Origin of the sequence: Photobacterium sp. 53610 (assembly GCF_036409375.1) — a bacterium.
Taxonomy (GTDB): domain Bacteria; phylum Pseudomonadota; class Gammaproteobacteria; order Enterobacterales; family Vibrionaceae; genus Photobacterium.
The window spans coordinates 1-115,343 of sequence record NZ_JAXOFS010000010.1; the positions used below are offsets into that span (position 1 = coordinate 1).

At 51.7% G+C, this 115,343-nt stretch carries 97 protein-coding genes, 5 tRNA genes and 1 pseudogene (1 of these 103 running past the window's edge); 66 read left to right on the plus strand and 37 right to left on the minus strand.

Annotated features, from left to right (window positions below):
• Positions 1-372: 372 nt before the first annotated feature.
• Complete coding sequence (locus SPK40_RS18510; RefSeq protein ID WP_330961486.1) at positions 373-1,581, minus strand: NAD(P)-binding domain-containing protein; 1,209 nt, start codon at positions 1,579-1,581, stop codon at positions 373-375.
• 9 nt (positions 1,582-1,590) lie between these two features.
• A complete protein-coding gene (gene ilvY / locus SPK40_RS18515) occupies positions 1,591-2,463 on the minus strand; it encodes an HTH-type transcriptional activator IlvY (protein ID WP_248144605.1) in 873 nt (290 codons plus the stop codon).
• 130 nt (positions 2,464-2,593) lie between these two features.
• Between ilvY and ilvC the strand changes: the two genes are divergently transcribed.
• Positions 2,594-4,078 carry a ketol-acid reductoisomerase gene (ilvC, locus tag SPK40_RS18520; protein WP_330961487.1) on the plus strand — a complete coding sequence of 495 codons (1,485 nt, stop codon included), beginning with the start codon at positions 2,594-2,596 and terminating at the stop codon, positions 4,076-4,078.
• 92 nt (positions 4,079-4,170) lie between these two features.
• Here the strand turns inward: ilvC and ubiK are convergent, their stop codons facing one another.
• The 4 genes from ubiK to SPK40_RS18540 all read right to left on the minus strand — a co-directional run bounded on the left by ubiK (position 4,171) and on the right by SPK40_RS18540 (position 9,431).
• Entirely contained in the window at positions 4,171-4,428 is a 258-nt protein-coding gene (gene ubiK, locus SPK40_RS18525; RefSeq protein ID WP_248144610.1) for a ubiquinone biosynthesis accessory factor UbiK, read from the minus strand.
• Between the two features lie 158 nt (positions 4,429-4,586).
• Complete coding sequence (locus tag SPK40_RS18530) at positions 4,587-7,703, minus strand: multidrug efflux RND transporter permease subunit (protein ID WP_330961488.1); 3,117 nt, start codon at positions 7,701-7,703, stop codon at positions 4,587-4,589.
• A 12-nt stretch (positions 7,704-7,715) separates the two neighbouring features.
• On the minus strand, positions 7,716-8,831 hold the full coding sequence (locus SPK40_RS18535; RefSeq protein WP_330961489.1) for an efflux RND transporter periplasmic adaptor subunit: 1,116 nt from the start codon (positions 8,829-8,831) through the stop codon (positions 7,716-7,718).
• Positions 8,832-8,864: 33 nt separating this feature from the next.
• Complete coding sequence (locus SPK40_RS18540; protein WP_330961490.1) at positions 8,865-9,431, minus strand: TetR/AcrR family transcriptional regulator; 567 nt, start codon at positions 9,429-9,431, stop codon at positions 8,865-8,867.
• Between the two features lie 175 nt (positions 9,432-9,606).
• On the opposite strand from SPK40_RS18540, the gene rep reads away from it, so the two are divergent.
• Positions 9,607-11,625 carry a DNA helicase Rep gene (rep, locus tag SPK40_RS18545; protein ID WP_330961491.1) on the plus strand — a complete coding sequence of 673 codons (2,019 nt, stop codon included), beginning with the start codon at positions 9,607-9,609 and terminating at the stop codon, positions 11,623-11,625.
• 72 nt (positions 11,626-11,697) lie between these two features.
• On the opposite strand, the gene SPK40_RS18550 is transcribed toward rep, so the two are convergent.
• Positions 11,698-12,108, minus strand: a complete 411-nt coding sequence (locus tag SPK40_RS18550; RefSeq protein WP_248144599.1) for a c-type cytochrome — start codon at positions 12,106-12,108, stop codon at positions 11,698-11,700.
• Between the two features lie 293 nt (positions 12,109-12,401).
• On the opposite strand from SPK40_RS18550, the gene SPK40_RS18555 reads away from it, so the two are divergent.
• The 9 genes from SPK40_RS18555 to SPK40_RS18595 all read left to right on the plus strand — a co-directional run bounded on the left by SPK40_RS18555 (position 12,402) and on the right by SPK40_RS18595 (position 19,158).
• Positions 12,402-12,478 (plus strand) — tRNA-Arg (locus tag SPK40_RS18555).
• 41 nt (positions 12,479-12,519) lie between these two features.
• Positions 12,520-12,595 (plus strand) — tRNA-His (locus SPK40_RS18560).
• A 53-nt stretch (positions 12,596-12,648) separates the two neighbouring features.
• A tRNA-Pro gene (locus tag SPK40_RS18565) sits at positions 12,649-12,725 on the plus strand.
• A gap of 47 nt (positions 12,726-12,772) precedes the next feature.
• Positions 12,773-12,848: transfer RNA gene (locus SPK40_RS18570), tRNA-His, on the plus strand.
• Between the two features lie 5 nt (positions 12,849-12,853).
• Positions 12,854-12,930: transfer RNA gene (locus SPK40_RS18575), tRNA-Pro, on the plus strand.
• A gap of 822 nt (positions 12,931-13,752) precedes the next feature.
• Complete coding sequence (locus SPK40_RS18580; RefSeq protein WP_330961492.1) at positions 13,753-15,471, plus strand: ABC transporter ATP-binding protein; 1,719 nt, start codon at positions 13,753-13,755, stop codon at positions 15,469-15,471.
• A 145-nt stretch (positions 15,472-15,616) separates the two neighbouring features.
• Positions 15,617-17,170 carry an ABC transporter substrate-binding protein gene (locus SPK40_RS18585; protein WP_248144597.1) on the plus strand — a complete coding sequence of 518 codons (1,554 nt, stop codon included), beginning with the start codon at positions 15,617-15,619 and terminating at the stop codon, positions 17,168-17,170.
• A 66-nt stretch (positions 17,171-17,236) separates the two neighbouring features.
• Positions 17,237-18,214 carry an ABC transporter permease gene (locus tag SPK40_RS18590; protein ID WP_248144596.1) on the plus strand — a complete coding sequence of 326 codons (978 nt, stop codon included), beginning with the start codon at positions 17,237-17,239 and terminating at the stop codon, positions 18,212-18,214.
• Between the two features lie 2 nt (positions 18,215-18,216).
• On the plus strand, positions 18,217-19,158 hold the full coding sequence (locus SPK40_RS18595; protein ID WP_248144595.1) for an ABC transporter permease: 942 nt from the start codon (positions 18,217-18,219) through the stop codon (positions 19,156-19,158).
• Positions 19,159-19,807: 649 nt separating this feature from the next.
• On the opposite strand, the gene SPK40_RS18600 is transcribed toward SPK40_RS18595, so the two are convergent.
• Entirely contained in the window at positions 19,808-21,175 is a 1,368-nt protein-coding gene (locus tag SPK40_RS18600; RefSeq protein WP_371929362.1) for a YjiH family protein, read from the minus strand.
• A 359-nt stretch (positions 21,176-21,534) separates the two neighbouring features.
• Here SPK40_RS18600 and traF point away from each other — a divergent pair, with 359 nt between their 5' ends.
• The gene (gene traF, locus SPK40_RS18605; protein ID WP_330961493.1) at positions 21,535-22,779 is read left to right on the plus strand and encodes a conjugal transfer protein TraF; all 1,245 of its coding nucleotides are present in this window, start codon (positions 21,535-21,537) and stop codon (positions 22,777-22,779) included.
• A 357-nt stretch (positions 22,780-23,136) separates the two neighbouring features.
• Positions 23,137-23,664, plus strand: coding sequence for an AidA/PixA family protein (locus tag SPK40_RS18610; RefSeq protein WP_248144593.1), 528 nt, complete (start codon positions 23,137-23,139; stop codon positions 23,662-23,664).
• Positions 23,665-23,832: 168 nt separating this feature from the next.
• Here the strand turns inward: SPK40_RS18610 and mdtI are convergent, their stop codons facing one another.
• The 3 genes from mdtI to SPK40_RS18625 all read right to left on the minus strand — a co-directional run bounded on the left by mdtI (position 23,833) and on the right by SPK40_RS18625 (position 25,669).
• Complete coding sequence (gene mdtI, locus SPK40_RS18615) at positions 23,833-24,162, minus strand: multidrug/spermidine efflux SMR transporter subunit MdtI (RefSeq protein WP_248144592.1); 330 nt, start codon at positions 24,160-24,162, stop codon at positions 23,833-23,835.
• The gene (locus tag SPK40_RS18620) at positions 24,159-24,551 is read right to left on the minus strand and encodes an SMR family transporter (protein ID WP_248144591.1); all 393 of its coding nucleotides are present in this window, start codon (positions 24,549-24,551) and stop codon (positions 24,159-24,161) included. The genes mdtI and SPK40_RS18620 overlap by 4 nt, the downstream gene beginning before the upstream one ends.
• Positions 24,552-24,727: 176 nt before the next feature.
• Positions 24,728-25,669 (minus strand): LysR family transcriptional regulator, encoded by a 942-nt coding sequence (locus SPK40_RS18625; protein WP_248144590.1) that lies wholly within the window; start codon positions 25,667-25,669, stop codon positions 24,728-24,730.
• Between the two features lie 451 nt (positions 25,670-26,120).
• Here SPK40_RS18625 and SPK40_RS18630 point away from each other — a divergent pair, with 451 nt between their 5' ends.
• Positions 26,121-29,117 (plus strand): amino acid adenylation domain-containing protein, encoded by a 2,997-nt coding sequence (locus tag SPK40_RS18630; RefSeq protein WP_330961494.1) that lies wholly within the window; start codon positions 26,121-26,123, stop codon positions 29,115-29,117.
• Positions 29,118-29,283: 166 nt separating this feature from the next.
• On the opposite strand, the gene gorA is transcribed toward SPK40_RS18630, so the two are convergent.
• Together gorA and SPK40_RS18640 are read right to left on the minus strand one after the other, a co-directional pair.
• Positions 29,284-30,639 (minus strand): glutathione-disulfide reductase, encoded by a 1,356-nt coding sequence (gene gorA, locus SPK40_RS18635; protein ID WP_248144588.1) that lies wholly within the window; start codon positions 30,637-30,639, stop codon positions 29,284-29,286.
• 164 nt (positions 30,640-30,803) lie between these two features.
• The gene (locus SPK40_RS18640) at positions 30,804-31,643 is read right to left on the minus strand and encodes a 23S rRNA (adenine(2030)-N(6))-methyltransferase RlmJ (RefSeq protein ID WP_248144587.1); all 840 of its coding nucleotides are present in this window, start codon (positions 31,641-31,643) and stop codon (positions 30,804-30,806) included.
• Between the two features lie 192 nt (positions 31,644-31,835).
• On the opposite strand from SPK40_RS18640, the gene prlC reads away from it, so the two are divergent.
• Positions 31,836-33,878: an oligopeptidase A gene (gene prlC / locus SPK40_RS18645; protein WP_330961495.1), complete on the plus strand. Its 2,043-nt coding sequence runs from the start codon at positions 31,836-31,838 to the stop codon at positions 33,876-33,878.
• Between the two features lie 68 nt (positions 33,879-33,946).
• Here prlC and gppA read toward each other — a convergent pair whose 3' ends face one another.
• Together gppA and rhlB are read right to left on the minus strand one after the other, a co-directional pair.
• Entirely contained in the window at positions 33,947-35,443 is a 1,497-nt protein-coding gene (gene gppA, locus SPK40_RS18650) for a guanosine-5'-triphosphate,3'-diphosphate diphosphatase (RefSeq protein WP_330961496.1), read from the minus strand.
• A gap of 14 nt (positions 35,444-35,457) precedes the next feature.
• Positions 35,458-36,762 (minus strand): ATP-dependent RNA helicase RhlB, encoded by a 1,305-nt coding sequence (gene rhlB / locus SPK40_RS18655; protein ID WP_330961497.1) that lies wholly within the window; start codon positions 36,760-36,762, stop codon positions 35,458-35,460.
• Between the two features lie 113 nt (positions 36,763-36,875).
• On the opposite strand from rhlB, the gene trxA reads away from it, so the two are divergent.
• From trxA to fre, 6 genes and pseudogenes are all read left to right on the plus strand, one after another.
• Positions 36,876-37,202: a thioredoxin TrxA gene (trxA, locus tag SPK40_RS18660; protein ID WP_248144583.1), complete on the plus strand. Its 327-nt coding sequence runs from the start codon at positions 36,876-36,878 to the stop codon at positions 37,200-37,202.
• A 202-nt stretch (positions 37,203-37,404) separates the two neighbouring features.
• Positions 37,405-38,670 (plus strand): transcription termination factor Rho, encoded by a 1,266-nt coding sequence (gene rho / locus SPK40_RS18665; protein WP_036750450.1) that lies wholly within the window; start codon positions 37,405-37,407, stop codon positions 38,668-38,670.
• Positions 38,671-38,816: 146 nt separating this feature from the next.
• Positions 38,817-39,875: a hypothetical protein gene (locus SPK40_RS18670; protein ID WP_330961498.1), complete on the plus strand. Its 1,059-nt coding sequence runs from the start codon at positions 38,817-38,819 to the stop codon at positions 39,873-39,875.
• A gap of 140 nt (positions 39,876-40,015) precedes the next feature.
• A pseudogene (ubiD, locus tag SPK40_RS18675) lies at positions 40,016-41,467 on the plus strand (4-hydroxy-3-polyprenylbenzoate decarboxylase); the annotation flags it as partial.
• Positions 41,468-41,506: 39 nt separating this feature from the next.
• Positions 41,507-41,803 (plus strand): 2Fe-2S iron-sulfur cluster-binding protein, encoded by a 297-nt coding sequence (locus SPK40_RS18680; protein WP_330961499.1) that lies wholly within the window; start codon positions 41,507-41,509, stop codon positions 41,801-41,803.
• Positions 41,787-42,497 carry an NAD(P)H-flavin reductase gene (gene fre / locus SPK40_RS18685; protein WP_330961500.1) on the plus strand — a complete coding sequence of 237 codons (711 nt, stop codon included), beginning with the start codon at positions 41,787-41,789 and terminating at the stop codon, positions 42,495-42,497. Before SPK40_RS18680 ends, fre begins: the two co-directional genes overlap by 17 nt.
• Positions 42,498-42,611: 114 nt before the next feature.
• Here the strand turns inward: fre and SPK40_RS18690 are convergent, their stop codons facing one another.
• Entirely contained in the window at positions 42,612-43,484 is an 873-nt protein-coding gene (locus SPK40_RS18690; RefSeq protein ID WP_248144578.1) for a carboxylate/amino acid/amine transporter, read from the minus strand.
• A 124-nt stretch (positions 43,485-43,608) separates the two neighbouring features.
• Positions 43,609-44,031 (minus strand): universal stress protein, encoded by a 423-nt coding sequence (locus SPK40_RS18695; protein ID WP_248144577.1) that lies wholly within the window; start codon positions 44,029-44,031, stop codon positions 43,609-43,611.
• A gap of 242 nt (positions 44,032-44,273) precedes the next feature.
• On the opposite strand from SPK40_RS18695, the gene ftnA reads away from it, so the two are divergent.
• The 5 genes from ftnA to SPK40_RS18720 all read left to right on the plus strand — a co-directional run bounded on the left by ftnA (position 44,274) and on the right by SPK40_RS18720 (position 54,311).
• Entirely contained in the window at positions 44,274-44,801 is a 528-nt protein-coding gene (gene ftnA, locus SPK40_RS18700) for a non-heme ferritin (RefSeq protein WP_248144576.1), read from the plus strand.
• Positions 44,802-44,912: 111 nt separating this feature from the next.
• On the plus strand, positions 44,913-45,251 hold the full coding sequence (uspB, locus tag SPK40_RS18705) for a universal stress protein UspB (protein ID WP_248144575.1): 339 nt from the start codon (positions 44,913-44,915) through the stop codon (positions 45,249-45,251).
• 142 nt (positions 45,252-45,393) lie between these two features.
• Positions 45,394-46,581, plus strand: a complete 1,188-nt coding sequence (locus tag SPK40_RS18710; protein WP_330961501.1) for an NAD(P)/FAD-dependent oxidoreductase — start codon at positions 45,394-45,396, stop codon at positions 46,579-46,581.
• 313 nt (positions 46,582-46,894) lie between these two features.
• Positions 46,895-47,374 carry a hypothetical protein gene (locus SPK40_RS18715; RefSeq protein ID WP_330961502.1) on the plus strand — a complete coding sequence of 160 codons (480 nt, stop codon included), beginning with the start codon at positions 46,895-46,897 and terminating at the stop codon, positions 47,372-47,374.
• A 25-nt stretch (positions 47,375-47,399) separates the two neighbouring features.
• The gene (locus SPK40_RS18720) at positions 47,400-54,311 is read left to right on the plus strand and encodes an RHS repeat-associated core domain-containing protein (RefSeq protein ID WP_330961503.1); all 6,912 of its coding nucleotides are present in this window, start codon (positions 47,400-47,402) and stop codon (positions 54,309-54,311) included.
• A gap of 1,019 nt (positions 54,312-55,330) precedes the next feature.
• Here the strand turns inward: SPK40_RS18720 and SPK40_RS18725 are convergent.
• Both SPK40_RS18725 and SPK40_RS18730 read right to left on the minus strand, forming a co-directional pair.
• The gene (locus SPK40_RS18725) at positions 55,331-55,666 is read right to left on the minus strand and encodes a hypothetical protein (protein ID WP_330961504.1); all 336 of its coding nucleotides are present in this window, start codon (positions 55,664-55,666) and stop codon (positions 55,331-55,333) included.
• Between the two features lie 153 nt (positions 55,667-55,819).
• The gene (locus tag SPK40_RS18730) at positions 55,820-56,026 is read right to left on the minus strand and encodes a hypothetical protein (RefSeq protein ID WP_330961505.1); all 207 of its coding nucleotides are present in this window, start codon (positions 56,024-56,026) and stop codon (positions 55,820-55,822) included.
• A 347-nt stretch (positions 56,027-56,373) separates the two neighbouring features.
• Between SPK40_RS18730 and SPK40_RS18735 the strand changes: the two genes are divergently transcribed.
• From SPK40_RS18735 to SPK40_RS18775, 9 genes are all read left to right on the plus strand, one after another.
• Positions 56,374-56,721 carry a hypothetical protein gene (locus SPK40_RS18735; RefSeq protein ID WP_330961506.1) on the plus strand — a complete coding sequence of 116 codons (348 nt, stop codon included), beginning with the start codon at positions 56,374-56,376 and terminating at the stop codon, positions 56,719-56,721.
• A 2-nt stretch (positions 56,722-56,723) separates the two neighbouring features.
• Complete coding sequence (locus SPK40_RS18740; protein ID WP_330961507.1) at positions 56,724-57,035, plus strand: hypothetical protein; 312 nt, start codon at positions 56,724-56,726, stop codon at positions 57,033-57,035.
• Between the two features lie 9 nt (positions 57,036-57,044).
• A complete protein-coding gene (locus SPK40_RS18745) occupies positions 57,045-58,640 on the plus strand; it encodes a hypothetical protein (RefSeq protein ID WP_330961508.1) in 1,596 nt (531 codons plus the stop codon).
• Between the two features lie 83 nt (positions 58,641-58,723).
• Positions 58,724-59,857: a hypothetical protein gene (locus SPK40_RS18750; protein WP_330961509.1), complete on the plus strand. Its 1,134-nt coding sequence runs from the start codon at positions 58,724-58,726 to the stop codon at positions 59,855-59,857.
• A complete protein-coding gene (locus tag SPK40_RS18755; RefSeq protein WP_330961510.1) occupies positions 59,854-62,232 on the plus strand; it encodes a hypothetical protein in 2,379 nt (792 codons plus the stop codon). Before SPK40_RS18750 ends, SPK40_RS18755 begins: the two co-directional genes overlap by 4 nt.
• A gap of 127 nt (positions 62,233-62,359) precedes the next feature.
• Positions 62,360-64,069: a HEAT repeat domain-containing protein gene (locus SPK40_RS18760; protein WP_330961511.1), complete on the plus strand. Its 1,710-nt coding sequence runs from the start codon at positions 62,360-62,362 to the stop codon at positions 64,067-64,069.
• A 45-nt stretch (positions 64,070-64,114) separates the two neighbouring features.
• Positions 64,115-64,447, plus strand: a complete 333-nt coding sequence (locus tag SPK40_RS18765) for a hypothetical protein (RefSeq protein WP_330961512.1) — start codon at positions 64,115-64,117, stop codon at positions 64,445-64,447.
• Positions 64,448-64,459: 12 nt separating this feature from the next.
• Positions 64,460-64,789, plus strand: coding sequence for a hypothetical protein (locus SPK40_RS18770; RefSeq protein WP_330961513.1), 330 nt, complete (start codon positions 64,460-64,462; stop codon positions 64,787-64,789).
• A gap of 22 nt (positions 64,790-64,811) precedes the next feature.
• A complete protein-coding gene (locus SPK40_RS18775) occupies positions 64,812-65,141 on the plus strand; it encodes a hypothetical protein (RefSeq protein WP_330961514.1) in 330 nt (109 codons plus the stop codon).
• Positions 65,142-65,191: 50 nt separating this feature from the next.
• Here SPK40_RS18775 and SPK40_RS18780 read toward each other — a convergent pair whose 3' ends face one another.
• From SPK40_RS18780 to SPK40_RS18800, 5 genes are all read right to left on the minus strand, one after another.
• A complete protein-coding gene (locus SPK40_RS18780) occupies positions 65,192-65,512 on the minus strand; it encodes a hypothetical protein (RefSeq protein WP_330961515.1) in 321 nt (106 codons plus the stop codon).
• A 112-nt stretch (positions 65,513-65,624) separates the two neighbouring features.
• On the minus strand, positions 65,625-65,933 hold the full coding sequence (locus SPK40_RS18785; RefSeq protein WP_330961516.1) for a hypothetical protein: 309 nt from the start codon (positions 65,931-65,933) through the stop codon (positions 65,625-65,627).
• A 251-nt stretch (positions 65,934-66,184) separates the two neighbouring features.
• Complete coding sequence (locus SPK40_RS18790) at positions 66,185-66,784, minus strand: TetR/AcrR family transcriptional regulator (RefSeq protein WP_330961517.1); 600 nt, start codon at positions 66,782-66,784, stop codon at positions 66,185-66,187.
• 24 nt (positions 66,785-66,808) lie between these two features.
• The gene (locus SPK40_RS18795) at positions 66,809-68,251 is read right to left on the minus strand and encodes a coniferyl aldehyde dehydrogenase (RefSeq protein ID WP_330961518.1); all 1,443 of its coding nucleotides are present in this window, start codon (positions 68,249-68,251) and stop codon (positions 66,809-66,811) included.
• A 158-nt stretch (positions 68,252-68,409) separates the two neighbouring features.
• The gene (locus SPK40_RS18800; protein WP_330961519.1) at positions 68,410-69,003 is read right to left on the minus strand and encodes a tRNA-uridine aminocarboxypropyltransferase; all 594 of its coding nucleotides are present in this window, start codon (positions 69,001-69,003) and stop codon (positions 68,410-68,412) included.
• A 75-nt stretch (positions 69,004-69,078) separates the two neighbouring features.
• Between SPK40_RS18800 and SPK40_RS18805 the strand changes: the two genes are divergently transcribed.
• Positions 69,079-69,537 (plus strand): EVE domain-containing protein, encoded by a 459-nt coding sequence (locus SPK40_RS18805; protein WP_330961520.1) that lies wholly within the window; start codon positions 69,079-69,081, stop codon positions 69,535-69,537.
• 75 nt (positions 69,538-69,612) lie between these two features.
• On the opposite strand, the gene SPK40_RS18810 is transcribed toward SPK40_RS18805, so the two are convergent.
• Together SPK40_RS18810 and SPK40_RS18815 are read right to left on the minus strand one after the other, a co-directional pair.
• Positions 69,613-70,410, minus strand: a complete 798-nt coding sequence (locus SPK40_RS18810; protein ID WP_248144548.1) for a Cof-type HAD-IIB family hydrolase — start codon at positions 70,408-70,410, stop codon at positions 69,613-69,615.
• A 168-nt stretch (positions 70,411-70,578) separates the two neighbouring features.
• Positions 70,579-71,622 carry an alpha/beta fold hydrolase gene (locus SPK40_RS18815; protein ID WP_248144547.1) on the minus strand — a complete coding sequence of 348 codons (1,044 nt, stop codon included), beginning with the start codon at positions 71,620-71,622 and terminating at the stop codon, positions 70,579-70,581.
• 167 nt (positions 71,623-71,789) lie between these two features.
• On the opposite strand from SPK40_RS18815, the gene SPK40_RS18820 reads away from it, so the two are divergent.
• Complete coding sequence (locus SPK40_RS18820) at positions 71,790-73,010, plus strand: EAL and HDOD domain-containing protein (RefSeq protein WP_442957592.1); 1,221 nt, start codon at positions 71,790-71,792, stop codon at positions 73,008-73,010.
• A gap of 70 nt (positions 73,011-73,080) precedes the next feature.
• Here SPK40_RS18820 and SPK40_RS18825 read toward each other — a convergent pair whose 3' ends face one another.
• Positions 73,081-74,676 (minus strand): AbgT family transporter, encoded by a 1,596-nt coding sequence (locus tag SPK40_RS18825; protein ID WP_330961522.1) that lies wholly within the window; start codon positions 74,674-74,676, stop codon positions 73,081-73,083.
• Positions 74,677-75,102: 426 nt separating this feature from the next.
• Here SPK40_RS18825 and SPK40_RS18830 point away from each other — a divergent pair, with 426 nt between their 5' ends.
• Positions 75,103-76,107, plus strand: a complete 1,005-nt coding sequence (locus SPK40_RS18830) for an acyltransferase (RefSeq protein ID WP_248144545.1) — start codon at positions 75,103-75,105, stop codon at positions 76,105-76,107.
• Positions 76,108-76,120: 13 nt separating this feature from the next.
• On the opposite strand, the gene SPK40_RS18835 is transcribed toward SPK40_RS18830, so the two are convergent.
• Positions 76,121-76,450, minus strand: coding sequence for a DUF2500 domain-containing protein (locus SPK40_RS18835; RefSeq protein WP_330961523.1), 330 nt, complete (start codon positions 76,448-76,450; stop codon positions 76,121-76,123).
• 162 nt (positions 76,451-76,612) lie between these two features.
• On the opposite strand from SPK40_RS18835, the gene SPK40_RS18840 reads away from it, so the two are divergent.
• Positions 76,613-76,978, plus strand: a complete 366-nt coding sequence (locus SPK40_RS18840; RefSeq protein WP_330961524.1) for a DUF4145 domain-containing protein — start codon at positions 76,613-76,615, stop codon at positions 76,976-76,978.
• 399 nt (positions 76,979-77,377) lie between these two features.
• On the opposite strand, the gene SPK40_RS18845 is transcribed toward SPK40_RS18840, so the two are convergent.
• Positions 77,378-77,602: a hypothetical protein gene (locus SPK40_RS18845; RefSeq protein ID WP_330961525.1), complete on the minus strand. Its 225-nt coding sequence runs from the start codon at positions 77,600-77,602 to the stop codon at positions 77,378-77,380.
• A 348-nt stretch (positions 77,603-77,950) separates the two neighbouring features.
• On the opposite strand from SPK40_RS18845, the gene SPK40_RS18850 reads away from it, so the two are divergent.
• The gene (locus SPK40_RS18850; protein ID WP_330961526.1) at positions 77,951-78,577 is read left to right on the plus strand and encodes a lysoplasmalogenase; all 627 of its coding nucleotides are present in this window, start codon (positions 77,951-77,953) and stop codon (positions 78,575-78,577) included.
• 24 nt (positions 78,578-78,601) lie between these two features.
• Positions 78,602-78,919: a putative signal transducing protein gene (locus SPK40_RS18855; protein WP_248144541.1), complete on the plus strand. Its 318-nt coding sequence runs from the start codon at positions 78,602-78,604 to the stop codon at positions 78,917-78,919.
• 62 nt (positions 78,920-78,981) lie between these two features.
• Here the strand turns inward: SPK40_RS18855 and SPK40_RS18860 are convergent, their stop codons facing one another.
• Complete coding sequence (locus SPK40_RS18860) at positions 78,982-79,248, minus strand: DUF1145 domain-containing protein (RefSeq protein ID WP_036750385.1); 267 nt, start codon at positions 79,246-79,248, stop codon at positions 78,982-78,984.
• Positions 79,245-79,850 carry a 16S rRNA (guanine(966)-N(2))-methyltransferase RsmD gene (gene rsmD / locus SPK40_RS18865; protein ID WP_330961527.1) on the minus strand — a complete coding sequence of 202 codons (606 nt, stop codon included), beginning with the start codon at positions 79,848-79,850 and terminating at the stop codon, positions 79,245-79,247. The genes SPK40_RS18860 and rsmD overlap by 4 nt, the downstream gene beginning before the upstream one ends.
• Positions 79,851-80,026: 176 nt before the next feature.
• Between rsmD and ftsY the strand changes: the two genes are divergently transcribed.
• The 8 genes from ftsY to glpD all read left to right on the plus strand — a co-directional run bounded on the left by ftsY (position 80,027) and on the right by glpD (position 88,405).
• On the plus strand, positions 80,027-81,331 hold the full coding sequence (gene ftsY, locus SPK40_RS18870) for a signal recognition particle-docking protein FtsY (protein WP_330961528.1): 1,305 nt from the start codon (positions 80,027-80,029) through the stop codon (positions 81,329-81,331).
• Positions 81,332-81,333: 2 nt separating this feature from the next.
• Complete coding sequence (ftsE, locus tag SPK40_RS18875) at positions 81,334-82,002, plus strand: cell division ATP-binding protein FtsE (RefSeq protein WP_330961529.1); 669 nt, start codon at positions 81,334-81,336, stop codon at positions 82,000-82,002.
• Positions 81,992-82,918, plus strand: a complete 927-nt coding sequence (gene ftsX / locus SPK40_RS18880; RefSeq protein WP_248144536.1) for a permease-like cell division protein FtsX — start codon at positions 81,992-81,994, stop codon at positions 82,916-82,918. Before ftsE ends, ftsX begins: the two co-directional genes overlap by 11 nt.
• 147 nt (positions 82,919-83,065) lie before the next feature.
• Positions 83,066-83,926, plus strand: coding sequence for an RNA polymerase sigma factor RpoH (gene rpoH, locus SPK40_RS18885; protein WP_248144535.1), 861 nt, complete (start codon positions 83,066-83,068; stop codon positions 83,924-83,926).
• Positions 83,927-84,495: 569 nt separating this feature from the next.
• Positions 84,496-84,822 (plus strand): thiosulfate sulfurtransferase GlpE, encoded by a 327-nt coding sequence (gene glpE / locus SPK40_RS18890; protein WP_330961530.1) that lies wholly within the window; start codon positions 84,496-84,498, stop codon positions 84,820-84,822.
• Between the two features lie 49 nt (positions 84,823-84,871).
• Positions 84,872-85,723, plus strand: coding sequence for a rhomboid family intramembrane serine protease GlpG (gene glpG / locus SPK40_RS18895; protein ID WP_248144533.1), 852 nt, complete (start codon positions 84,872-84,874; stop codon positions 85,721-85,723).
• Positions 85,724-85,847: 124 nt separating this feature from the next.
• Complete coding sequence (locus tag SPK40_RS18900) at positions 85,848-86,612, plus strand: DeoR/GlpR family transcriptional regulator (RefSeq protein WP_248144532.1); 765 nt, start codon at positions 85,848-85,850, stop codon at positions 86,610-86,612.
• Between the two features lie 278 nt (positions 86,613-86,890).
• Complete coding sequence (gene glpD, locus SPK40_RS18905; protein WP_330961531.1) at positions 86,891-88,405, plus strand: glycerol-3-phosphate dehydrogenase; 1,515 nt, start codon at positions 86,891-86,893, stop codon at positions 88,403-88,405.
• 64 nt (positions 88,406-88,469) lie between these two features.
• On the opposite strand, the gene SPK40_RS18910 is transcribed toward glpD, so the two are convergent.
• Positions 88,470-88,877: a flagellar basal body-associated protein FliL gene (locus SPK40_RS18910; protein WP_248144530.1), complete on the minus strand. Its 408-nt coding sequence runs from the start codon at positions 88,875-88,877 to the stop codon at positions 88,470-88,472.
• Positions 88,878-89,204: 327 nt separating this feature from the next.
• Here SPK40_RS18910 and SPK40_RS18915 point away from each other — a divergent pair, with 327 nt between their 5' ends.
• Complete coding sequence (locus tag SPK40_RS18915; RefSeq protein WP_330961532.1) at positions 89,205-89,816, plus strand: chorismate--pyruvate lyase family protein; 612 nt, start codon at positions 89,205-89,207, stop codon at positions 89,814-89,816.
• A 12-nt stretch (positions 89,817-89,828) separates the two neighbouring features.
• Entirely contained in the window at positions 89,829-90,686 is an 858-nt protein-coding gene (gene ubiA, locus SPK40_RS18920; protein WP_330961533.1) for a 4-hydroxybenzoate octaprenyltransferase, read from the plus strand.
• 76 nt (positions 90,687-90,762) lie between these two features.
• On the opposite strand, the gene plsB is transcribed toward ubiA, so the two are convergent.
• Complete coding sequence (gene plsB / locus SPK40_RS18925; RefSeq protein ID WP_248144527.1) at positions 90,763-93,219, minus strand: glycerol-3-phosphate 1-O-acyltransferase PlsB; 2,457 nt, start codon at positions 93,217-93,219, stop codon at positions 90,763-90,765.
• Positions 93,220-93,468: 249 nt separating this feature from the next.
• Between plsB and lexA the strand changes: the two genes are divergently transcribed.
• The 6 genes from lexA (at position 93,469) to SPK40_RS18955 (ending at position 99,517) form a co-directional block, all read left to right on the plus strand.
• Positions 93,469-94,089 (plus strand): transcriptional repressor LexA, encoded by a 621-nt coding sequence (gene lexA / locus SPK40_RS18930; RefSeq protein WP_248144526.1) that lies wholly within the window; start codon positions 93,469-93,471, stop codon positions 94,087-94,089.
• An 86-nt stretch (positions 94,090-94,175) separates the two neighbouring features.
• Entirely contained in the window at positions 94,176-94,973 is a 798-nt protein-coding gene (locus SPK40_RS18935) for a class I SAM-dependent methyltransferase (RefSeq protein WP_330961534.1), read from the plus strand.
• A 310-nt stretch (positions 94,974-95,283) separates the two neighbouring features.
• Complete coding sequence (coxB, locus tag SPK40_RS18940; RefSeq protein WP_330961535.1) at positions 95,284-96,429, plus strand: cytochrome c oxidase subunit II; 1,146 nt, start codon at positions 95,284-95,286, stop codon at positions 96,427-96,429.
• Between the two features lie 20 nt (positions 96,430-96,449).
• Positions 96,450-98,051 carry a cytochrome c oxidase subunit I gene (gene ctaD / locus SPK40_RS18945; RefSeq protein WP_248144523.1) on the plus strand — a complete coding sequence of 534 codons (1,602 nt, stop codon included), beginning with the start codon at positions 96,450-96,452 and terminating at the stop codon, positions 98,049-98,051.
• A 9-nt stretch (positions 98,052-98,060) separates the two neighbouring features.
• Positions 98,061-98,606, plus strand: coding sequence for a cytochrome c oxidase assembly protein (locus tag SPK40_RS18950; RefSeq protein ID WP_248144522.1), 546 nt, complete (start codon positions 98,061-98,063; stop codon positions 98,604-98,606).
• An 8-nt stretch (positions 98,607-98,614) separates the two neighbouring features.
• Positions 98,615-99,517: a cytochrome c oxidase subunit 3 gene (locus tag SPK40_RS18955; RefSeq protein ID WP_330961536.1), complete on the plus strand. Its 903-nt coding sequence runs from the start codon at positions 98,615-98,617 to the stop codon at positions 99,515-99,517.
• Between the two features lie 5 nt (positions 99,518-99,522).
• Here SPK40_RS18955 and SPK40_RS18960 read toward each other — a convergent pair whose 3' ends face one another.
• Positions 99,523-99,729: a DUF2909 family protein gene (locus SPK40_RS18960; protein ID WP_248144520.1), complete on the minus strand. Its 207-nt coding sequence runs from the start codon at positions 99,727-99,729 to the stop codon at positions 99,523-99,525.
• A gap of 54 nt (positions 99,730-99,783) precedes the next feature.
• On the opposite strand from SPK40_RS18960, the gene SPK40_RS18965 reads away from it, so the two are divergent.
• From SPK40_RS18965 to SPK40_RS18990, 6 genes are all read left to right on the plus strand, one after another.
• Complete coding sequence (locus tag SPK40_RS18965; protein WP_330961537.1) at positions 99,784-100,485, plus strand: SURF1 family protein; 702 nt, start codon at positions 99,784-99,786, stop codon at positions 100,483-100,485.
• Positions 100,482-101,033, plus strand: coding sequence for a cytochrome oxidase (locus SPK40_RS18970; protein WP_330961538.1), 552 nt, complete (start codon positions 100,482-100,484; stop codon positions 101,031-101,033). The genes SPK40_RS18965 and SPK40_RS18970 overlap by 4 nt, the downstream gene beginning before the upstream one ends.
• A 45-nt stretch (positions 101,034-101,078) precedes the next feature.
• A complete protein-coding gene (locus tag SPK40_RS18975; protein ID WP_330961539.1) occupies positions 101,079-102,236 on the plus strand; it encodes a COX15/CtaA family protein in 1,158 nt (385 codons plus the stop codon).
• A 32-nt stretch (positions 102,237-102,268) separates the two neighbouring features.
• Positions 102,269-103,195, plus strand: coding sequence for a heme o synthase (gene cyoE / locus SPK40_RS18980; protein WP_330961540.1), 927 nt, complete (start codon positions 102,269-102,271; stop codon positions 103,193-103,195).
• A gap of 87 nt (positions 103,196-103,282) precedes the next feature.
• Entirely contained in the window at positions 103,283-104,632 is a 1,350-nt protein-coding gene (gene dinF / locus SPK40_RS18985; RefSeq protein WP_330961541.1) for an MATE family efflux transporter DinF, read from the plus strand.
• Between the two features lie 143 nt (positions 104,633-104,775).
• A complete protein-coding gene (locus tag SPK40_RS18990; RefSeq protein WP_371929387.1) occupies positions 104,776-105,132 on the plus strand; it encodes a 3D domain-containing protein in 357 nt (118 codons plus the stop codon).
• 151 nt (positions 105,133-105,283) lie between these two features.
• On the opposite strand, the gene nfuA is transcribed toward SPK40_RS18990, so the two are convergent.
• On the minus strand, positions 105,284-105,862 hold the full coding sequence (gene nfuA, locus SPK40_RS18995) for an NfuA family Fe-S biogenesis protein (protein ID WP_442957593.1): 579 nt from the start codon (positions 105,860-105,862) through the stop codon (positions 105,284-105,286).
• A 118-nt stretch (positions 105,863-105,980) separates the two neighbouring features.
• The gene (locus SPK40_RS19000; protein WP_330961543.1) at positions 105,981-106,664 is read right to left on the minus strand and encodes a ComF family protein; all 684 of its coding nucleotides are present in this window, start codon (positions 106,662-106,664) and stop codon (positions 105,981-105,983) included.
• A 47-nt stretch (positions 106,665-106,711) separates the two neighbouring features.
• Between SPK40_RS19000 and bioH the strand changes: the two genes are divergently transcribed.
• Both bioH and SPK40_RS19010 read left to right on the plus strand, forming a co-directional pair.
• Positions 106,712-107,524, plus strand: a complete 813-nt coding sequence (gene bioH / locus SPK40_RS19005) for a pimeloyl-ACP methyl ester esterase BioH (protein WP_330961544.1) — start codon at positions 106,712-106,714, stop codon at positions 107,522-107,524.
• Positions 107,525-107,673: 149 nt separating this feature from the next.
• On the plus strand, positions 107,674-108,138 hold the full coding sequence (locus SPK40_RS19010; protein WP_248144511.1) for an ATP-dependent Lon protease: 465 nt from the start codon (positions 107,674-107,676) through the stop codon (positions 108,136-108,138).
• Positions 108,139-108,199: 61 nt separating this feature from the next.
• On the opposite strand, the gene SPK40_RS19015 is transcribed toward SPK40_RS19010, so the two are convergent.
• The gene (locus SPK40_RS19015) at positions 108,200-110,518 is read right to left on the minus strand and encodes a Tex family protein (RefSeq protein WP_330961545.1); all 2,319 of its coding nucleotides are present in this window, start codon (positions 110,516-110,518) and stop codon (positions 108,200-108,202) included.
• Between the two features lie 1,180 nt (positions 110,519-111,698).
• Here SPK40_RS19015 and SPK40_RS19020 point away from each other — a divergent pair.
• Positions 111,699-115,343: part of an amino acid adenylation domain-containing protein coding region (locus tag SPK40_RS19020; protein ID WP_330961546.1), annotated on the plus strand (this coding region is incomplete at its 3' end). Its footprint extends 1,762 nt past the window's final position; the window shows 3,645 of its 5,407 annotated nt.

A 115,343-nucleotide genomic window follows, 5' to 3' on the forward strand; every position in this document is an offset into this window, starting at 1 on the left:
GTTCTGATAATTTCTCACTGACGAAAGCCGCAGACTAGGCGTCCCCGTCGAAAGACTGGGGCTTTTTTACGTTTGGGATTTATCAATTCCAACGTCTATCCCAAATTTCTTCTGATAATCGAAATCGCCTCAACCAGAGCACTTGTCTCACTGGAAACAGCTGCAAGCTAGGTATGCCGGATTATATGGCTAGAGGTTTAATGACTGTATCATGGCTGATAGGAGAACCGGAAAGCAGAGATGCTGCGATGTGTACGTCTGTCTGGCGCAGAAAAACAACGGGGGACTGGGAAGTCTCGCTTTGAGCGCCAATAGAAAGCTATGGCGCGGAGTGCTGTGAATGAAAGGAACGATGCCTGTATTGCAGATCACTTAACTGTAGTGATAGAAGAAGCGCAGCCATTGTTCGGCAATGAAGATTTCATCCTGAGCAGATAACGCCTGGATCCCGGCGGCGTAACTGTGGTTCTGGCTGGCAAGCTGCAGTCCGGCCAGCAGGTGGGCGGCTTCAAACAGATAGAGGGTTGGGTCACCCATCCCCGTCTTGAAAGGTGTGTTGGCAGACTCACCGCCAGCCAGTAAGTAGATGCTTGCCTCGTGCTGATTTTTGTATTCTTTGACGAGCGTATTCCCTCCGATATAACGAAGGGTGCCATTGTGCACAAGCTCAGGCAGATTCAGTTCATCATCTGCGGAAGTGACGGTTGCAACAAAGAGGTTTTCACGCCGGGACTGCAAGTGCGCCGTATGAAGTGCCTCATTACCTGTACAGCAGAAGATCAGATTGCAGTGGTTGAGCATGGTTTCCGTCGAGCAGACCTGAATGCCGTTGCGCGGCATTGCGGTCAGCCGACGGGGATCCTGATCGCTGACGTAGAGGTCATGAATCCCTTTGCCTTGCAGGGTTTTGCAGATCCCGCGGCCCAGATTACCGCTGCCGATGACCCCAATCGACAAAAATCCCTGGTTGTTGAGTTTCAGACCAAAGGCTTCGCGCAGAATCTGATCGGTATAGTGAACAATGCACTCTGACGCTTCATAATCTGCCGGTGTTTTGATACTCAGGTGAGCGACAGAAACCAAGGGTTTGAGCAGGTGCCTGTTCCGGTATTTGGCGACGCCATTTGCTGTCAGTTCCGTAATCCCCACGCACTCTTTGCTGAATGCTTCTAATATGGCTTCAGCACCCTGAGCAAAATAGCCGCCGTGGTCCAGGATCAGAAAAGCTTGCCCCTCTTTGGTATATCGGCGGATCAATTCAACACAGCAGGCCGGGTCGCGTAAAGCGATTTTGTCGAACCCGGGTTCGACCGTTTGACAGTTTTCAATGGTCTCAATGGTATTCAGGAGTGAGCTGTTGTTACAGAACGTGGCCTGTTTCGGGATAAATACGACGTGGTCAGCCAGCTGGCACAGGACATTGAGATAAGGCAGTGTTCCTTCGTAACAATGCATGACCGAAAAAACGACCAGATTATCGGGCAGTGTGTAATCCTTTGCGATCTGCTCCAGAAAGTGAAAGCCTTTTTCAGCATAAAAGGCGGAATAGTAGCTGTGTGTCAAAGTATGCGATGACGTCATATGGACCTGCTATTTGAATAGTGCCAGCAGCGCCTGATAAAGCGGTTCCTTTTGCCGGCTTTGTTTACAACACAATCCCAGTATTAAAGGGTCTACAGTTGCTGTGGGCAGCTTTTGTATCTGGTCGCGAATCGGACTGTTCTCTATGACAACATCTGGCGCAATCCCTATGCCACATCCCAATGCTACCATACTAACAATAGCCTCATGTCCAGCAACTTGGGCATAAATGTTAGGCTTAATTTTATGAGATTTCATCCACTTGTCAGCGTTTTCTCTGGCACTGCCATGCTCTGGAAGAATAAAGGGAAGTTTTTCCCATTGAATTTCCGGCGTGAGCAAGACCTGAAGCGCGGGCGGTGGGGCCAGAGGGCTGATCAGTGACATAGAGACATCGCCCAGGTAGATAAAGGCCAGTTTTCCGGGAAGATTGGCCGGCAGCGCTGAAATGGCGAAATCTGCCTCGTCCTGCATGACTTTATCAATCGCCTGCGCCGGATCACCGGTGACCAGCTGTATTTCGACTTGCGGGTAATGTTGCCGGAACTGGTTCAGGACTGCAGGCAAATGACTGTAACTGGCGGTGACTGAGCAGAAGAGCGTCAGTTTGCCTTTGAGCATCTGATCTTGCTCCGTCAGTTCCTGTTGCAGGTGCTGCCATTCGGCAACGATACGGCTGGCGACGGGAAGCAGTTTGTGTCCGGCTGTTGTGAGTTCAACGCTGCGGTTGTCACGGATAAACAGCGGCTGAGCCAGCTCCTGCTCGAGGCGTTGGATCTGGCGGCTCAGTGCCGACGGACTGATATGCATTTTCTGCGCAGTCTGACTAAAGTTCTTGCTGTTACACAAATGAAGGAAGAACTGCAGTGATTTGATATTCATGATGGTGTTGCACTTTTTGCAATGTGATGTTGTGAATATATCACTTTGGACAACATAGCGCCTGATCTACTATCAGGTTATTCGGCAATGACGTGCCGACCAAGGATCAGATTTCACGGAGTAACTTGTTATGGCTAACTATTTCAATACCTTAAATTTGCGTCAGCAATTGGATCAACTGGGCCGTTGCCGTTTTATGGATCGCAGCGAGTTTGCTCAGGAAGCAGATTACCTGAAAGGTAAAAAAGTCGTGATTGTGGGTTGTGGTGCACAGGGCCTGAACCAAGGGCTGAACATGCGTGACTCCGGTCTGAATGTGGCGTATGCGCTGCGTCAGGCTGCGATCGATGAGCAACGTGCCTCTTTCCGCAATGCCAAAGATAACGGTTTTGAAGTTGGTAGCTATGAACAGCTGATCCCGCAGGCGGATCTGGTGGTTAACCTGACGCCAGACAAGCAGCACACGGATGTTGTAACCACGGTAATGCCTCTGATGAAGCAAGGTGCTGCGCTGGGTTACTCGCATGGTTTCAACATTGTTGAAGAAGGCATGCAAATCCGTCCGGATATCACGGTTGTGATGGTTGCACCGAAGTGCCCAGGCACAGAAGTACGTGAAGAATACAAACGTGGTTTCGGGGTGCCGACCCTGATTGCGGTTCACCCGGAAAATGATCCGCAGGGCGAGGGTCTGGAAATCGCCAAAGCCTGGGCGGCTGCAACCGGTGGTCACCGTGCCGGTGTGCTGGAATCGTCTTTCGTTGCTGAAGTGAAATCTGACCTGATGGGTGAACAAACCATTCTGTGCGGGATGCTGCAGGCTGGTTCGATTGTTTGTTACGAAAAGATGGTTGCAGAAGGCATTGAGCCTGCATATGCCGGTAAACTGCTGCAATTTGGCTGGGAAACCATTACCGAAGCACTGAAATTCGGCGGCATTACCCACATGATGGATCGTCTGTCGAATCCTGCAAAAATCAAAGCCTTTGAATTGTCTGAAGAACTGAAAGATCTGATGCGTCCACAGTACAACAAGCATATGGATGACATCATCAGCGGTGAGTTCTCTGGCACCATGATGGCCGACTGGGCCAATGATGATGCAAACTTGTTGGGTTGGCGTGCTGAAACTGCTGAAACTGCTTTCGAAAACTATCCGCAGTCTGATTTGAAGATCAGTGAGCAGGAATATTTTGACAACGGTATCCTGATGGTCGCGATGGTGCGTGCCGGGGTTGAGCTGGCATTCGAAGCGATGACCGCTTCAGGCATTATTGATGAGTCAGCTTACTATGAATCACTGCACGAGCTGCCACTGATTGCCAATACCGTTGCCCGGAAGCGTCTGTATGAAATGAACGTGGTGATTTCCGATACTGCTGAATACGGGAACTATCTGTTCGCGAATGTCGCGACGCCACTGCTGCGTGAGCAGTTCATGCCGAAGGTGGGTACAGACGTGATCGGTAAAGGTCTGGGCGAAAGCAGCAACCAGGCGGATAACCAAACACTGATTGATGTGAATGAAGCACTGCGCAGCCATCCGGTTGAGCTGATTGGTCAGGAACTGCGTGGTTACATGACTGACATGAAGCGTATCGCTGTCGGTGACTAATCACCTGATTTTTCTTCCTTTCTAGTAACAAAAAGCCCGGCAATCACGCCGGGCTTTTTCATGTTCGGAGCGGTGTTCAGGCGAAACGCTGATTATTCCGCTTTGTCGGACAGCTGGGCTTCCAGCTGAGCTACTTTTTGTTCCAGCTCATTCAGTTTCTGGCGGGTACGCAGCAGGACCTGAGTCTGCACATCAAACTCTTCGCGGTTGACGACATCCAGTTTGCTCAGCTGTGCCTGAATCGTTTGACGCACTTTCTGCTCAACGTCCTGACCAAGCGCTTTGACCGGTTGAGGCATCGCATCCTGAATCTGCTTTGCAACCTGCTCAAGTTTCTTTGGATCAAACATACGCGGGTTTAACTCCATGAAGGTATTGTGATACTTGACGTTAGTGTACACCAATTTCACCCTGCCGCAGGCAGGAATCCTGGGATCAGCGACACGTGCCTTTCTCTCCATAAAAAAGGCCGCTTGCGCGGCCTGAAGAATCAAAGTGAAAATGGTGGTTAATTTTCACGGGCTCTGAGAGCTAGTCTCGCTTCATCAGCCCGTTTGAGCTTTTCCAGGTCTTTGTCCTCGACAAAGACAGGCAGCGGTTTATGTGTGCTGGCCAGATACGTGTAAATGACTGGCAGAACGAACAAAGTAAACAGGGTCCCGATCGCCAGACCGGCCACAATCACGATACCGATACTGAAACGCTGTGCTGCACCAGCGCCGGTGGCGTACAGCAGCGGAATCAGACCGGCAATCATCGCGGCAGTGGTCATCAGAATCGGGCGCAGACGTACTTTGGCTGCCTGCATCACCGCAGACATTTTGTCCATCTTGTGATTGAGCTGCTCTTCTTTAGCAACCTCACAGATCAGAATCCCGTGCTTGGTGATCAGACCGATGAGCGTGATCAGACCCACCTGCGAGTATATGTTCATTGATGCCAGCCCCCAGGCCAGGGCGACTAAGGCGCCACAGATTGCCAGCGGTACCGAGACCATGATGACCATTGGGTCGCGCAGGGATTCGAACTGAATCGCCAGGACCAGGAAGATAACTGCCAGGGCCAGACCAAAGGTCGCAAACAGCGCGTTCCCTTCAGTCACGAACTGACGGGCTTCGCCCATAAAGTCATACTGGTAACCTGCAGGCAGGCTGCTGGCGGCTTCTGTTTTGAACCAGTCAATGGCAGTTCCCATAGCGGTGCCCGGCATCGGTACCACACCAACGGTCGCGGAGTTCAGCTGGTTGAAGTGTGGCAGGGCACGTGGCTCTGCGATCACATCAATGTTGATCAGGCTGCCCAGAGGAACCGAATTACCGTCCGCAGCACGGACATAGTATGTGTTCAGCGACTCTGGATTCAGACGGTACTTCCTTTCTACCTGCGGGATGACTTCGTATGAGCGGCCATTGAGATCAATCCGGTTGACATAACCATCGGCCATCATGGTACTCAGGGTGATCCCGATATCCTGCATGGTGACACCATAGGCACCGGCTTTGTCTTTATCAATGCTGATCTTCATCGTGGCTGAATCAAAGTTCAGATCCAGGGTTGAATAGACGAACATCGGGTTCTTGCTGACGTCAGCCAGGACAGTCGTTGCCACCTGGAACAGACTTTCGAAGTTATTCGGTGTCGTGATAACGAACTGAATCGGCAGACCTGAACCGGCGCCCGGCAGCTCCGGCATCTGGAATGCCGTCACGGACATGCCCGGAACATCGTTCACCAGTTTGGTGACCCGGCCAACAACTTCGGCCTGACTGGCTTCACGCTGACTCCAGGGCACCATGGACGCAATACCGAATGCCTGATTCGACTGGGGCACACCGGAGAAGACCTGAGCAAAAGCAACTTCCGGCTGATCGCTCAGCATCTGGTTCACTTCACTCATGGTATTTTCGATGTAATCCAGGTTGGAAGTCGATGGCGCGGTACCCATCATCATCAGGACGCCTTTATCTTCCGCCGGTGCCAGTTCGCTCGGGATGAACTTGAACAACACGGGCAGGACGGCAAAGACGATCAGGGCAAATACAATCACAACCGGACGGAAGTTCATGACAGTGCCCAGCATTTTCTCATAGCCGGCCGTCATGCGATCCAGCACGCTGTGAACCGTGTCTTCAAAGCGGTTTGGCTTGTCGTGTGCTTTGAGGATCTTGGAACACATCACTGGCGACAGCGTCAGGGCGATGATCCCGGAGATGAATACGGAACCTGCTAGCGTTAGGGCGAATTCCTTAAACAGCGAACCGGTGATCCCGCCCATCAGCGCAATCGGCGCGTATACCGCACCCAGCGTCAGGGTCATGGCAATGACCGGCACCGCGATTTCCCGTGTCCCGATAATGGCAGCACGGAACGGCGACTCACCCAGCTTGATATGACGGTCGACGTTTTCCAGGACCACGATGGCGTCATCGACCACCAGACCGATGGCCAGAACCATGGCCAACAGGGTCATCAGGTTCCAGGAGAATCCGAAGCCCTGCATCAGCATCGCCACACCAATGAGTGACAGCGGGATGGTGATGATCGGGATCAGCACGGCCCGGAATGAACCCAGGAACAGGGTGATGACAACCAGTACGATCAGTGCTGCTTCACCGATGGTTTTGATAACTTCCTGAATAGACTCGTTAATGGCAACCGTGGAGTCGTACAGAACGTTCATTTTGATGTTACTTGGCATGTTGCGCTGAATTTCAGGCAACAGCTCCAGCACATCGGCAGCGATGTTAATCGGATTGGCACTCGGAGCTGCGTTGATCGCGGCAACCACGGCCTCCTGACCGTTTGCTGTCGCCCGGTAAATGTCGTGGCTTTTCTCTAGAGTGACTTTGGCAATGTCACCCAGTCGAATCACCTGACCTTTCTGGGTTGAAACAACCAGCTTTTGTAGTTCGTCTGTTGTCTTTACCTGAGTGTCAGCGGTGCCGTTATACAGCACAAACTCACCATTGGCCTGACCCGTGGCAGACTGGTAGTTGTTGGCGTTCAGGACGGTCATCACATCGGACGCGGTCAGGTTATACGCTGCCATTTTGGCCGGATCCAGCCAGACACGTAGTGCGTATTTCATCCCGCCGTACAGATCGACTTTGGAGACACCATTGACGGTAAACAGCTGCGGGTTGAAAACCCGCTCCAGGTAGTCTGTGATTTGGCTGGAGCTTAACTCATCACTGGTGAAACCAATGTACATCACCGCAGTGGTTGAACCGGTCGACATGGTCACCGTCGGGTCTTCGGATTCACGCGGCAGCTGAGAACGGACCGAGTTGGTTTTGGCCAGAATATCAGCCAGCGCCGCGTTCGGGTCTGTGTTCAGCTTCATGGTGACCGTAATGGTCGATGAACCCAGAACAGACGACGATGTCATGTAGTCGATGTTATCCGCCTGCGCGATGGCCTGCTCCAGCGGCTGGGTAATAAAGCCCTGGATCAGATCGGCACTGGCCCCGTAGTAGCTGGTGGTCACCGTGACGACGGTATTCGTCATCTCCGGATATTCCCGGACCTGCATTTTGAAGATGGCCTGGAAACCGAGCAGTGCAATCAGAATGCTGATTGAGACGGCAAGGACCGGCCTTTTTATGAATATGTCAGTAAAGCGCATTTAACCTCCGAATCACAGCATCGGTGTTTCAGCCGGGGTTTTCAGGGCATTGTTATCAACAATGCGTACTTTCACATCATTACTCAGGCGAACCTGACCTGTGGTTACCACCTGGTCGCCCGGTTTGACGCCTTCCAGAACATGGATGTTGTCGCGCTTGCGTTCACCGGTTTTGACCACAGACTGACGCACACGCAGGTCGCCTTTGTCGTCTTTGTAGATGATGTAGACGTTGTTGCCGTACAGGGTGTAGGTGATGGCGTGTTGCGGCAGAACAACCTGGTTTTCCTGCGTTGGCAGGATGATGTGGGCACGGGCAAACATACCGCTGCGCAGACGACCGTCATTGTTTGGAATGTCAGCCTGAACCTGAACCAGACCGCTCTGATAGTTCACCGCCGGTTCAATGGCACTGATTTTGCCCTGGAAGTTTGCTTCCGGGTAAGCATCAATTGCGATATCCACTTCCTGGCCGATATGGATATCCGCCAGATCGGTTTGCGGGATCGTAAAGCGCAGTTTCATCAGGGAAGTATCTTCCAGACGGACGATATCCGTACCGGGCTGGATGTACTGACCCAGGAACACATTCCGCAGACCGACTTCACCTGAGAATGGTGCGGCAATAATACGGCGATCGATCGTTGCTTTCAGGCTTTCAATATCTGCCATCAGCGAGAAATAACTGGCCTGAGCGTCGTCGAAAGCTTCCTTGGAAAGGGAGCCTTTTTTATAAAGGTCCTGATAACGGATGTATTTTGCTTTGGCAGCAGGCAGGCGCGCTTGTGAACTCTTGAGGTTGGCTTCTTCAACATCAGAGTCCAGTGCCAGCAGGCGCTGACCTTGCTTGACCGACATACCCGAGTCAAAGTTCAGAGTCTTGATGACACCTGAGACTTCAGTTGTGATCGTGACACCCTGATTCGGCTCAATAAAGCCAATAGCTTCAATGGCTGGTACCCAATTGGTGGCTTTGACGTCGACGACAGTCACCGGGAAATCCGGTTCGGGTAGATTGGCGAAATATTCTATTTTCCCTTTAATTATTACGTATTGGTATGTGAACAACGTGCCAAAGAGAGCGGCAACGATGACTAACATGACAATCCATGCTCCCCACTTTTTCATTATCTTTGCTCCGGAGTCTTCGTTAATGCGAAATCAGTGTTTAATGAGTGCATCCCAGCAAGCATTGATGGCGGCATCCCGTGCATCATCGCTTACCGTAAAGGTGCCGGTCAGGTGTTTGCGTGCCAGCGCAGCGCTGGGTTCCAAACTGAGAGCGGCGAGTATCTCGTTGTCTAAAGGCTTAAACAGCCCCTGAGCTTTCCCCTCTTCAAACATCCTGTCGATCGGGGCAAAGAGTGTTTTTTCTAACGCTTTCTTGTACTGCTTTCCGCGATGCGGCATGTTTTCAAACTGGCCCTGATTAATCAGCGGTGCTTCGTTGTCCGTGGCCATATTCCAGATGTTCAGCCACATGGTACGAAACCGAAGTTCCAGCGGCATGACATCCGAAATGTTCTGCGTGATTTTTTGGGCGACAATGGTCAGTATATGATCGTGAAGCTGGTACAGCAGGTCGTCTTTATCCGTGAAATACCGATAAATCGTACCTGTTGCTACCTTGGCTTCTTTCGCCACCATGTTCATCGACAGACCGTGAAAACCATGTTTTGCCAGCAATTCTTCGGTTGCCTGCAAGATACGTTCTTTTTTATCAGTCATTGCTACTCACAAGGTGAATGAACGTTCATTCATTATTATCGACGCTTAAATTCTGTGCAACTTACTTGTTACTCATTTTTTGTGACCAAAAACACGGGAGCTGTCTGAAATAGACACGAGACGAGATCAGGTTACAATGCGGCAGCTGAATCAAACATGACTCACAGGGTAAATCATGAAACTCAATCCCAGACAAAATGAGGCAGTGCGTTACGTGGCCGGGCCGTGTCTGGTACTGGCTGGCGCCGGTTCAGGCAAAACGCGGGTTATTACCAATAAAATTGCCTATCTGGTCCAGCAATGCGGGTACAAAGCCCGGAACATTGCGGCGCTGACCTTTACCAACAAAGCTGCCCGGGAGATGAAAGAACGGGTGGGCCAGACGCTGGGCCGTCAGGAAGCCAAGGGTCTGACGGTATCGACCTTCCACACTCTGGGGCTGAATATCATCCGTCGCGAATATAAGACGCTGGGTCTGAAGGCGAGTTTCTCCCTGTTTGATGATCAGGACCAGATGGCGCTGCTCAAGGAGCTGACGGAAGCTCAAATTGACGGCGATAAAGATTTGCTCAAACTCCTGTTGTCATCGATTTCCAACTGGAAGAACGACATGAAATCGCCGACACAGGCCAAAGCCGAAGCCCGCAGTGAGCGTGACCAGCTGTTTGCCCATTGCTATGAGTTGTATCAGCGGCAGATGAAAGCTTACAACGCGCTGGATTTCGATGATTTGATTCTGATGCCGGTCCTCTTGCTGCGGGATAACGAGGAAGTGCGTCTGCGCTGGCAGAACAAAATCCGTTACCTGCTGGTGGACGAATATCAGGACACCAATACCAGTCAGTATGTGTTTGTGAAGCTGCTGGTGGGTGAGCGGGCTAAATTTACCGTGGTGGGAGATGATGACCAGTCGATTTATTCCTGGCGTGGAGCCCAGCCGGAAAACCTGGCATTGCTGAACAAAGATTTTCCGACCCTGAGGGTGATCAAGCTGGAGCAGAATTATCGCTCAACCAGCCGGATCCTGCGAACCGCTAACATTCTGATTGCCAATAACCCGCACGTGTTCGAGAAAACCCTGTTCTCGGAAATTCCGGATGGCGACATGCTGAAGGTCATTACGGCAAAAAATGAAGAGCATGAAGCGGAGAAAGTGATCGGTGAACTGATTGCCCATCGCTTTCTGAATAACACCGATTACAAAGATTACGCCATTCTGTACCGGGGCAACCATCAGTCCAGACTGTTTGAGAAGGCGCTGATGCAGAACCGGATTCCTTACAAAATCTCCGGGGGAACCTCATTTTTCTCCCGTACCGAGATCAAGGACATCATGGCTTACCTGCGCCTACTGACCAATCCGGATGACGATAATGCTTTCCTGCGCATCGTGAACACGCCGCGGCGTGAGATTGGCCCGGCCACCCTGGAGAAGCTGGGCACTTATGCCAATATGCGGGGCAAGAGTCTGTTTGATGCCAGTTTTGAGCTGGGCCTGGAACAGCACCTGACCGGCCGCGGATTAGACAGTCTGCGCCAGTTTACCCGCTGGATTGTCGAGCTGGCCGATAACGCTGAACGCGGTGATGCGGTTGCGGCAGTCCGCCAGCTGATCCGGGACATCCATTATGAGGACTGGCTGTTTGAAACTTCTGCCGGTCCGAAAGCTGCTGAGATGCGGATGAAGAATGTGTCGGATCTGTACAGCTGGGTGACAGCGGATCTGGAAGGGGATAATTACGACAACGAAGTGCGTACCCTGAAAGAAGTGGTTCAGCGGATGACGCTGCGGGACATGATGGAACGCGGGGAAGATGACGATGAGGCAGATCAGGTTCAGCTGATGACACTGCATGCCTCAAAAGGTCTGGAGTTTCCGTATGTTTATCTGATTGGCACCGAGGAAGGTATTCTGCCGCACCAGACCAGCATTGATGAAGACAATGTTGAGGAAGAGCGACGGCTGGCCTATGTCGGGATCACTCGGGCACAGAAGGCGCTTACTTTTACGTTGTGTAAGGAACGCCGTCAGTACGGGGAGTTGATCAAGCCGGAACCGAGTCGATTCTTATACGAGTTGCCTCAGGATGATCTGGATTGGGAGACGGAGCGTAAACCGGTTTCTGCGGAAGAACGGATGCAACGTGGCCAGGCACATATCGCGAATCTACGGGCGATGTTCAATAAGAAATAAGCACACGTGGCCTCAGATCAAACAAAAAAGGTTAGCTTGCGCTAACCTTTTTTCATGTAGGGTAAGTACGTCTTACAGGCCTTTGGTCATGTGCTCGATGGCAGCAACGATTTCTTCATCGCTACAGTCCATACATGTCCCTTTCGCCGGCATGGCATTAAATCCGTTCAGGGCGTGGTTGGTCAGGGTATCCATGCCTTTCGCGATCCGTGGTCCCCAGTCCGCTGCGTTGCCGGATTTTGGTGCGCCCATGACGCCGCTGCTGTGACAGGCCACACAGAAGGTGCCGTAGACTTGATCGCCGGTACGCGGACCAGAAGCGGCGGCAGTTGCAGCCGGTGCATCACCTTCTTTGTAAACTGAGCCGACTGGCTTGATGCGATCTGCGATCGCTTCGTCAGACATATCTGCCGCGACGGCTGAGCCGCTGATGGCAAGGGTGGCGACAGCTGCGACCATAAGTTGTCGAAGAGAAAATTCCATTGAGCTCACCTTAACACTCCCAGATTATTTGCTCGGATAACACAGCCATCCTGTAGATTGTTGTAAATATGACGTTTTGCGACAGGCTGTGAACCATTTATTAGTGGTTTTTCTGTTAAAAAACTGAGTGATTATATCTGTTAATGGGGTGGTGATAAACAGAACGGCTGTGTTTGTATGATGCGAATCAACCCAAAGATGGTTACAAATGAAGCGAATACAAATTTTTTTGCAAAAAAGACTAGACGACACGCATGCTGATCCGTAATATTCACCACCGCCGATAGGGCAAGGCGCCCGTAGCTCAGCTGGATAGAGCGTTGGCCTCCGGAGCCAAAGGTCACAGGTTCAAATCCTGTCGGGCGCGCCACTCCGGAACGGCAAGACGGCACTGTTGGCGTTGAAATATTGGTGGCTATAGCTCAGTTGGTAGAGCCCCGGATTGTGATTCCGGTTGTCGCGAGTTCAAGTCTCGTTAGCCACCCCATACAATTTGGTATGGAGTTTTTGATTAAACTCGGTACGCAAAAAAATAAAAGTCGGTGAATAGCGCAGTTTGGTAGCGCATCTGGTTTGGGACCAGAGGGTCGGGGGTTCGAATCCCTCTTCACCGACCACTTTTCAGTTCAGAAGATTAGGTTCTTCTGCTCGCACCATCTTGATGGTGGCTATAGCTCAGTTGGTAGAGCCCCGGATTGTGATTCCGGTTGTCGCGAGTTCAAGTCTCGTTAGCCACCCCATATTTCGGTGAATAGCGCAGTTTGGTAGCGCATCTGGTTTGGGACCAGAGGGTCGGGGGTTCGAATCCCTCTTCACCGACCACTTTCGAAAGCCCGCTCAATGAGCGGGCTTTTTTGTATCTGTTGTTTTCCGATGGGCGGTATTTTCTGATGTACGGGACTCGCTGACTTTACTGGTCAGGTACGAAGTCTACTGTGTGAAAATGCCCGCTGCGCTTCCTCTCACGCTACCATGCCTTTTGAAAACCCGCTGATTGAACGTTTTTTTGTACCTGCTTTGAATACAAAACATCTGTGCCTTGCTGATTGAACCGGGGTAATCGCCATATGGAGGTGATGACTATCTTGTTTTGTTCTCTTTTTGCCTGTCCTTCTTTCTTCTGTCGTTTGTTCTTCGTCGCTTTGGGGTTCTCTTGGATCGGGATATGCCAGTCACAGTTTTTTATTCATGTTTTTCTGTGCTGTCAGGGCCTTAGATGTCGGTGTGAAATTTTGGGAGTGGCTATTTTTGTGGCGGCTTATACCAGTCTTTCTCGAAGCTCTGGTCTAACGTCTGGGTATGTTAATGACATGTTTAACAATGTGTGGTTTTTTATTCAGGGTGTCGTGGTGGTTGATGTCGCATAAATATGCGTATTTTTATGTGCGATATCGATTTTGTTCTATGTTTAGCTAGGTTTATCGTAGTGAATTTCTAGGTTGTATGTTTATTTTTAGCTATGCAACTAGTGATTATTTATGCTTGTTTTGTGCTGTAGTACAGTTTTGTAGCATGAAATGTTGATTTTTCGTGAAATGTTTGCCAGATTGATGGCACTTAACGTGGCCGGTTTTTTAATTGGCGCATTTGAATGGAAGCAATTGCAGGCGGGCAGGTACACTGCCAGGTTGTTGAGGTCTGAACATGGCATTATTGGAAGTTAAAAACCTTCGTATTGAATATCCGTCACGTCACGGTGTCCACGCTGCGGTCAAGTCGCTGTCATTTACGATTGATCGCGGTGAAATTGTTGGCGTGGTGGGTGAGTCCGGGGCGGGTAAGTCGACCGTGGGGAATGCCGTGATCGATCTGCTGAGCCCTCCGGGTAAAATTGCCAGCGGCGATGTCTACCTCGATGGCGAGAAGATTTCAGGTCTGAGCCCTGAAGCCATGCGTCGGGTCCGTGGTGCCAAAATCGGTTTCATTTTTCAGGACCCGATGACCTCTCTGAACCCGTTATTCACGGTAGAGCGCCAGCTGACGGAAACAATCATTACCAACCTCAAAGTCAGCAAAGAAGAGGCTGTGCGCCGCGCTATCAAGCTGATGGAGCAGGTGGGTATTCCGCAACCTGAAGTTCGTATCAAACAGTATCCGCACCAGTTTTCCGGCGGGATGCGTCAGCGGGTGGTGATTGCCATTGCGCTTGCTGGTGAACCGGACCTGATTATTGCCGATGAACCGACGACGGCACTGGATGTGTCGATTCAGGATCAGATTCTGAATCTGATCCGTGAGCTGTGCGTGAAGAAAAATGTGGGCTGTATGCTGGTCACGCACGATATGGGCGTGGTCTCGAATGTCACGGACCGTGTCGCTGTGATGTACCGGGGTGATCTGGTTGAAATTGGTCCGACAGCACAAGTGCTGGGTCATCCGAACCATCCGTACACCAAAAGCCTGATTTCTGCAGTACCGCGCTCGGATATCAAACTCGACCGCTTCCCGCTGGTGAATTATATCGAAGAAGCCGGTGAAACGACTCAGCTGGACGTGAAAAATCACTGGCTGGGACAGAGCGAAGACCAGCGTAAGTACACGGGAGCGCTGCTTCAGGTGGAAAACGTCAATCTGCGTTTTGTGACCAAAGATTCTTTCTTCGAAAGCCGCCGGGAGTATGTTCAGGCGTCCAATAATGTCAGCTTTGAAGTCTTTGAAGGGGAAACCTTTGGTCTGGTGGGTGAGTCAGGTTCCGGTAAATCGACCATTGCCCGGGTGATTGCCGGTTTGTATCCGCCGAATTCGGGCAAAGTCGTGTTTGAGGGCATTGACCTGACCGCGCTGAAAAATGAGAACGAACGTCGCCCATTGCGTCGTCAGATGCAGATGGTGTTCCAGAACCCGTATTCGTCCATGAACCCGCGGATGAAGATTTTCGATATTATTGCCGAGCCGATCCGTTTCCATAAACTGGCGGACAGCGAAGGCCAGGTGCGGCAGATTGTCGCGGACCTGCTGGATCATGTCGGTCTGGGCCGCGCATCGGGCGTGAAGTATCCCCATGAATTCTCAGGCGGTCAGCGTCAGCGGATTTCAATTGCCCGTGCACTGGCAACTCGTCCGCGCCTGCTGATTTGCGACGAACCAACCTCAGCGCTGGATGTTTCGGTGCAGGCTCAAATCCTGAACCTGCTGAAAGATCTGCAGGATGAACTGAACCTGACGATGTTGTTTATCAGTCACGACCTGCCGGTGATCCGCCAGATGTGTGACCGTATTGGTGTGATGCAGAAAGGGACTCTGCTGGAGGTAGCTCCGACAGAGCAGCTGTTTACATCGCCACAGCATGAGTACAGTCAGCAATTGATTTCGCTGATGCCTGAATTTAAGGGAATGAGTCAGGAAGGTCTGAAGCTGGCCTGACAGTTATTCAGTTTGCCCGCCGGCCGCTAATGTAGCGGCCGGCATGGCTCTGTTTCGGGAGCCGGGCTTTTGTTGCTTACCTAAATCAATAATAAGCAAACATAACCATCTGGGAGTTCACTCCCTGCATAAAGGAGCTATGCGAATGAAAACCTTCAAGAGCAAGTTAGCCGTTGCTTTAATGGCTGCTGGTCTGAGCTTCGGTGCTGCCGCCGCGAATCTGAATCTGGCTTATGATGCGGACCCAGTGTCTATGGACCCGCATGAGCAACTGTCCGGCGGTACGCTGCAACTTTCTCACATGACTTTTGATCCACTGATCCGTTTTACTCAGTCGATGGAATTCGAACCGCGCCTGGCAACATCCTGGGAGCGTGTAAACGACACCACCATGCGTTTCAAGCTGCGTGAAGGCGTGAAATTCCACTCCGGGAATGACTTTACCGCAGATGACGTTGTCTGGACTTTCAATCGTCTGAAAACTTCGGCCGACTTCAAAGGGATTTTTACCCCGATCGTGGAAATCAAGAAAGTCGATGCACACACAGTGGACGTGGTGACGGATGGGACTTATCCATTGATCGAAAACGTGATGACGTATGTTTTCCCAATGGACAGCAAGTTCTACACCGGTAAAACCGCAGATGGAAAAGACAAAGCTGAGCTGAAGAAAAACGGTTCGACCTTTGCCTCAACGCATATTTCAGGGACCGGTCCTTTCAAAGTGGTCAGCCGCGAACAGGGCGTGAAAGTTGAGTTTGAGCGTTATGCCGATTACTGGGACAAAGACAGTGAAGGCAACGTCGACCACATCACCCTGCGTCCAATCAAAGAAGATGCGACCCGGGTTGCAGCCCTGCTGTCTGGCGACGTAGACATGATTGCGCCGGTATCGCCAAACGATTATCAGCGTATCCAGAGCAACAACAAGCTGGATCTGGTGACCATGCCGGGTACCCGTGTGATTACGTTCCAGATGAACCAGAAAGTTGCAGAGCCGCTGCGTGATGCCCGTGTTCGTCAGGCCATTGTTTATGCCGTAAACAATGAAGGGATCGCGAAGAAAATCATGAAAGGTTCGGCAACGCCTGCGGCTCAGCAGAGCCCGGTGGGTTATGCGGGCTACAATGAGTCTCTGAAACCGCGTTATGACCTTAAAAAAGCCCAGCAGCTGATGAAAGAAGCCGGTTATGAAAATGGCTTCTCGATTACGATGATTGCGCCGAACAACCGTTATGTGAACGACGAGAAAGTCGCTCAGGCTGTGGCGGCGATGCTGGCGAAAATCAAGATCAAAGTCGACCTGCAAACCATGCCGAAGGCGCAATACTGGCCTGAGTTTGATAAGTGTGAAGCAGGAATGCTGATGATCGGCTGGCACCCGGATACAGAAGATTCAGCGAACTTTACTGAGTTCCTGACCATGACACGAAATGCTGAAACCGGTAAAGGTCAGTACAACTGCGGTCATTACTCAAACTCAGAAGTGGATAAACTGGTCGAAGCGGCAAACACCGAGACAGATCTGGAAAAACGCAGCGCAATGCTGAAGAAAGTTGAAGAGATTCTGTATAACGATGCTGCCTTTGTCCCTCTGTACTGGCAGGACCCATCCTGGGCAGCCAAGAAGAATGTGGACATCAAACCGATTGTGAATGGTATGGACACCCCGTTCCTGGGCGATCTGGTGATCAAGTAATCCCCTCCGTAACTCAGGCTCCGGCATCAGCCGGGGCCTCCTTATGGAAGTCGAAAGAGGCAAGGAATGTTTACGTTTTTGGTCAAGCGCCTGGTGCAGGCACTGGTAGTGATGTTTGTGATCAGTCTGGTGGCGTTTGCTATCCAGGACAATTTAGGCGACCCGCTGCGTGAGCTGGTGGGGCAGTCTGTGTCGGAAGCCGAGCGTGATGCGCTGCGGACTGAAATGGGCCTCAATGATCCCTTTATGGTGAAGTATGGACGCTTTATTTCAAAAGCCGTACACGGGGATTTAGGCAACTCTTATTTCTTTAAGCGTCCTGTGGTGGACGTCATCCTCGATAAACTGGTAGCAACCCTGGAGCTGGTGTTTGCTGCGTCATTAATTATTGTGGTGGTCTCAATCCCGCTTGGGGTCTATTCGGCCATACATCCGAACAGCGCCCTGACGAAAGTGATCATGGGCTTCAGTATCGTGGGGATATCGGTCCCGGTGTTCCTGACGGCCATTATGCTGATGTATGTTTTCTCGATTGAACTAGGCTGGCTGCCTTCATTCGGACGGGGTGAAACGGCGAACCTGCTGGGATGGAACTCCGGTTTCTTTACCCTGGATGGTTTGGCGCACCTGATCCTGCCGAGTATCTCGCTGGCCTCGATTATGCTGCCGCTCTTTATCCGTCTGGTCCGTTCTGAAATGCTGGAAGCGCTGAGTACCGAGTACGTGAAATTTGCCCGTGCCAAGGGTCTGGCGCAAAACAAGGTGTACTATCAGCACGCGCTGAAAAACACCATGCTGCCGGTCATCACTGTCGGCGGTGTCCAGATTGGTACCATGGTGGCTTACACCATTCTGACGGAAACGGTGTTCCAGTGGCCGGGCACAGGCTTCCTGTTCCTGGAAGCGGTCAACCGGGTTGATACGCCGTTGATTACTGCCTACGTCATCTTTGTGGGTCTGATTTTCGTGGTGACCAACACCCTGGTCGACCTGTTGTATGGTCTGATCAACCCAACTGTGAACCTGACTGGCAAAGGAGCGTAATCATGACGACTAAGACGACCGACGCGCCTTCACGCTGGCAGCGTTTTATGCACTCGGATTTCATTTATTTCTTTAAGAAAGACAAAGTGGCAATGGGCAGCTTTGCGGTGTTCATGCTCTTTGTGCTGGCGGCTGTATTTGCCCCATTGATTTCGCCGACGAATCCGTACGATCTGAACAGTATCGACATTATGGATGCCGAGCTGGCGCCGTCCTGGATGGACATGGGGGATGCCCGCTTCCTGCTTGGGACCGACGATCAGGGCCGCGATATTCTGTCGACCATTATGTATGGCTTGCGGATCTCACTGGCGATTGGCCTGTTTGCTGTCGCACTGCAGCTGTTTATCGGCATTATCGTCGGCCTGTGTGCCGGTTACTTTGGCGGCCGGATTGACAGTTTCCTGATGCGGATTGCGGATGTTCAGCTGTCGTTCTCAACCATGATGGTGGCCATCATTGTCTCGGCGATTTTCAAAGCCAGTTTCGGCAGTGATTTCTACAGCCAGTACGCGATTGTGATGCTGGTGGTGATCATCGGGATTGCGGAATGGCCGCAGTATGCGCGGACTGTTCGTGCATCGGTTCTGGCCGAGAAGAAGAAAGAGTACGTGGAAGCGTCTCGGGTGATGGGCCTGAAATCGCCGCGTATCATGTTCCGTCATATTCTGCCGAACTGTCTGTCACCTATTTTGGTGATTTCCACGGTTCAAGTGGCAAATGCCATCATGTCGGAAGCGGCGCTGTCCTTCCTGGGACTGGGCATGCCGGTGGATCAGCCATCGCTGGGTTCCTTAATCAGCATCGGCTTCAACTACATCTTCTCCGGCTCCTGGTGGATTACGGCCTTCCCTGGCATTGTGCTGGTGACGCTGGTTCTGGTGATTAACCTGCTGGGTGACTGGCTGCGGGATGTTTTCAACCCGAAAGTTTACAAAGGCTAAACTTTACCTCCGATTTTTCCTTCCTCCAGCCCCTGCTCAGCAGGGGCTTTTTTATACCGGTCGTTTCGTCGGACTGGCTTCTTCTGGCTGCTGAAACAGCTTTCAGTTTCTCTGGGTTTGGGTACGACGACAGCATTGGTGTCACCGTATCAAATTGAGCTTCCCTGGAAGCGGATGTATTTGTTGAATCGGCAAGGCGTACGTATCTGCGGACTCAGAGTATCAGGGCGTTGCCTGAGCAAGCCGGTACGGGCTTAAAAGCATCAGTGCGCTATATCCATCATCGTACAGGCGTTCGTCGGATGGATGGAACAGGATTCATGCATTGGAAGACAGGTCTAAGGACTGGGATATGAGAAGAAGTTTCCGAGCGAAGGGGCAACAGTTTGCCCGGCATCGGTGATTGAACTGGATACATGAGTTGTAGCCTGCAGTGCGGTGTGACAGAAGCTGTGAGGTTCGACTAAATGGCTGATGAAAAGGTAAGATGCTGGGCAGGGAAATAGGAGGGGCAACTGTTGATCCGTTGGGCGCTACCCAGCTTGTGGCGCCATGGGAACGCAACCCGTAAGCTGCAATGACGGGTGCAGGGCATAAAAAAAGCGGCTGAGGTCAGCCGCTTTTGATGTGTTCTGAAGTCCGGGTCTGATTAGAAAATCAGGTGTGCCATCAGTGCGATAACCGGCAGGGTAACCAGGGTCCGCAGGATGAAAATGGCGAACAGTTCCCAGGCTTTGACCGGGATCTTACTGCCCAGCAGCAGAGCACCGATTTCAGACATATAAATCAGCTGGGTGACCGACAGGGCGGCAATCACAAAGCGCGTCAGATCGCTCTGGATATCGGCTGCCAGAATTGCAGGCAGGAACATGTCCGCAAAGCCAACCACAATCGTTTTTGAGGCTTCAGCCGCTTCAGGAATTTGCAGCAGTTCCAGCAGCGGGATGAATGGTTTGCCCAGCCAGTTGAAGACAGGAGTGTACTCAGCAATCACCAGTGCCAGCGTACCAATCGCCATGACCACAGGCAGAACGCCGAAGACCATATCAACCGCTGCTTTCACACCATCATTGACCACTTTGCGCATGCTGGTGACTTTCTCGGCACGCTCAAACGCTTTTTCCAGGCCGTAGCTCATCACCGTGTGGCCGTCTGGCAGCGCATCCATGTTTTCCGGTGCAGCGGTTCCGCACACGTATTCATCACGCTTGCGGCTCAGTGGCGGTAAACGTGGCACAACAATCGCTGCAACTACACCGGCCAGACAGACCGTGGCATAGAATGGCAGGAACATGTGCTCCAGTTTCACCTGTGCAATGACCACCAGACTGAAGGTAATGGAGACGGCGGAGAAGGTAGTTCCGATCACGGCCGCTTCACGCTTGGTATAAAAGCCTTCTTCATACTGTTTGCTGGTCAGCAGTACACCCACACTGCCGTCCGCCAGCCAGGAAGCCATACAGTCGATGGCTGAACGGCCTGGCAGCTTAAAGAGCGGACGCATGATTTTGGTCAGCATCGCACCGAAAAATTCCAGCAGACCGAAGTTGGTCAGCAGCGGCAGGAAGAAACCTGCACACAGGAATACAGCAAAGAGAACCGGCAGCAGGTCGTTCAGGACCAGACCGCCTGTATTGCCATTGTAAATCTCAGCCGGACCGACTTCGAAGAACGTCAGGTTCGCAAAGACTGCACCCATTAATTGAACGATGAACCAAGGCAGGCTTGGTTTAAACAGGTTGGCAAGAAAAGGTTTGCGTTCAATAAAGCGAGGCTTGGTCAGGCGGACCAAGACTGAGCACAATGCTGTCATGGTAATGACGGTTGTGACAATCGCCGTCAGGCTGCCTTCAAACAGGCTCTGAATGGCTTTGGCCATCAGGGCAATCGGGATCGTAATTTCGCCATTGATACTGAGAGGCGCCATAAAGAGCAGGACACCAATGAGAGACGGCAGAATAAACATGAGCCAAGGCGCTTTATGAGTTTTTGCGCCAGTTATCACTTGTTCTGACATAATTGACCTTTAAGTAACTGATACAACGTGTTTTTATGATGGCTAAGTGAATGGGGCCAGCATGAACATGCAGTTATTGGTAATATTATTCAAACGCAGGTTACATTTTTTATTGCTGCAATGGAATACTTTGCTGAAAGGATCGTCTAATTATTCATTGTAAATTAGAGGTTATGATAAGTAACTCACGTTTAACAACGATAGATCTTGCATTACATTCTGCTGTTGTGTTGTTGCTCAATAAGTTTTTGGGACAACCTCACTGTCCGGGATTTTGTCATTGTTTAGCAGGCTTCTGCTTATATAATGACCTCTCTTTATTACTTTTTTGACATACTCACAGCAAGTAGTTACCAGACATGATGAAAATACAATTGCAGGGACTTTCACTGGCTGTTGCGGCAGCACTTTCAGTGAGCACTTTTTCGAGTCAGGCCGCTGTTAACGGAGCTGACGCACGAAGTGTTGGGATGGGAGGCACGGGGGTTGCTTCAGCGAGTTATCTGACCGCTGGCTTTTATAACCCGGCGCTGGTTGCCCATTACAAACAGAACGATGATTTTGGCGTGCTTCTGCCAGCTGTTGGGATCAGCGTGCATGATCCGGATGACTTGAATCAGAAAGTGGACGATTTCCAGAAAGTGAATGATCAGCTGGAAGCGGCCATTAATAGCAGCAACGGTTCACCGGTCTCAGACGCTCTGGTCGATGAGTGGAAAGCAGCACTGATGGCAATGGATGAAGGGAAGCTGAAAGCTGATATCAGTGTCGGTGCAGCCGTGGCGGTTCCGAACCGTTATCTGAGCATGAGCCTCTTTACACAGGCGCAGATTGTCAGTCTGGCAAAAGCGAATATCGACCCGGCTGATCTGGCTGGCGTGGACGGTTCGAACCCGCCGGATATGGATAACCTGCAGTCTGATGTACTGGGTGTTGCCGGTGGTATTGTGGATGTGGGTCTGGCAATGGGTAAGTCGTTTGATTTGCCGATGGTTTCCCTGCCGGAGCAGCGCGTATCTGTCGGGGTATCACCGAAAATTCAGCAACTGATTGCTGTGAGTTTCCAGAACACGGTCAGTCAGTTCGATGACAGTGACTTTGATTTCCAGGAAGAATATCGCGATGACACCGCTTTTAACCTGGATTTCGGTCTGGCTTATCAGCCAATCCCTGCTGTTACGGTGGGCTTCAGCGGCCGCAACCTGTTCAAACAGGAGCTGGAAACCAATACTCCGGTGTCCCCTGCAGGCAAAACTGAGAAGTTTACGGCCAAAACACTGGTGGTTGAGCCGAAGTACACCCTGGGTGTGGCTTACAGCAACAGCTGGTTTACCGCAGCCGCGGATGTCGATCTGAACGAGCAGAAATACTTCAAAGAGTTCGATCTGGCGACTCAGTATGCCCGCTTCGGGATGGAACTGAACGGTTGGGACTGGATACAGATGCGTGCCGGTTACAGCCTGAGTCTGACTGATTCTGCGAAAGACACCATGAGTGCCGGTCTGGGTCTTAGCCCGTTTGGGGTGATGGCGGTTGATCTGGCGCTGCAATATGGTCAGGACAACAACTACGGCGCAGCCCTGCAGTTTGCTTTCACCATGTAAGGTGGCTCTCTGTTCTGAAAAAACCCGTCACAAGTTTGACGGGTTTTTTTTGTAACCAAGAAATTAATTACATGAGAGTGGGTGGTGAATCGTAAAAAGGACAGAAAATAACAACCAAAAAATAAAGCCATGAAATACAACGACAATTTATTGTGTCTTTTTATGCATGAAATTCGATCTCACTGAAATCTTGACTAGTCTCATAGGCAATGGAGAGAGACTTCATTGAAGTAGTAACTTGAGCAACATTCAACGCTTTCTTTATTTACAGTTTCCGGTGTATTTGAAACCACGAGTGGCAGTATCGACGTGCTCTCAAAATGGAAATCATTTTCAGAAACAACAAGGAAACTTCCTATGTCGACAATTCACAAAGTAGAAATCGTTATTGACTGTGAAGCCGTTGAACACGGTGCGCAGGGGTATCAGGCCGTCCAAATGTTTGCTGATTCGGATATTGTGATAGATAACTCGCAAGGTTCTTATGAGTTAAGTATTTTGGTGAATAATGGCGACATTATGCGCTGGGCAGCTTTTCCGAAAGTGATTGAGTCTGAGGATGGCCACCATTATTCAGTGCTGATTGATGCGGAACATGAGTGGAATGACAGCACGCTGATTAAAGACTGGACCGCGTATCAGGGAAATACCCAAGTCTTTGTGTACGAAAGCGATGCGATTCCAATGAGTGATGAAGTACATCTTTCTTATCAACGCCAAACAGCTTACCAGCCATATGTTCAGGCTGAAGCGACGTTGCCAGGTCGTCCAAATCCAGGGGCAAAACAAAAAGCCGCGTATACATTCTGGGTTAAGGTCTTTAAAGATGATACATGTATCGCCGAAATTAACTGGGACCCTTATGTCACCGCGGTTCAGCCTTAATGTGTCTGGTCCGGAGGCTTTCTCTCAGGTGATATGTGGGTGCTCTGGAGATGCGTGAGCAGGGTTTGTAAGCAACATACCTGTTGGGAAGCAGCGAAAAAAGCCAGAGGAATAACCTCTGGCTTTTTGTTTTGCAGCGGAGAGATTACTCGTTGTTGCCCTGACCGGTCAGGCCGTTTTCATAACCACCACTGCAGCAATGACGACAAAGATGCCGGTCCATCCCAGCGGCGTCAGCCGTTGTTTGAATAGCACCGAACCGCCGATGGCTGTGCCCAGAATTCCGATGGCACCCCATGACGCATAAGCAACCGCCAGATCAATCTCTCTGACAGCCTGGGCCAGCAGGGTAAATGCAGTGAGGACCAGCACAATAGAAGTGGCTCCCCAAATCCGGTGTTTGAATCCGTCGGAGCGGGTGAGCGCCATATTGGCTGCAATATCCACGACAGCTGCCAGCACAACAAAGCCAAATGACAGAGTAAAAAACTGATTCATGACCAACTCCCTGAGGACGTGTGAGACTGAGGGCGTTCTTCGGCGATGGCCTTGTCTGAACTCTGTTGTTGCTCGCCCAGCGTGACCATCACAATCCCTACCACCGCCAGGCCCAGTCCAAGCAGTTCCTGCGGATTTAAATCGGCGTCAAACAGCAGTAGGGATGCCAGCGTGATCAGTGCGATTCCCAGCCCCTCCCACACGGCATACGCTACGCCAATCGCAATTTTCTTGGCAGCTAAAGAGAGAAAGTAATAGGACACAGTGATCAGCAAATACATGACTCCGTAGCCCCAGAGTGAGTGTTGCTGACCAATGAAAGTCATCGTGCTGGTGCCGGCGACCTCAGAGGTAATTGCCAGCAGCAGAAAGATTCGTGCAATAAACATGCTATACCTGCCAATGAATGAACATAAATGGATAGCAAAGGATTGCCGGGTCATAAGGCTGGTCGAGACAAAGAAAAGTCTGAGGTATGAATGACGGGCAATGCTTTGCAATACAAGGCAAGGTTAGCTGTTGGTCTGTCGGGTGGACAGGTATATGAGATATTCAATTATGAATATCACTTTGGTCGGCTGGGTCCGGCCTGAAAGCATTTCTTTATCACACGATGCAAATGCTGATGGAGCGGGTGATTGCGGTTGGACTGTAAGAATCCACCGGAAATCACAAAATCACTGAATTCGCGGTTAACCGTCGGCATCGGGTAGGCGGCCAGTTCAGGAAACAACCGGATGGTGCTCTGACTCGAGTACATAATGGCGTCGGTATCCAGCAGCATCTGTGCCGCGACCCGCAGGTTATAGGTTTTCAGCAGAACATTTGGCTGATAGCCCATACGCTGATATTCCGATTCGACGGTACACAGCGGGTTGTATGAGGCGGGCGCGGGCAGGGAAATGATGGGCAACTGAGCGACAGTTTCCCATTCGTTGACGTCTTTATGTTGCGATAATGTTGGGTGGTACTTCCGTGCCACAATCATCCGCTTTTCCGTAAAGAGTGGCCGCATATAGAGATCTTTCGGCAGCTCGGTCTCCTGATCCAAAATGCAGTAATCATGCTGACCTTCAAGCATTTCGTCCTGACTGTAGCTGTTCCAGTTGGAAAAGGTAAAAGTCGCCTTTGGAAATGCCTGATGGCAGACGCGCAACAATTGCTGACCTTGTTCGTCCAGCAGGTAGGGGTCAATCACCAGTGACAAATGGCCGTCGTATGCCCCTGCACTGAAGTCTTCAAACTCTTTCAGCACTTTATCGATGGGGGCCAGAATGTTGTCAAATTCTTCCGCCAGCCGTAATGCCATGGGAGAAGGCTCTACGCCGTGCGGTTTACGCACAAACAAAGGGTCGTTCAGCGTCGCTTTTAAGCGTGCAATGCCCCGGCTGGCACTGGGTTGCGACATGCCCAGATGCATCGCAGCAACTTTAATACTTCGATGGTCGACCACGGCTTTGAGTAAGCGCATGAGATTGAGATCCAGTGCATCGAGCTGATGGGCCATGGTTTTGCCTGCAAGTGATTGTCCGGGGAGAATGTCAGTGATTGTAATCTGCCGGGCGGATCAGGTCACGACCCGGCCCGGTTTGTTTTTCTGAGACGGGAGGCGCGGAGAAAGGTCTGAGAAACAATTCACCCCGGGAAGAATAATAAAGACGAACCATTTTATTCTGTGAAATAAAAAAGGAGATGCATAAACAAAATGAGATTGAGTGATTTTATGTTTTATATTTATTCAATTATTTTTATATCGATCTGAAAAATATTCGTCTGTTAAAGTCAATTTTTTATTTTTGTTCGGTCTGGATGTTTTCTGGTTTTCGGCTGTGAATCACGCTTTCAAATGAATAAGCGGCTATACATAGGTTTTGATATACAAATGGGGCGGCAGAGAAGAAGAGGGCTGGTTTTAATCTCTGTCTGTGCATTTTTGCGAAATCTTTCAGGTGCTTATTATGGCTAGGACTGTGTTGGATGGGTTTTATCAGCAATTATCTGAAAATAAATATAAAACAGCGGTGGTGTATCAAAATCAGCAGCTCACCTTTCAGCAGCTTCATGAATTCAGTGATCAGCTTTGTTACTTTTTAAAAGCAAAAGGCGTGCGAGCCGGTCAGATGCTTCCCATTATTGCGCAGCGAACGCCCAATTTAATCATTGGTATTCTGGCTGTCATGAAAGCGGGGGCAAGTTATATTCCGGTGGATGCCTCTTATCCGCAACGGCGAATTCAGGATATTCTTGAACAGGTGAATGCAACCGTTGTTCTGACCACGAATTTATTTTCAGAATTGACGTCAGACTTTGTGCCTTACTGTTTCATCAATATAGAAACAGCAAAAGAAATGATGAGTCAGGAACACGGGAAAAGTGACATCAGCCCGGATGATCTGGCTTATATCATTTTCACTTCAGGTACCACAGGCAGTCCGAAAGGTGTGATGATCCCACATTCGGCTTTACAGAATGTGGTTGCCTGGCATAACACGCATTTTGACATGACGGCAGCCGTCCGGATGCCATGGATTGCCGGGATCAGCTTCGATGTGTCTCAGTGGGAAATTTGGTCGGCACTGACTTCCGGGACGACCCTGTTTATTCCGGAGCCGGCGATTCGTCAGCAGCCTGATCAGTTGTTGCAGTTTTTCGCGGATCAGCAAATCACGCATGCTTTTGTGCCGACGGTCTATATCGAGGCGATCGTTTCGCAGCCTCAGCCAGAGCATCTGGTGCTGCGTTATCTGTTTACGGCCGGTGAAAAACTCAGTCCGGTGGATTTATCCGGGGTGAATTACACCCTGATTGATTATTACGGTCCGACAGAAGCGACAATTTTTGCAACCTGCCAGCAGGTGCCGTGCCGCAGTTTGCAACAGCCGGAGTCAATTGGCCGGCCGATCGCAGGCGCTGAAGTTTTCATTCTCGACACCGACCAACAGGAAGTCAAAGCCGGTCAGTCGGGAGAGCTTTGCATTGCCGGTCCCGGTTTGGCCGCGGGTTACCTGAATGCACCTGGACTGACCGCAGAGAAGTTTGTCCGGCTGCCCCGGGTGTCCGATCAGCGGCTGTACCGCAGCGGCGACCGGGCACGCATGTTGCCGGATGGACGGATTCAGTATCTAGGCCGGCTGGATGATCAGGTCAAAATCCGTGGCAACCGGATTGAACTGGGCGAGCTGGAAGGGGTGATTAAGGAGCTGGAAGAGGTCAAACAGGCGGTTGCCCTAGTTGCCCATGCTGGTAATCCCGCTCTGAAGAAAATCCTGGTGTTTCTGCTTGCCGACACTAAAGAGAGTCCCGCGCTGATTGCCTTGGTCCGGCAACAGATTGACAAGTCGCTGCCTGAATATTTTCAGCCTGCCGCGATTGTACCGGTCATGCATTTCCCGTTGACTTCCAATGGCAAAATCGACAAGCAACAACTGCTGAATCAATACCTCGCACAACTGGAACAAGCAGAGGCTAACACGTCTCATCTGTCTGAGGCGGAGGCTCAGATTGCTGCGATCTGGTGCGAACTGCTTGGGAACCGGACGTTTTTGTCCGGCGATGCTTTTCTGGATGTCGGGGGCGACTCTTTACAGGCCGTGCAGCTGGCGACGCTGATCAGCAACCGGCTGGGGGTTCAGACCTACGTCAGGGATATCTACGATTTTCCGACCTTACAGCAGCTGGCACATGCTATGGCCCGCAGAGCAGGCGCCACACCATCGGAAGTGGACAGCGAGCCCGTCCGTGAACTGCATCAGGACGTGAAATTGCCATCGGATGTGCAGATCAATCCGACGTTTGAGCTGAAGCAGATCACCGCACCTCAGAGCATCCTGCTGACCGGAGCGACGGGTTTTGTCGGCTCTCATCTGCTGGCGGAATTGCTGCGCACGACCGCCAGTCAGATTGTTTGTCTGGTGCGGGCGACGTCCGCTGAAACTGCGATGGCCCGGCTGCTCTCTGTCCTGACGCAGTACCGGATCGAACTGACAGAACCACAGCGACGGCGGATTCAGGCTGTTGCGGGTGATCTGGCTGAACCTGATTTCTCAATGGACTCAGAGCAATATCAAGCTTTCTGTCAGCAGGTGGATCTGGTGTATCACTCGGCCAGTGCCGTGAATTTCATCCAGCCGTATTCTTACATGAGGCATGACAATGTGCAGGGGCTGAAAGAAGTCATCCGGTTTGCATCGAGCGTAAGAACCAAGCCTCTGATTTTGCTGTCGACGGTTTCGGTTTACAGCTGGGGACACCTATTCACCGGCAAAACCGTGATGTATGAAGCGGATGACATCGACCAGAACCTGCCGGCTGTGGCGAAGGATATCGGTTATGTGCGCAGTAAATGGGTGATGGAAAAGGTCGCTGATCTGGCCGCGGCACAGGGACTGCCGCTAATGACCTTCCGGCTGGGTTATGCGACGACGCACAGCCAAACCGGGGTGACTGCAGATTATCAGTGGTGGGGACGCTTGGTGAAAACCTGTCTGAAGACCGGTTGTGTGCCGGATTTGAGAGATTTTCATGAGGGCCTGACCACGGTGGATTACATGGCCGCTGTCATTGCACATATCAGCCGGAACCCGGAAGCACTGTCGCTGAAGTTTAATCTGGTTCATGAAGCAACGAACAACCTGAAGCTTCCGGAATTCTTTCGTCGTTTGGGGAAAGCCTGCGGCACCGATTTTCAGGTCTTGCCTTACCGGAGCTGGCTGGCGTTGTGGGAATCGGAACCTGGGATGCCGCTCTATCCGCTGCTCAGCATGTTCAAAGATCGGGTGTATCAGGGACAGTCGACGGTTGAGCTGTATCAGAAAACCTATCAGTGGGACTGCCGCAACGTGAAGTGTTTCCTGCAAGGCAGCCACATTCAGGAACCGGTTTTTAACCAGGCGTTGCTCAGGCGTTATCTGGAACAGTCGATTCGGGCAGAGACAGCAGACTTGTCTTTGGCGTAATGTCAGCTTTGTTTGTTCGTTCAGACATGTTTGATGGCAATTGAGACATGGTCGAGGGACTGAGCCGATGAAGGTGTGAACGCAGGCCAGTAAAAAGAAAGCTATACACCAAGGACAGTGTATAGCTTTCTTTTTACTTTCAGGCTTTAGTTGCTGGAAGCGCCTATTAACGCATGGTTACAAACTCTTCCGAACCGGTTGGGTGGATGGCAACCACGCTGTCGAAGTCGGCTTTGGTTGCGCCCATCTTCATGGCGACGCCGAAGCCCTGGATCATTTCATCGACGGTGTAGCCGATGCCGTGCAGGCCGACCACAGTTTCTTCCGGACCGGCACAGACCAGTTTCATCTTACATGGCTGGCGGTTGCTGGTAACGGCGGTGTACATGGCGGTGAAGCCGGATTTGTACACTTTCACGTTGTCTTCGCCGTACTGAGCGATGGCTTCCGGCTCGGTCAGGCCGATGGTGCCGATTGGCGGGTGACTGAACACCACGGTTGGCACCAGCTTGTAATCCATCTTGGCGTCCGGCTTGTTGTTAAACAGTCGCTCAGACAGCTGACGGCCTGCTTTGACAGCCACCGGCGTCAGCTCGATACCGCCTTCCATGATGTCGCCCACGCAGTAGATGCCCGGCACGTTGGTCTGCTGATATTCGTCAACCTTGATGTAGCCTTTGTCAGTGGTTGCGACGCCGGTCGCTTCCAGATTGATCTTGTGGGTAACCGGGTTACGGCCGATGGCCCAGATCAGCAGGTCGGTGTTATGAGACTCGCCGTTTTCGAAGTGCAGGGTGATGCTGCCGTCGGCTTCTTTTACCACTTCTTTTGGCACTGAGTGGGTGTGCAGCGTCGGGCCTTCATTGTTCATCACTTCCACCAGCGTTTCGACAATCATCGGGTCGAAGCTGCGCAGCGGCGATTCTTTACGGACGAACAGGTGGGTGTCGGTGCCCAGCGCATGCAGTACACCGGCGATCTCAACGGCAATGTAGCCAGCACCGATCACGGCGGTACGTTTTGGCTGTGCGTTCAGCTCGAAGAAACCGTTGGAATCGATGCCGTGCTCGGCGCCCGGAATATTCGGAATGGTCGGCTCACCGCCCACGGCGATCAGGATGTGGTCGGCGGTATACTGCTGACCGTTCACTTCGACGGTTTTGGCATCAACGAACTTGGCAAAGCCGTGAATGACTTCAATTTTGTTATTGCCCAGGACGTTTTCATACGCCTGGTGGATACGGCCGATGTAGGCTTCCCGGCTTTCAACCAGGGTAGACCAGTTGAAGTTTTTCACTTCCACATCAAAGCCGTAGTCTTTGGCATACAGATGCATGGCTTCTGCAATCTGAGCGCCGTGCCACATCACTTTTTTCGGCACACAGCCGACGTTGACACAGGTCCCGCCCAGGGCTTTGGCTTCAATCAGCGCGACTTTCGCGCCGTACATTGCTGCGCGGTTTGCCGATGCAATCCCGCCGCTGCCGCCGCCAATACAGATGTAATCAAAATGCGTTGCCATGACTTTTCTCTCTATGCTGTGGAATCTTAGCTGGCGGACAGTGTATACCTAAGTCACCGTCAGATGCTAGGTGCGGCGAAATGGACGCCTGGGATGTGCTTTCAGGGAAAGGAGACCGGTGACCGGATAGTGCGGTTGGTCACCGGTTGGTGTGTGATTGCCGATTACTCCGGCACCACCCAGCGCAGGGTGGTGTGGCCGCGCGTCGGGGCAATCACGGATTGCAGCCAAGGCAGCAGGGTTTCCATCTGGCTTTCCAGCTTCCAGGGCGGGTTGATGACAATCATGCCTGAGGCGGTCATGCCGCGCTCTTCGGTATCTGGCTCAACACCCAGCTCGATTTGCAGGATTTTGCGAATCCCGAGTGCTTCCAGCCCTTCCAGCATGGCGTCGATGTTGCTGCGGTAAACCACCGGATACCAGATGGCATAGGTGCCGTTTGCCCAGCGTTTGACACTTTCGTCAATGGCTTTCACCACGTCCATGTACTCGTGTTTGAGCTCATACGGCGGGTCGATCAGCACCAGTCCGCGACGTTCTTTCGGTGGCAGGCTGGCTTTCAGGCGGGCAAAGCCGTCTTCTTTATAAATGCGGACCTGACGGTCGCCGCGGAATTCCTGCAACAGCAACGGAAAATCGGTCGGGTGCAGCTCAGTCAGTACCATGCGGTCCTGCTCGCGGATTTGTGCCCGGGCCACTTTCGGTGAACCCGGATAGTATCGCAGGGATTCACCTTGATTTAGGACCCGGATTGCATCCAGATAAGAAGCCAGCTCGGCGGGCAGGTCGTCGCGCTGCCACAGGCGGGCAATGCCCTGCAGGAACTCACCGGTTTTCTCGCTGCGCTCGTCCTGCAGATCATAGCGGCCGACCCCGGAATGGGTGTCGTGATAGACAAAGGCTTTGTCCTTTTGCTTGAGGGCATCAAGGATCAGGCTCTGGACGATGTGCTTGAGCACGTCGGCATGGTTGCCAGCGTGGAAACTGTGGCGATAACTCAGCATGGGTCACTCTGTGATAGTCGGTGAAGGGCGCTATTATCGCCGAATCAGTCGGAATATCCAGCGTGTATGTGGCCTGTTCACAAAGCTTGCCACTAAAATAGAGGATGCAGCCCGCCAAAATTGCGCTAAGGGATTGAAAAAGGCGTCGTTCAGACGCATTTATTCTGGAATCACTTCAAAAAGGATACGCTGATGTCGAACCCACTACTGTCCATGACGGATCTGCCGCCGTTTTCACAAATCAAACCCGAACACATCTTTCCTGCCGTTGAGCAGGCCATCAAAGACTGCCGGGCCAAGGTAGAAGAAGTTCTGGCCAGCGGTGAGACGCCGAGCTGGGACAGCATCTGTGCGCCACTGGCGGAGGCGGATGATCGCCTGGGCCGTATCTGGTCGCCGGTCGGTCACCTCAACGGGGTGAAGAACAGCCCGGAACTGCGTGAAGCCTATGAAAGCTGCCTGCCGATGCTGTCGGAATACAGCACCTGGCTGGGACAGCACAAAGGTCTGTATGAAGCTTATAAAAGCATTCGTCAGAGCGAGTCATTTGCTGAACTGTCGAAAGCAAGACAAAAAGCGATCACGGATGCACTGAAAGAATTTGAGCTGTCGGGCATTGGCCTGCCTGCGGCAGAACAGCATCGCTATGGTGAAATCAGCAAGCGACTGTCTGAGTTGTCCTCGACTTTCAGCAACAATGTGCTGGATGCGACCATGGGATGGACCAAGCTGGTCAAAGATGAAAAAGAGTTAGCCGGGATGCCTGAGTCAGCCTTGCAGGCCGCTGCAGCTGCGGCGGAAGCCAAAGGTGAAACCGGTTATCTGCTGACACTGGAGATCCCGTCTTACCTGCCGGTGATGACTTACGGAGACAACCGCGAACTGCGTCGCGAGATGTATGAAGCATTCGTCACCCGTGCTTCAGATCGGGGTCCGAACGCCGGTCAGTGGGACAACAGCGAGATCATCGCAGAGAAACTCAAGCTCAGCCATGAACTGGCACGCCTGCTGGGTTTCAATACCTACAGTGAAAAATCACTGGCGACCAAGATGGCCGAATCGACCGAGCAGGTGCTGGGCTTTCTGAACGATCTGGCTGCCCGTGCGAAACCTCAGGGGGAGCGGGAAGTGGCTGAGCTGCGTGATTTTGCCCGGGAGGAATTCGGCGCAGAAGAACTGGCGCCGTGGGATATTGCTTACTATGCCGAAAAACTGAAGCAGCATCGTTACAGTATTTCTGATGAGCAGCTGCGTCCTTATTTCCCGGAACACAAAGTGGTGTCCGGACTGTTCGAAGTGCTCAAGCGTGTCTTCGGCATGACCGTGACTGAGCGTGAAGGCGTGGATGTCTGGGACCCGAGCGTACGTTTCTACGATATCTTTGATGCCAGCGGCGAGCTACGCGGCAGCTTCTATCTGGATCTCTACGCCCGAGAGCACAAGCGCGGCGGAGCCTGGATGGATGAGTGCATCGTGCGCCGTGTGCGTGAGGACGGCAGCCTGCAGCGTCCGGTGGCTTACCTGACCTGCAACTTTAACAAGCCGATCGGTGATAAACCGGCGCTGTTTACCCATGATGAGGTGGTGACTCTGTTCCATGAAACCGGCCACGGCATTCATCATATGCTGACGAAGGTGAATGAATCAGCAGTCTCCGGCATCAATGGCGTACCTTGGGATGCGGTTGAGCTGCCAAGCCAGTTCCTGGAAAACTGGTGCTGGGAAGAAGAGGCGCTGGCCTTCATTTCCGGTCACTATCAAACCGGAGAGCCACTGCCGTCTGAACTGCTGGAAAAAATGCTGGCAGCCAAGAACTTCCAGTCGGCGATGGGCATGCTGCGTCAGCTGGAATTCGGCCTGTTCGATTTCAGTCTGTACACTAATTACGATCCGGAAATCGGCGCACAGGTGCTGGATACGCTGGCGTCTATCAAGCAGAAGGTCTCTGTGGTACCAAGTCCGGAATGGGGACGTTTCCCGCACAGCTTCAGCCACATTTTTGCCGGGGGCTACAGTGCCGGTTACTACAGCTACCTGTGGGCTGAGGTGTTGTCGTCTGATGCCTATTCCCGCTTCGAGGAAGAAGGGATCTTCAATGCGCAGACCGGCGCAGACTTCCTTGACTGCGTGCTGGAACGCGGCGGCAGTGAAGAGCCGATGGATCTGTTCAGACGCTTCCGCGGCCGGGAGCCGAAAATTGATGCATTACTGCGTCACAGCGGTATTACTGGCTAAGCACTGCTGTGCTGAAATTGAAAAGGCTCCCTCGGGAGCCTTTTTTCATGTGAGTCAGACGATGTTGATCAACTGGTCTGACTGATGTGCAGCGGCCAGCCCAGATCGGTCTGGCGGTGTGCTTCCTGATGCAATTCAGCATCGGTCAGCGGGTTGGCTGCCAGCCAGCTTTGCGGTAATTCCAGAGTGAGCTGACTGTCGTCAACAGACAGACGGGCCGGTGGCTGGTGCTGACTGTCGCGGCGGTGGCAGAGGATCACGGCCAGCCGCAGCAGACGCAGGATCCGGACTGCATTCGCGGCCGGCAGGGCATGTTGCTCCGGCAGGCTGGTCAGGTTGTCGCGGTAACGGCGCAGCATTTCCCCCAGCAGGTGTTTCTGGGCGCGGGTAAAACCCGGCAGATCCAGATGCTGAATCAGGTAGGCGGCGTGGTCGCCGCTTTGCTTGAAGCCAATCCCGGTGCCGATTTCGTGCAGCATGGCACAGGCATGGAGCAGCGAGCGGGTCTGGGCATCGGTTTGCCACAGGGGCTGGCAGTCATCCAGCAGGGTCATGGCTGTTTCTGCCACCGTGGCGGCATGTTCGGCATCAATCTGGAAACGATACTGAAGACTGCTGAGCGTTCGGGTACGCACGTCATCGTGGCGCATCTGCCGGCTCATCATGTCGTATACCATACCTTCGCGCAGGGCACCGCCAGCCAGCGTCATGGTCTGGATTTCCAGGGTTTCAAACAGGGCGATCAGAATGGAAAGACCACTCGGAAAGACCAGTGCGCGCTCGAGCGTCAGACCTTCAATATCCAGATCTTCCAGGCGCTCGTACTGCATTGCCTGACGCTGCAGTCTTTTCAGTTTGGACAGCGTAATCAGCTCGTCCATACCCTGAGCAACCATGATTTCTTGGAGTGCCTGTACGGTGCCGCTGGCACCGACACAATGATCCCAGCTCAGGTCACGGTAAGGCTCGACGATGGGCGCGATCGCTTCTTTGGCTGCCTGAATTGCGGCACTGAAGTTTTCGGTCGTCAGGTGGCGGTCTTTGAAATAGCCTTCCAGCCAGGTGACACAGCCGATCTTCAGGCTGGTCAGCGCCCGGGCTTCAAAGCCTTCGCCGATAATCACTTCGGTACTGGCGCCACCGATATCGACCACCAGTCGCTTACCCAGTCCGCCGGATGTATGTGCGACACCCTGATAGATGATGCGGGCTTCCTCTTCTCCCGGAATGATGTCGATCGGATGATTGAGGATAGCCGTAGCTCTGGAAAGAAAGTCGTCAGCATTCACAGCTGTGCGCAGCGCAGCCGTGCCTACAATACGGATCCGCTCGGCCGGGATATCCTGCAGGCGTTCGGCAAAAAGTGACAGGCACTCCCAGCCGCGCTGCATGGCTTCCTGACTCAGTTCATTCTGGCTGTTCAGGCCAGCTGCCAGGCGGACTTTGCGTTTGATTTTCGCCAGAGTATGCACACTGCCGGCCACTTCACGCACGATCCACATATGGAAACTGTTAGAGCCCAGATCGATGGCTGCATACAGTGGGGATACGACACAACTTTCCATAGCGTCTTCTTCAGTTACTGCGTTTTCTGTGGAGAACGGCGGCGGCTCCGCTGACGTCCCTGTTGTCCTTGACCCTGACGGGATCCACTGCTGCGACGGCTGCCCTGACGCGGTGCGCGCTGAACTTTGACCGGCGGCGGCAGGTCTTCCAGCATTGCACTTGGGTCGTAATTCGAACGTGGAATGGTATGCTCGATATAAGTTTCAATCGCGAGCAGATTATGCGAATAGGCTTCACAGGCAAAGCTGATGGAATGACCACTGGCTCCTGCACGGCCCGTCCGGCCAATCCGGTGCACGTAGTCTTCGGCATCGTCAGGCAGATCGTAGTTGAACACATGCGTCACCTGAGGAATATGCAGACCCCGTGCAGCCACATCAGTCGCCACCAGAATGTCGACCTCGCCCTGGGTAAACTGTTCCAGAATGCGCACGCGTTTTTTCTGCGGCACGTCGCCGGTCAGCAGTCCGACGCGGTGATTATCGGCTTCCAGGTGTGCCCAGATGTTTTCACAGCTGTGCTTGGTGTTGGCAAAAATAATTGCACGATCCGGCCAGTCTTCTTCAATCAGCGTCTGCAGCAGGGGCATTTTGTCCTGATTTGACGGATAGAACAGTTCTTCCTGAATGCGGTGACCGGTTTTTTGATCCGGCTCAACGACAACGTTTTCCGGGGTGTTCATATGCTCGAACGCCAGCTCTTTCACCCGGTAAGACAGCGTTGCAGAGAACAGCATGTTCCGGCGTGCTTTCGGGTTTGGCATCTGGCGGAACAGGAAGCGGATATCTTTGATAAAGCCCAGATCGAACATCCGGTCGGCTTCATCCAGAACCACCACCTGAATGCCTTTCAGGTCAATCACGCGCTGTTTGAAAAAGTCGATGATCCGGCCGCAGGTGCCGATCAGAATGTCGACGCCGTTTTCCAGATGCTGTTTCTGTTTTTCATACGCTTCGCCGCCGTAAGCCAGACCTGCGGTCAGGCCGGTGCTATTCAGCAGTGGCGCAGCATCGTTGTATATCTGAATTGCCAGTTCCCGTGTAGGTGCCATAATGATTGCACGGGGCTGATTGGTCTTTCTCTCCTCAGGTGCTGGCGTCAGCATCAGATGGTTAAAGGTGGCCGTCAGGAAAGCCAGGGTCTTGCCAGTCCCTGTCTGCGCCTGACCGGCAATGTCACGGCCGGAGAGCACTACCGGCAATGCCTGGGCCTGGATTGGGGTACAATAATGGAACCCTTTCTCTTCCAGCCCTTGTAAAACCTGAGGGTGTAGCCCCAGGTTGGCAAATTTTTGCTCTGTGATATGAGTCGTCTTCATTCGTATAGAATATCAGCTTAGGGTTGCAATACGAAACGTATTCAATTCAAATAGGGCATCGATTTGCTGGTTAAAATAGAATCAGCGTTGAAAATCAACCATTGGAGTGGAAGATGAGCGACAAGATTGTGCAGCTGACAGACGCAAGTTTTGATAACGATGTGATTAACGCTGCAGGCCCTGTTTTAGTCGATTTTTGGGCCGAGTGGTGCGGACCATGTAAGATGATCGCGCCTATTCTTGACGAAATCGCAGAAGAATACGAAGGCAAACTGACGATTGGTAAGCTGAACATTGATCACAATGCTGCGACGCCACCGAAGTTCGGTATCCGCGGTATTCCGACCCTGCTGCTGTTCAAGGACGGCGCAGTGGCAGCGACCAAAGTGGGCGCGCTGTCTAAGACGCAATTGAAAGAGTTTCTGGACGCTAATCTGTAATTAGCAGAATTGAGACCTGTGCCGCGTACAATACTTTATTGTGCGCGGTGACTTTTCAGCGTACTAGACGGACGCTGGCTTTAGTGCTAAGTTATTGCACGTAAATTATACGACAGTTCATTTCTTGACCAGCCCCATTGGTCAAAGCTTTTCTCAATTAACCTATAGAACCCCTAATTTGACTGACAAGAAACCCACCACTATGAATCTTACAGAACTGAAGAACCAGCCTATTTCCAAGTTGGTTGCGCTCGGCGAAAGCTTAGGACTCGAAAACCTGGCGCGTTTGAGAAAACAGGACATTATCTTCGCCATTCTCAAACAACACGCGAAAAGTGGTGAGGACATATTCGGCGACGGGGTTCTGGAAATTCTGCAAGACGGTTTTGGCTTCCTCCGCAGCGCAGACAGCTCTTACCTGGCCGGCCCGGATGACATCTATGTCTCGCCAAGCCAGATTCGCCGCTTCAACCTGCGTACCGGTGATACCATTTCAGGTAAAATCCGACCACCAAAAGACGGCGAACGCTACTTTGCCCTGCTGAAAGTCAACGAAGTTAACCACGATAAACCTGACAACGCCCGCAACAAGATCCTGTTCGAAAACCTGACCCCGCTGCATGCAAACGACCGTATGCGTATGGAACGCGGTAACGGTTCTACTGAAGATATCACCGCACGTGTTCTGGATCTGGCCTCACCGATTGGTAAAGGTCAGCGTGGTCTGATTGTGGCACCGCCGAAAGCGGGTAAAACCATGCTGCTGCAAAACATTGCGCAGAGCATTGCCTACAATCACCCTGAGTGTGAGCTGATGGTGCTGCTGATTGACGAACGTCCTGAGGAAGTCACCGAAATGCAGCGTCTGGTCAAAGGCGAAGTGGTTGCTTCAACGTTCGATGAACCAGCTTCCCGTCACGTTCAGGTTGCAGAAATGGTGATCGAAAAGGCCAAGCGTCTGGTTGAGCACAAAAAAGACGTGGTGATCCTGCTGGATTCCATTACGCGTCTGGCACGTGCCTACAACACCGTGGTGCCATCTTCCGGTAAAGTTCTGACCGGTGGTGTGGATGCAAACGCCCTGCATCGTCCGAAGCGTTTCTTCGGTGCGGCCCGGAATGTTGAAGAGGGCGGCAGCCTGACCATCATCGCGACTGCGCTGGTGGATACCGGTTCGAAGATGGATGAAGTGATTTACGAAGAATTTAAAGGTACAGGTAACATGGAACTGCACCTGTCCCGTAAGATTGCTGAGAAGCGTGTCTTCCCGGCGATTGACTTCAACCGCTCAGGTACCCGTCGTGAAGAGCTGCTGGCGAAGCCGGATGAGCTGCAGAAGATGTGGATCCTGCGTAAGATTGTTCACCCGATGAACGAAACGGACAGTATGGAATTTTTGATCGACAAACTGTCGATGACCAAGACCAACGACGAGTTCTTCGAGGCCATGCGTCGCCAGAAATCCTGATATCTCTGGCTTCACATCACAGTTCACAAAATCGCCACCTTGTGTGGCGTTTTTTATTGCTGATAATATTCATCAAACTGTTTTATACAGCATTCAATTCATGCGGTATGAATGGTTGTGACTCACAACGGAGCAGGCCTGCCAGGATGGCGGCTCTCATAACTTATCTGACGATAACACGTGCCGGTGATGGCACTGAGGATAACGACATGCGACAAGGATGGGGCATGTGGCTCGGGTTGTGGATGGCTTGGCTTGCCTTACCGGTTCAGGCTGATGAAATCAGTCAGCGGGAATACCGGCAGGTGACTGAAGCCATCACACCTGAACTGAAACCGCTCAAGAACCTCTACCGTGAAAGTGAGATTTCCCGGCTGGATCAACAGCTGACCGATTTTCCTGTGCTGGAACAGGAAGCCCTTCGTGCTGCGCTGGTGGATTACGCGCAAAGCCTCAAGCAACTGGATGAACAAAAGATTGGCTGGCTGGAAACACAGGCCTCCCGCAATCCCCGGTTTACCCTGACAGAGCAGGGCGACGGCTATACTGTAACCCGATCTGCTTTCAACTATGGCCCTCAGGCCCGGCAATTACTGCAACACTGGGAAAGTGAACAACTGGCGCAGCGCTTTGTCCGCGAAGTTGAAGCCGGCACGCTGGTGCTGACCGACTGGCTGGGGGATGAACTGAACACCCAGCGGACTCGGCGTGATATTGCACTGGCCCAGTTATCTGAACTGTCTGAATCCGGCGTACGTTATCTGGCCGATCAATTTCTGTCTGACCGGCATCTGTTATGGTTGCCGGATAACGGCCTGCTGTCCCGGCTGGCAGAAATCAGCGGTGATCAGGGATTATATGAGCAACTCTGGCGACGCCGGACCGATCGTTACAGTCGCGCAGAACTCAATCGCTTAATTGATCTGCTGCCTAAGCCGGCAGCCATTACCCAGCTGATTGAAGCGACACGGAATCCGTCGCTGAAGGATCAGGCATACCAGGCACTCGCTACGCTGAAACCACTACCGAGTCGGGTGGAGGTTTTTCTGCTCAGTAAGCTGTCGGAGCCGGAAGATGGCGGGCTGGTGGCCAGCCAGCTGGTCAGTCAGGGCCATTCCGGCTGGTTAGCCAAGCTGGCGGCCGGATCGAAAAGTTATACCCTGAAGCGAAACCTTGAAACGGCCTTGTCCGCATCAGCACCTTAGTGGCTCTGGCGTATTGAAATAACGAACGGTCAATAATTTCCCACGAAACAAGCATCTTGGTCATGAGACGTATATAATGTGTCCTATTTTCATCCCGGTCTGCTGAATGGGCCGGGCGAATTGACAGATAGGGTGCAGGAATGAAATTCAACGATCTGCGCGACTTCATTGCCTACCTGGAAGAGCGTGGGCAACTCAAGCGTATCAAGCAGCCGATCGATCCCCGGTATGAGATGACGGAAATCTGTGACCGTACCCTGCGTGCGGGCGGCCCGGCATTATTGTTTGAAAATCCGGTGGGTTACGACATGCCTGTGCTGGCAAACCTGTTCGGCACCGCAGAGCGGGTGGCCATGGGGATGGGCCGCGAAGATGTGCTGGAGCTGCGGGAAGTCGGCAAGCTGCTGGCCTATCTGAAAGAGCCGGAGCCGCCAAAGGGATTCCGCGATGCCATCGATAAACTGCCGGTCTTTAAACAAGTGCTGAATATGCCGGCCAAGCGGCTGAGCAAAGCACCGTGCCAGCAGATTGTCTGGCAGGGCGATGAGGTTGACCTGGATAAGATCCCGGTGATGAGCTGCTGGCCGGGGGATGTGGCACCACTGATGACCTGGGGTCTGACCATCACCCGTGGTCCGGAAAAGAAACGCCAGAATCTCGGGATCTATCGTCAGCAGAAACTGAGCAAGAACAAAGTGATCATGCGCTGGCTCGCTCACCGCGGCGGCGCACTGGATTTGCGGGAATTCATGCAGGCGCATCCGGGCGAAAAATTCCCGGTATCGGTCGCCTTTGGTGCTGATCCTGCCACCATTCTCGGTGCGGTGACCCCAGTGCCAGATACCTTGTCAGAGTATGCGTTTGCGGGTCTGCTGCGGGGCAGCAAAACGGAAGTCGTGAAGAGCATCAGTAATGATCTGGACGTGCCTGCCAGCGCAGAAATCGTGCTGGAAGGCTATATTGATCCCAACGAGTATGCGGATGAAGGGCCGTATGGGGATCATACCGGTTATTACAATGAGGTGGAGCGCCACCACGTATTTACCGTCACTCATGTCACCATGCGCAAAGACCCGATTTATCACAGCACGTACACCGGCCGTCCGCCGGATGAGCCTGCGGTATTGGGCGTGGCGCTGAATGAAGTATTTGTACCGATCCTGCAAAAGCAGTTCCCGGAAATTGTCGATTTCTATCTGCCGCCGGAAGGGTGTTCGTACCGTATGGCTGTGGTGACGATGAAGAAGCAGTATCCGGGTCACGCCAAGCGGGTAATGATGGGTGTATGGTCCTTCCTGCGCCAGTTTATGTACACCAAGTTCGTGATTGTCTGTGATGATGATGTGAATGCACGCGACTGGAACGATGTGATATGGGCCATTACCACCCGGATGGATCCGGCGCGGGATACGGTGATGATTGAAAACACCCCGATTGACTCGCTGGACTTTGCGTCGCCTGTGGTCGGACTGGGCTCCAAAATGGGGCTGGATGCGACGAACAAATGGGAAGGTGAGACTCAGCGCGAATGGGGCACGCCTATCGTGAAGGACCCGGAAGTGGTTGCGAAGGTGGATGCTCTCTGGGATGAGCTGGGAATTCTGGCGAAATAGCAGCCAGAGAAACAAGTCATGACAACGTACCGGATCAGACTGCTGCCAGAACAGGTTGACTTCGATGCTGGTGAGGAAGAAACCCTCTTGAGTGCGGCACGCCGGGCGGGACTTGCCTTTCCCCACCGCTGTCAGGTCGGGGCCTGCGCCAGCTGCCTGTGTCGTAAACTGTCGGGCGAGGTGGCCTATCAGCTGGCGCCGATGCTGACCGGGAAAGAACAGGCCGCCGGATGGATTTTCCCTTGCCTGGCGATGGCCCGCAGCGATCTGGTACTGACAATGGATAACGAGGAACAGAATGTCGATTCAATGTGAAGTGAAGTCAGTCGAGTCACTGGCATGCAATACCTACCGTATCCTGCTGAAGCCTCAGCAGGCGGTAGATTTTAAGGCTGGCCAGTATCTGCTGGCGGTCATGGGTGAAAAGGATAAGCGTCCGTTTTCCATTGCCAGCAGTCCTTGCCGTGGCCAGGAGCTGGAGCTGCACATTGGTGCGGCGGATCATAACCCGTTTGCCATTGAGGTGGTGGAGGCCATGCGTCAGGCCATGGAAGACGGCCAGCTGTTCGACATTGAAGCGCCGATGGGGGATGCCTGGCTGCGTGAAGACAGCACCAAACCCTTGCTGCTGATTGCCGGTGGTACCGGATTCTCCTATGTTCGCAGCTTGTTGGATAACTGTCTGAGCCGGGGCATGACCCAGCCAATCTTTGTGTACTGGGGCGGTCGTGATGATTGTCAGCTGTATGCTCATGATGAGCTGGTTGAGCTGGCAGCCAAACACGCGAATCTGACTTATGTCCCTGTGGTTGAAACTGCCCCTGTAGGATGGCAGGGCAAGCTTGGGAACGTACTGGAAGCTGTCAGCGAGGATTTTGTCAGCCTGTCTGCGTACGATATTTATATCTGTGGCCGTTTTGAAATGGCTGGCGCCGCCCGCGAACTATTCACCGCTGAGAAAGGTGCAGACCGTGAGCGGATGTTCGCGGATGCTTACGCCTTTATCTGATTCGTTCAGTCTGAATAAAAAAGCCCCTGTGATTACCTCAATCGCAGGGGCATTTTATTGTTCTCACGAAACCACTGCCGATGGCGAGGTGGTTTTGTATTTCAGCAAAGCTGATCAGGCATGTGCTGCAGCGACCCGGCGTTTCACCCAGGTCTCATTGATCCACAGTGACAGCAGAATAATCGCACCCCCGATGAGCAGACGAGGATAGTCGACATCCCGGTTCCAGATCACGATGTTGACGATCAGACCCGCAGGCACCAGTGCATTATTCATGATGGCCAGCGCCCCGGCATTGACCAGGGTAGCGCCCTTGTTCCAGATAAAATATCCCAGGCCTGAAGCCACAATCCCCAGATAGATCAGGATACTCCACTGAGTGTTGGTGGTCGGCAGTTTTTCCATGTTGCCGAATATCAGAAACATCGGCAGGGCAATACAGGCTGCACCGAGATAGAACAGACCGAAAACAGTATGCTGAGGCAAATCGGCTTGTTCTTTTTCCATAATCACCTTGTAGCCCACCTGGCCGATGGCGAAACACAGGTTTGCCCCCTGAACAATCAGGAAACCGAGAATGAAGTTTTCGTTAATGCCTTCAAACTTGATCACCGCAGCACCCAGTACCGCAATGACCGCAGTGACCAAATACCAGGCCGAGAAGCGGCGCTGAAGCAGGTCGTAAATCAGGGTGACGTAAATTGGCGTAAAGATGGTGAACAGCAGTACTTCCGGAACCGTCAGATAGAGGAAAGACTGATAGTAGAAGCAGTACATGATCCCGAGCTGGAAAGCCCCGACGACCATCAGCTTGAGTGACAGTCTCAGTGTCAGGTGCTGGCGACGCAGAAATGGCAGAAAGACCAGTGCAGCCAGAGCGACCCGGGTGAGGACGGAGAACCAGGCATCGACCTGTCCGGCCAGATAGACTCCAATCAGGCTGAAAGAAAACGCCCACAGCAGCGTTATCGCAGTTAAGTATCCCATTTGACAGTGTCCTTTGAATTTCGGCCGCCTAGTGTAACCGAAATCAGTGCTGAGCCAATGGGTGGGCTGGTCTGATGTTACGGGAGACTGGCTGACGCTCACAGTCGTCAGCCAGAGAAAAGATTTAGTGCAGCGGGACCATCAGCAGGTCAACCGGGGTGTGGTTGATCAGTTGCTTGGTGGAGGAGAGGATTTTGCTCCAGAAATCCTGATGGTGGCCGCAGATCATCAGGTCAACATCCGACTCTTTGATGATATTGCAGATTTCATCGCTCAGATCACCGCTGCCGACAAAGGTATGCGTGACCGGATGTTCTGCTTTTTTAGCCAGCTCCTGCAGCTGTTCCTTCGCGTTATCGGCCATACGGAACTGAGCTTCAGCCAGATTGATATCAATCAGACCGGTGTAGAGTTCGGCATAGTTGGTATCAATGTGGATCAACGACAGCTTGGCATTGAGTGTCCGCGCCAGTGCTGCGCCTTTGCTGACCAGAATGTGACTGTCTTCAGATAAATCAACCGCAACCAAAATATGTTGATAGGTCATAACCTGCTCTCCTGTATGTTTTTTGTATGCTAGCATGGCGTATTCGGGAAAAATGCTGTGCTGATCTCATTGCGTACACCGACGGAAAATTCTGCGAGCTCTGTAGCCAAGCAGTTGGATCTTTTTAGCTTTTTTATGATTTGCCGTCAGGATAAGCATGATACCTTGTCAGGTGAGTTGCAAACTCAGTTATGCATAGTGACAATGTGTTGATTACACTTGATTAGGAAAGGAGTAGTGCGATGCTAGCTCAAGCAATGGTTGATAAACTGAACGAACAAATCAACTTGGAGTTCTTTTCATCAAACCTGTACTTGCAGATGAGTGCCTGGTGTGAAGATAAGGGCTTTGAAGGAGCGGCAGAGTTTCTCCGCATGCATGCGGCAGAAGAAATGCAACATATGCAGCGTTTGTTTACCTATGTAAGCGAGACGGGTGCGATGCCGATTCTGGGCAGCATTGAAGCACCGCAGCATGAGTTTGGTTCTCTGGGTGAAGTGTTCCGCGCCACTTACGAACATGAGCGTCTGATCACTGGATGTATTAATAAGCTGGCACATGTCGCTTTCACCACTCAGGACTACTCAACCTTTAACTTCTTGCAGTGGTATGTTGCAGAACAACACGAAGAAGAGAAACTGTTCAAAGGTATTCTGGACAAGATCGAACTGGTTGGTGAAGACGGTAAAGCTCTGTTCTTCATCGATAAAGATCTTGCCGCCATGGCGAAGCAGGAATCCAGCTCTGTCATGGGTCAGCAGGCCGGCTGACAGGCACTGGGGATCACGGCGGCGTTCCTCTCCGAAAGTTCGCCGCTGTGGATTGCAGCTCCCGGCTTATCCCGGCCAGCATTGAACAATAGCCGTTGTTCGGGGGGTACTATGTTTAGTGGCGATGCAATCCTCATGGCACTGTTTTTAGTGGCCATTATCAACATTTCTCGTTACGTCAGTACGCTGAAAACCTTGCTGGTGGTCATGCGTGAATGCGATCCGCTCTTATATCAGCAGGTTGACGGCCGGGGCTTTTTCTCCTCTCAGGGGAATGTGAACAAGCAGATCCGGCTCTTCCACTATATCCGCAGTCAGCAGTACCAGAAGCATCATGATGAAATATTCATGGCCAAGTGCGAAAAGGTACGCAAGCTGTTTGTTCTCGCCAGCACCAGCCTGATGGTTTTCCTGATTACCATCTTCGTGGTCGCCTATCTCGGTATCTGACTTCTGCCACCCGCTTTCTGAGATTGGTATTCCGGCGACAGATGAGTAAAATACGCGCACTAGAAAAGGATGCCTGGTAACCAGATGGGTTACCGCATCCTTTTTCTTTGGTTTACGCACAGGTCGCAGAGCAGGAAAGATAATGGCAGAGAAGTTTGATGTAGTGGTGATTGGCGCTGGTGCCGCCGGGCTGATGTGTGCCGCTGAGGCGGGTAAGCGCGGGCGCTCTGTCTTAGTCGTGGAACACGGGAAGAAGCCGGGCCGGAAAATCCTGATCTCCGGTGGTGGTCGCTGCAACTTCACCAACTACGATGTGACAGCCGGGAACTATGTCTGCCGCAACCCGCATTTTGCCAAGTCTGCACTGGCCCAGTATACCCAGTGGGATTTCATCGCCATGGTGTCTAAATATGAGATTGCCTATGAAGAGCGTGACCATGGCCAGCTGTTCTGTCTGGATTCTGCCAAAGACATTGTGGAGATGCTGCTCAAAGAATGCGACCTGCCAACGGTTCAGCAGCGTTACCGCTGCGATGTGCATGACATTACCCAAACCGATGACGGCTTCACCCTGATGCTCAATACTGACATTGTGCACTGTGAATCTCTGGTGATCGCGACCGGCGGCCTTTCGATGCCGAAACTGGGTGCGACACCTTTCGGTTATCAGGTTGCGCAGCAGTTTGGCCTCAAGATGGTGCCGACCACGGCCGGACTGGTCCCGTTCACGCTGCATGTCGAAGATAAAGACGCTTTTGCTGATCTGTCCGGGATTGCCGTGCCTGCGGTCGTGACTGCAGAAGACGGCACCAGTTTTAAAGAAAACATTCTCTTTACACACCGGGGCCTGTCTGGCCCGGCAATTTTGCAGATCTCGTCTTACTGGAAACCGGGGCAGGCGGTCTCGATTGATTTGCTGCCGACGCTGAGTCTGGATGAGACCCTGCAGGCTATGCGCGACAAGCATCCGAACCAGAGCCTGAAGAATTCTCTGTCCCGACTGCTACCGAAACGTCTGATCGAAGCCATGCTTGAACGTGGTGATATTGAAGACAAGCCACTCAAGCAACTGAACCCGAAAGAGGTGCAGGCACTTCACGATTATTTCCATCAGTGGCGAATTGCCCCGAACGGCACCGAAGGCTACCGCACTGCTGAAGTCACCCTCGGCGGCGTGGATACCGACGGCCTGTCGTCGAAAACCATGGCAGCCAAAACGGTGCCGGGATTATATTTTGTCGGCGAAGTGATGGATGTCAGTGGTTGGCTTGGTGGCTACAACTTCCAATGGGCCTGGAGCTCAGGTTTTGTTGCCGGTCAGCATGTGTGAGTGAGTCACAACCAACTAAAAAGAGAGGCCCTGCAATGCAGGGCTTTTTTGTATTTCTAATTCTGGTTAATCATGAGGAATGACACTATTCAAAGGACTTTACAACTTCATACTTGAAATTGATACGGAGCGATTTCGTTACTGTCATGAGTCAAGAACTATATTCGAGGATACGTAATTTTGGGTCTTGAAGCACATTTTGGCTAATATTCTTTGCAACTAATTGTGTATTATTGAGGAATGTATAATATACGCCTGATAAATTATAGCTAGTTCTTATATTCATTAACGATTCTTCTTGAATATCAGTTGGATGACGATAGAAGTTCTGGTGATTCCATGTGCAAATCTTAATGTATCTCGAGGAAATCAAGTGGGGCGTCATACCAAGAAAATTACCAGAATAGCGATTATTTTTCTGGGGGGAATGATTTTCATGATGGCTTATCTTTTATTATCAGGTGAATCAGCTAACCCTGGTAAAAAGAATAAATTACCAAGTGTTACCTTTGATTCTCATCATACTTCTGATAATCCTGCTTCAATTCTCAGTGATACCGCGAATTATCCTTCTCCGGTACAACAGTTACAGCAGACCGTCGCATACGGGCTGGTGAATCAGGACGCACCACATTTACCTTTATTGAAAGGTGAATTAGATCAGTTTTCTCAAAAGAATATTCAGGAATTAGATGTGGTCCTGGATACAAAAAAAGCACAAGAACTGAATGTACTGAAGCAACGTTTGGATGCGTTGAATCAAGTGCTGACACCGAATCAATCAGAAAAATAAGAACGAATATTTGCAGGACACATTCATGACAGACGGATATATCAACCGCCAAAAGGTCAAAAGTTTGACGACCATTTCCTGTTTCTTCCTCGGCATGCTGGGGGGACTTGTGCCTGCAAAAGCAATTGCACTGACTTCTGGGGATGAGAAAACCCTAGTGCTCAGTGGTGAATACCAGACCTCAGGCGGTGAAGCCTCGTATTCGTTGCCTGTGGCTGTGGCGCCCGGGCGTGCCGGACAACAACCGAATCTCAGCTTTGAATATCGCAGTAACAGTGGCAATGGTCTGTTAGGGGTCGGCTGGCAGCTGAAAGGGCTGTCAGCGATCTACCGGTGCGGGAAGAACCGGGCGATTGATGGGGTCTGGGGCGGCGTGAATTTTGATTCGAATGATCAATACTGTCTTGACGGGGAACGTTTGATTGCCATCTCGGGTAAACCGGGCGGGGATCAGACAGAATACCGGACCCATATTAACGACTACCGCAAGATTATCTCTGTCGGGAAGCAAGGCAATGGACCTGCCTATTTCAAAGTGTGGAGCAAAACCGGCCAGCTTTTTGAGTATGGTGTCACGGCTGATTCACGCGTTGAATTATCTGGAAAGAAAGAGGTTTACAAATGGGCTTTGAACAAGTCCGTTGATAAAACCCGGGCAAACCCGATTGACTATATCTATGCAGAAGATAACAAGGGCGGCACCCACAGACTGACTCAGGTCAGTTACGAAGGCGGTTCCGTCGTGATCAATTATGAAGGACGGAGCGACAAGACTTTTTCTTATTTAAAAGGCAGCAGACTGAATCAGGCGCACCGCATTCAATCTGTGGTGGCACGCGGTGGCTCCCGAAACAGTACCCAACAGGAGTACACAACTTATCAGCTGAAGTATGCATCGTCAGAAGGAACGCAACGTTCATTACTGACGAAGATTGAGCAGTGTGCCAGTGGGATTTGCAGCACACCAGTGACTTTTACCTGGCAGTCTCGGAGTAAACCTGAATTTGCATCAACGAAAACAATATTTAGCTCTGATACTAAAAAGCTGAAATTTTATGATGTTGAGCGTGATGGTCATGTTGAGGTTTTTGCGTTAGGGGGAAATTTAAAATCTGTTGTTCGCAATAGTGATGCACGCTCAACCTCCGCTTTGAGCACTCAAAGAATAGACAAAGTAAGTAAAGCACTCTGTCAAGATTTCAGTGTGGCAGATTGGAATGGGAATAATAAACCCTTTGCAAAACTATTTTGTGCGTGGTCTGGAGGTGATATTTGGGCCTCAATGTTTTATGCCACACAAGGAAAAATGCTGTCTTACCCAGCAGGTGGTGGAAAGTTTAATCCTTATTTTGATCATAATGTTGATGGTTTTAGTTGGGCAAGTTCATCCACGTATCCATTGGATAAGAAAGGGAATGGGCAATATTCACTGACGAAGACTTGTCAGAACTGTGTTTATTATGATTTCGACTCAGATGGCTTAAATAATGAGTATCTGAAATACAACTCAGGTAAATATGAATACTACAGGTCAGACAAAAAGGTGAGTGAGTTTGGTGCTGGCGGTAAAATTGTTGAGGTGAGTGATTTCAATGGTGATGGCTACCTTGATGTGATTATGGGAACAGAAAAATGGAATAATAATACGAATAACTTTGGTAATGTCACATATTCACTTAAGGTTTATCTGTTTACAGGAAATGGTTTTAATTTAAGTGACACTTTAACAATTCCAGAACACGGAAGGGTTAAAACAGAAGATTATATTTGTATCTCTGGAAATAGGAAAGATAAATATTGCAGGAGATATATTAAAAGTTTTCAGCCTAAAAAAGTAGCAATAGCTGATCTTAACTCTGATGGCTTCTCAGAGGTCATCTATCATGCAACGGCATATTTAAACCAATCAGGTCGATTCAGAAATAACAACAAGAGGTCCAGCAATTTTTCAGCAATTGCAGAAAATGTCGAAGTTGTTGATGTAAACTCAGATGGCTGGCCTGATAATGTCGCAAACAGAACAATCAAAAGAAGTATTCCCTTTGCTCAGGATAAAATTAAAAAAATTGAAGAGTACGGGGTGGATTACACCATTGTTTATAAGCCTGCCTCAGACATATCTGTTCTCAAGCAGAAGAACTATTTTCATTACCCAGTCGAGAACAGCACACCACGCCGTTATTTAGTCTCAGATGTCGTGAAAGCGCCGCGAGGCTATGAAAAAACCATCTACAACTATGTGTATGAAGGGGCCAAATCTCACCGGGAAGGTTATGGTTTCCTCGGCTTTGCAAAAATCACCGAAACAGAAGTTGCAGATGTTAAAACGGTCCGGGTGACTGAGTTTGAAAACACCGATGGCATTAAAGCCGGTAAAGTGAAAAGCGTAGCGGTTCTGAAAGATGGTCAGAAAGTCTCGTATCGCCAAAATACCTTCGTCGCTGAGAAAAAAGGCCAAAATTATCAGGTTTATGCTCAGAAATCTGAAGATATCCAATATGATCTGAAAGATGCTTCCCTGATCACTCGAAAAGAAGTGATCACCCGGAAAGTGGATGCCTTCGGCAATGTCACGGAAGAAAACACGATCCTGACCGGCACCGATGTCAATGCAGGGCACTTTACTCAGCGTGTTGTGAATGAGTACATGCCTGCCGGGACGGTGGCTCAGCTCGTTACAGACGCCGGAGACCGTTACTGGCAGGCAAGTGCGCTGAAATCGACCACAACCACGCTGACCGATGTGACGACTGACCTGACGCGTACGGTGACAAGCACCTTTACTTATACCTCCCATGGTCTACTGGGCTCGTCAACCACCACGGCGAGTAGTTATGAGGCAAGTTCCGCAACAGGCGGCGCGGGGAAATCGCTGACGAAGCTGTTCAGTTATGACAACTGGGGGAACCTGATCCGGGAATCGGTCTCGGGGACAGATGTGCCGGTACGTGAAACAGAAACGGTTTACGACAGTCAGGGACGATTTGCTGACCGGCTTCAGAACGCGCTGGGTCATGAAACGAAGGTAACGTACAGCAATGATGGGGTGCTGACCTCAACCACCAGCCCGCAGGGACGTACCCAGGGTTATGTGTACGATGCCTTTAACCGCCTGAAAACCGAGACGCTGCCGGGCACCGGTAACACTGTTGCTTATGCGTATCAGCTGAACGAAGACTGCGCGTATCGCACCGCGAAAACGGTGGCTTGTACGGTGACCAAAGCGGCTGCCGGTGGTGAGGTGGTGATTCAGTATGATTATGTTGGTCGCGAAATCCGCCGTCTGCATCGTGCGTTTAACGGGCAGTGGGTTGTGGTGGATACGACATGGGACCGCAATGGCCGGAAGGTGAAGGTGACGCGGCCGCAGTTTCTATCGAAGCGCACCCCGGCACCGTTCGTCACCATTGACTATGATGCCCTGAACCGCGAGGTGAAAAAATCGGAACCGGCTAGTCAAGGGGGCCGCGCAGTCTTCGCGACCACTTATGCGGGTTTGAAGACAACAGTGACAGATGCCCGGGGATATGAGCACAGCACAGTGCAAAACCTGTTGGGACATATTCTGCAAAAAATTGAACCGGAAGGTGCATCGCAAAGGTATACCTATTATCCGGACGGGCTGCTGCGCACGACGACAGATGCACAGGGAAATGAGACCCGGGTTCGTTATGACAATCTGGGCCACCGAAGCATGCTGGATGATCCGGATCTGGGCCAGTGGACCTATATCAATAATGCTTTAGGCGAACAGATCGTTCAGAAAGATGCCAATGGCATTGTGACCACGACAGAATACGATGTGCTGGGCCGTAAAATTCAACAGACCGGAGGCGGCAAGACATCGAGTTGGGTTTATGACACTCGTTCGATTGGTATGCTGTCTTCATCTGAAGGGTACGGTAAACGGACCGATTATTACTACAACACAGCCGGATTAACCGAAGAAGTTGCAGTGCAGACCGGCGGTGAAAAATTCAGTACCTATTATTTTTATGATGCCTATGAACGGATTCGCCGGGAAGTTCGTACGAATGGTGTTGACAGTTCCGCGGCGGGACTCGTGAACCGGCTCAATGACAAAGACAATCCACTGGATCGCTTAGCGGTTGAATATATTTACAACCCTTATGGCTACATGTCGGCGGTGCGCAGTCCGAAGACTTACGCAGATAAGGTCTTTACCAGTGCGAGTTTCCGGGAGGAGATCCGGGAATTACTGAAACAGGCCAAAGCACAGGCATCTCAGTATCTGGTGACGGCAGAAAAGTATGCTGCCCGTGAAGCATTCTTTCAGGAAAAAGCAGCTGAGTATCAGAAGAAAACCCTTAACATTCACCATTTGGATGCATCATCTGCGGCCTTACTGGGGGATGGATATCGCTTTAAACAGTGGTGCGACAGTCAGGGGCAATGCTATTTACGTCCGGCGACTTGGGTCCTTCTGCATAACGAAGTGAGCATTCCGTTGGATATTACCCTTGGCGATGCGGTCTACCAGCTGGAAACCAAGTTAGCGGGTATCAGTGATGGGAAGCGCAATTATGATGCTTCGGTTCATACGTTCTCCAAGGCAGAATTCGATAAACTGCCGCTGACGGCTTCTCATGATTTCTTGCTGGCTGATTATGACGACAACGGTCAGAAAGATTTAATGAGCAATCAGGACATTTATGTCGCGCAAGCGGATACTGAAACGCGCGAAGCGTTGCTTTTTACGGCGGAAGACCTTTCAGAAGCCGCCCGGATTTCAGGACAGCATTATAAATTCTATGTGGATCTGGCTAATGATTTGATTGCCTTGTCGGAACGTGTGGCGGATCTAACTGGCGTGTACTGTACGTATGCCAACCAAATGGGCGGTCAGCAGATACAGTATGCCCAAAGCAATCAGTGCACGAATACGGATCAGCTTGGTCAGGCGGACCATTTGAATACCATTCTGACGCAGTCAGAATTAGAAGCTTCTGCAAACAATCCGGCCTTTATTTATTATTGGCAGCGGCGTGATACTGATGCATTTGATCACACCTTATCGGAGACCTTGGGAAATGGCCTGGTGAATACCTACAACCATAACCCGGCTACCGGCCGTCCGGACTTCATCACCACGCATCGTGCGAACACTTTGTTCCATTCGGCTTTGCCGGGTGCGACAGGCAAAGGCCGAAATGTTCGTTTTCTACATTATCAGTACGATAACCACAACAATGTGGTTTACCGGAATAATAGCGAACTGGGCATTACCGATAGCTACACCTATGACGGGTTAGACCGGGTCATTAGCAATCGCGTTGTGCTGGATACACCGGACAGGCACGGTCCGAATAATCCGGATTTTGCTGGCCCGTTTGACTTCACCTACGATAAGCTGGGTAATATCACGGGCAAGACCGATGTCGGCCGTTACAACTACGACCAGAAGAATGCCGGACCCCATGCGGTCACGCAGGCCAATGGTCTGACGTATCAGTACGATGGTGTCGGAAATATGGTCCGTGCTGTGGCGGGCAGTGCGACGGTGCCTGAGCGTACCGTGGACTGGAGCGCATTTAATAAACCGGTGAAGATCACGCGTGATCATCACACCGTTGCGTTCGTTTATGATGCCGATCATCAGCGTTATCTGAAAACATCCAGCGATGGAAAGCAGACGTTTTACTTCGGTAATTTTTACGAGCGGGTCACTGACACAAAAACCGGTAAGGTTGAACATCAGCACTATATCTATGCCGATGGCAAACTGATCGCGCTGAACACCCAGGTGAAAAATGCAGAGAACCAACTGGAAGACAAACAGGTTCGCTACCTGCATTACGATGCGCTGAATTCTGTCGATATGATCACCGACGGTTATGGGGAAATTGTCACGCGCCGGAGTTACGACGTCTGGGGCCGAATGCGTGCGGTTCAGTGGCAGGAGAAAGCGAACCCGCAAGTGGTGGTACAGGATACAGTCACCAACCGGGGCTATACCGGACACGAGCACATTGAAGAAGTGGGCCTGATTCACATGAATGGCCGGGTGTACAATCAGGAACTGGGCCGGTTTTTGAGCCCGGATCTTTTTGTACAATCTCCTTATATATCAAATGGCTTCAACCGATACAGCTTTGTTATCAATAACCCGATGAAGTATATCGATCCAACTGGTTATCTGTTTACCAGTAATGGTATGGATGTTGGCGGTGGTCGAGATCCGCTTGGCCGGGGTGAGCCTGATGGCCCGGATCGGGACGCTAAAGATCGTGGGCCACAAGGTCCGAGGGGAACTGGACATAATGGTAAAGATCCAGATCACTATGGAAGACGAACTGACCTGAATAGTACCGCGATGATCACAAGCTCAGGCTTTGCTGTAGAGTTGCATTATGATGAAAATGGGTTCGTGAATCCTTCTTTAACGAATAGTCAATTTGTTGATGGATGGAGTTATGGAAGTGCCATGACACATTCATTTAAGGTTAAACCCGAGGCACTACGTGCTAACAATATTATATATAGTGCTACCACGGGATATAACTACAATGGCTTGATGAATCTTGACTGGAGTGCATTAGCAAGGGCATGGCATTCCTTAGCCCCATGTGATCAAGAGCTGGATGGCTGGTCACAAGCATCGAATAACCTGTCCTTAATTTCGGGTGATATGGCATATACTGCCGCAGTGGCTGGTCAAGTGCATATGGCAGCATTTGCTGGTGCTGTAAGTTTAGGAGCAGGAGCGAGTGGTATTGTTATTGACTTAGCTCGAGGTAAAATTATTTCTGCTGGAGAAAATACAGTTGCTACATCCACAGCTGAGATGATGAATAGAGTCAGTGGTTATGTTTCTGATAGACTACCGGCAGGAGTTAGGACTCCTTTTAAAGTGATCAGTGGTGGTTTAGAAAGGGCATATAGCCACTATGTGAGTTTGGACTCATATTATGACTAACCCATTACAAACTAAATATTATTTCGGTTTATTTATCACATACTCTTTTGGGTTATATCTAGGTTTGTATAAAGAATTTAGTTTGGTTGAAAATATTATGTACGGAGGATTGACTTTAGCAGTGCTGTCTCTAGGGTTTATCTTGGATTTTATAGAGGATAGAACATTGTATTGTAATGTGGTCACATTACTTGTTTTTACTTTTGTGACACTGATAACTGTATTTGTTGGCCCTTTTTCTGTAATGCTGATGTTTGTTCTGAATGTTATAATATCTTTCTGTTGGGGATATTATGCGTTAAGGATGAAGAGGTTTTTCTAAGTTTTATAGAAGATAAATTTCAAGAAAACTCAAAGACCAATTTTGTGAGTTAAGTGTATGGTTGAACACTGGTCATGAGTGGTATGGAATGAAATATACGGGTTGTTTTCTCTCAAAGTAACTTTACAGGGACAGGCGCCATTGGTGTAGAGTGGAATAAAGGGACAGGCACCTTAAGTGTACTGATTCAAACCTGATCTGACAGTGAAACTACAAGGACAGACATGTTATGAAAAGGACATCGTAGAACTTTACAGGGACAGGCGTCATTGGTGTAGAGTAAGTTAATTACCAGATGTTGAAATATTGAGAACCCAGATTAAAGGCTACTGGGGTGAGCATGATAAAAATAATGCAGAGTTATTACTTGCGCAGTCTTGTATTCAATATGTTCTGTCTGCGATGGTCTTCGGTAGCTACTTTTGGGGATACAGTCTATTCAAAAGTGATCTTGTGTTTGCCGGGGTGATTATTATTTTGTGTTTCTGTGGTTGTTTTTTTCAAAATTTCGTTCAGATTTAACCAAGGTACCGGTTCAAAAAATAAATAAAAGTAAAAAATATTTAAAGTGTTTTATCTCGTTATCTTTTTTGATACTAGCATTCACAATTTGGCTGTATGCACTTGAATATTAAGCAATATTATTGTCAAAGCCCAGCCACATGAAAGTGTGTGGCTGGGATCTCACGGAGTTGGCTCAAACACCTGTCTTGATTCGCAACCCCGTTAAAACCGGGCGGCCCCAGTCGTCGCAGCCTGAGATATCTGGCCAGACTTTTTTATTGGCGGTAATGGCCGTCAGTAGAGTACTGATAAAATACTGGCCTTTCTGTGTGTCACCGTAAATCCGAATATAATCGCCGTTTTGATTCGTGCAGCCATCTACCGGGAATTTGTCCTGAAACACGATGTAAGCGCGTGATCCATTGTCATCCCCTTCATACAATAACTCTACAGGCTGTACGTAGTATTGCCATTTCGCATAGGTTGTTGCAGAGAAAGACAGAATCAAAAAGAGCATTAAATTTTTCATAAATAACCTTTTTTCCGTTGCGTTGAATGATTGATTGAAAAACAAAAAAACGGTTCATAGACGGTTCACAGACAGGTTGATTCAACAGCGCACCATCAATATCCATCTTGATTTTCTTATCTGCCATGAATGCCGCAATCATGGTGCTGCTCATCACTGCGTCATTGTTATGGGACGGGGAATGATAAAGCGCTTGCCAGCATCGCAGCTGCTGAATGTCTGATTGGCATCGTCCAGAGTGCCGAAAACCAGTCCGTTGTTTGTTGGATATAACCACTGGATGCGTGCTGGTGTCGACCAAGGATCAGCCCGGGTCACTATCGGCGCCCAAAACACCATGATATATAACAATTTTTTCATCATTATTTCACTTTTCGCTGAATGATTCAGATCGCTGTCATGGTTTACAAAATCGCTCTGCATTGTGAGTGAAAATTCGACGTGACCCGTTGAGTTTTTATGCATCGAGTATACTATACACAAATATTCATATAGTTCCTTTATGCTTTTCATTTGTTTCAGGTGCTCTGTCTGGAACGTGTTTGCTTTTGATTGGATGCAACGAAGGAATACATCAGAAAGGATTTTTTGAATCACATTTCTTTGAAATGCAATGAAACATGAAGCTGTGATTCAAACCGGCTGAATTCACTGACCCGGGGCGTGATTTCCTGGATGAATATTCATTTGCTCACTGAGGATGGAAGATGAAATTTAAAACGTTGATATGTGTTGCCCTCTCTGCTTTCTGCACCGTTGCTCAGGCTGAAGTCTCGGCCCCTCAATGGATCACCCAAATTGGTTGTGATCAGCAAAGTCAGCAATGTGTCTTTTCATTGGGTGCAGAAAAAGTCGGGCCTGCTGAATGCGCCTCAAACAAGATCAGCTGGTCGAGTGACACAACGCAGGGAAAACTGGCCGTGGCGCTTTTGTCGTCAGCCATGATGACGCGACATCAGGTGGTTGTGGCGATTGATTCAGTGTGCGGGGAAAACGGTTTGCCTCAGCTGAAATCTTATGAGGTGCTGGCCAAAGCACTGCATGAAGGAGCCTGAACATGAATCAGAAACTTGGTCTGGCACTGTCTTTATCCCTGATGGCTGCAAGCGCGAGCGCCTCTGATGCAGATGTGAACACTATTCAGGGCATTCAGTGCGATATCCATGCTGCCTATTGTCAGTTGGCTCTCGAAAAACCGGTGTCCTCAACTGTATGTGGGAAAAATGCAGTGGTTGTGCCCGCAGAAAAGCAGCAGCTCTTATCCGTTTTAAGTTCAGCGATGTTCACCGGAACGCAAGTGAAGGTCCATTTTGCATCTGAATGTGTCAATGGCGCTTATGAGCTTCAGACGTTTGATTTGGTTCAGTAAGGATAAACAATGAATAAAACGAATTTTGGGTTCCTGAGTGCCTGCCTGCTTGCCAGCGCTCCATTCAGTGTATTTGCGGGTACAACAGATAGTTTTTGCTTCAACGACAGTAGTTACCCGGTTCACCGGGATCGGGTCTGTAACCTTGAGAAATGGGTCAAGAACCAGCAGGTGCCGACTCAGCTTCAACGGCTCAATACAGAAAATTCTGCCTCATTGCTGCTGCAACCGGAGGACCTGGCGGGCGAATTGCTTCTGCGTCAGAATGGTGGTGTCCTTGAGGTGAGTAAACGTTATCAAAATTGTAAAGACGTTTACGAGAGCTTCAGAAACCAGGCGCATCAGACGGCAGGAACCATTGAGTGTAAAGCCGGGCCAAATGATTTTGTGCCTTCCAGCCATTACGGCTCCGGAAACTATTGCTCGGTTTCTGGCAATATTGAAACTTGTTATTCGTCTAAGCTGACACTGGCACCGGATGCCGCGGATATCAGCCAGATTCAGCCGGTGGCCAACTACAGTGGTAACCTGGTGAAAACCACCCGGAAAAATGAGCTGTCGTACCGGCAGGGCTATATTCCGGTCAGCAATGGCGGTATCACATTCTTTGTAAAAGGGACGGTGACGGATCGGAAGCAAACCTCGCTGGTGAATCAGCAACTGTGGACTGGTTCGATCAAATCTCCTGTGAACCCAACCCCTTATTTTGAACTGACTTGTGTGGGTGAAATCAGGGTTGATCCAGTCACCATCAGCCTGACCTATCGAAACGCAAATATGACACAGGTCGGCTTTTTGGGCGGTTCTTTAATTAGTGCTTTTGATCAGAGTCAGCTCAAGAAATTCAAGCAATATTGCACATCAAATGTTCGGTTGAGTCTGGTGAATCATCAGGATATTGCAACTGGAAACTGGTCTTTCAACTTTGAAAGGACAGGGGGGAGCTATATTGATGAGCTGGTTCGGTTCGGTGAGCAGCTGCTGAAAGATGCGAATTATGTGATTGCGGAACATAATACACTCCAGAAGATCAGCACAAATACGAACGCCATCAAACAGGATATTCTGGCTGAAGTTAATGTGAACTGGAACAACATCGCTTCTACCGTGACCGTGCACGACTTTTTTAATGCCGGTGCGATTCCGCAGCGTTATCAGGGGGAAGCCTATAAAAATATCCTTGTTGCAAATACAGAGCTGAGTGTGACGGGGGATGATGGTCAGGCTGTACCGAACTTTGCTCTGATGGCACAACTGGTTGAAGAGTTAAAAGGTCAGGGCATTTCAGCAATTGGCCAATTGTTTAATTTCTCGATTGGCTACCTGTATGACGATTATTTCAATCAGAAATATTCGGATGAATATTTGGCGAACTGGGATTCAATGATCGTCCTTTCTCATATTTCAGGTTTGATCAATGATGAAAATAATGACAATACGATTGAAGATTTAGTCCTTCGCATTGAGTCATTAAAACAAAGCAAACAGGAAAAAGTTCAGGGGATCAGTGCAGTGATTGAACACTTCCTGTATATCGTTTCTATTGCAGATGCTGCGGAAGTCGAGAAACTCAATGAGCTGAGAAATAAATTAGAAAAGCTTTGATTTTCTATTTGGTATCAGAGGGTTTGTGAACCCTCTGATATTTCTCTGTATTTTTTCTTTTAAGTTTATCACCGGGATAGGGTATGAAACTTCGTCTGCTTTCGTTCTCTGTCTGTATGATGATGCTCCCCTGGACATCATCTGCAGCGAATGTCACCCCTGAAATGCTGGATAAACAGCAGTTTCAGTTAAATCAAATCAACTACCGATTGGATGAGGTACTGGACGCGTTAACAAAATACGATCTGGCCCGCGAGCAGTATTATTTAGGACAACATGGTTCTGCCGAGATGGCTGAGGTCTGGTATCAGAAACATGTGCTTTGGCTGGCAAAAATGGATCAGCTCAGACGGGATATCAGCGATCATCAGCAACTCGCAGCGACGGATACAGCGGCCTTTAAAAGCCAGATATCAACGCTGATGAATGAATTGTATCAGTCTGAAGAAGAAGCGAAGAAAATATACAGCCGGACGAAAACTGGTTTACAGCTGTTAGAGAATATTCCCGCTTACCCGGAAAATTATATCCAGGAGCTGAAGTCTGTGATTGTGGCACTGAATGACAATGTCGCGCTCACGTATCAGGCGTTTGAAAGTTTGAATACCGACTTTTCAGCGCAGCACCTGAAGCGGCTGAATGACGCGTTGTTGATGACGAAAGAAGTCCTGGAAACGCTCATCAATCGCTCGAAACTTGAGTTTCCTGAACTGACCGCAGCCTTACAGAAATTAAATGAAATCTTCGCGGTGGATCAGTTGCTCTCTGCGCGCATGGATAATGCGGCAAAAAGTGCTGCATTTGTGCAGTCTTACGCCAGACGAGACTGGTTTGCCGCAGATGCACGTTTTCAGCAGTTTGAACAACAATATCATGCAGACATGAAAGTCATTGTCTCCAGCCCGCTGGATGGCAGCCTGAAACAGCCGGGAATTGAATTTCTGGACGACCGGTACCAGCAAGCGAAATATCAGCTGGAGATGAACCGGGTTCGTGCAAATTCCCACCTGTATAAAAAGTATATGGATACGCTCAATATCTATGTTGGTCAGTGCAATGATGAAGTGAACTACCAAAAATATAATTGCGCGTTACTGAAATCATTGATCGGGCTGGATTTGAATACGATCAGTCAGATGACACTTGAACAGCAGCGCTATTTATATACGCAATTGGTGAGAGTTCCTCAGGCGCCATATACGGAGATAAGCCAGTGAATAAGTTAATAAGATACGGACTGTTTTTATTCTTCGCCTTGAGCTGTCTCTCGATTCATCAGGCTTTTGCTGAAACGTCAAAGGTTGAGGATGGCGATGATGTGATTCGATTGGTTCTGGGCGATCGGACGCCGCTGCCTTATCAGCCTTTTACCGCTGGTGAAGTGAAAGGCATGGCGGATGAAGATCCGGATGATGCTGTTTCAGTCATGACAGAAGGCGGGGTTACTTATTTATTATTTGACTTAAGTATTCAAGGTGATGACCCGCTGAAAGTTGAAATCAAAGAGCCTTTTAAGATTGAAATTAATGAATATGTTAAAACGGCCAATCAGCTGGAACAGCAAATTACGCCCTATGGATATTCATTAAGGGATGAGAGCTTTGAACAGCTTCCGGTTGATATCTATGAGCTGTTCAGCGATCCGGAAACCATGAGAAAGCGCTTGTTGGAAGCGCTTGAACTTTACGCAAAAGAAGAGTTGTTGCGTCGCTTGGATGCGATTGACCCGGGCCAGTGTCCGAAGATTGATGTGGAAAAACTGGTGACCAAAATCAACCAGCGTGCGGATGACATTGCCGACAAACATGGTTTGAAAATCGATCATAAATACCGGCTGAAAAGCGGTGACCTGACCAAGTTTGATGACTATATCCGAGGCATCAACAATACCAGCAAGATCCTTTGTGCGCTGGGCTATAACCTGCCGGGTGCAATGGGACTGAAGGTTGTTGATGAGAATGGCGTGGCGAAAATTGATGAAGACAGCATCCTGGCCATACTTGGCAACGGCTCTGATCTTCAGGCGATCGTCAGTTATCTGGAGTCCAAAATATCGGATGCTTTCCAGGGGCTGGGTTTGCCCATTCCCGGCAGCGACAGTATTTTGTCCTGGGCGCCATTGCAGGAGGCAATGAGCTGGGCATCTGAATTGCTGGAAATCGATGACTTTGAAGTGAAGCTGAAGATGCCGTCGCCTGAATTCATCAAAGCGAAGATTACCGAGCTGGGTTTAGATCTGCCTCAAAATCTGGATATGCCTGATTTTCCCGTCATTAGCTTCAATAAGTCTTTTGAACCGCCCACGCGTGAAGATTTGGTGTTGAAGAAACGCAAAGACTGGAATGGATTTGATTTAGGCAGCCGCAAAGTGATTGGTGCACAGGCGAAAGCTTACTATGAAATTCGCGGCTCAGAAGAAGTTCAGTGGGGGATTGCGGTCGGACGTGCAGATGTCTTTTTGCTGGGACGGACAAATAACGCGATTGGTGCTTATGCGCAGGCTGAAGTTGGTCCGACTTTGCTGGAGTTTAATACCGATATTCAAGTCTTGGGGATGCAGCTCGCCAAAATTAATAAGAAGCAAACAACCAATGTTCTGAAATATGAAAAAGAGTTGTTAGGTTCTGGTGATGGCTATAGCTATAACTATGCTTACACCCAGCAATTTGCGATTGGCCCGATTCCTGTGTATGTCTCTATTGGCGTTTACGCCAGTGCCAATGCCAAATTTGGCGCGGGCCTGACCTTTACACAGGTATACGCAGAACTGGTGCCAATGGCGAGAGCAGGTGCTTTTGGTGAAGGTGCTGTGGGGATTAAGAAAGTGATTTCTGTCGGGGTGAGAGGGGATGTTGATGTCCTGAACCTGAGTGCGCCGCTTCGCGGAAAGGCAGGATTGTTCTTTGCGAACAACGGTGAACCTTACTTGAAACTGGCGCTAACTTCAGATGCGTTCGTCCGGGCACTCAATGGTCAAATCAGTGCTTTTGTTGAATATCCCTGGTTGGGTATTTGCAAGAAGAAGATCTTGGGTGTCAAAGTGCCATACCCATGTATTAAAGCGAAGAAAAAGTCGAAGAGTTTATTTAGTTATGGCGGGTATGTCTGGAATAAGTCGATTATGAACTGGGGACTGACATACGGTTACCAAGGGGTTCATGTCAGCGGCTCAATGCTGGATCAAACCGATCGGAAAGAGGCCGCCGCCCTGCAAGGGAAGGTTGACTTGTATCAGCGTCATCTGGCTTTGCAAGATTACAGTCAGAAGACAGAAGCCAGAATTAATGAAGTCTTTAATCTGGTCAAAAATACCTTAACGGAAGAAGCAACGACCCTGCTGCCGCAAAAGGATGCTGCGTTGAGAATTCAATTTAAAAACGCACAAGACAATATTGAGCAATATGAGTCTTGGCTGCTGTCATCGATTGAAAACAGTACGCAACGGACGATGATGGCGGAGCAAAAGAGCAGGGTCACCCAGGAATGGTTAGCAGAATCCAGTGTTGATGCCTCACCTGCTGTTTCTTCGGAACAACAGGCTGATCAAAATGATGCCGCAGTGCTGAGAAGCCTGCATGGATTCTTGTTTTAGTTGTCATTGTTTATTCTGAAAATGTAGGTAACACATGAAAAACAGAGCTGCCGTACTGATTTTGAGTACCATGATTCTTGCAGGCATAATTTTGCTTGTGTTGTTCAAGATAAAAGGTGACCCGTATGTGATTCAATATGAGCCCGGCAGCTCTTATCACTATGAAGTGAAGTATCAGAACCATGCTACCGGCGTCACGAATCTGGTGGGGCAGGGGCGTTCTTATCAGCCTGACTTAAAGGTGAACTACAGTTATATCGGGCAAATGTTTATCGATGTGCTTGAGCAAACGGCTCAGGGGTATCAGCTGGCATTCAGATTTCAGCCTGAATCATTTATGGCTGAGATGAATGGCCGTACCAGCAGCCGCTGGCCGCAGGATATGGTTGTCTACGCCAATCTGAATCGTGATGGTTTGTTTCATGAACTGAAGTTTCAGGAGGCATATTACGAAGAATTTTCGCCCCTGTTAAAAGACATGATTGCGCAGTTCCAGATCTCACTTTCAAATCAGGGGAAATCCAACTGGCAAACCATCGAGGCAGATTTTTCATCTGCTTATGATGTGTATTATGACATTGACGAGGCGCTGATTCCGGGCTGGTACATCCGTGTGAATAAGTCTTATCGGCCTCAAAACGCTTTGTTGCGACTGGAGCAGTCGGTGAACATTGATGTCAGTCGTTTCTCAAAACGCATCAGTCAAATTGCAATGGACCGCAGTAAAGAAACTTATGCTGCCAGCGGGAAACTGGCGGAGGAAAAAGCACACTTCTCGGCGGCGTTTCTGTCTGTTTCGGAGGTGCCTGAAACTGACAGCCAGATGGACACAGCCTTTATCCGCGATACGCTCAATGGCGACTATCAGCGACAATTGCTGGAAAAGCAGATGTATGAACAGACGGTAGGAACAGAAAATGTCACCACCTTCAGTACTCGGCTCAGACAGGTCCCGTCTCTGGATAACCGGGGCAAGGCGAGCTTGTTCTATCAGCTCAGAGCATGGGTCGTACTCGATCCGTCTCGTCTGGAACAGGTGAAGCTTTGGCTGAGTCTTTATCAGGCGGAGCATCCGGCGTTTCAGATGCTGAGCACCTTGCTGGTCTCGATTGGCACGACTGAAGCACAGAACATTTTGCTGGATGTGATGGATTCGTCTTCTTTGGAAAAGCAGAAAGCTATCATGCTGAAAATGATTTTCCTGGATTATCCGACGCTGGAAAGTGAGTCCGCTGTCCGTGACCTGGCAAAGTCACTTCCTTCAGAAGATGAAAGACTGCAAGCCCAACTGGTGCTGGGCGGCATGGCCCGATTCTTACAGGATGATGATCGCGCCAGAAGCCTGGCGATTTATGACGAGGTCAAGTCGCAGCTCACCGCGAGCAGCGATGCCCAGCACATTGAGGATGCGTTGAGTGTGATCGGGAATATGGGTCTGGCGGAGCAAACCGAGGTTGTGACGGGGTATTTAACGCATGAAAACAAACAGGTGCGCTATTCGGCTCTGGATGCGCTGCGTTTCGTGAATACACCGGAAGCGCAGGGCGTGTTGTTAAAGCATCTTTCGGATGACGATGGCCGGATGAGAGAAATCTCTTCAACCAGTCTGAGCTTTACAACACCGGGTCCAGAATTTGTCGATGTCTACAGAGACAGATTAAAGGTTGAAAACAATGAGTATGTCATTCGACAACTCATTGACAATCTGGGGCAGATGTCTGTGCAGTATCCGGACGCGATTCAGGTACTGAAAGACTACATTCCCCGCATAGGTATCACGAGTCTGAAAAACTATGCGGAAAGTGTATTAAATAATGTGCAATCCAATGATGAATAAGTGCAGGTGATGCGTTATTTATCGTATTTAAATCAGGAGAAACTGGTGAAGGTTATACTAATTATAGTATTGTTTTTTACGCCGTCTGTTTGGTCCGCGTGTTACCAAAATCAATGTAATGGTGTTGGAAAGGATGTTTTGGCTTCGGTGTATCCGAGTGGCGCTGGAAATATCTATTTAGAAGCGCCAGCGGGCAAGGAAAAGTTAAATTGCAAGCTGGTGGAAGGCTATTACATGACGTTGAAAAAAACACATCCTGTTTTTGACGCTATGTATTCCACGATACTGACAGCACTGTCAACAAAAAAGAAACTTACAGTTCGTGTAATTGAACACTCTGAAGGCTGTGAAGTGATGTATGTTCGTATGTTTATGTAATAGGGAATTGAAATGAAAAAATTAATGAATATAACTGTTGTAATAGCTTTTGCATTGATGACGTTTTTTGCAAATGCAGCTGGTCATTATGTCTCTGGAAAAATTACCAATATCACGGCCATTGAAGGCGCTTTGTTAATTATGATGGAGAATGGGAATATTCCGGACCACTGTAAAGGCACGCCATATAACTGGTTAAAGATAAAGCAGGAAAATACCACGATAGTTTCTGTGGTACTGGCGCAGTGGGCTTCGAATAATCGAACGGCCACTGTTTATACGTCAGGCATTGAAACGACTGGAGGTTATTGTGTGGTTACACAGGTCGATCCTTTAGGATAAAAATAGTATGGGGTATATATTAATGAAGACATTGTTCGGTATTTTTCTGGCATCTTGTTTGTTTACTTCTGCCGCCTATGCAGGGTATGTGAAAGGCACAGTCATCAAATTGATTGTCCGGGATGATGGTTTACATTATGTACACATTGCCGGGGAGATGAAGGATCGCCCAACATGTGCTCAAAATCACACTTACTGGATGGTTAAAGACGAAAACAGCGTTTACGGTAAGTCGCAGTACAGCATGCTGCTGGCGGCGAAAGCCAGTGGAAAAGTAGTGACTGTCAGCGGGACAGGAACCTGTACGCGCTGGAAAGATGGGGAAGATATCCAATACGTCTCGATGGACTGAATCAACATAGAATGTTGAAGCCCGTAAAATTGTATTTACGGGCCTTTTGATTATTCGAGGTATATATCTTTCACTTTAAACCAGTTTCCTTCACAACCTTCAATTGTAACAGTTACCCGGAGGCTCGCTGTTTTTGCTGCCAGTATCGCCGATTGAATTGCACTATCTGCTACTCGAAGTCCGGCCCATCCATTTGATTTTGGGCATTGATTGTCTCCTTTGGCTCTTGGAAAACCGTTTTGAAGCTGTAATGCGATAGCGCCTTCAGGATTCACATAGACTTTGCTGATAACGTCGTTATCTTGAGAATAATTCGCAGCAAAGCTATTCAGGCTTAATAGCGAACATAAAAGAATGGAAAGCTTTTTCATGAAGATACCCTTTAGTCTAAATTAGTTTGCATGGTGTTCAGTGTAGTTGAACTAAAAATGTAATATTCAAAAGACAGTAGTGAATGTTTTTGTTGATTTTTCAGTTTCAGATTTAAGGCAGGTAAACTCCAACAATATTGCCCTGGCTCTGCGGGTTACAGCCTTCGTAACGAATAATCACGGGTTTATTGGCTGTTTGAGCGGTTAGCAAAATGGAAACAATGGCATCATATTTCGGATGAGTTGGGGATAGGTAATATCTGATATTCGAACAGCCATGTGCTAAAAGGTCGATATATGTATTGCCATGTAAGTCATAGACATGAAGATTTTTCGGAACTGCTGCTGGTGTGGAGGTTGGTTCAGCAGATACGCTGAATGTACTGAAAATAAATGTTGAAATTAATGCGAGTTTTTTCATGATATCTTCCTTTTGATATTTAATTTGTGCGTAGAGTGCGGTCATTTTTAAAATGAATCATGACATGGGAAATCTGAATTATATCAGGTGATGAAATGAAAATATTGATGGGAGTTCAATTTATGTCTTCACATGATTTGTGAATTTTATCGACTCTTTGTTACGGTTGATTCATCAATACAGTTAAAAATAATTTGATCTTCAACAGAGCTATTCATCAGAGAATTTCCCAGCTGAATTTTCAAGGCAAGTCAGCGACGCGCCATACCATACCAGAGCATATCAAAGGCTGCCTGCAGGCAGGCAGGATCAATGGCAAGCTCGGGCTGCTCAGTAAAAAGGCTGACGGTTGATAAGAACTGGCTGTGACAGGTATTGAGGATCAGTGATTGTGGCCAGTCGGCCAGGATGCCTTCACTTTGGCCCTGTGTGATGAGTTGTGGCAGTAAAGGCAGTGCCAGACTCAGCATGGCATGCTGCTGACTGAGTGGGTATTGCGGATCGTTTGCGAGTTGACGAAGGAACTGAAACTTCTGCGGATGGCTTAGTCCCCATTGAATCGCAGCCTGCCAGAGATGAATCAATTGTTCACGCAGAGCGAGGCTTGAGTCCGGCGGTGTGATTGCCTGTGCCATTTCTTCCTTGATACTCAGCTGCAGCGCTTCGACCAGTGCTTGTTTATTGGCGAAATGATGAAACAGGGTACCATTGGCAACACCGGCTGTTTTAGCAATTTTAGCGGTTGCAGTGGCCTGGATACCCTGCTCGATGAATAAGTGCAGGGCGGCGTCTAACAGCTGTTGTTTCTTCGTATGGCTCATCTGGCGTTTGTCATCGGAATGCTGGCTCAATGGGAGAGCCAGCATAATACAGGATCAACGCAGGAAGAAAGTCATCATGGCTTTTTGGAGCATCGCTTTCCAGCCCGTGTAAGGCGGCATCACCAGTTTGGCTGTATTAATTTTGCCCCGGGTCAGGACAGTTTTCGCCTTTGAGAAGGTCAGAAAACCTTCTTTGCCATGATAGTGCCCCATGCCAGACGGGCCGATCCCACCAAAAGGCGCGTCATCGGCTGCCACATGAAAGATAGTGTCATTAATTGCCATACCACCTGCATGAATGTTGTTTTTGACCTGTGTTTGCAGCGCAGCATCGTGCGTCATCAGATACAGCGCCAGTGGTCTGGGCCGTTGTTGAATGTAAGAAAGCGCTTCTTCGATGGTACGATAGGTGATGACGGGCAACAGCGGGCCGAAAATTTCTTGCTGCATCAGCGTCAGGTTTTCATCCGGATTCAGCAGCAAATGCGGCACCATGCGATGTGCTTTATCGTCCAGTGCTTCGGGATGCGCCGGTTCGATGACCACGTTTTGGTGACGGGCTTCTTCAAGCCACAGATTCAGACGGTCAAACTGACGTTGATTCACAATGGAGGTGAAGTCGCGGCTGTGGACCCCTTGCGGATACATGGCCACAAATTGTTGCTTAAATTCAGAGATGAACTCTTGTGCTTTGTCTTCAGGAACCTGGACATAGTCTGGGGCCACGCAGATCTGGCCGGCATTAAGGCATTTTCCGAAAATCATCCGCTCCACAGCGTGCGCTATATCGGCATCCGGAGCGATCAGGGTCGGAGATTTGCCGCCCAGCTCCAGTGTGACCGGGGTGAGATTTTCAGCAGCGGCACGCATGACATGGTGGCCGACGGCGGTGGAGCCAGTGAACAGCAGATGATCGAAAGGCAATCGGGTAAAGGTGGCTGCCACGTCAGCTTCACCTTCAATGACGGCGACCTGAGCGTCCTCAAACAAGCTCGCCAGAAGGGAGCTGAGAATTTTGTTGGTGGCCGGGGTAAACTCGCTGAGTTTGATCATTGCCCTGTTCCCGGCAGCCAGCGCCGAAATCAGCGGACCGAGGCTGAGCATCACCGGAAAATTCCAGGGTACGACAATGCCAACCACTCCCAGTGGCTGGTAAATCACTTCCACTTTAGCCGGCATCAGCAGCAGCCCGGCGTGACGGCGCGAGGGGCGCATCCATTTTTTCAAGCGCTTAAGGGTGTAATTGATTTGCATGACGCAGGGCAGGATATCGCTGATGAGCGTATCCTGATGGCTGCGGTGACCGAAATCTTGCGCTAAAGCCTCACACAGCGCTTCTTTGTTCTTCAGTAATGCTGTTTTGAGTTGTTTGAGGGCGGTGGCACGATTGGCATAGTCTGGCATCGGCTGCGCTGAAAATTCGCTGCGCTGATGGTTGAAGATATGCTGTAGCGTGAAGATATGCTGACTTTCCCTCGAGGCGGTGGCTACGGTCATCTTGATCTCCTGTCGGGCACCGGCCCTGATTTTATCTGGCAATGTTCGATGTGTAAGTTCAGCTCGGCACTGAAATACGAAAACCGACTGACTAGTCGGTTAAATATAGGGGGCTTTGTCAGGCAGCGCAAGAAATGACCAGAATCCGGCGCAAAAAATTAGCGGGTGTGGCCACTTTTTTCTGCATGGAAGATGTGCAGGAACGTCTCGAAATAGTGCTGTAAGGCGCGGGCATCTTCATGCGCTTCCAGCAAATTCAGCAGGGCGATGCCGGTTTCACAGGTGCAGAGATTACCTGATTGCTGGTTGCGACGCAGAGCATAGGCCGACAGCTGGTCCGGGGTCAGGCTCAGCCGGGGTAAAGCGGCCAGCCAGGGACTTTTTCGCACCATCTTCCGAGCTTCCTGCCAGGTGGCATCCAGCAGGATGAACAGCGGAGTTTTGTCTGTGATTGGATGATAATCGGTGGCCGGATGATGGTCGTCGGCCGGAAACAGCAACCATGGCTGTACCTGCGGATCGGCGATCTGCCTCAGCAGATCATGGGGTGGTTCGGTGCGCGACCAGCAGATACGCTGACAATCGGGCAGGCTGCGTGCCATGAGCACACCGGTATTGCTGTCTTTGTCGAATTCTTTGCTGTGGGTCAGCAGGACAAAGCGAGCCTGACAGCGGAGCTTCGGCTCCGCATGACAAATACAATTGTAACGAAAGCCGCAGCGGGCACAGGTGTCTGGTGATTCAATGCGCATGGATAGTGATTGCTTGTGGTATTCTGAGCTTATGGTACTGCCCTGATACGATAAAATCACCCAACAGGATGCGATATGGCTTACTGGCTATTTAAAACAGAACCGGACACCTTTTCCATCAATACCCTCAAGCAGATGAACGTCTCCTGCTGGGAGGGTGTGCGGAATTATCAGGCGCGCAATATGATGCGGGATGAGATTAAGGTTGGAGACGAAGTCTTTATTTACCACTCGTCGTGCAAGGATATCGGTGTGGCCGGCATTGCGAAAGTGGTGCGTGAAGCTTACCCGGACCACTTTCAGTTTGATCCGGAAAGCCCGTATTTCGACCCGAAATCTGATCCTGCAAACCCGCGCTGGGTCATGGTGGATATTAAGTACGTCCGTCACCTGCGTCTGGTGCCGCTCAAGAAAATCAAGGCCAATGATGCCCTGCACGAAATGCCTTTGGTACAGCGCGGCAATCGTCTCAGCATCATGCCTGTGACGGCACAACAATGGCAGGAAATTCTGCGGATGACCGGGCAGTTTTAAGCAGGCTTCTGAAATGAAAACGCCGCCAGAACGGGGATGTTGGCGGCGTGTGTATGCATTGACGAATCCGTTGGTTTACAGCAGATGATCAGCCAGATAGTGCGCGACGGCTTCGTCTGCACAGGAACCGATGACTCCGTTCTCTGGCAGTGCGGCCATCACTTTATGGTGGGCAGTGCCCATCACCAGCCCTTTCCCCGCCATGGTCAGCATTTCTACATCGTTCATGCCGTCGCCGAATGCGATGCAGTCTTTCAGCTCGTAGCCTTTTGCCAGCGCCACGGCTGCCAGAGCATGACCTTTTGAGACTCCGATATCCATCACTTCCAGGCACCAGGGGGTGGAGAAGGCAATATTGGCGCGGTCACCGAATACGGCACGGAACTTGTCTTCCAGCACCACCAGTTTGTCGTGATCTTTATCGTCGCGGGTAAAGAAAACCTTGGCTACGCCTTCAAGCGGCGGATTTTCGACGTCAAACAACTGATATGTGAAAGTTTTGTGGAAATCACGCAGGTATGGATCTTCTACATTCAACAGCCAGTCGTCATTCCGGTAGAGGTGAATACGCAGATCAGGCTCATCTTTGGTGAGTGCCATCAGGCCAAGAATGATTTCTGGCTGGACGTCCTGACGGAACACTTCCTCTCCGTCACAGGTATGGACCCGGGCGCCGTTCGACGTGATCATGTAGGCCGGAATGCCCAGCTTTTCGCGCATTTCGGCAACATCCACATGGTGGCGGCCGGTTGCAAAGACAAAATCTGTTCCCTGATGATGAAGCTGCTGAAGTACCTCTTTGGTAAAAGGAGCAATCTGGTGGTCCGGGGTCAGCAGGGTACCGTCGAGATCGGAAGCAACAATTTTATACATGGCACGTCTCTGTTGTCTGATGGTGTCCGGCTGCGCGCTGTGCCGAGCCGGTTGATTGATATCAGCAGTGTAAACCAGAATGAGCCTCAGAAAAGAGGCTATTCTGCGGCATTATTTTTTTCCGCTATTTCTGCTGCGTTGTGTCCGGGCTTCAACTGGACCAAGCCATCAGCCTGCCTGGCTGCTGGCGGCCAGCGACGCTTCAGTCTTGCTGTCACTATAATGGGAAAAATGCGCCAGAATTGCTTCGATTGCGGGGCTCCTGAAGCGATCCTCTTCGAACAGAACCTCGTGTCGCGCCCCCTGGATGACCTTGAGATGGCAGTGGCCGCCGCCTTGCTGGATCCGCTGACAGAACACATTCTGCGCCCGGTTGTCGACGATGGTGTCCTCGCTGTTCTGTAGCAGCAGCACCGGGCAGCGGATTTGACCGGCCAGTGCGACGGCCTGACGTGCCGCGGCCAGTGCTTGCCACACCCAGCGGGAACTGGGGCCGCCGAGTTTGAAATTCGGGTTTTCTTCGTAGAGCTGCCGGAACCAGTCATACCGGCACCGGCTCTGGCTGAGCGGGTTATCGGCAAACGGTTTGGGGTAATAGGGAACCTGACCCGGCGCGTAACCAGGCTGACGCTGCAACTGCTCCGCCACCCGCGCCAGCGGTGACGCGATAGGTTTCATCCAGTGGCTGATTTTGATGCCGTGCATCGGGGCACTCAGGGCAGCGGCGTCAAAAAAATCCGGGTGCTGTGCCAGATACAGGCTGACGACGGTGCCACCCATAGAGTGGCCCAGAATGAAGTGCTGCCGGTAGCCGGCGGGTTTGACAACGGTTTCAATCAAGGTGTTCAGGTCTGCCACATAATCTGAAAACTCTTCAACATGCCCCAGCTGGGTATCCGTCGCCATCCGGCCTGAACAGCCCTGACCGCGGTGATCCAGGGCGAACACATCATAACCTTGCCGGGTCAGTTCCCAGCACAGCTCCTGATATTTGTGGAAGGTCTCAATCCTGCCATTGACCAGAACAATCACCTTGTCCTGACTGAATCCTGTCAGGCTCATCCAGGCGATGGGGATCCCAGAGACCCCTTCAAAATGTCCCTGATGCCTGTGTGCCCAGCATTCTGCTACCGGACCGGCCATGGTCTCGGAGAAGTTGGGTTCCATGCTTAATACCTCGTGGTTGAGGGAAAGTGTTTTACCTTGCGTCATGGGAAGCGTGTCCAACATTTATCAGCTATGCCTGGCGGCATATAGGAATTCGTAATATGTTCCAGTATAACGTAAAGTGTTGATGGTTTTGGATGCGACATCCAGACGGATGTCTTTCTATTATTGTTATTGTCATCCATCTGACTAAGGTCATTACTATTCCGGATATGTATGCCTACGTAGCTCGTCAGCCTATATTGAACCGCCAGCAGCGCACGGTGGGGTATGAGCTTTTGTTCCGTGACGGGGAGCAGAATGCATTTCCCCAGATCGAAGCAAACACGGCGACCAGTCGGTTACTGGTGGAAAACTATATGGCTGTCGGGGATGATCTGGCGACGGCCAGTCAGCGAACCTTTATCAATTTTCCCCATGACAGTCTGATTAAGCTGATGCCTTTGCTGCTGCCGCGGCAAAAAGTTGTGATTGAAGTCCTGGAAACCTGCGTTCCGGACGACGAGTTACTGGCGGCAGTCCGTCATCTGCACAAACAGGGCTATACCATTGCGCTGGATGACTTTGAGCTGGATCCGGCGTGGCAGCGCTTCCTGCCCTTTGTTCATCTGATTAAGCTCGATTTTATCAAGCTGGGCTGCCAGCAGGCATGTGCCTTTGTCGCCAGTCAGAAAAGCCGGCGACTGAAGTTTCTGGCCGAGAAGGTCGAAACCCGGGAAGAGTTTGAGGCTGCCAAAACTGCGGGTTTTCACTTGTTCCAGGGCTATTACTTCAGCAAACCCGAGCTGTTGAAAAACCGTCAGGTGACGCCTGAAACGCTGACCACACTGCGATTACTGCGGGAAATCAGCCGGACGCCGGTGGATTTCAAACGTGTGGAGCGCATTATCTCCAGCGATGTCTCGCTGTCTTATCTGCTGCTGCGCTATGTGAATTCGGCCGCCCACCGCACGCTGTCGCCGATTGGCAATTTTAAACAGGCACTGGTGTATCTCGGGGAAGAGAAAATCAAACTCTTTGTGTCTGTGGTGGCTGCTGCACATGCTTCCATCCGCAAACCCCGGGAACTGTATATTTTGTCGTTGCAACGGGCCCGGATGTGCGAGGAACTGGCGCGGGGCAGCGGGATCCGCCTGAACAGTGATCAGGCCTTTCTGGCCGGTATATTCTCTCTGCTGGATGCGTTGCTGGATAAACCGCTGCCGAAGCTGCTGGAGCTGCTGCCATTGTCGGAAGAGGTACACAGTGCGCTGCTCAACCGGGAAGGAGAGCTGGGGGACATTCTGAATCTGCTGGATGCCTATGATAATGCGGACTGGGAGATGACTGCCCGCTACTGTCAGAAACTGGGTGTGAATGAAGCACAGGTGGCGAATGTTTACCATCAGACCCTGCACTGGCTGACCAGCTATCAGATTCCTTATCAGAAGTAGTTTCAGGCAAGACCTGAAAAAGAGGAAAAAATAAACCGGGCACTGGGCCCGGTTTGTTGTTCTGGCAGCATTAACCACCGACGGTGTAGTAAGTCGCGGCACCCGGGCCGACCGGGATACCCAGGATGAAGACCCAGATGTAGAACATCAGACTCCAACCCACGATAAAGACCATGGAGTACGGCAGCATCGTGGCAATCAGAGTACCCAGGCCCAGATTTTTCTGGTAACGGGTAGCCACGGCCAGGATCATTCCGAAGTAGCTCATCATGGGGGTGATGATGTTGGTCACGGAGTCGCCGATCCGGTATGCCGCCTGAATGGTTTCCGGTGCATAACCGACCAGCATCAGCATCGGGACAAAGATCGGAGCTGTGACGGCCCATTGGGCAGAAGCGGAGCCGATCATCAGGTTGATGAAGCCACACATCAGGATAAAGGCAAAGAACAGCATCGGACCGGTCAGACCGATCGACTGCAGGAAGTCAGCACCGGCAACGGCAAAGACCTGCCCAAAGTTGGTCCACTTAAAGAAAGCGACAAACTGAGCGGCGAAGAAGACCAGCACGATGTACATGCCCATTGAAGACATGGACTTTGACATTGCATCGATCACGTCGCGATCGGTTTTCATGGTGCCGACCACTTTGCCGAAGGCAAAACCCGGAATGGCAAAGAAGACAAAGATGAATGCCACAATCCCTTTCAGGAACGGTGAGCCGGAGATCAGCCCGGTTTCCGGATGACGCAGAATGCCGTTTTCCGGCACGATGGTCAGCGCCAGCACGACAGAAACAGCCAGCGTTGCCAGTCCGGCCACTTTCAGACCTTTCTTCTCCAGAGCTGTCAGCTCGCCCATTTTGTCCTGGCCCAGATCATCGCTGGCATCCCCGGCATTGTAGGTACCCAGCTTCGGCTCAACGATTTTCTCGGTCACAAATGCGCCCATGATCGTGATCGCGAAAGTGGATGCGAACATGAAGTACCAGTTTACTTCGGGACCAACTTCATAGGTCGGATCGATCATCTGCGCTGCCGTTTGGGTGATACCGGACAGCAGCGGGTCAACGGTACCCAGCAGCAGGTTTGCGCTGTAGCCCCCGGATACCCCGGCAAAGGCAGCTGCCAGACCAGCCAGCGGGTGGCGGCCCAGCGAATGGAACAGCATGGCTGCCAGCGGGATCAGAACCACATAACCTAACTCGGCTGCCGTGTTCGAGATGATACCGGCAAAGACGACGACCAGCGTGACCATGCGGCGGGATGCGCCCATGACCAGACCGCGCATTGCAGCAGAAAGTAAGCCAGAATGTTCTGCAATGGCGACACCCAGCATGGCAACCAGGACGGTGCCCAGTGGCGCGAAACCGGTGAAGTTTTTCACCAGGTTGGCCACAATCATTTGCAGGCCTTCTGCGTTCAGCAGGCTGACCACATGGATCAGGCCGTCAGCGGAGCGGCCCGGAGCTCCTTCAGGTCGCGGGTCAGGGACTGACACACCGAAATAACCGGCAATCCCTGAAGCGAGCAGAATCACCAGGCTGAACAGCGCAAACAGGGTGATTGGATGGGGCAGCAGGTTACCCAGCCACTCAACGGTGTCCAGAAAGCGCGTAAACAGCGTTTTTTTGGGATTTACTTGATTTTGTGAAGCACTGGAATGCATCACGACCTCCTTTTTCGTCATATACCCGTCTATGGGCGTCTTGTTTTAGGGGCGGGAGGTTACGCTATTGTTAATAGCCCCAACAAAATAAAAGTGTGTCAAAATATTTCATTTGTATGATTTATAACTGATGTTTTGCATTTTATCTGGTTTTTTATTCCTGTTATTTTATGAGTTTTAAATCAAATCGCTTCTGGTTATGTGTGTTGTTGTGTATTTGTGAAGAAGTCAGGGCAGAACAGGAAAGATTCTTCTGAGCAGGAACGGTGCTTTTTACTGTGATTTTTGTAATGGGGTTCACAATTATGGGCTGCAAAGAATAAAACGCCATTCATATTATCATTCTGTTAACATTAAGACAGGAGCTGGCGCCTAATCTGGACGACAAGCATCGGATGGGTGGTTCGCCATCGCAGAGAGGAGTCTATGCGGGAAAAGATTATCTTTATTGATCTATTACGCTGTGTCGCGGCAACAGCGGTGGTGGTGATCCATGTGCTTGGCCCTTATCGAGAATTGCTGGGGCAAATTCCCGATCATGCCTGGATGACGGCCATCAGCTATAACAGTTTCAGCCGCTGGGCAGTGCCCGTCTTTATCATGATTACCGGGGCACTGATGCTGAGTGACACCCGGCCGTTTGATTTGAATTATTACCTGAGGCGGCGGTTGGGTAAGGTGCTGGTGCCTTTTCTGGTCTGGTCGCTGTTTTATGCGTTTTTGTCAGGAGTAACCCCGGATGGGTTTCAGTCTGAAACTGCGCTGCATACCCTGGCTGAAATGCCGGAACATGAAACCTATTACCACCTTGGCTTCTTTTATTACTTTATTCCGCTGTATCTTGTGATCCCATTTTTTCAGGCTTGGGTGAAACGGGCTGACCCGACAGCCATCAAAGGCGTGACATTCTTGTGGATGGTGGTGACAGGCTTATTTCTGCTCTTTATTGACGGTCCCTGGAGCCATCAGCTGGTGCTCTACAGCGGTTATTTGCTGTTGGGCTACAGTCTTTTCCGCTTTTCCTGGCCGACGCTGACCTGGCTGCTGCCGTTGGGCATCGCTGCCTTGTTACTGACGGATTACATGGTGATCCATAACAGCTTTTTGCTGGGTGAATATACCGTCGGACGCTGGTTATCGTACAAAACTCTCAATACAGTCATCATTGCAGCCATGGTGTTTGCGCTGTGCCGTTATCTGGCGGATAGACTGAGTGAGCAGACTTTGACGAAGCTGGCTTTTGTCAGTCGCTACAGCCTGGGGATTTATCTGCTGCACCCGCTGTTTCTGTGGCCGGTCAGAGCGTTTGATTTGTATTTTATCCACCCGGTGCTGATGATTCCTTTCTGGACACTGATCGCCGGAGGACTGGCGTTACTGGCCAGCTGGCTGCTCAGTCAGAGTCGGTTTACGGCCTGGCTGGTGCCCTGAAGACAATCTCAGCTCAGCGTTTCAGTGCGAAATGCATAAACTGTCTGCCCCGGTAGGTCAGGGTGCCGCAGTCACCGGGATTCAGGGCATGATAAAAGTGTACACCGACCTGAAATTCACGTTTGGGACCGCCTTTGAGAGGCTGAACATACAGCCAGTATTGTGTGTTGTCACCGTCAGTTGGGTGTTCATCAACAGATAAACTTTGTTTATCAAGAATTTGTACCTCAATCTGCTTGTCAGCGGCATGACGGCCAGAAAGATGGCGGCGGTAGACGAAGACAAAGCTGGCAATGGCCAGACTCAGTAATACAGCCAGGATTAGAAACGGAAAAAATGGCATGGCGAACTCCTTCACTCTCAGGCTGCATTATGCTTGAGATGGGCCCGGATTGTCAGTGACGGCGTCAGGTGTTTGTGAGCGGGATTCTCACCAGACGGGTTTGCAAGGGGCTGATCTGCCTGTAAGGTTAAGAAAGAAGGTTTGTGTAGGGAGTAGTGGTTGGTGACGGATATTGAGTTAGTGGTGAGCCGCAGTCGTCGGCTTGAGTATTTACTGAAGCATCATTACCACGCAGAAGGTAAAGGGCTGCATCAGTTGATCACCAGCTGCGAAGAGCGATTGCCGCATGAGATTATTCCCTCGTTGCGTTATGTCGCGACCATCCGGAATAAAGTGGTGCACGAAGATGGTTTTGTGCTGGATGACAGCCGGGGGTTTCGCAAAGCCTGTCGTGCATGTGAGAAAGAACTGACGCCCCGGAGTGGTCGTCGGGTCTGGGCTGTTGTTGTAATGCTGGTCGTTGGGATGACAGCTCTGGCACTATGGTTTTACTCCAGTAACTGGCATTTGATCAAACTACGGCCTTAATCGTGTAGCGCTCTCTGTGATTGAACAAAAAAAGGTGCCTCAGGCACCTTTTTTTGTTTGGTAATCTTTAGTTTTTGCTTATTAAAGCACAGGCAGCAACATGAGGCCGGCGACGACGGCGATCATGACAAGCCCTTGTTTTTGAGAGGAAGATAACATGGTGGTAGGCTCCTTACTGTTGCTGCTGGATTGATGGGGTCTAGAATATCACTTTTTTTACGGTTTGATCAAAGATAAGGTGTGATATTTAGCAATAAATTTACTTTTAGTTGCCATAAATTCCATTGATTGTTCCAAGTAAACTGTCAGAAATGGCTTGTATAAAAATCGATCAAAAAATTATCTCGACTAATTTTTCTTGTTAATTTGTTGTTTTTATTGTATTTTTTGTTTTGTTTTTTATTGCGTGGTATTTTTATCGTTAATTTCTTTCTTTTTAGCGTTTGGATATTGCTGTCGTCTGATTTTGGGTTGTTTTTGGTAATTTAGTTCTTGTTGATAAAGTCTGGTATACAGTGATTGAATAGTTTGCATACGCTTTCTGTCAGCGCTTGCCATTTTCTCTGTATCACTTGCATCAAAATGCTCAAAAGTCAGCGATTGGGGCTCTGTGATGAATTTCATAGTGGACTTTTCATTTATATATATGTTTTTATTTGATTTTTGTTTCTGGTTTTGAGCGTGATATCTTTCGCTGATAGCGGTATTTTTTGAAAAGATGTTACTGGTTTTTAAGGTAAGGCCCTGTCAGCTTGACTTCGCACGGGTATCACCAGGAAAGAAGACGCAATCGCTGAAACGGCGATGGGATAAGATGGATGAAAGTTGCCAGATTAATCTCAGGAAGAATAAGTTATGTGAAAGTGTGATAGATCACAGAGGTGAGAATTGGACGGGTGAAAGTTATTTCCGGGCTAGACAATCTCATCGGGCTTTTTACACTGTGACAGCTTTGATAACTCTGGTGGACATATGTGGGTCTGGTTAGCCATCTCTTTTTCAGCTTTGCTGCATATCAATGCCGCTTATCGCGGTCCTCAGTGGCAGTTTTATCTCTTTAAGCCGTTTACAATCGTGCTGTTGCTGGCAACGGCTTTTCAGTTTGGCAGCGGTGATCTCTATCAGCAGGTGATTGTTGCCGGGCTGCTGTGTTCTGTGGTGGGCGATATCTTCCTGATGCTGCCCAAAGACAGGTTTGTTGCCGGCCTGACGAGTTTTCTGCTGGCGCATATTGTGTATTCTTTCGCATTCTGGGGAGAACTGGCGGCACCGATCGTCTGGTGGTTGCCGGCGTTGCTGGGCGGTGCCGGAATTATTGTGTATCTGCTGCTGTTGCCGTCTCTTGGCCGTCTGGCGATACCTGTGGCGGTTTATGTTGCCGTCATCCTGCAAATGACCTGGGCAGCCGGTGAGTACTGGCTTACCACGCGAACTGGCGCCGGGCTGGCCGCGTTTGCCGGAGCGCTGATGTTTCTGGTCTCGGATACGCTGCTGGCGCTGGATCGTTTCCGGGGCAGCTTTCGTACCGCGACGGGCAGTATTATGACGACTTATTATCTGTCCCAGTCATTGCTGGTCATCAGCGTTCTGCTACGCTGAATCTGAGCAGCAGAAGGACGGGGTATGGCATTCACCTGGCAGTCGGTTTACCGGGCTGGAAACAGCCTTGAAGCGCACACCCTCAAAGGTTTGCTGGAACATGCCGGGTTACGGGTTCGCCTGACGGGGGAAAACCTCAGTTCAGCAGCAGGTGAGCTGCCGGCAGATGTGGTGGAAGTGATGCTCTGGGTACCGGAGGATGAATCCATCCGGGCAAGAGAGCTGCTTGCTGGTTATGAAAAGGGCAGTCAGAAGAAATGGCAATGTCCGGATTGCGGTGAACTGAATGAAGGCCAGTTCGACTGGTGCTGGCAGTGCGGGACGGACAGACCGGAGAGCTGAATCGCGATGGCCTGAATCGTACGAAGATAAAAGAAGGGTGCCTGATGGCACCCTTGTTATGTTTACATCATGTGCTTGCGACGAATATCCAGCAGGGCAAAAATCCCGAAAGCCAGAATGGACCACTTTTCCCACCGCCCCAAAGTCAGCTTATCGCCGAAGGCGCCGAGAAATATCAGCATTTGCAGGCCATGCATCGCCAGCAAAAAGGCCGTCATGATATAGAGTGCAATCGCAGCCACGCCCGGAAACGGGTAGAACAGGTTAAGCAGCAGTACTGCCCAGACAAAACCGATTGCAATTTTGGCCAGTAGAATCAGCGTTTTCATAGTTCCTCTCTTTGATACAGCCGGTAGCTGACCTGACCTGCCGTTTTCTCTTTCAGCAGCTGCCAGTGTTCCGGGGTGTCAGGTAAGCCGAGCTCTTTCTCGGCTTCCAGATAAATCAGGGCCTCAGGTGCCAGCCAGCCGTTGGATTCCAGCAGGCGGAAGACATCCGACAGCATGTCACGGCGAAATGGCGGATCGATAAACACCAGATCAAAGGCGGTACCGGGATTGGCCAGATACGTCAGGGTATCTGTCTGGTGCAGCGTGGCCTGAGTCGTTCCCAGTGTGTCCAGGTTACGCTTGAGCTGACTGGCGGCTTTGCTGTCCAGCTCCAGCAGCGTCAGGTGGTCGGCGCCGCGGGACAAGGCTTCCAGTCCGAGACTGCCGCTGCCGGCAAACAAATCCAGGCATCTGGCACCATGGATTTCCGGTGCCAGCCAGTTAAAAACGGTCTCTTTGACACGGTCGGTGGTGGGGCGCAGCCCGGCGACATCATGGACCGGCAGTTTGCGTCCCCGCCAGCGGCCACTGATGATACGCACAAAGCCTCCCTGGCTGGGTTTGTTAGCCTTGTGTCCGGATTGTGTCTTACGTCTTGTCATACATTTCTTCGACCGTAGAGAAAGTGATAGTATACATGGGCCTGATTATCTTTGTGTTTGTCACTGTCGCCAGGTTACCCGACAGGGAGCACTGTACAGCAAATGCAAGCCCAAAGATAAACAGGCCATTTGTTTTCAGGCCGCAAATTGTATCAATCAATTTCCAGGATTTGCCAATGGCAGAAAAAAAGAAGCGCGGATTATTTTCATGGCTGGGTTTTGGCGCGGAAGAGCAGACCGAGCAACAGGAACAACAACAGCAGCAAGAAGTCGTTGAGGCTGAGCAGACTCAGGACGTTGCGACAGCCACTGAGACTCCGGAGGTCACAGCACCGGACGCAGAGCCGGCTGAAGATGTGACTCAGGCACAGCGTGAAGAAGCCCCGGAATTACCGGAGCAGAGTGCCCATCTGGATGTGGAAGCTCAGGCACAGGATCATCCGGTTGCTGAAGCAGAGCACCCGGTCGAAGCTGTGGCTGAGGAACAGCCTGAAGTACAACCTGAAACTGAAATTCCGGCAGTTGTTTCAGAACCAGCAGTACAGGAAAAGCCGCAGCGTGAAGGTTTTTTCAGCCGTTTGATGAAAGGCTTGAAGAAAACCCGAAATCAACTGGGCTCGGGCTTCTTCGGTCTGTTCCGCGGCAAGCAGATTGATGATGATCTGTTTGAAGAGCTGGAAGAGCAGCTGCTGGTGGCTGATGTCGGGATGGATACAACGCTCAAAATCATCGAAAGCCTGACGGAAAAAGCGGACCGCAAGCAACTGAAAGACGGCGAGGCCCTGTACGGTCTGCTGAAAGATGAACTCAGTGACATGCTGGCCAAAGTGGAGCAGCCGCTGGTGATCGATACCAGCCGTAAGCCCTACGTCATTTTGATGGTTGGCGTGAACGGCGTGGGTAAAACCACGACCATCGGGAAATTGGCGAAGCAGTTCCAGAGCCAGGGCCTGTCTGTCATGCTGGCTGCAGGAGATACATTCCGTGCCGCTGCTGTGGAACAGTTGCAGGTGTGGGGTGAGCGCAACAACGTGCCTGTGGTCGCGCAGCATACCGGGGCAGACAGTGCTTCCGTGATTTACGATGCCATTGAATCTGCGAAAGCACGCAAGGTGGATGTCGTGATTGCTGACACTGCAGGTCGTCTGCAAAACAAAGGCAATCTGATGGAAGAACTGCGTAAGATTGTCCGGGTGATGCAGAAGATCGACCCGCTGGCGCCGCATGAAATCATGCTGACGGTGGATGCCGGTACGGGTCAGAATGCGATCAGTCAGGCCAAGTTGTTCAGCGAAGTGGCACCGGTGTCTGGTATTACACTGACCAAGCTGGATGGTACCGCCAAAGGTGGTGTAATTTTCGCCATTGCCGATCAGTTCAACATTCCAATCCGTTACATTGGTATCGGGGAAGGCATTGAAGATTTACGTCCTTTTGCCGCCCAGGAATTTATTGAGGCACTGTTTAGCGACGAGGAATAAGCGTGATTCAGTTTCAGCAGGTCAGTAAAGCATACCGGGGTGGCCGACAAGCCCTGCAAAAAGTGAATTTTCACCTGGGTAAAGGTGAGATGGCCTTCCTGACCGGTCATTCCGGGGCAGGGAAGAGTACATTGCTGAAACTGATTGCAGCAATTGAGCGGCCGAGTGATGGCCGCATTTTCTTTAACGAGCATGACATCACCCGGATTGACAGTCATCAAATCCCCTTTCTGCGCCGCCATATCGGGATGATTTTTCAGGATCACCGACTGCTGATGGACAGAACTGTGTTTGAGAATGTCGCGCTGCCGTTGCAGATCGCCCAGTCTCCGCCCGGGGATGTGAAACGCCGGGTGTCTGCAGCGCTGGATAAAGTCGGCTTGCTGGATAAGGCGCAATGCCTGCCGATCCAGCTTTCCGGCGGGGAACAGCAACGGGTGGGGATTGCCCGTGCCGTTGTGAACAAGCCCTTGGTTGTCCTGGCGGATGAACCGACCGGAAACCTGGATGCAGATTTGTCTCAGCAGATGATGGCGCTGTTTGCAGAATTTAACCGGGTGGGCGTCAGCGTGCTGATGGCGACACACGACACGTCTTTATTGAACCGGCATACCTACCGTCGTCTGGATCTGCACAATGGCATGATGCGCGAGGTGACTTATGGCGCGTGAATCCCAAAGCTGGCTGGCGATGCAGCGACAGGTTTGTAAGCAGGCACTGACAGATTTGTGGCGTCGTCCGCTGGGGAATGTGCTGACTCTGGCCGTACTGACTGTGGCCCTGACGTTGCCGGCGTGCTTTTACATCGCCGCAAAAAATATCAGCATTGTCAGTCAGGCATGGCAGAATCCGACGCAGTTGACGGTGTATCTGGCTTCCGGCAGCGGTGATGCTGAAGCCCGTCAGTTGCTTGAGCGTGTGTCGGGCTGGCAGGAAGTCGCACAGACAGACTATATTTCACCTCAGCAGGGGCTGGAGGAATTTCGCAATCATGTCGGGTTTACCAAGGCTTTAAGTCTGCTGGATGAAAATCCGCTGCCTGCCGTGCTGGTGATTAAACCGACGGTGCAGTGGCAGAGCAGTGCCGCCGCAGCCCGGCTGGCTGAAAAGCTCAGAGATCTGGCCGGTGTGGATGATGTCAGACTCGACAGTGACTGGCTGCAGCGGCTTGAGGCCATTCAGCAGCTCAGTGTGTCCCTGGCGATGCTGATGGCCGGGCTGATGCTGCTGGCAGTGTTCCTGATTGTCGGAAATACGCTGCGTTTGCAACTGCAAAACCAGAAAGAAGCGGTTCAGGTGATGAAGCTGGTCGGTGCGACCAACACCTATATTCTGAGGCCGTTTCTGTATACCGGCGCATGGTATGGCTTACTGGCATCGGTCTTTGCGTTAGTGCTTACTACGCTGGTGTGCTTGATGATTGAAAGTGCAGTGGATAAACTGGCGTTGTTGTATGGCAGTGATTTTCACTTAACGGGCCTGGCCTGGGATGAATGCCTGTTGCTGATCATGTTGTCGTCGCTGCTTGGGGTGCTGGCTGCACGTCTCAGTGCTGGGAGGCACTTAAAAGAAATTGAACCAATCTGATGTAACGCACTCTACCTAGAGGATGTGCGCTTGCATTTTGTGCAGCATTACAGGCATTATTGTCGGTCAGGCAGCTTAATCACTGCCTGATTTACGTGAAAGTCCAGAGTAAAAGGCTCTGGCGATGAATCCACAGGGGTTGCTTGAATGACAAAAGAGATGACTTCATTAGCTTTAGTTTCTGCCGACAGTCTGGAAGGTTATATCCAGTCTGTGAACAGCTATCCGATGCTGACAGCTGAGCAGGAACGCGAGTTAGCTGAGCGTCTGCATTATGAAGGCGATATTGAGGCTGCACGCGGTCTGGTATTGTCCCACCTGCGTTTTGTAGTCCATGTTGCCCGCGGTTATTCCGGTTATGGTCTGCCAATGGCTGATCTGGTACAGGAAGGAAACATCGGTCTGATGAAGGCCGTGAAGCGTTTCAACCCGGAAGTCGGGGTGCGCCTGGTGTCTTTTGCTGTTCACTGGATTAAAGCTGAGATTCATGAATACGTGCTGCGTAACTGGCGGATCGTCAAAGTGGCGACGACCAAGGCGCAGCGCAAGCTCTTCTTCAATCTGCGCAAAGCCAAAAAGCGTCTGGGCTGGTTCAACAATGAAGAAGTCGAAATGGTGGCAGAGCAGCTGGGAGTAGAGACCAGCGAAGTGCGCGAGATGGAATCCCGTCTTGCCGCGCAGGATGCAACGTTCGACATGCCAGTTGATGAAGATGAACGTGACAGCAGCTATGCGGCACCGGTGTACTTCCTGGAAGATAAGTCTTCGGATGTGGCACTCAGCTATGAGGAAAATAACTGGGAAAGCCATGCGAATAATCGTCTGTCAGTGGCATTATCGAACCTGGATGATCGCAGCCAGCATATTGTCCGCTCGCGCTGGCTGGATGATGACAAAGCGACGCTGCAGGATTTGGCGGATCATTATGGTGTTTCGGCTGAGCGTATTCGTCAGCTGGAGAAAAATGCCATGCGCAAACTGAAAGATGCTGTGGGTGAAGCCCTGTAAGGATCCAGACAAACGGATGATCCTGTGAGGCTTAGGATCTTTCCGGGAAACTGGATTTTCTATCCACAGTGTTATTGAATGAGAGAACCGGCTGATGGCCGGTTTTTTTGTTTCTGAAGTCAGGGAATACGGCGGGTTGCGGATCTCTGGTTACTTTTGTCGAGATGCTCGAAAATTATTATCCACAGTGTTTTCCATGATCTTTACTACATCTAGTGGATCCTCTTTGACTCCAACACATTATCAACGCTATTCACAGTCTTTTCCACAGATGGTGAAAGGATGATCAGTGAAAAAGGATGAGAAAACAGTGGCGAGGCTAAGTACGGAGTTTGTAAGGCGTATTCACGCTGGTCGGACACCAGCCGCCCCGGCTGATTTTTTCAAAGCTGTGAGTAACTGAGTGAGGTATACTGGCGGGCAGCATCCTGGCTGAGGTTTCCCCTGAAAATGATTCGGGTTTACCTTGTCTGATTTTGATCGATCCCTCTGAAAGGATCGTGAATTTTTCTGGTGACAGCCGAACGATCCGGGCTGTCGCCGATGATAAACACTGGAATGAGGCTTTCATGGAGCAGTTTGAACATATTTCTGTTGAGCAGGCGTACACATTAATTCAGCAGCCGGAGAGCCGCGCTGTGCTGGTCGATATTCGCGATCCTCAGTCCCATGCGTTGTCCCGTCCGGACGCTGCATTTCACCTGACCAATGATTCCATCGTCCAGTTTATGGATGAGGTTGATTTCGACCAGCCGGTAATCGTCATGTGCTACCATGGGATCAGTTCACAGGGTGCCGCACAGTACCTGATCAATCAGGGATATGAGACGGTCTACAGCATGGATGGCGGATTTGAGGCCTGGCGCCGCGAATCTTATCCTTGTGTGGGTCAATGATCCGTCTCAGATCAGTGCCTGACATGTAACCATTGAAAGGGAACCGAAAATGCAGCGAATTGCCGTGCTCGATAATCCCCGTATGGCGCAGGCTTTTATTGATTATATGGCCTCGCGCGGCATTGAGCTGAGACTGGCTTCGGAGCCTGGCGGGCAGTTTGCTATCTGGTTAGCGGATCTGCAGCATCAGGTGGAAACGGAAGCAGAATGGAAGCAGTTTGTCAGCCATCCGGATGATCAGAAATATCTTGCGGCTTCCTGGCAGGTCGCCCGCACGGGTTCTCAACCCCAGTTTAGGTATGAGAGCCCGAGTTTGATTGCGATGGTGAAAGCACAGGCCGGACCGGTCTGTCTGAGCGTCATGGTCCTGACCATCGTCATTTATGTCGGCTGGATATTGGGCTGGCAGCGGCCTTTATTTGACTGGCTGCACTTTCCGCTGATGCAAGGCGATGGGTGGGAACTCTGGCGCTATGTGTCACACAGCCTGCTTCATTTCTCATTACTCCATATTGTGTTTAATTGCCTGTGGTGGTGGATTTTGGGCGGGCAGTTAGAGCGTCACAGCGGCAGCGGGAAATTGCTGGAAATCTTTCTCCTGTCAGCGCTGATCTCCGGCATGGCACAGTTCTGGGTTAATGGCCCGAATTTCGGTGGCCTCTCTGGCGTCGTGTATGCGTTGATGGGCTATCTCTGGTGGCTGGGCTGGCTGGCGCCGTCACGGGGGCTGAGTATCCCGAACAATATTGTTGTCTTCATGCTGGTGTGGCTGGTACTGGGTTTTGCCGACATCCTCGGTATCAAGATAGCGAACATGGCTCATTTATTCGGACTGGTGACAGGCTGTTTACTGGCTTTTGTCGATGCACGTTTGCGCCACCCCGAGAATCAGGCGCAATGAGCTTTCCTTCAGGAGTGGGATCCCCTCTCTGGCAAGAGGCGGGATTGCCCAGTAAGATGAGCAGGCCGTGGATACCCGGGCATTACGGTTATTTGATCTTCGTTTATCAGGAGCAGTTACAGCAGTGAAGCAAAGCAAACGTCATCAGGAGATCGTCGATCTCGTGAAAACCCAGGGCTATGTCAGTACTGACGATCTGGTTGCCCGATTTCATGTCAGCCCGCAAACCATCCGCCGTGATCTGAACGAACTGGCAGAAGAGAATAAAATTCGCCGTCACCACGGTGGGGCGACGGTGCCGTCCAGTTCGGTGAATACCTCCTATACGACCCGGAAAGTGATGCAACTGGCTGAGAAAGACCGGATAGCGCAGGCGATGGCCAAGCATATTCCGGATGGCGCAACCCTGTTTATTGATATTGGCACGACCCCGGAAGCTGTGGCCCGCGCCCTGCTGAACCATACCGATTTAAGGGTGGTGACCAACAACCTCAATGTTGCTGGTATCCTGACGGGTAAAGATGATTGCCGGGTGATTCTGGCCGGTGGCGAGGTGCGAAACCGTGACGGCGGTATCGTGGGTGAGGCCACGCTGGACTTTATTTCACAGTTCCGGCTCGATTTCGGCATTATCGGGATCAGCGGTATTGATCTGGATGGCTCATTGCTGGATTTCGACTACCATGAAGTCCGGGTGAAGCAGGCGATTATTGAGAACAGCCGTTGTGTCATGCTGGGCGTTGACCATACTAAGTTCGGCCGGAACGCGATGGTCAACCTTGGTGATATCAGTCAGGTGGATATGTTGTTCACCAATAAAACGCCGCCTGAGCCGCTGGCGAAGCGGATGGCGGAACTGGAAACTCATCTCGAAATTATTTCCGACTGAAGATTTCAAATTTGAGCGTTTTCGCTCATTTGTGCTCAGACTGATCTTATATCTGCCCCTGAATACTGACAAAGCTGCCCGAACAGGCAGCTTTTTTTGTGCGTATGATCATGTTGGTGTCATATTTCGAGCATAAAAAAGATGATGTCGACGTCGTTTTTGTCTATATTGAGCGATATCGAACATAAAATCGAAATGACGACTTTCGAATGCATGTCCTAATATAAAGCAGAGAGGGATGCAGACGAGTCGATCAATGAAGGGTACAGGTGAAAGGCATGACAGCAGCAAATGAGATTCTGGACATCATCGTCGTCGGCGGTGGGATTAATGGTGCCGGTATAGCGGCCGATGCGGCAGGGCGTGGTCTCAAGGTCGCATTGTTTGAAGCTGAAGACTTTGCCTCGGCGACGTCATCGGCCAGTTCCAAACTGATCCATGGTGGTTTGCGTTATCTGGAGCATTACGAGTTTCGTCTGGTGGGTGAAGCTCTGGCGGAGCGTGAAGTATTGCTGCGAAAAATCCCGCACATTGCCAAGCCGATGCGATTCCGTCTGCCTCATCGCCCGCACCTGAGACCCGCCTGGATGATCCGTGCCGGCCTGTTCCTTTATGATCACCTGGGCAAACGCACGACGTTGCCGGGAAGTGAAGGACTGCGTTTTGGCAATGACTCGGCTTTGGTACCGGAAATCACCCGTGGTTTTGAATATTCCGACTGCTGGGTGGATGATGCCCGTCTGGTGCTACTCAATGCAATGGAAACTGCTGCCCGTGGCGGCGAAGTCCGGAACCGTTGCCGTGTCGAGAAAGCAGAGCGGGATGGCGACATCTGGCGCGTCACTGTCCTGGACAGCCTGACAGGTGAGCGATTTGTGCGCCGCTCACATGCGTTAGTCAATGCGGCTGGTCCATGGGTGAAAACCTTTTATGACACCAGCCTGGAGACTCCGTCTCCGCGTAATATCCGACTGATCAAAGGTTCTCACATCGTGGTGCCTCGTGTGCATGATGAGCCTCAGGCTTATATCCTGCAGAATGAAGATCAGCGTATCGTATTCGTGATCCCTTATCTGGACCGGTTCTCAATCATTGGGACCACGGATGTGGAATATCACGGCGATCCGCGTCAGGTCGCAATCGATGAAGACGAAATCCGCTACCTGCTGAAAGTATACAACGCACACTTCAAACACAAGCTGCAACGGACGGATGTGGTGTGGACTTACTCTGGTGTGCGTCCGCTGTGTGATGATGAATCCGATTCACCGCAGGCCGTGACCCGGGACTACACCCTGGAACTGGAGCAGGAAGGTTCACAGCCGCCGCTGTTGTCTATTTTCGGCGGTAAGCTGACAACGTACCGGAAACTGGCCGAGGCAGCCTTGCGCAAACTGGCTCCTTTTTTCCCGAATATGGGCTCCGCCTGGACTGCCGATGCCTGTCTGCCGGGCGGGGAAGCGGGTTTTGATCTGCCGCGCTTAAGCCGCGAACTGCAGACACGTCATGAGTGGCTGAATGCCTTCACAGCTGAGCGGCTGGCAACTAACTACGGCACCCTGTGCTGGCAGGTGCTGGACGGTGTGAACAGCGAAACCGATATGGGGCAGCATTTTGGTGAAGGCTTCTACGCCCGTGAGCTGGATTACCTGATGAATCATGAATTTGTGAGTAATGCAGAAGATGCCCTGTGGCGACGCAGCAAACTGGGTCTGTATCTGAACAGCGAACAGCAGCAGGCGGTCGCTGAGTATATCGCGGCAAAGCGTGATGGTGCCCATGCTGCGGCATAAGATTTTAACGGGAAACTAAGAACAAAGGCGCTCAATGAGCGCCTTTGCTTTTTTGGAAAGGGGTTTACTGATACAGATACTTGGTAAAGAGCAGTTCGGTCAGTAATTTTTGATTGGTTTCTGCAATCAGCAAATCATTCACTTTGTTCAGACATAGCTGGCGAATGGCTTCTCGGCCGGCCAGTGACTTGATTTTGGCTTCCGGTTGTTCGCCGATGATCTGAATAATGGCGTCCCGGATCAGCGGGGCGTGGTGTTCGACCAGCGGCAGAAAGTCAGGATCGGCAACCATCAGATCCACCTGCAGACGCAGGTAACCCAGCTTTTTGCCCTGGGTGGTGTAATTGGTGGTGATATCCGGCGTCAGCGTAAAATAGCTGTACTGCGGTGTACCGGATGGTGCTGCTTGAGCAAAAGCGGGCTGATTCAGGGTCAACAGCAGCACCGCAAAGGTCAGGAGTAGAGATTTCATCTTGCTATCCATCTGTGTCTGGGAAAAATCTGTTACCCAAGTGCCTACTTTGGCGAGGAATGATATTCCTGTCCGCGACGGCTTGCTACAATAGGGCATCATTCAATGTGATTGATTGAACACATTCTATCACCCTTTACAGGGGCTGTTGATCTTTTGGTAGTCAAATCCGCGCCGGATAATGCCGTTTTTGCAGCAGGTTATGATAACACGCTGTTGTATGGTACCTGGTTGTGTAACTCACGTTTTGTGCCTTGATCTGAAGGCGGTAAAAGTGGGCCCGGGATGAACCCCAAGGACAAGAGTTCCAGGAATTGAATTGGGAAGATGTCGAGATTCAAGCAGATTTATCAGCCTGCGCTGGACAGTGCCGACTGGCAGCTGGCGACGGCACTGCCGCCAGCTCAGGCCGGGCTGGAAAGCTGGCTCCATGAACAGGGTTCGCTGTCGCGCCGCTTTGCCCGCTATTGTCATCAGTTCAGCGTCCGCCTGCTGGGACAGCACCCGGTACGCGCCGGGGCGTTACAGCCGGGAGAACAGCAACTGCTGGGGGATGTGGATTGCCTGGAACGCAGTGTTTTGCTGGAAGGTGACGGTGTTCCCTGGGTATTTGCCCGGACACTGATCCCGTTGCCGACCCTGACCGGTGATGAGCATGATCTGGCACAACTGGGTGAACTGCCGCTGGGCTACCGGGTATTTACGGATCAAAGTGCCCGCCGGGATGCACTGCAGCTCGCGAAACTCAGTCTGGAAGGGAAGCCGCTGTGGGCGCGACGATCCCGCCTGTGGGTCAAGGAAAAACCTATGCTGGTGGCGGAGCTGTTCCTGGCCCCGGCGCCTGTCTATCAGGATGACGGCGAGCTGGGCTCGCCGTTCAAACATCATCTGTCAGTCGCCCATACTCAAAAGCCGGCGACAGGCTTCGAGCAAAAATAGGAGAACCTGGGTTTGGAGATGACCAAGGCAAGGGCGTACTGGCAGCTGGCCCGTATGGACCGCCCGATCGGCAGCCTGCTGCTGATGTGGCCAACGTTATGGGCGTTGTTTCTCGCTGCAGACGGCATGCCGGATTTCAATGTGTTACTGGTGTTTATTCTCGGCGTCTTCAGCATGCGGGCTGCCGGTTGTGTCATCAATGATTATGCCGACCGTCACTTCGACGGCCACGTAAAACGGACTGCTCAGCGCCCCTTGCCATCCGGACGGATCAGCGAGCGGGAAGCGCTGGCCTTTTTTGTGTGTCTATCTCTGATCTCCTTTGGCCTGGTGCTGACCATGAATGCATTGACCATTCAGCTGTCGGTCATCGGACTGATACTTGCCGCCGCTTATCCGTTCATGAAGCGTTATACCCATTTGCCGCAGTTTGTGCTGGGGATGGCGTTTGGCTGGGCGATTCCCATGGCTTATGCCGCCCAGTCAGGAAGTTTGCCTCTCGTTGCCTGGCTGCTGTTTGCTGCCAATATCCTGTGGACCATTGCTTACGACACCCAGTACGCCATGGTTGACCGGGATGATGACCTCAAGGTCGGAATCAAATCGACGGCGATTTTGTTTGGCCGCTACGACAAACGAATCATTGGATTGCTGCAACTGGGTACGCTGGGACTGTTGATGCTGGTGGGGATGCAGCTGGGACTGTCGCAGGTGTATTACTGGGGACTGCTGGGTGCGGCTGCGCTGTTTGTATACCAGCAGATGCTGATCCGGGGCCGGGAACGAGAACCTTGCTTCCAGGCTTTTCTGAATAACAACTATGCCGGTATGGTGGTGTGGCTGGGTATTGCAGCCAGTCTGCTGCTCTGACGCCTTGATGTTCTGAGGTCTGGAAAGATAATCAAACGCCCGCAATTTGCGGGCGTTTTTCGTTTCGGCTTTCAGTTTATGCGTCAGTTGTTTCCGGCGCGGGTTCTTTTTTCTCTTCCCGGTTCATCACTGCCTGAATGGTCAGTTTGACTGACGGTGAGACCAGATCAGCCAGCAGATCGGCCAGCTCAGCCACCGGACGGGACACAGCATGGTTCTCTTCGTTGAGATAGCCTTGCTGGCGCAGGGTTTTCACCAGTGAAGAGAACACCCCTTTGTCGAAGAACTCCGGAGCATTGATCCCGTGCAGACGGCTCAGACGCTGGGCCATCATCTGGCTTTGCTGTTCCAGATCGCTTTTCATCAGTTGTGGCTCACTGCGCAGCAGGGTCAGCGTGATCGCATAGCGTTGCAGAGTTTCACTGATGGTGTTGCCCAGCAATTGCAGCGGCGCGATGCGGGTACTGTTGAGTGACAGCTCATCACCGTCGCTCAGGATCAGTCGCTGGCGGACCAGTTCATCGATCAGAATATCAATCGCATCCGGTAAGTCCGTTTCGTCAAAACGCAGGTACAGCTCTGCTTTGAGGAATGGATACAGCAGGCTGATCTGACGGTGCATTTCTGCCCGGCTCAGGCGCTGGTGGTACACCACAATGTGTGCAATTAGTGAAGGCAGTGCAAACAGATGGATGATGTTGTTGCGGTAATAAGTCATCAGCAGTGATTGTTTGCGATCCAGCGAGACGATGTCGCCCAGAGTGTCGCGTTCTACCAGGAACTTATCCATGCTGATGGCATGTTCAACCAGCGCCGCCGCTTCCTCGGAAGGCAGCGTGCAGTCCGGTGAATACGGTGTATTGCGGAGCAGCTGCAGGTAGCAGTCGATCTGCTGTTCCAGCTCTTCCCGGCTCAGCGCGCGCTGACGTGAAGCCAGCAGCGCCAGGGCGCAGAGGGTCAGGCCGTTGGTGGCGGCAGCATCATTGATGTGAGTCATCATCTTGTCCGCCAGACGGTTGACCACAGGGTTCAGCCATTGCGGGCGTTGTGGTTCGATCGGGTCGACATCCTGACGCCATTCCGGCACCTGTTCATTCAGATACTGGTTCAACGGAATCGGCTCACCGAAGTTGACATAGCCCTGGCCGAAGTTACGCAGTTTGCGCAGGGTACGCAGGACCTGGCCCAGGTTTTCCTTTTCTTTACGTTTTCCGCGCAGCTCTTTGGCGTAGGTGGCCACTTCCATCACATGTTCGTAGCCGATATAGACCGGAACCAGAGTCACCGGGCGGTTCAGGCCACGCAGCATGGCCTGAATGGTCATCGACAACATGCCGGTTTTCGGTGCCAGCAGACGGCCGGTTCGGGAGCGGCCGCCTTCACTGAAGTATTCGACTGAGTAGCCTTTGGCAAAGAGCTCACCGAGATACTCACGGAACACTGTGGAATAGAGGCGGTTGCCTTTAAAGCTGCGGCGAATGAAGAACGCGCCGCCGCGGCGGAAAATCGGTCCGGCCGGGAAGAAGTTCAGGTTGATGCCGGCTGCAATGTGCGGTGGCACCATACCTTCCTGATACAGGACGTATGAGAGCAGCAGGTAGTCCATGTGGCTGCGGTGACAGGGCACGTAGACGATTTCGTGACCATCCTGAGCCAGCTGGCGGACACGCTGTGCGTTGGTAACATTAATACCCTGATAGATGCGGTTCCAGAGCCAGCTCAGGAAGCGATCACCATGGCGGACCAGGCTGTAGGAGAAATCTGCGGCAATTTCTTCCATCATGTCGATGGCTTCTTTGCGGACTTTTTCCAGTGGAACGTCACGGCTGGCGGCTTCTTCCTGGACAACCTTTTCAATGGCTTTAGAAGCCAGCAGGCGGTTAAACAGTGCCTGACGCTGGGGCAGGCGAGGGCCGGCTGCTGCCAGTTTCTGACGGGAGAAATGAATCTTGGCCACCCGTGCCAGCTTAATGGCGATGGTGTCATCGGCGCCGTATTTATCTGCCATGAAACGCAGCGAGACCGTTGGGCTTAAGCGGACCAGACAATCACGGCCCTGCGCCAGGACAGCAAAACATTTTTCCGGGCCATTCAGAGCTTTGAGAATTGGCTTGCCTTCGCCTTCTGTGCCCGGTTTACGGCCCCAGAGCACAGATGCAGGCAGCAGCTGGACGTCAAGTTCACCATCCGTTTTATGGGCGGTCAGTAAATCCGTGAACAGGGCCAGCGATGCTGCCGGGATCTGACCATTGCTGCCGAAAATGCTCGGGCTGTCTGCCACAAACACAAAGCGGGGAAATTCACGGCCGTGAATCACCATGGGCTGCAGCGGATCCGGAAGTCCGTTGGCCCGGGCGGCAGCACTCAGCGTCAGCAAATCGGTTTGCGAGCTGAATGGCAGGGTATAGATAATGGGACGGTTCAGATCCAGTGTGAGTTCTGCCACGGGATCGGATGGAATAGTGCGGGTCTTCACCAGTAAAGAAAGCGGCAAATTCAGTAAACTTTGCGTGATTTTCTGCCAACTTGACATGTTTATAACTAGCCTCGAAAACTTAATGCGAGGCAAGGATAGCAGAAAACGCGCCGGGTTTTGCTGTGAAAAAATCAATACAGCGAGGGAAAATATGAATTTTTTGTCTTCCGGACCCGCTCCGTGCTTTGGGGCGTATTGCATTGATGCTACACCTTTTATATTGAGGTGACTTCGGTATATGGCCTTTTCAAAACAGTGAACACTGGATATACTCACAGTGAACTGTATAAAAAGACAGGGTATGTCATGAAGCCGCTAACGCCACGCCAACAAGAAGTCTTTGATCTCATCAAAGCAAAAATTGAAGAAACCGGGATGCCGCCGACGCGTGCGGAGATTGCCCGTGAACTTGGATTCCGTTCTGCCAATGCGGCAGAAGAGCATTTAAAAGCACTGGCCCGGAAACAGGTGATTGAAATTGTACCGGGTGCCTCCCGCGGGATCCGCCTGCTGGTAAACGACGATGCTGCTGAAGAGCACGGTTTGCCTTTGATTGGCCGGGTTGCAGCCGGAGAGCCGATTCTGGCTCAGGAGCATGTGGAAACTCACTATGATGTCGATCCGTCAATGTTCAAGCCACAGGCAGATTTTCTGCTGAGAGTGAACGGCATGAGCATGAAAGATATCGGGATTCTGGATGGTGACCTGCTTGCGGTTCATAAAACCCAGGATGTCCGCAACGGACAGGTTGTTGTTGCCCGGGTGGATGATGATGTCACCGTGAAGCGTCTGGAGAAAAAAGGCGCTCAGGTTCTGCTGCATGCTGAAAATGAAGCGTTCGAACCGATTGTGGTTGATCTGACTCAACAGCAGCTGACAATTGAAGGAATTGCGGTTGGTGTGATCCGCAATGGTGACTGGAGCTAATTGCACCGGCGTCGCAAAGGGCAGATGATTTCTTTGCAATTATAAATGAGAGTTATTATCATTCCACTATTGCTTTGGAGATGATAATGACAAAATCTGCCCGCTACCATATCCCGGCTGCATTATTACAGCCGCTCTGGCTGCGCAGCCGTGAGAGTCTGGTTGACAATGGGTTGATCTATGACCCCCTCGCTGCAGCGGCCTGCCAGCAATGTCATCTGGCACCGGACTGCCTGACCGGCAATGTCGACCGGCATCAGTTGCTGCATGCAACGCTAACCCTGCTGGTGGATCAGCGTGTGCATCATTTTCTCCGTCGCTTTCCGAACGGCCATGTGATTAATGTCGGGGCCGGGCTGGATACCCGTTTTTATCGTCTGGACAACGGCCGTTGCCGCTGGCTGGAACTGGACTGTGATGAAAATCTGCTGTGGCGCCAGCGCTTGTTCCACCGGAGCGAGCGGTACCGGATGCGTTCAGGCTCGGTGACGGATCTCAGCTGGTTATCTCAGCTGCCGACGTCGTTTTCGTCCCCAGTAATGCTGGTGTGTGATCAGGCCCTGTTACAGGCGACAGAGACCGAGGTTGCCCGCTTTGTGCAGCGCATGGGCTGCCATTTTAATCAGCTGGAGCTTTGTCTGGTCTTGGCTGGAGATCGGTGTGACAGCACGCTAGGTCAGAGTCTGGGCACTCAGACGTATGCGCATGGCTTTGATGATCCGACAGCTCAGTTGCTGCAATGGCTGCCCTGGGCAGAAGTTGTTTCCAGCCATTCTCCGCTGGATGTGTCCTGTCCACGCTGGCGTCCATGGCATCGCTGGTTGTCTCGCCTGTCGGCATTTCGTCACCGCCTGACTCCTGTGGTGACCCATCTGCGTTTTTGAGCCAGGCATTTTGAGCCAAGAATGGTGCCTGCTGATTAACTACCTGAGTCAATGGTCATCATTCTATTGAGATGATCATTCATAATTTTCTGCCAAATTTCTTCAACTGATACCGGAGCCGCGGCTGTTCGGGTCTTGACTATTTCTGACGCAAATTTTTGTTCATTCTCCGAAATCTGTCCTAAGTTAAATGTAAACAAGCTGTTAAGGCTACTTGCGCTGATGAGGAATTCTGGCGGGCAGACTATCGGTCACAACGGACGCGATAGGGCGATTGCCGGTCAGAACGACCGAAGGAGGGATCCGAACAATGATGCGGCAATTGTTTTATGGATTACTGGGCGGATTCGTTTTGCCAGTGATGGCAGAAACCAAATCGATGCCGTTGAATATGACTCAGGGGGTAACCGGGGTCAGTCAGCAGGTGTATTCGCTGCACATGACGATTTTTTATATCTGTGTGGCAATTGGACTGGTGGTCTTCGGCGTGATGTTCTGGGCCATTATTCATCATCGTAAATCACGTGGTGCCGTGGCCGCATCCTTCCATGAAAGCACCCGGGTCGAGTTGCTCTGGACCCTGATCCCCTTTGTGATTCTGATTTTGATGGCGATTCCGGCGACCAAGACCCTGCTGGCGATGGAAGACACCACTCAGCCCGATCTCACTATTCAGATTACCGGTTCTCAGTGGAAGTGGCATTACCGCTATTTCGACGAAGATGTCGCATTTTATTCCAACTTAGCAACTTCAGACGCAGAGATTAACAACGAGCGTCAAAAACGCGGGAATTATCTGCTGGAAGTGGATCACCCGCTGGTTGTTCCGGTTGGTCAGAAAATTCGTTTCCTGATGACCTCGCAGGATGTAATTCATTCCTGGTGGGTGCCGGCATTCGCCGTGAAGAAAGATGCGAATCCGGGCTTTATCAACGAAGCCTGGACCAAAATTGATGAACCCGGGATTTACCGCGGCCAGTGTGCGGAATTGTGCGGTAAGAGCCATGGCTTTATGCCGATTGTAGTCATTGCCAAGCCACAGGCTGAATATGAAGAGTGGCTGCAAACGACCAAGGTGGCTCAGCGGGAAGCGCGTGAGGAAGAGCAGCGACTGCTGGATATGGAAATGCCGATGGATGAGCTGATGGCCATGGGCGAGAAGGTCTACAACACCCGTTGTGCGGTCTGCCATCAGGCCAACGGTCAGGGTTTACCCGGCGCCTTTCCGGCGCTGGCCGGTAGTGCGATTGCGACGGATCCGGCTAAAAAGCTCGAACATATCAGCGTTGTGGTCCACGGGCGAAACGGGACAGCCATGCAGGCATTCGGGCCTCAGCTCAGCCTGAAAGAGCTGGCCGCTGTAATTACATATGAGCGGAATGCCTGGGGAAATAATACCGGTGACACCGTGCAGGCAGCAGAAGTTCAGGCTGTCCTGAAAGGCGAAGCGCTTTAGAGTTGAGGGAGTGACCAATCATGACTGACATGTTGCGTGAGCAGGCGGTGGACGAGACCACCCATACTGAACATGACGCGCATCACCACAGCGGGATTAAGCGCTGGCTGTTTACCACCAACCATAAAGACATCGGTACTTTGTATCTGCTGTTCAGTTTTGCGATGTTCCTGACCGGCGGTGCGATGGCGATGGTGATCCGGGCGGAATTGTTCCAGCCGGGACTGCAACTGGTGGAACCGAACTTTTTTAACCAGATGACGACTGTTCATGGCCTGATCATGGTGTTTGGTGCCGTGATGCCTGCATTTACCGGATTGGCGAACTGGATGGTGCCGATGATGATCGGGGCACCGGATATGGCCTTACCGCGCATGAACAACTGGAGTTTCTGGATCCTGCCTTTTGCTTTTACCATGCTGCTGGCCTCACTGTTTATGGAAGGGGGTGGTCCGAATTTCGGCTGGACTTTCTATGCACCGCTGTCGACCACTTTCAGCCCGCAAAGCACCGGTTTGTTTGTGTTCGCCATCCATATCATGGGGATCAGCTCGATCATGGGGGCGATTAACGTCATCGTCACTATCGTCAACCTGCGTGCACCGGGCATGACTTACATGAAGATGCCCCTGTTTGCCTGGACCTGGCTGATTACGGCATTCCTGCTGATTGCGGTCATGCCGGTACTGGCGGGGGCGGTGACCATGGTGCTGACCGATAAATTCTTCGGGACCAGTTTCTTTGATGCGGCTGGGGGCGGTGATCCCGTGATGTTCCAGCATATCTTCTGGTTCTTTGGTCATCCCGAAGTCTATATCATGATTTTGCCGAGTTTCGGTATCATTTCGGCGATAGTTCCGACCTTTTCCCGTAAAAAGCTCTTCGGCTACAGTTCCATGGTGTACGCGACGGCGTCTATTGCGGGTCTGAGCTTCTTAGTCTGGGCGCACCACATGTTTACCACCGGGATGCCGGTGGCTGCTGAACTGTTCTTCATGTACTGCACCATGCTGATTTCGGTGCCGACTGGGGTGAAAGTCTTTAACTGGGTTGCCACCATGTGGCGTGGCTCACTGACCTTTGAAGTCCCCATGTTGTTTGCGATTGCGTTCATCATTCTGTTCACCATCGGTGGATTCTCGGGGTTGATGCTGGCGATTACGCCGGCGGATTTCCAGTATCACGATACCTATTTTGTGGTGGCGCATTTCCACTATGTGCTGGTGTCCGGAGCGATCTTCTCCATCATGGCCGCGGCTTATTACTGGTTACCAAAATGGACCGGGCACATGTTTGATGAGCGTCTGGCGAAGTGGCATTTCTGGTGCTCGGTGATTTCCGTGAACATCCTGTTCTTCCCGATGCACTTTTTGGGACTGGCGGGGATGCCGCGGCGGATCCCGGATTATGCGCTGCAGTTTGCTGATGTAAATGCCATTGTCAGTATCGGAGGCTTCATGTTTGGCCTGTCGCAACTGATTTTCCTGGCGGTACTCATTAAATGCATTCGCGGCGGCGAACCTGCGGGCGCGAAGCCCTGGGACGGCGCTGAAGGTCTGGAGTGGACGGTTCCGTCACCGGCGCCTCATCACACATTTTCTACCCCACCGAAAGTGGACTAAGGAGGCCATATGGCTGACTCAGAAAAGGGCAAGAAGAAGTCGTTGCTGCTCCTGATTGTGCTGTCACTGGGGATGTTCGGCTTCGCGTTCGCTTTGGTACCGCTGTACAACGTATTTTGCGAGGTGACCGGGATTAACGGCAAAACCTCGGATCAGGCTGCTGTGGCCAGTGAACTGGTCGATGAAAAACGCAGTATCACCGTGGAGTTTATTGCCTATGTGAATCCGGGAATGGCCTGGCGTTTTGAGCCTGAAGTCCGGCGCATGGTGGTTCATCCCGGTGAAACGCACAAGGTTCTGTTTTCGGCAGTGAACCTGACTCAGAAGGACACCGTGGGGCAGGCTGTGCCTTCGGTTTCTCCGGGCCAGGGCGCGCTGTACTTCAATAAAATCGAATGTTTTTGCTTTAACCGTCAGCCACTGGCGGCCGGAGCGTCGGCAGAACTGCCTTTGCTGTTCTACATCGACCCCGAGCTGCCGGAAGATATCAATACCCTGACACTGGCTTACACCTTGTTCAACGCCCAGCCGGACGCTGCGGCACAGACACAATGAGGTCGACCATGGCAAATCCTTACTCAGAGCATGATCAGTCCCTGACTCCGCCGCATGAACCCTATTATGTGCCCAGCGCCAGTGCCTGGCCGATTGTCGGGGCTCTGGCGCTGTTTTTGATTGCCATGGGCGCAGGGTCCACCGTTGGCGGGCTGTTTGGTGGCAATGGTCCCTGGATTCTGATGTCCGGGGTTGGCTTGCTGCTGCTGATGCTGGTGGGCTGGTTCCGCGACGTGATTCGGGAGTCGATGACCGGACTCTACAGCTCCCAGATGGACCGCTCTTTCCGGCAGGGGATGAGCTGGTTCATTTTCTCGGAAGTGATGTTCTTTGCCGCATTTTTCGGCGCGTTATTTTATGCCCGGATGATTGCTGTGCCCTGGCTGGGCGGGGCGGGCAATAACGCCATGACCCATGCCGTCCTGTGGCCTGAATTTGTCGCACACTGGCCGCTGATTCTGACCCCGGGGGGCACGGAAACGCAGGCCATGGAAGCCATTGGTCTGCCTTTTTACAACACCATGATTCTGCTGACCTCATCTGTCACTGTGCATATGGCCCATACGGCGCTGGAGAACGATAACCGTCCGCGCCTGACCCTGTTCCTGCTGCTGACCGTGTTGCTCGGCTGGCTCTTTGTGTATCTGCAGGGGGTGGAGTACATCCATGCTTACGAAGAGATGGGGCTGACGCTGGATTCCGGAATCTACGGGAACACCTTCTTTATGCTGACCGGCTTTCACGGGATGCACGTGACCCTGGGGACCATCATCCTGTTTATTGTCTGGCTGCGGGTGTTGAAAGGGCACTTTTCCTCGGAACATCACTTCGCATTTCAGGCCGGTGCCTGGTACTGGCATTTTGTGGATGTGGTCTGGCTGGGACTGTTTATCTTTGTGTACATCCTTTAGCCGAGTCAGTAAGGGCGAGGGTTCGGTTCGATGAGACCGGTTGCCACCGCCAGTAACAAGAGGGCAAAGAGCAGGACTGAAAACAGTACCCGGCGACCCAGGTAGTGAGACATCGGTTTGCCCTGTTTGCCTTTGAGCATCACAGGCAGTGCCCGGAACAGGTTCAACAGGATAAAAATCAGCAGGCAGACAATCAGGGCTTTCAGCAGCATGGCACCTCCGTGGTTGGCTGAATCAGGGGCGGCTGACACGGGGTTCAGGGCGCGATGAGACGGACAGGATTTGTTCTATTTACTTTGGTGGTCTTCTTCGGGCTGGTCAAGCTGGGAATGTGGCAGCTCTCACGCGGTCAGGAAAAAGAAATTCTGTCGGCAGCACTCAAGCTCAGGGGAGAGCAGACCTACTTCACTGTTGCCAGTTTACCGGAGGATCCGCTGTGGTACCGGGTGAAATTCAGCGGCGAGTTTGACCACAGCAAAGCGATATTGCTGGATAACCAGCTGGATCAGGGGAAGCCGGGCTACCACCTGTTTTATCCGTTCCGGACCGAAAATGGTGCCTGGCTGCTGGTAAATCTGGGGTGGATTGCCGCTCCGCAGTACCGAGAGCAGTTGCCGGTTTTACCGGAACACCACGGACTGGTGCAACTGTCTGGCACCATTGCGCCGCCGTCACAGTTACCGGAGCTGGGCCATGCCGGGGATGAAAACGGCTGGCCCCGAAGGGTCCAGAATATCAGGCCAAAGGTGCTGGCGATAGCAACCGGACTGCCATTGCCGGATTGGGTGGTGCAGATTGCCCCTGATGATCCGCTGGCGCTGAAGCAGAACTGGCAGCCTGTGGTGATGGGGGCGCAGAAACATTATGCCTACGCGGTTCAGTGGTTTCTGATGGCGGTGGCCATCGCCGGACTGGCCTGGTGGTGGCTGAAGCGGCATCCAGCCAGAGAGAAGGGGAATCCGGAATGAAAAAACACCTCAGCCTGTTATTGCTACTACTTGCCTTCGTTCTGCCGGTGATCGCCGCCAAGCTGGTTCTGGAAAACCATTGGTATCAGGGCGGGGTGACAAACCGGGGGCAGTTACTGGAGCAGCCCGTGGTGTCTGACTGGCTGGCGAAACCGGGCAAATGGCAACTGATTTACCTGTTGCCGGACATGTGTGATACCCGGTGCCAGGGCGCTCTGTTTAACCTGCGTCAGGTGCCGCTGGCGATGGGGGCAGAGCTGGAGCGAATTTCCAGTCTGGTTCTGGTGTCTGCAGAACGCAGCGCGGCGCTGCCGGATGCCAGCCGTCTGGTGAGCGGAGGCGGGGTGGTTCTGGCTGCACCGGAGCCGGTTCTCCGCCAGTTTCAGAAGCTGGAGCAGGAGAGTATCGGGGCGATTTACATCGCTGATCCTCAGGGGAATGTGATGATGGCGTACCCGCTGGTTGAGGGCAAAACGCAGGTACTGGCTCAGGGCAAGGACATACTTCGCGATCTCAAACGTTTACTCAAAGTTTCCAAGATAGGCTGATGGAGCATATCTCATGTACTCAGTCTCAAAAGCTAAGGAGTGGCGATGTTTCCGACGGTTTCTTCTCAATCCCGCCAACCGGACCGACTGTTGACCTGGCTGGTTGGTCTGACTTTTCTGCTGGCTGTGACCGTGATTGCGCTGGGCGCCTATACCCGGCTGACGGAAGCCGGGCTGGGGTGTCCGGACTGGCCCGGCTGTTATGGTTTTCTGAGTGTGCCGCAAACGGATGCCCAGCACGCCATGGCCCGGCAGGCGTTTCCTGAGCACCCGGTGGAAGTTCACAAAGCCCGGAATGAAATGCTGCACCGCTATGTGGCGGGCTCTCTGGGACTGCTGATTCTGGCGATCAATCTGCTGGCCTGGCGTCGAAGTGACCGGCCGCGTCGGTTACCGCTGGTTTTACTGGGAATCGTGTTCGGTCAGGCCATGCTGGGGATGTGGACCGTGACCATGGCCCTCAAGCCTGTGGTGGTCATGGGTCATTTGTTGGGTGGGTTTACGACGGCCAGCCTGTTGCTGGTGCTCTGGCTGCGGCTGGTTAATGCTAATCGGACAGCCAGCCGGGCACGAGCGACCGGTGCGCCCATTCCCTTTGGTGTCCGGCGGCTGGCGGTGGCTGCACTGGTGGTGGTGGCGCTGCAAATTGCTCTCGGCGGCTGGACGGCTGCCAACTACGCCGCAGTGGTCTGTACCCAGTTGCCGGTCTGTGAAGTGGACTGGGTCAGCAAGTTTGATATCACGGCCTTTGAGCCCTGGCAGCCGGGGTTTCAGACCTATCAGTATGGCGTGCTGAATTTTGACCAGCGGGTGTCTATTCATGCGGCGCACCGGATCGGCGCCATGATCACGACGCTGGTGGTGCTGTTGCTGGGCTGGCGGCTGTGGCGAATAGGCTGGCGCCGTCATGCGATGGCAGTGATGCTACTGCTGGCTGTGCAGGCCGGGCTGGGGGTAACCAATGTGCTGGCCAGTCTGCCCTTGCCGGTTGCTGTCGCCCATAACCTCGGCGGATTGTGTCTGTTGCTGGGGATGCTTGCGACTTGTCTGGTGTTGTATCGTGCGCGTCCGGTCGTGAGGGAGGAGAGCGCAGCAACTTTATCTCAATCAACAATATCTCAATCAACAATGAACCACGACAGGTTAACCGGGCAAAGATCCAGACAGGGAACTTTGAACGGCATGACGCCGAAGTCGGGCTGACACCCGCAGGATGATTCAGGGAGGAAAGGAATATGGCGAAATCACAGATACTGGAACAGCGCCAGATAGCTTTGTCTGGCCGCCACTGGCGTCAGATCGGCCGCGATTACCTGATCATGACCAAGCCGAAGGTTGTCGCCATGCTGCTGTTAACCGCACTGGTGGGAATGTGCCTGGCGGTGCCCGGTATTCCGCCGTTGAAGGCTGTGCTGCTGGGGTTATTCGGGATTGGTTTTCAGTCGGCCGCTGCCGCGGCGCTGAATCATGTGCTGGACCGGCAGCTCGACGCCAAAATGGCACGCACGCATCATCGCCCGCTGGCCCGGGGACGGGTGCCGACCCTCAATGCCGTGATCTTTGCAACCCTGCTGATGGTCATTGGCTTTGTCTTGCTGTGGCAGTTGAATGCACTGACGGCCTGGCTGACCTTTGCCAGTCTGGTGGGGTATGCACTGGTTTATACGGTCTGGCTCAAACACGCGACGCCTCAGAATATCGTCATCGGTGGTCTGGCGGGGGCTGCCCCACCGCTGCTTGGCTGGGCGGCGGTCACCGGCCAGTTTGATCCCCATGCGCTGCTGCTGGTGATGCTGGTGTTTGCCTGGACCCCGCCGCATTTCTGGGCGCTGGCCATTCATCGGCGGGATGATTACGCCAAGGCTGATATTCCGATGCTCCCGGTGACGCATGGCATCGCTTTCACCAAAACCATGGTGCTGCTTTATACCCTCTTGCTGACGCTGACCGGCCTGCTGCCCTGGCTGACCGGCATGAGCGGTTTGTTGTACCTGATCGGCAGTCTGGCTCTGAATCTCGGATTTGTGGGTTATGCCCTGAAGCTGAAGTTTGCCGATCAGCCCGGTCATGCCTGGGCGACATTCAAATACTCGATCTGGCATCTGCTGGGGCTGTTTCTGGTGCTGCTGGCCGATCACTGGCTGATGGTGGTTCTGCAATAATCAGGCGATGGCCGGCGGTGAATTGTCTCGCTGCCAGCGAACCTTTACACTCTGCGGCTGAAGTATTTGAAGAATCATGGAGTTCCCGTGCTGGCCGCATTAAAAGATGTCACTCTTCACCGTCAGGTTTTCGCACTGGCGCTTCCCATGGTCTTATCGAATATCACGGTACCGCTGCTCGGGCTGGTGGATGCTGCGGTGATCGGTCATCTGGAGCATGCCTGGTATCTGGGCGGAGTGGCCATCGGCGGCACCATGATCAGTGTGACCTTCTGGCTGCTCGGATTTCTGCGGATGGCAACCACCGGGCTCTGTGCTCAGGCGTATGGCGCCAGCAATAAAAAAGCTCAGGCGATGGTGTTGTTGCAGGGGCTGGCGCTGGCCTGGGGACTGGCGTTACTGCTGATCCTCTGCCACCGCCTGATCGCCGGGACGGTGTTCCATTTCAGTGATGCCAGTGACGCCGTGAAAACCTATGCGGATCAGTATTTCTCCATCCGGATTTGGGGTGCCCCGGCAGCTCTGGCGAATTTCGTGATCATGGGCTGGCTGCTGGGCAGTCAGAATGCCCGTTTGCCGATGTGGTTACTGATCATCACCAACAGTATGAACATTTTGCTGGATGTGGTGTTCGTTCTCGGGCTGGGCTGGCAGGTGAAAGGGGCGGCGGCAGCATCGGTGATTGCAGAGTACAGCGGGATGGTGCTGGGCTTGTCTTTTGTATCACGTCAGTGGCTGGTTCACGCGCTGCCGGATTGGCGCAAACTGCTGAATCAGGTCGGTCAGGGGGTTGATCGCTTGCTTCGTCTCAACCGGGATATTTTTCTGCGGAGCTTGTGCCTGCAACTGGCATTCAGTTTTATGACCTTTCAGGGGGCGAGTCTGGGCGATAATGTCGTGGCTGCCAATGCGGTGCTGATGAGCTTCCTGATGCTGGTGTCCTATGGGATGGACGGTTTTGCCTACGCAATGGAAGCCATGGTCGGGAAGGCAATTGGCGCCAGAAACCGGGATGCACTCGGGCGGACCCTGATCAGCACGACATTCTGGAGCCTGGTCATTGCTGTGCTGATGACACTGGCCTTTTCATGCTTTGGTCCGCAAATCATCAGTCTGATTTCCGATATTCCCGCGGTTCAGTCAGAAGCTTCCCGTTACTTGCCCTGGCTGGCGGCTGTGCCTTTGGTCTCGATGTGGTGCTTCTTGCTGGATGGTATTTTCATCGGAGCGACCCGGGGGCGGGAAATGCGGAACAGTATGTTCGTGGCGACCTGTACATTCTTTCTGATCTGGCAATTATTCCACAGCTTCGGAAACCATGCGCTGTGGGCAGCAATGTTGGCGTTTCTTGGCATGCGCGGTCTGTCGCTGGCGGCTATTTTTGTCTATCAGTGGCAAAAAAATATTTTTCTTGAAGAGGCCAGTGCCAACAAATAGTTAGCATATTTTATGCTGCTTAATCCATCAGGATCTGTTTAATCATCTGTCCTTTCTCATTGAAAGTGTTTAAAATATAGCCTGTTTTTTGATTTGACAGGTTGAAAATGAAACGAAAATTCGGTGCTTTTTTATTGCTTATTATGAGCTTAGGCTGGTGTTTTCATGCGAGTGCCATGCCGTCCGGTTCCAAAATTTCAGTGACGGCTACGGCCTATAATTCGCTGTCTTCCCAGACAGACGGGAACCCTTCCATTGCTGCCTGGGGAGACCGGCTCAAACCGGGAATGAAGGCAATTGCAGTCTCCCGGGATCTGCTGAGAATGGGCTTGAAACACGGTTCCAAAGTAAAAATCTCCGGTCTGCCGGGTGAATATGTGGTGCTGGATAAAATGCACCGTCGCTGGTCAAAGAAGATTGATATCTACATGGGGCGCGATGTGAGAGCGGCCAAGAACTGGGGCCGACGAAAGGTAACCATCACGGTCGTCGAAGCCTGATACGCAAAATACCTAGCCGAATAATCAACGACATTATCCTGATAGGCATTAAGCGAAGTACAAAGCAGACAGACAGCAAAAAAGCCGCAGTTGCGGCTTTTTGTTTATCTGTTGTTGAGCGGGTCAGTGTAGGGAGCTTACCCGATTCAACTCAGTAGTAAGAGTGATCGCCGCGTGCGTGTTCGGTCACATCGCGCACACCGGTCAGTTCACCGCTGAACTCCGCCAGCAGCTGTTTTTCGATCCCTTCTTTCAAGGTCACGTCGACCATTGAACAGCCATTACAACCGCCGCCGAACTGCAGAATTGCCACGCCGTCTTCGGTGATTTCTGACAGGGTTACATGACCGCCGTGTCCTGCCAGTTGCGGGTTGACCTGAGTCTGGATCACATAGTCCACGCGCTCCATCAGCGGTGCGTCGTTGGACACTTTGCGGACTTTGGCGTTCGGTGCTTTCAGGGTCAGCTGAGAGCCCATTTTGTCGGTGACAAAATCGATCTCTGCATCTTCCAGAAATGGCAGGCTCAGCTCATCGATATAAGCAGAAAACATGTTGAACTTCAGTTCAGTGTCACTGGCTTCGATGGCTTCCGGCGGACAGTAAGATACGCCGCATTCAGCGTTCGGGGTACCCGGGTTGACCACGAAGACACGGATGTTGGTGCCTTCCGGCTGCTGGGCCAGCAGCTTAACGAAATGCTGTTGCGCAGTTTCTGAAATAGTAATCATAGACACGACGTTATACCTGACTTAGTAAGCGTAAAACTTATTCTACTCTCTGGCGCGGGAACACGCACCCATGAATCTTGTGTGGTTTTTTTGAACAGCAGCCCGTCTCGCCTCCGGATCAGCGCTGATGCGGTGTGAATCCCAGGCAATACACATCAATCCGGCTGACATGTTGCTGTCTGAGCAGTTGTGCCAGAACCGACACCGTACTGCCGGTAGTGACGACATCGTCCACCAGGGCGACGTGCGCCGGCCACGTTCTACTATTCAGTATAAATGCCTGCCGGAGATTCTGCAGACGGGCCTGCCGGGTCAGCTGATGCTGAGGGCGGGCCCATTGTGTCCGTCGCAAAGCCCGACTGTCGGTTTCCCCGCCCGTCAGTGCCGCGAGTGCATCCGCCAGCAGGGCACTCTGGTTGAACCCTCGCATCAGGCGTCGCCAGGGATGCATGGGAACCGGCAGCAGCAGGGGCGCGGGATCGGTAAGCTGCGCGGCCAGTAACCGGGCCAGCGGCTGACTCAGCCAGAACTTGCGCTGAAACTTGTACTGCTGGATCAGACGATTCAGCGGAAACGCATATTCACCCAGCCGGACAAGGCGATCCCAGGGCGGTGGCTGGCGCAGGCAGTAGCCGCAGTGAGGGACTGGCTCCGGGGCCGTGGCTCCGCATCGGTGGCAGTACGGTGGCTGAGGCAGGCTGGTCAGACAGGGCTGACACCACAAGTGATCGCCGTCACGCAGTGGTAAACGACAGAGTGCGCATTGCTGGTTTGGCCAGCGAAAGATTGATCTTACGGCCACAGGGGATAACATCCTTGCCATCCGGTTTTTTGGTAAAGGAAGTGTACATGGCGGCATCGGTCTACTGGCAAACATTCGGTCCCGAGACGGGACAGAGTTCCGATCTGGTTCTCATTCACGGCTGGGGAATGAACGGCGCCGTGTGGCAGCATCTGGTCCCACAGCTGGAAAGCCGCTACCGGATTCACGTGGTGGATATGCCGGGCTATGGTCACAGTGCTGAGGTTTCAGCCGGGACCGTCGAAGCGATGGCGGAATCTTTGCTGCACGGTGCGCCGGAAGAAGCCGTCTGGCTGGGCTGGTCACTCGGTGGTCTGGTCGCCAAGCAGGCGACACTGATGGCCCCGGCACGTGTCAGTAAGTTGGTCACCGTTGCGAGTTCTCCCTGTTTTGCGGCCACGGACGACTGGCGCGGGATCAAACCTCAGGTTCTGAGCGATTTCCAGCAGCAGCTCAGTGAAGATTTTGCCATGACCGTCGAACGCTTTATGGCGTTGCAGGCCATGGGGAGTCCCACGGCCCGACAGGATATCAAACAGCTCAGGCAGGCTGTGCTGTCTCGTCCGCAACCGTCACCGGCAGCGCTGGCGCAGGGGCTGGAGATGCTGGCTGAAGTGGATTTACGCAAACATCTGACTCAGATTCGCCAGCCCTGGCTGCGTCTGTATGGCCGGCTGGATGGTCTGGTACCGGCAAAAGTGGCCTCGGATATGGATCTGCTGGCGCCGGATTCTCAGAAAATGATGTTTACCAAGGCATCACATGCACCTTTTATTTCCCATCCGGAAGATTTCATCGGTGCGCTGCAAGCCTTTATGGAGGAATCGCTGCCGGAGACTGCCGCGACCACTCCGGTATAAAGATTAAAGTCTGTGATTGGGTGGCCGATAATCTTTGAATCATGGCGTTTTTTTCTGCCATGATAAAGGTATCAGTGAGGCGCACGGCGGCATGGGCTTGAGTGCGCAGGATGAGTGACAGTGTTGCAGTCTGAAGGAGTCACCAAAACATGATCGTGTCGCCCCTGAATGCCGGTATACCGACACTGGCGCCGTCGGTGAATCCGATGACCGAGCAGGCTGCGCGGGACAATAAGGTCCGCGAAAAAGTCCGCCCGGCCACTGCAAGCCTGGCTTCTGGCAGTGAACCGTCACTGAAAGGCGATGAGAAGCAGATGAAGCGTCCCGGCTGGGATCCCAGTGAGCATCCGGATTATGAAGCACTGGATGTTGCCCATCATCAGGGCTACGGTTATCAGCAGGAATTTGAGCAACTGGTTCTGGCGCTGTCGGCTGACAATTATCTGAAAGATGTCAGCGAGCTGGGTTACAGTATGCACATCCGCCTGCCCCGGGCACTGCTTGAAGAGCTGGGGAAAATCAGTCAGATGGAACGCGTACGCAGCGTGATCCGTTTTAAATATGCACAGTCGACGGTGCCAAATCCACCGACGGAAATGCTGAAGATTGTCTGAGCGCAGCGGATATAAAAAAGGCGGGTCGAAACCCGCCTTTTTTGTTTGTTCCGTGTGAATGTTATTTCTTCGCTTTGGCAAACGCCGCAGCAAAAGCACCACCCATGGCGTTGTTACCCGGTTGGTTGTCACGTTGCTGGCGGGGCGCATGGCGCTGGTTGTTCTGACGGGCGCCGCCTTTCGGCTTGCGCTCGGCTTCCTGACCCGGCTCATCGCTCAGGCGCATCGACATGCCGATTCGCTTGCGCTGCAGGTCGACTTCCATCACTTTCACTTTCACAACGTCACCGGCTTTCACCACTTCTCGCGGATCCGAAACAAACTTGTCCGACAGCGCAGAAATGTGGACCAGGCCATCCTGATGAACGCCGACATCGACGAATGCACCAAAGTTGGTCACATTGGTGATCACGCCCTCCAGCACCATGCCCGGCACCAGATCCTTCACCTCATGGATGCCTTCGGCAAAGGTTGCGGTTTTGAACTCAGGACGTGGGTCACGGCCCGGTTTGTCCAGCTCACCAATGATGTCGGTCACAGTCGGCAGGCCGACTTCTTCTGTGGTGTAATCGGCTGCTTTCAGGCCGCGCAGGAATTCACTGTTGCCAATCAGCGCATCCAGCGGCTTCCCGTTTTTAGCCGCGATGTTTTTGACGACATCATAGGACTCCGGGTGAACCGCCGAAGCATCCAGCGGGTTCTTGCCGTTCATAATCCGCAGGAAACCGGCACACTGTTCGAACGCTTTCGGCCCCAGACGCGGCACTTTTTTCAGCGTGGTGCGGGCATCAAAGCGGCCGTGCTCGTCACGGTAAGCCACGATATTGCTGGCAATAGTCGATGACAGACCGGCAACTCGGGTCAGCAGGGCAGGTGAGGCCGTATTCACATCCACACCGACGGCGTTCACACAGTCTTCGACCACGGCATCCAGACGTTTCGCCAGATTGCTCTGGCTGACATCGTGCTGGTACTGGCCCACACCGATGGATTTCGGATCGATTTTCACCAGCTCCGCCAGCGGGTCCTGCAGGCGTCGGCCAATGGAGACTGCACCGCGCAGCGACACATCCAGATTCGGGAACTCGTTGGCGGCCAGTTCAGATGCGGAGTACACCGATGCACCGGCTTCGCTGACCATGACGCTCTGAACCTTCAGGTTGTTGTCTTTCAGCAACTGGGCGACAAAGCTGTCTGTTTCACGTGAAGCAGTCCCGTTCCCGATCGCAATCAGATCGACATTGTGTTTGGTGATCAGTGCCAGCACCGTGGCGGCCGACTGAGCCACCTGTTTCTGAGGCTGATGCGGATAGATGGTGGCGGTATCGACCAGTTTACCTGTGCTGTCGACGACGGCCACTTTACAGCCGGTACGAAGGCCCGGGTCAAGTGCCAGTGTCATGCGCGGACCGGCAGGTGCGGCCATCAGCAGATCTTTCAGGTTATCCGCAAAGACCTGCATCGCGCCGTCTTCAGCTTTCTCGCGCAGGGCCGCCATCAGCTCGGTTTCCATGTGCATCAGAATCTTGATGCGCCAGGCCCAGCTGATCACCTGCTTGCGCCAGCTGTCTGCTGGCTGGCTGCCCAGATTCACGCCGTAGTGATCGGCAATCATGACTTCACAGTAAGAGCCGCGCACACCTTCTTCCTGATTCGGATCGGCATTCAGTGCCAACTGCAGGACGCCTTCATTCCGGCCGCGGAACATCGCCAGTGCCCGGTGTGACGGGACCTGAGACAGCTTTTCATTGTGCTCGAAGTAGTCTTTGAATTTCGCGCCTTCCTGCTCCTTGCCTTCCACTACACGGGCGGTCAGCTCAGCATTGGATTGCAAGTGGCGGCGGATTTTATCCAGCAGGGCTGCGTCTTCCGCGAAACGCTCCATCAGAATGGCACGCGCGCCGTCCAGCGCGGCTTTGGTATCGGCCACACCTTTGTCGGCAGACACATAGCTTGCCGCACTATTTTCCGGATCGTTTTCCGGTTGTGACCACAGCAGGTCAGCCAGCGGTTCCAGACCGGCTTCAATCGCGATCTGGCCCTTGGTGCGGCGCTTGGGTTTATACGGCAGGTACAAGTCTTCCAGCCGGGTTTTACTGTCGGCCGACAGGATTTCGGCTTCCAGTGCCGGGGTCAGTTTATCCTGCTCTGAAATCGATTTGAGGATTACCTGACGGCGGTCTTCCAGCTCGCGTAAATAGCCCAGACGGGACTCCAGATTACGCAGTTGGGTATCGTCCAGCCCGCCGGTAACTTCTTTCCGGTATCGGGCGATGAAAGGGACGGTGTTGCCGTCATCGAGTAGCGCCACGGCTGCGGCAACCTGCTGCGTGTTGACATTCAGCTCAGACGCAATCAGGTGATTGATACTCGCGGTCATAGAATTCCTTTGGATACAGTTTTTCTCAGGTGGCCCATCTAACCATAATTCCGCACGTCAGTCAGCGTTCTTGCGCCCGCAATATGTCAGGAGTTTGCCAGCTTCGCGGTCAGGTGTGATCTTTGTGCAGGCGTGAACGGCTGTCTATTCACAAAAAGTGGGAAGATATTTCATCCGCCGGGTCTCTGGTCAGAAGAATAATGGTGAAAAATACACTGTATTTTTGAATGTGGGGTGAAGGCTCATCACGATATTTACGTCAGCAGGTTATTTATTTTAGATTTGTCTTAACTAATGTTGTGGTTTTAATTTTGTGAATATTATTTCTATTTTGTTTCGATTTTATTTTTATGTGTTCATGTAAATAAATTTTTTCAGTTTATTCCGAATGATTTTTTTGATTACTCTGTAATTAACCATACCTAATCTATTTTTATGCACACCAATAGCAATATTATTTTTTATTCATGGGTTGATATGCTGCTCATCCGAAAAATGAATGGCACATGACAGCGATATTGTGCTCTCGGGAGCTTGTCGTGTTTGTGGAAACAGGGGGAATCTATTTCAGCGCAGAGTTGAATGATTGAGGCGTGATGAGATTTTTAGTGTCTGAGAATATTCAGCCTTATTTTGTTCTTTGTAAATATATTCTGTTCGGGGAATCATGAAAAGTAACTGGTATTTTAGAGCGTTGATATTTTGTTTGGGGTGAAATGCGACTCACTTCATTGAATTTATTAAATGTGTTTTTTCATTATTGACAGAATGTCTGGCAAAAGGCATTTCTTTTTCGCACAGATGCAGCACCAGAAATATCGAACTCCCAATAAAGTAATCACAGTAAAGAATTAATTTGAACAAATCTGAAACCTTATTGGTTTTCGGAGAGTTGTACATTGCAGTTGTTCTGGTGTTGCTTTGTCACCCTGTATTCCAGACTCAATGCAGAGATGAAAATGATCAATCGGATGCTTTCGCGGTGATGGCCGGTGTCCTGGAATTGTGGCGTTTCATCTGCATAGCCATGGCTGCAGTCATCAATATTTATTCGCTCCGCTGATGAAAACCAGTGCGCAATGAATGATTCATGCATTAGAAGGATATTATTTTGTTTCCTCAGACTTTTTCTTTGCACCCAACTCAAGAAAACATCTTTTACGATCAGGCGCTGACTCCATTGAGTACTCGGTACAATGTCGGGGCTTATACGTTAGCAAACCATATTGATCCTCTGATTCTGCAGCGTGTCTGGTCACTGTTGGTGGCGAATCTGGATGCACTGCGTCTCACCTTCAGTGTTTCTGCTGATGGTGAGGTGCGGCAAACCCTGTCACCTGAGACCGGGGACGATACAGTTCGTCTCGTGGATTTCAGTGCCAGTCCGACGCCTAAAGCGGATGCAGAGCTTTGGTTGAGCCAGGATATGGCGCAGCCATTCGACTATCTCGGAGACAACCTCCATCAGCTGACGTTGATCCGGTTGGACAATCAAATCTGTTATCTCTTTATCAAACTGCACCATTTAATTTGTGACGGTCTGGGGATGTACCAGCTTCAGCAGTATGTACACCAGCTTTATCAGGACATTGCGAACCAGCAGAACCACGAGTGGCTGAGTGATCTTCCCCAGTATCAACCCGCTGTTGAGCGAGCCAGAGAATATCTGAATTCATCCCGATGTCAAAAAGATCAGGACTATTGGACGGCGTTTCTGCAGCAGCATGACATGACTTGCCTTTCCGCTCGGTATTCTGAGAAAGGGAGTCATTATTCAATCCAGGCTTTGCCGGAGTCATTAAAGTTTGCAATGCAGGATTACTGCGAACAACACGGTGTGACGATGCAGGCGATGTTGTTTGGCGCAGTGAGTGTGGTGCTGTCACGGATGATCGGTCAAACTGAGCTCTGTTTCAGTACGGTGACCCATGGCAGGCAAGGACATCAGGGTATGCAGGTTGTCGGGATGCATTCAAATGATTATCCGGTTGCGATGACGGTGACACCGGAGGCGGTCAGTCTGGATTATATTCAAGCTTGCATGCGAACACTCAAAAGTGCCTTGCGTTATTGCAGATACCCGGCAGCCCACCTGAGTCGGCTCGCGCGTGAGCATGGAGCAACGCTACCGAATGTAACCATAAACTATGAAGCTTTTGCTAAAGAAAGTGTAGGACATCATCTCACGCGAGTGTACGAGCAAGATATCATTCAGGCACTTTTACTGAGACTGAAAGATTATGGTAGTGACAGCCCGTTCGTCATATCAGCCCATGTTCTGGATGCTTTTTTCACACCAGAAGAAAGTCAGGCGTTTATCGGGCGGGTGGTGAAAGTGTTATCGACCTTGATTGAGCAACATGACACGCGTATCCGTGAGATTGACTTGGTTTCAGACTCTGAAAGACACACCCTGCTGACCACCTTCAACCAGACGGAAGCGCCTTACCCGCAGGACCAGAGTCTGGCGGCGCTGTTCGAAGCGCAGGTGGCACGAACACCGGACAACATCGCACTGGTGTTTGAGGGGCAGTCCCTGACTTACCGTGAACTGAACAGTAAAGCCAACCAGTTGGCACGGCAGATCCGGCAGACATACCGGGCGTCTCATCAGGCCGAATTGTCTGCGGACACACTGGTCGCGCTGTATTTGGATCGAAGCCCGGAGATGGTGATCAGTATGCTGGCGGTGCTGAAAGCGGGGGCGGCTTACGTACCCATCTCGCCGGAATATCCGTCGGAGCGTAGCGCATTCATTTTAGAAGACACCAAGTCGCCGCTGGTGATCACTCATGGCCCGCAGCAGGCGAATGTCGACGCTCTCCTGTCGGGCGGACATGCTGCGCAGATGCTTCTGGCGGACAGCGATGCGTTGCAGACATTGCCGGACAGCAACCTGGGCAGCGGGCCGTCACCGGCCGATCTGGCGTATGTGATTTATACCTCGGGAACCACAGGCCAGCCGAAAGGGGTGATGGTGGCGCATCAAAATGCCGCACATCTGATTCAGGCCCAGCAATCGCTGTTTCAGACGTCGCAGCGCCAGTATGCCTTGTGGTTTGCATCCTATGTGTTTGACGCCTCGGTGTGGGAAATATTTGTAAGCCTGACAAGCGGGCTGAAGGGCTATCTGTGTGCTGAGCATGAGCGGAATGCCACACAAGTGGCCGAGGTGATTGAGCTGGAGGGCATTGATTTTGCGACCCTCCCGCCTGCAGTGCTGTCACTGATGACAGAACGGACCTTCCCGTCACTGTCGGTGCTGATTTCGGCTGGGGAGTCTCCTTCCGATAGCCTGCTTGCGCATTTCAGCCAGCACAGTCAGGTTTTTAATGCTTACGGACCGACTGAAAGCACGGTGTGTGCCAGCGCGAAGTTATACCAGCCGGGGGATATCGCCAATAATATCGGTGCGCCTATCAGCAATACCCAGCTGTATGTGCTGGATGAGCATCAGCAGCTGCTGCCGCTGGGTGCGGTGGGTGAGCTGTACATCGGCGGAGCCGGTCTGGCCCGGGGCTACCTCAACCGTCCGGCACTGACGGCGGAGCGTTTTATTGCCAATCCGTTTGCGACGGATATTGATCATGAGAAGGGGTATACCCGGCTGTACCGCACCGGGGATCTGGTGCGCTGGCTGCCGGACGGCAACCTGGAATATCTGGGCCGGAACGACCATCAGGTGAAGATCCGGGGTTACCGGATTGAGCTGGGCGAGATTGCCAGCGTGCTCAGTGCTGAGCCGAGTGTGCAGCAGGCGGTGGTGGTCGATCTGGACCGGGAAGGTAGCCAGGTACTGGCGGCCTATGTGGTTCCGACTTCAGAAGCGGTGGATACCGAGGCGCTGCGCCAAAGTCTGTCGGCTCAACTGCCGAAATATATGGTGCCGGGCAGTATCACACAGATAGAGAAACTGCCGCTGACGATTAACGGCAAGCTGGACCGCCGGGCATTACCTGCGCCGGTGTGGGTGAGTGAAGACAGTTACCGGGCGCCGCGCAATGCAATGGAAATGCAGCTATGTCAGGTTTGGCAGCAGGTGCTCGGGGTTGAGCGGGTCGGCATTGACGATAACTTGTTCCGGTTAGGGGGAGACTCGATTCAGGCGATTAAGCTGACGGCGGCCATGCGTGCCCGGCTGAATACAGATGTGCCGCTGGCGACACTCTTTGCTCAGCCAACAGTGGCGGGGTTAAGTGCACAGCTGAATGCTTTGTCGGAGATGATTGAGATCCCGGCGCTGGCATTAGAGAGCTATCCGTTGTCCTTTGCTCAGGAGCGGATGTTATTTATTGAGGACTTTGAACAGGGAACATCCGCCTATCACATTCCGCAGCTGTTCCAGTTAGCGAGCGCAGATGTATTACCGGCACTGTGTCAGGCACTGCACATCGTGGCAGACCGCCACCCGGTGCTCAAAAGCGTCTATGGCTACGATGAGCGAGGCGTGGGTTATCAGCGTGTTGGATCTGATGCGTTGGCGGTCACGACGACGGTTCTGACCGATGATGCTGCACTGGAAGCGGCTGTCCGTGCCGACATCGGCATGCCTTTTTCCTTGCGGGAAGCCCCGGGGATGCGTGTGCATCATTACGTGGTGGACGGGGATGAGCATCAGGAAGCGCAGCATTACCTGTTGATGCTCTGGCACCACATCGCAATGGACGGCTGGTCTGTTGAAGTCTTCTTCCGTGAATTCAGCGAAGCCTATCAGGCGCTGCTGGAACATCGTGCCCCAAGCCTGCCGAAGTTGCCGATCAGTTACGGGGATTATGCGCACTGGCAGCGGGAATACCTGCTGGGGGCGGTACGGGAACAACAGCTG

Bases quoted from the DNA above. Each gene is read 5' to 3' on its own strand.
- SPK40_RS18510 (WP_330961486.1), bottom strand. From the start codon at position 1,581: ATGACGTCATCGCATACTTTGACACACAGCTACTATTCCGCCTTTTAT.
- ilvY (WP_248144605.1), bottom strand. From the start codon at position 2,463: ATGAATATCAAATCACTGCAGTTCTTCCTTCATTTGTGTAACAGCAAG.
- ilvC (WP_330961487.1), top strand. From the start codon at position 2,594: ATGGCTAACTATTTCAATACCTTAAATTTGCGTCAGCAATTGGATCAA.
- ubiK (WP_248144610.1), bottom strand. From the start codon at position 4,428: ATGTTTGATCCAAAGAAACTTGAGCAGGTTGCAAAGCAGATTCAGGAT.
- SPK40_RS18530 (WP_330961488.1), bottom strand. From the start codon at position 7,703: ATGCGCTTTACTGACATATTCATAAAAAGGCCGGTCCTTGCCGTCTCA.
- SPK40_RS18535 (WP_330961489.1), bottom strand. From the start codon at position 8,831: ATGAAAAAGTGGGGAGCATGGATTGTCATGTTAGTCATCGTTGCCGCT.
- SPK40_RS18540 (WP_330961490.1), bottom strand. From the start codon at position 9,431: ATGACTGATAAAAAAGAACGTATCTTGCAGGCAACCGAAGAATTGCTG.
- rep (WP_330961491.1), top strand. From the start codon at position 9,607: ATGAAACTCAATCCCAGACAAAATGAGGCAGTGCGTTACGTGGCCGGG.
- SPK40_RS18550 (WP_248144599.1), bottom strand. From the start codon at position 12,108: ATGGAATTTTCTCTTCGACAACTTATGGTCGCAGCTGTCGCCACCCTT.
- SPK40_RS18580 (WP_330961492.1), top strand. From the start codon at position 13,753: ATGGCATTATTGGAAGTTAAAAACCTTCGTATTGAATATCCGTCACGT.
- SPK40_RS18585 (WP_248144597.1), top strand. From the start codon at position 15,617: ATGAAAACCTTCAAGAGCAAGTTAGCCGTTGCTTTAATGGCTGCTGGT.
- SPK40_RS18590 (WP_248144596.1), top strand. From the start codon at position 17,237: ATGTTTACGTTTTTGGTCAAGCGCCTGGTGCAGGCACTGGTAGTGATG.
- SPK40_RS18595 (WP_248144595.1), top strand. From the start codon at position 18,217: ATGACGACTAAGACGACCGACGCGCCTTCACGCTGGCAGCGTTTTATG.
- SPK40_RS18600 (WP_371929362.1), bottom strand. From the start codon at position 21,175: ATGTCAGAACAAGTGATAACTGGCGCAAAAACTCATAAAGCGCCTTGG.
- traF (WP_330961493.1), top strand. From the start codon at position 21,535: ATGATGAAAATACAATTGCAGGGACTTTCACTGGCTGTTGCGGCAGCA.
- SPK40_RS18610 (WP_248144593.1), top strand. From the start codon at position 23,137: ATGTCGACAATTCACAAAGTAGAAATCGTTATTGACTGTGAAGCCGTT.
- mdtI (WP_248144592.1), bottom strand. From the start codon at position 24,162: ATGAATCAGTTTTTTACTCTGTCATTTGGCTTTGTTGTGCTGGCAGCT.
- SPK40_RS18620 (WP_248144591.1), bottom strand. From the start codon at position 24,551: ATGTTTATTGCACGAATCTTTCTGCTGCTGGCAATTACCTCTGAGGTC.
- SPK40_RS18625 (WP_248144590.1), bottom strand. From the start codon at position 25,669: ATGGCCCATCAGCTCGATGCACTGGATCTCAATCTCATGCGCTTACTC.
- SPK40_RS18630 (WP_330961494.1), top strand. From the start codon at position 26,121: ATGGCTAGGACTGTGTTGGATGGGTTTTATCAGCAATTATCTGAAAAT.
- gorA (WP_248144588.1), bottom strand. From the start codon at position 30,639: ATGGCAACGCATTTTGATTACATCTGTATTGGCGGCGGCAGCGGCGGG.
- SPK40_RS18640 (WP_248144587.1), bottom strand. From the start codon at position 31,643: ATGCTGAGTTATCGCCACAGTTTCCACGCTGGCAACCATGCCGACGTG.
- prlC (WP_330961495.1), top strand. From the start codon at position 31,836: ATGTCGAACCCACTACTGTCCATGACGGATCTGCCGCCGTTTTCACAA.
- gppA (WP_330961496.1), bottom strand. From the start codon at position 35,443: ATGGAAAGTTGTGTCGTATCCCCACTGTATGCAGCCATCGATCTGGGC.
- rhlB (WP_330961497.1), bottom strand. From the start codon at position 36,762: ATGAAGACGACTCATATCACAGAGCAAAAATTTGCCAACCTGGGGCTA.
- trxA (WP_248144583.1), top strand. From the start codon at position 36,876: ATGAGCGACAAGATTGTGCAGCTGACAGACGCAAGTTTTGATAACGAT.
- rho (WP_036750450.1), top strand. From the start codon at position 37,405: ATGAATCTTACAGAACTGAAGAACCAGCCTATTTCCAAGTTGGTTGCG.
- SPK40_RS18670 (WP_330961498.1), top strand. From the start codon at position 38,817: ATGGCGGCTCTCATAACTTATCTGACGATAACACGTGCCGGTGATGGC.
- SPK40_RS18680 (WP_330961499.1), top strand. From the start codon at position 41,507: ATGACAACGTACCGGATCAGACTGCTGCCAGAACAGGTTGACTTCGAT.
- fre (WP_330961500.1), top strand. From the start codon at position 41,787: ATGTCGATTCAATGTGAAGTGAAGTCAGTCGAGTCACTGGCATGCAAT.
- SPK40_RS18690 (WP_248144578.1), bottom strand. From the start codon at position 43,484: ATGGGATACTTAACTGCGATAACGCTGCTGTGGGCGTTTTCTTTCAGC.
- SPK40_RS18695 (WP_248144577.1), bottom strand. From the start codon at position 44,031: ATGACCTATCAACATATTTTGGTTGCGGTTGATTTATCTGAAGACAGT.
- ftnA (WP_248144576.1), top strand. From the start codon at position 44,274: ATGCTAGCTCAAGCAATGGTTGATAAACTGAACGAACAAATCAACTTG.
- uspB (WP_248144575.1), top strand. From the start codon at position 44,913: ATGTTTAGTGGCGATGCAATCCTCATGGCACTGTTTTTAGTGGCCATT.
- SPK40_RS18710 (WP_330961501.1), top strand. From the start codon at position 45,394: ATGGCAGAGAAGTTTGATGTAGTGGTGATTGGCGCTGGTGCCGCCGGG.
- SPK40_RS18715 (WP_330961502.1), top strand. From the start codon at position 46,895: ATGACGATAGAAGTTCTGGTGATTCCATGTGCAAATCTTAATGTATCT.
- SPK40_RS18720 (WP_330961503.1), top strand. From the start codon at position 47,400: ATGACAGACGGATATATCAACCGCCAAAAGGTCAAAAGTTTGACGACC.
- SPK40_RS18725 (WP_330961504.1), bottom strand. From the start codon at position 55,666: ATGAAAAATTTAATGCTCTTTTTGATTCTGTCTTTCTCTGCAACAACC.
- SPK40_RS18730 (WP_330961505.1), bottom strand. From the start codon at position 56,026: ATGAAAAAATTGTTATATATCATGGTGTTTTGGGCGCCGATAGTGACC.
- SPK40_RS18735 (WP_330961506.1), top strand. From the start codon at position 56,374: ATGAAATTTAAAACGTTGATATGTGTTGCCCTCTCTGCTTTCTGCACC.
- SPK40_RS18740 (WP_330961507.1), top strand. From the start codon at position 56,724: ATGAATCAGAAACTTGGTCTGGCACTGTCTTTATCCCTGATGGCTGCA.
- SPK40_RS18745 (WP_330961508.1), top strand. From the start codon at position 57,045: ATGAATAAAACGAATTTTGGGTTCCTGAGTGCCTGCCTGCTTGCCAGC.
- SPK40_RS18750 (WP_330961509.1), top strand. From the start codon at position 58,724: ATGAAACTTCGTCTGCTTTCGTTCTCTGTCTGTATGATGATGCTCCCC.
- SPK40_RS18770 (WP_330961513.1), top strand. From the start codon at position 64,460: ATGAAAAAATTAATGAATATAACTGTTGTAATAGCTTTTGCATTGATG.
- SPK40_RS18775 (WP_330961514.1), top strand. From the start codon at position 64,812: ATGAAGACATTGTTCGGTATTTTTCTGGCATCTTGTTTGTTTACTTCT.
- SPK40_RS18780 (WP_330961515.1), bottom strand. From the start codon at position 65,512: ATGAAAAAGCTTTCCATTCTTTTATGTTCGCTATTAAGCCTGAATAGC.
- SPK40_RS18785 (WP_330961516.1), bottom strand. From the start codon at position 65,933: ATGAAAAAACTCGCATTAATTTCAACATTTATTTTCAGTACATTCAGC.
- SPK40_RS18795 (WP_330961518.1), bottom strand. From the start codon at position 68,251: ATGACCGTAGCCACCGCCTCGAGGGAAAGTCAGCATATCTTCACGCTA.
- SPK40_RS18800 (WP_330961519.1), bottom strand. From the start codon at position 69,003: ATGCGCATTGAATCACCAGACACCTGTGCCCGCTGCGGCTTTCGTTAC.
- SPK40_RS18805 (WP_330961520.1), top strand. From the start codon at position 69,079: ATGGCTTACTGGCTATTTAAAACAGAACCGGACACCTTTTCCATCAAT.
- SPK40_RS18810 (WP_248144548.1), bottom strand. From the start codon at position 70,410: ATGTATAAAATTGTTGCTTCCGATCTCGACGGTACCCTGCTGACCCCG.
- SPK40_RS18815 (WP_248144547.1), bottom strand. From the start codon at position 71,622: ATGACGCAAGGTAAAACACTTTCCCTCAACCACGAGGTATTAAGCATG.
- SPK40_RS18820 (WP_442957592.1), top strand. From the start codon at position 71,790: ATGTATGCCTACGTAGCTCGTCAGCCTATATTGAACCGCCAGCAGCGC.
- SPK40_RS18825 (WP_330961522.1), bottom strand. From the start codon at position 74,676: ATGCATTCCAGTGCTTCACAAAATCAAGTAAATCCCAAAAAAACGCTG.
- SPK40_RS18830 (WP_248144545.1), top strand. From the start codon at position 75,103: ATGCGGGAAAAGATTATCTTTATTGATCTATTACGCTGTGTCGCGGCA.
- SPK40_RS18835 (WP_330961523.1), bottom strand. From the start codon at position 76,450: ATGCCATTTTTTCCGTTTCTAATCCTGGCTGTATTACTGAGTCTGGCC.
- SPK40_RS18845 (WP_330961525.1), bottom strand. From the start codon at position 77,602: ATGAAATTCATCACAGAGCCCCAATCGCTGACTTTTGAGCATTTTGAT.
- SPK40_RS18850 (WP_330961526.1), top strand. From the start codon at position 77,951: ATGTGGGTCTGGTTAGCCATCTCTTTTTCAGCTTTGCTGCATATCAAT.
- SPK40_RS18855 (WP_248144541.1), top strand. From the start codon at position 78,602: ATGGCATTCACCTGGCAGTCGGTTTACCGGGCTGGAAACAGCCTTGAA.
- SPK40_RS18860 (WP_036750385.1), bottom strand. From the start codon at position 79,248: ATGAAAACGCTGATTCTACTGGCCAAAATTGCAATCGGTTTTGTCTGG.
- rsmD (WP_330961527.1), bottom strand. From the start codon at position 79,850: ATGACAAGACGTAAGACACAATCCGGACACAAGGCTAACAAACCCAGC.
- ftsY (WP_330961528.1), top strand. From the start codon at position 80,027: ATGGCAGAAAAAAAGAAGCGCGGATTATTTTCATGGCTGGGTTTTGGC.
- ftsX (WP_248144536.1), top strand. From the start codon at position 81,992: ATGGCGCGTGAATCCCAAAGCTGGCTGGCGATGCAGCGACAGGTTTGT.
- rpoH (WP_248144535.1), top strand. From the start codon at position 83,066: ATGACAAAAGAGATGACTTCATTAGCTTTAGTTTCTGCCGACAGTCTG.
- glpE (WP_330961530.1), top strand. From the start codon at position 84,496: ATGGAGCAGTTTGAACATATTTCTGTTGAGCAGGCGTACACATTAATT.
- glpG (WP_248144533.1), top strand. From the start codon at position 84,872: ATGCAGCGAATTGCCGTGCTCGATAATCCCCGTATGGCGCAGGCTTTT.
- glpD (WP_330961531.1), top strand. From the start codon at position 86,891: ATGACAGCAGCAAATGAGATTCTGGACATCATCGTCGTCGGCGGTGGG.
- SPK40_RS18910 (WP_248144530.1), bottom strand. From the start codon at position 88,877: ATGAAATCTCTACTCCTGACCTTTGCGGTGCTGCTGTTGACCCTGAAT.
- SPK40_RS18915 (WP_330961532.1), top strand. From the start codon at position 89,205: ATGTCGAGATTCAAGCAGATTTATCAGCCTGCGCTGGACAGTGCCGAC.
- plsB (WP_248144527.1), bottom strand. From the start codon at position 93,219: ATGTCAAGTTGGCAGAAAATCACGCAAAGTTTACTGAATTTGCCGCTT.
- lexA (WP_248144526.1), top strand. From the start codon at position 93,469: ATGAAGCCGCTAACGCCACGCCAACAAGAAGTCTTTGATCTCATCAAA.
- SPK40_RS18935 (WP_330961534.1), top strand. From the start codon at position 94,176: ATGACAAAATCTGCCCGCTACCATATCCCGGCTGCATTATTACAGCCG.
- coxB (WP_330961535.1), top strand. From the start codon at position 95,284: ATGATGCGGCAATTGTTTTATGGATTACTGGGCGGATTCGTTTTGCCA.
- ctaD (WP_248144523.1), top strand. From the start codon at position 96,450: ATGACTGACATGTTGCGTGAGCAGGCGGTGGACGAGACCACCCATACT.
- SPK40_RS18950 (WP_248144522.1), top strand. From the start codon at position 98,061: ATGGCTGACTCAGAAAAGGGCAAGAAGAAGTCGTTGCTGCTCCTGATT.
- SPK40_RS18955 (WP_330961536.1), top strand. From the start codon at position 98,615: ATGGCAAATCCTTACTCAGAGCATGATCAGTCCCTGACTCCGCCGCAT.
- SPK40_RS18960 (WP_248144520.1), bottom strand. From the start codon at position 99,729: ATGCTGCTGAAAGCCCTGATTGTCTGCCTGCTGATTTTTATCCTGTTG.
- SPK40_RS18965 (WP_330961537.1), top strand. From the start codon at position 99,784: ATGAGACGGACAGGATTTGTTCTATTTACTTTGGTGGTCTTCTTCGGG.
- SPK40_RS18970 (WP_330961538.1), top strand. From the start codon at position 100,482: ATGAAAAAACACCTCAGCCTGTTATTGCTACTACTTGCCTTCGTTCTG.
- SPK40_RS18975 (WP_330961539.1), top strand. From the start codon at position 101,079: ATGTTTCCGACGGTTTCTTCTCAATCCCGCCAACCGGACCGACTGTTG.
- cyoE (WP_330961540.1), top strand. From the start codon at position 102,269: ATGGCGAAATCACAGATACTGGAACAGCGCCAGATAGCTTTGTCTGGC.
- SPK40_RS18990 (WP_371929387.1), top strand. From the start codon at position 104,776: ATGAGCTTAGGCTGGTGTTTTCATGCGAGTGCCATGCCGTCCGGTTCC.
- nfuA (WP_442957593.1), bottom strand. From the start codon at position 105,862: ATGATTACTATTTCAGAAACTGCGCAACAGCATTTCGTTAAGCTGCTG.
- bioH (WP_330961544.1), top strand. From the start codon at position 106,712: ATGGCGGCATCGGTCTACTGGCAAACATTCGGTCCCGAGACGGGACAG.
- SPK40_RS19010 (WP_248144511.1), top strand. From the start codon at position 107,674: ATGATCGTGTCGCCCCTGAATGCCGGTATACCGACACTGGCGCCGTCG.
- SPK40_RS19015 (WP_330961545.1), bottom strand. From the start codon at position 110,518: ATGACCGCGAGTATCAATCACCTGATTGCGTCTGAGCTGAATGTCAAC.